This is a genomic window from Aeoliella straminimaris, from assembly GCF_024054565.1.
Taxonomy (GTDB): Bacteria; Planctomycetota; Planctomycetia; order Pirellulales; family Lacipirellulaceae; genus Aeoliella; species Aeoliella straminimaris.
The window spans coordinates 1-107498 of the sequence record NZ_JAMXLR010000065.1 but is presented as its reverse complement, the minus strand read 5'-3'; the positions used below and the strand labels follow the sequence as shown (position 1 = coordinate 107498).

At 60.8% G+C, this 107498-nt stretch carries 103 protein-coding genes and 1 pseudogene; 35 read left to right on the top strand and 69 right to left on the bottom strand.

Features of this window, described 5'->3' with window-relative positions; translation table 11 throughout:
• Positions 1-279: 279 nt before the first annotated feature.
• Positions 280-1455, bottom strand: a complete 1176-nt coding sequence (locus tag NG895_RS19700) for a fatty acid desaturase family protein (RefSeq protein ID WP_252854240.1) — start codon at positions 1453-1455, stop codon at positions 280-282.
• Between the two features lie 380 nt (positions 1456-1835).
• On the opposite strand from NG895_RS19700, the gene NG895_RS19695 reads away from it, so the two are divergent.
• Genes NG895_RS19695 through pdxH form a run of 3 tightly spaced genes read left to right on the top strand, consistent with a single transcriptional unit; the run spans position 1836 to position 5227 of the window.
• A complete protein-coding gene (locus tag NG895_RS19695) occupies positions 1836-3092 on the top strand; it encodes a beta-ketoacyl-[acyl-carrier-protein] synthase family protein (RefSeq protein ID WP_252854239.1) in 1257 nt (418 codons plus the stop codon).
• Between the two features lie 51 nt (positions 3093-3143).
• Positions 3144-4577 (top strand): sulfatase family protein, encoded by a 1434-nt coding sequence (locus tag NG895_RS19690; RefSeq protein ID WP_252854238.1) that lies wholly within the window; start codon positions 3144-3146, stop codon positions 4575-4577.
• Between the two features lie 2 nt (positions 4578-4579).
• On the top strand, positions 4580-5227 hold the full coding sequence (gene pdxH / locus NG895_RS19685) for a pyridoxamine 5'-phosphate oxidase (protein ID WP_252854246.1): 648 nt from the start codon (positions 4580-4582) through the stop codon (positions 5225-5227).
• A gap of 159 nt (positions 5228-5386) precedes the next feature.
• On the opposite strand, the gene NG895_RS19680 is transcribed toward pdxH, so the two are convergent.
• From NG895_RS19680 to infC, 7 genes are all read right to left on the bottom strand, one after another.
• Complete coding sequence (locus NG895_RS19680; protein WP_252854237.1) at positions 5387-6196, bottom strand: PEP-CTERM sorting domain-containing protein; 810 nt, start codon at positions 6194-6196, stop codon at positions 5387-5389.
• 123 nt (positions 6197-6319) lie between these two features.
• The gene (locus tag NG895_RS19675) at positions 6320-7078 is read right to left on the bottom strand and encodes a PEP-CTERM sorting domain-containing protein (protein ID WP_252854236.1); all 759 of its coding nucleotides are present in this window, start codon (positions 7076-7078) and stop codon (positions 6320-6322) included.
• 72 nt (positions 7079-7150) lie between these two features.
• Positions 7151-7987 carry a hypothetical protein gene (locus tag NG895_RS19670; RefSeq protein ID WP_252854235.1) on the bottom strand — a complete coding sequence of 279 codons (837 nt, stop codon included), beginning with the start codon at positions 7985-7987 and terminating at the stop codon, positions 7151-7153.
• An 816-nt stretch (positions 7988-8803) separates the two neighbouring features.
• Complete coding sequence (locus tag NG895_RS19665; RefSeq protein ID WP_252854234.1) at positions 8804-9829, bottom strand: iron-sulfur cluster assembly accessory protein; 1026 nt, start codon at positions 9827-9829, stop codon at positions 8804-8806.
• A 22-nt stretch (positions 9830-9851) separates the two neighbouring features.
• Complete coding sequence (gene smpB / locus NG895_RS19660) at positions 9852-10355, bottom strand: SsrA-binding protein SmpB (RefSeq protein ID WP_252854233.1); 504 nt, start codon at positions 10353-10355, stop codon at positions 9852-9854.
• Positions 10356-10420: 65 nt separating this feature from the next.
• Positions 10421-10786, bottom strand: a complete 366-nt coding sequence (locus NG895_RS19655) for a hypothetical protein (RefSeq protein ID WP_252854232.1) — start codon at positions 10784-10786, stop codon at positions 10421-10423.
• Positions 10787-10807: 21 nt separating this feature from the next.
• Positions 10808-11311, bottom strand: a complete 504-nt coding sequence (infC, locus tag NG895_RS19650; protein ID WP_341871472.1) for a translation initiation factor IF-3 — start codon at positions 11309-11311, stop codon at positions 10808-10810.
• A 165-nt stretch (positions 11312-11476) separates the two neighbouring features.
• On the opposite strand from infC, the gene NG895_RS19645 reads away from it, so the two are divergent.
• The 3 genes from NG895_RS19645 (at position 11477) to NG895_RS19635 (ending at position 12933) form a co-directional block, all read left to right on the top strand.
• A complete protein-coding gene (locus NG895_RS19645; protein WP_252854230.1) occupies positions 11477-12028 on the top strand; it encodes a DUF1697 domain-containing protein in 552 nt (183 codons plus the stop codon).
• Between the two features lie 3 nt (positions 12029-12031).
• Positions 12032-12352 (top strand): hypothetical protein, encoded by a 321-nt coding sequence (locus NG895_RS19640; RefSeq protein WP_252854229.1) that lies wholly within the window; start codon positions 12032-12034, stop codon positions 12350-12352.
• A 122-nt stretch (positions 12353-12474) separates the two neighbouring features.
• The gene (locus NG895_RS19635) at positions 12475-12933 is read left to right on the top strand and encodes a hypothetical protein (RefSeq protein ID WP_252854228.1); all 459 of its coding nucleotides are present in this window, start codon (positions 12475-12477) and stop codon (positions 12931-12933) included.
• Between the two features lie 48 nt (positions 12934-12981).
• Here the strand turns inward: NG895_RS19635 and NG895_RS19630 are convergent, their stop codons facing one another.
• The gene (locus tag NG895_RS19630; RefSeq protein WP_252854227.1) at positions 12982-14031 is read right to left on the bottom strand and encodes a hypothetical protein; all 1050 of its coding nucleotides are present in this window, start codon (positions 14029-14031) and stop codon (positions 12982-12984) included.
• A 720-nt stretch (positions 14032-14751) separates the two neighbouring features.
• On the opposite strand from NG895_RS19630, the gene NG895_RS19625 reads away from it, so the two are divergent.
• On the top strand, positions 14752-15771 hold the full coding sequence (locus NG895_RS19625; protein WP_252854226.1) for a hypothetical protein: 1020 nt from the start codon (positions 14752-14754) through the stop codon (positions 15769-15771).
• Between the two features lie 255 nt (positions 15772-16026).
• Here NG895_RS19625 and NG895_RS19620 read toward each other — a convergent pair whose 3' ends face one another.
• Positions 16027-16821 carry a ZIP family metal transporter gene (locus tag NG895_RS19620; RefSeq protein WP_252854225.1) on the bottom strand — a complete coding sequence of 265 codons (795 nt, stop codon included), beginning with the start codon at positions 16819-16821 and terminating at the stop codon, positions 16027-16029.
• Positions 16822-17251: 430 nt separating this feature from the next.
• On the opposite strand from NG895_RS19620, the gene NG895_RS19615 reads away from it, so the two are divergent.
• The 3 genes from NG895_RS19615 (at position 17252) to NG895_RS19605 (ending at position 19440) form a co-directional block, all read left to right on the top strand.
• Positions 17252-18121: a TolB-like translocation protein gene (locus tag NG895_RS19615; protein WP_252854224.1), complete on the top strand. Its 870-nt coding sequence runs from the start codon at positions 17252-17254 to the stop codon at positions 18119-18121.
• Between the two features lie 120 nt (positions 18122-18241).
• Positions 18242-18592, top strand: coding sequence for a DUF2200 domain-containing protein (locus NG895_RS19610; RefSeq protein ID WP_252854223.1), 351 nt, complete (start codon positions 18242-18244; stop codon positions 18590-18592).
• A gap of 59 nt (positions 18593-18651) precedes the next feature.
• Positions 18652-19440 (top strand): hypothetical protein, encoded by a 789-nt coding sequence (locus tag NG895_RS19605; RefSeq protein ID WP_252854222.1) that lies wholly within the window; start codon positions 18652-18654, stop codon positions 19438-19440.
• Here NG895_RS19605 and ribD read toward each other — a convergent pair.
• The 6 genes from ribD to NG895_RS19575 form a co-directional block, all read right to left on the bottom strand.
• Positions 19424-20545 carry a bifunctional diaminohydroxyphosphoribosylaminopyrimidine deaminase/5-amino-6-(5-phosphoribosylamino)uracil reductase RibD gene (ribD, locus tag NG895_RS19600; protein ID WP_261361565.1) on the bottom strand — a complete coding sequence of 374 codons (1122 nt, stop codon included), beginning with the start codon at positions 20543-20545 and terminating at the stop codon, positions 19424-19426. The two genes, NG895_RS19605 and ribD, sit on opposite strands and share 17 nt — an antisense overlap.
• Positions 20542-21081 carry a hypothetical protein gene (locus NG895_RS19595; protein ID WP_252854220.1) on the bottom strand — a complete coding sequence of 180 codons (540 nt, stop codon included), beginning with the start codon at positions 21079-21081 and terminating at the stop codon, positions 20542-20544. The genes ribD and NG895_RS19595 overlap by 4 nt, the downstream gene beginning before the upstream one ends.
• Before the next feature lies 1 nt (position 21082).
• Positions 21083-23233, bottom strand: a complete 2151-nt coding sequence (locus tag NG895_RS19590) for a tetratricopeptide repeat protein (protein WP_252854219.1) — start codon at positions 23231-23233, stop codon at positions 21083-21085.
• Positions 23234-23388: 155 nt separating this feature from the next.
• Complete coding sequence (locus NG895_RS19585) at positions 23389-24438, bottom strand: DUF1559 family PulG-like putative transporter (protein ID WP_252854218.1); 1050 nt, start codon at positions 24436-24438, stop codon at positions 23389-23391.
• Entirely contained in the window at positions 24438-25490 is a 1053-nt protein-coding gene (locus NG895_RS19580; protein WP_252854217.1) for a DUF1559 family PulG-like putative transporter, read from the bottom strand. The genes NG895_RS19585 and NG895_RS19580 overlap by 1 nt, the downstream gene beginning before the upstream one ends.
• On the bottom strand, positions 25487-26524 hold the full coding sequence (locus tag NG895_RS19575) for a DUF1559 family PulG-like putative transporter (RefSeq protein ID WP_252854216.1): 1038 nt from the start codon (positions 26522-26524) through the stop codon (positions 25487-25489). Before NG895_RS19575 ends, NG895_RS19580 begins: the two co-directional genes overlap by 4 nt.
• Before the next feature lie 783 nt (positions 26525-27307).
• Between NG895_RS19575 and tdh the strand changes: the two genes are divergently transcribed.
• From tdh to NG895_RS19560, 3 genes are all read left to right on the top strand, one after another.
• Complete coding sequence (tdh, locus tag NG895_RS19570; RefSeq protein WP_252854215.1) at positions 27308-28336, top strand: L-threonine 3-dehydrogenase; 1029 nt, start codon at positions 27308-27310, stop codon at positions 28334-28336.
• Positions 28337-28585: 249 nt separating this feature from the next.
• Complete coding sequence (kbl, locus tag NG895_RS19565; RefSeq protein ID WP_252854214.1) at positions 28586-29767, top strand: glycine C-acetyltransferase; 1182 nt, start codon at positions 28586-28588, stop codon at positions 29765-29767.
• A 239-nt stretch (positions 29768-30006) separates the two neighbouring features.
• Complete coding sequence (locus tag NG895_RS19560; RefSeq protein ID WP_252854213.1) at positions 30007-30546, top strand: hypothetical protein; 540 nt, start codon at positions 30007-30009, stop codon at positions 30544-30546.
• Positions 30547-31428: 882 nt separating this feature from the next.
• Here NG895_RS19560 and NG895_RS19555 read toward each other — a convergent pair.
• Together NG895_RS19555 and NG895_RS19550 are read right to left on the bottom strand one after the other, a co-directional pair.
• Positions 31429-31722, bottom strand: a complete 294-nt coding sequence (locus NG895_RS19555; RefSeq protein WP_252854212.1) for a hypothetical protein — start codon at positions 31720-31722, stop codon at positions 31429-31431.
• A gap of 545 nt (positions 31723-32267) precedes the next feature.
• Entirely contained in the window at positions 32268-33353 is a 1086-nt protein-coding gene (locus NG895_RS19550; RefSeq protein ID WP_252854211.1) for a PA0069 family radical SAM protein, read from the bottom strand.
• Positions 33354-34119: 766 nt separating this feature from the next.
• On the opposite strand from NG895_RS19550, the gene NG895_RS19545 reads away from it, so the two are divergent.
• The 4 genes from NG895_RS19545 (at position 34120) to NG895_RS19530 (ending at position 39841) form a co-directional block, all read left to right on the top strand.
• The gene (locus NG895_RS19545) at positions 34120-35220 is read left to right on the top strand and encodes a KpsF/GutQ family sugar-phosphate isomerase (protein ID WP_252854210.1); all 1101 of its coding nucleotides are present in this window, start codon (positions 34120-34122) and stop codon (positions 35218-35220) included.
• On the top strand, positions 35217-35801 hold the full coding sequence (locus NG895_RS19540; protein ID WP_252854209.1) for a hypothetical protein: 585 nt from the start codon (positions 35217-35219) through the stop codon (positions 35799-35801). Before NG895_RS19545 ends, NG895_RS19540 begins: the two co-directional genes overlap by 4 nt.
• A gap of 62 nt (positions 35802-35863) precedes the next feature.
• On the top strand, positions 35864-36658 hold the full coding sequence (locus tag NG895_RS19535) for a hypothetical protein (RefSeq protein ID WP_252854208.1): 795 nt from the start codon (positions 35864-35866) through the stop codon (positions 36656-36658).
• A gap of 57 nt (positions 36659-36715) precedes the next feature.
• Positions 36716-39841, top strand: coding sequence for a hypothetical protein (locus NG895_RS19530; protein ID WP_252854207.1), 3126 nt, complete (start codon positions 36716-36718; stop codon positions 39839-39841).
• Positions 39842-39979: 138 nt separating this feature from the next.
• Here NG895_RS19530 and NG895_RS19525 read toward each other — a convergent pair whose 3' ends face one another.
• Positions 39980-40750, bottom strand: coding sequence for a carboxylesterase family protein (locus NG895_RS19525; RefSeq protein WP_252854206.1), 771 nt, complete (start codon positions 40748-40750; stop codon positions 39980-39982).
• Between the two features lie 105 nt (positions 40751-40855).
• Here NG895_RS19525 and NG895_RS19520 point away from each other — a divergent pair, with 105 nt between their 5' ends.
• Positions 40856-41908, top strand: a complete 1053-nt coding sequence (locus NG895_RS19520; RefSeq protein ID WP_252854205.1) for an ROK family protein — start codon at positions 40856-40858, stop codon at positions 41906-41908.
• Between the two features lie 58 nt (positions 41909-41966).
• Here the strand turns inward: NG895_RS19520 and NG895_RS19515 are convergent, their stop codons facing one another.
• The 9 genes and pseudogenes from NG895_RS19515 to NG895_RS19470 all read right to left on the bottom strand — a co-directional run bounded on the left by NG895_RS19515 (position 41967) and on the right by NG895_RS19470 (position 49406).
• A complete protein-coding gene (locus NG895_RS19515; protein ID WP_252854204.1) occupies positions 41967-42188 on the bottom strand; it encodes a hypothetical protein in 222 nt (73 codons plus the stop codon).
• A 14-nt stretch (positions 42189-42202) separates the two neighbouring features.
• Positions 42203-42904 carry a DUF6677 family protein gene (locus NG895_RS19510; protein ID WP_252854203.1) on the bottom strand — a complete coding sequence of 234 codons (702 nt, stop codon included), beginning with the start codon at positions 42902-42904 and terminating at the stop codon, positions 42203-42205.
• 106 nt (positions 42905-43010) lie between these two features.
• On the bottom strand, positions 43011-43427 hold the full coding sequence (locus NG895_RS19505; protein ID WP_252854202.1) for a hypothetical protein: 417 nt from the start codon (positions 43425-43427) through the stop codon (positions 43011-43013).
• Between the two features lie 50 nt (positions 43428-43477).
• Positions 43478-44524: a DUF1559 family PulG-like putative transporter gene (locus tag NG895_RS19500; protein ID WP_252854201.1), complete on the bottom strand. Its 1047-nt coding sequence runs from the start codon at positions 44522-44524 to the stop codon at positions 43478-43480.
• 230 nt (positions 44525-44754) lie between these two features.
• Complete coding sequence (locus tag NG895_RS19495) at positions 44755-45567, bottom strand: all3515 family Zur-repressed PEP-CTERM protein (RefSeq protein WP_252854245.1); 813 nt, start codon at positions 45565-45567, stop codon at positions 44755-44757.
• Positions 45568-46164: 597 nt separating this feature from the next.
• Complete coding sequence (locus NG895_RS19490) at positions 46165-47211, bottom strand: hypothetical protein (RefSeq protein ID WP_252854200.1); 1047 nt, start codon at positions 47209-47211, stop codon at positions 46165-46167.
• Between the two features lie 62 nt (positions 47212-47273).
• On the bottom strand, positions 47274-48020 hold the full coding sequence (locus NG895_RS19485) for a PEP-CTERM sorting domain-containing protein (protein ID WP_252854199.1): 747 nt from the start codon (positions 48018-48020) through the stop codon (positions 47274-47276).
• A 593-nt stretch (positions 48021-48613) separates the two neighbouring features.
• Positions 48614-48871 (bottom strand): annotated as a pseudogene (locus NG895_RS19475) (type II secretion system protein); the annotation flags it as partial.
• A 112-nt stretch (positions 48872-48983) separates the two neighbouring features.
• Positions 48984-49406 carry a hypothetical protein gene (locus NG895_RS19470; RefSeq protein ID WP_252854198.1) on the bottom strand — a complete coding sequence of 141 codons (423 nt, stop codon included), beginning with the start codon at positions 49404-49406 and terminating at the stop codon, positions 48984-48986.
• A 184-nt stretch (positions 49407-49590) separates the two neighbouring features.
• On the opposite strand from NG895_RS19470, the gene NG895_RS19465 reads away from it, so the two are divergent.
• The 5 genes from NG895_RS19465 (at position 49591) to NG895_RS19445 (ending at position 55206) form a co-directional block, all read left to right on the top strand.
• Positions 49591-50058, top strand: a complete 468-nt coding sequence (locus NG895_RS19465) for a hypothetical protein (RefSeq protein WP_252854197.1) — start codon at positions 49591-49593, stop codon at positions 50056-50058.
• Positions 50059-50137: 79 nt separating this feature from the next.
• Positions 50138-50902, top strand: a complete 765-nt coding sequence (locus NG895_RS19460; RefSeq protein ID WP_252854196.1) for a prepilin-type N-terminal cleavage/methylation domain-containing protein — start codon at positions 50138-50140, stop codon at positions 50900-50902.
• 130 nt (positions 50903-51032) lie between these two features.
• Positions 51033-51857, top strand: a complete 825-nt coding sequence (locus NG895_RS19455; protein WP_252854195.1) for a PEP-CTERM sorting domain-containing protein — start codon at positions 51033-51035, stop codon at positions 51855-51857.
• A gap of 67 nt (positions 51858-51924) precedes the next feature.
• On the top strand, positions 51925-52986 hold the full coding sequence (locus NG895_RS19450; RefSeq protein ID WP_252854194.1) for a dockerin type I domain-containing protein: 1062 nt from the start codon (positions 51925-51927) through the stop codon (positions 52984-52986).
• A 63-nt stretch (positions 52987-53049) separates the two neighbouring features.
• The gene (locus NG895_RS19445) at positions 53050-55206 is read left to right on the top strand and encodes a prolyl oligopeptidase family serine peptidase (protein WP_252854193.1); all 2157 of its coding nucleotides are present in this window, start codon (positions 53050-53052) and stop codon (positions 55204-55206) included.
• Between the two features lie 128 nt (positions 55207-55334).
• Here the strand turns inward: NG895_RS19445 and NG895_RS19440 are convergent, their stop codons facing one another.
• The gene (locus NG895_RS19440; RefSeq protein ID WP_252854192.1) at positions 55335-57008 is read right to left on the bottom strand and encodes a sigma-70 family RNA polymerase sigma factor; all 1674 of its coding nucleotides are present in this window, start codon (positions 57006-57008) and stop codon (positions 55335-55337) included.
• A 576-nt stretch (positions 57009-57584) separates the two neighbouring features.
• Between NG895_RS19440 and NG895_RS19435 the strand changes: the two genes are divergently transcribed.
• The gene (locus NG895_RS19435) at positions 57585-58946 is read left to right on the top strand and encodes a hypothetical protein (protein WP_252854191.1); all 1362 of its coding nucleotides are present in this window, start codon (positions 57585-57587) and stop codon (positions 58944-58946) included.
• Positions 58947-59024: 78 nt separating this feature from the next.
• Entirely contained in the window at positions 59025-59396 is a 372-nt protein-coding gene (locus NG895_RS19430; protein ID WP_252854190.1) for a DUF2237 family protein, read from the top strand.
• A gap of 8 nt (positions 59397-59404) precedes the next feature.
• Here the strand turns inward: NG895_RS19430 and NG895_RS19425 are convergent, their stop codons facing one another.
• From NG895_RS19425 to NG895_RS19415, 3 genes are all read right to left on the bottom strand, one after another.
• Positions 59405-59686, bottom strand: coding sequence for an Rdx family protein (locus NG895_RS19425; protein WP_252854189.1), 282 nt, complete (start codon positions 59684-59686; stop codon positions 59405-59407).
• Between the two features lie 258 nt (positions 59687-59944).
• Positions 59945-60538, bottom strand: a complete 594-nt coding sequence (locus tag NG895_RS19420) for a hypothetical protein (RefSeq protein WP_252854188.1) — start codon at positions 60536-60538, stop codon at positions 59945-59947.
• Between the two features lie 162 nt (positions 60539-60700).
• The gene (locus NG895_RS19415) at positions 60701-61549 is read right to left on the bottom strand and encodes a 3-keto-disaccharide hydrolase (protein WP_252854187.1); all 849 of its coding nucleotides are present in this window, start codon (positions 61547-61549) and stop codon (positions 60701-60703) included.
• A gap of 170 nt (positions 61550-61719) precedes the next feature.
• Between NG895_RS19415 and NG895_RS19410 the strand changes: the two genes are divergently transcribed.
• Positions 61720-62769: a hypothetical protein gene (locus NG895_RS19410; protein WP_252854186.1), complete on the top strand. Its 1050-nt coding sequence runs from the start codon at positions 61720-61722 to the stop codon at positions 62767-62769.
• A 13-nt stretch (positions 62770-62782) separates the two neighbouring features.
• Here the strand turns inward: NG895_RS19410 and map are convergent, their stop codons facing one another.
• The 23 genes from map to rpsJ all read right to left on the bottom strand — a co-directional run bounded on the left by map (position 62783) and on the right by rpsJ (position 76298).
• Complete coding sequence (gene map, locus NG895_RS19405) at positions 62783-63595, bottom strand: type I methionyl aminopeptidase (RefSeq protein ID WP_252854185.1); 813 nt, start codon at positions 63593-63595, stop codon at positions 62783-62785.
• A 134-nt stretch (positions 63596-63729) separates the two neighbouring features.
• The gene (locus tag NG895_RS19400) at positions 63730-64287 is read right to left on the bottom strand and encodes an adenylate kinase (protein ID WP_252854184.1); all 558 of its coding nucleotides are present in this window, start codon (positions 64285-64287) and stop codon (positions 63730-63732) included.
• A gap of 113 nt (positions 64288-64400) precedes the next feature.
• Positions 64401-65777 carry a preprotein translocase subunit SecY gene (gene secY, locus NG895_RS19395; protein ID WP_252854183.1) on the bottom strand — a complete coding sequence of 459 codons (1377 nt, stop codon included), beginning with the start codon at positions 65775-65777 and terminating at the stop codon, positions 64401-64403.
• Between the two features lie 208 nt (positions 65778-65985).
• Entirely contained in the window at positions 65986-66483 is a 498-nt protein-coding gene (rplO, locus tag NG895_RS19390; RefSeq protein WP_252854182.1) for a 50S ribosomal protein L15, read from the bottom strand.
• A complete protein-coding gene (gene rpsE, locus NG895_RS19385; protein ID WP_252854181.1) occupies positions 66480-66974 on the bottom strand; it encodes a 30S ribosomal protein S5 in 495 nt (164 codons plus the stop codon). The genes rplO and rpsE overlap by 4 nt, the downstream gene beginning before the upstream one ends.
• Positions 66975-67130: 156 nt before the next feature.
• Complete coding sequence (gene rplR, locus NG895_RS19380) at positions 67131-67499, bottom strand: 50S ribosomal protein L18 (RefSeq protein ID WP_252854180.1); 369 nt, start codon at positions 67497-67499, stop codon at positions 67131-67133.
• Positions 67500-67544: 45 nt separating this feature from the next.
• Complete coding sequence (rplF, locus tag NG895_RS19375) at positions 67545-68084, bottom strand: 50S ribosomal protein L6 (RefSeq protein ID WP_252854179.1); 540 nt, start codon at positions 68082-68084, stop codon at positions 67545-67547.
• 76 nt (positions 68085-68160) lie between these two features.
• Positions 68161-68562, bottom strand: a complete 402-nt coding sequence (gene rpsH / locus NG895_RS19370) for a 30S ribosomal protein S8 (RefSeq protein WP_252854178.1) — start codon at positions 68560-68562, stop codon at positions 68161-68163.
• An 86-nt stretch (positions 68563-68648) separates the two neighbouring features.
• Positions 68649-68834 (bottom strand): type Z 30S ribosomal protein S14, encoded by a 186-nt coding sequence (locus tag NG895_RS19365; RefSeq protein WP_252854177.1) that lies wholly within the window; start codon positions 68832-68834, stop codon positions 68649-68651.
• A 47-nt stretch (positions 68835-68881) separates the two neighbouring features.
• Positions 68882-69451, bottom strand: coding sequence for a 50S ribosomal protein L5 (gene rplE / locus NG895_RS19360; RefSeq protein WP_252854176.1), 570 nt, complete (start codon positions 69449-69451; stop codon positions 68882-68884).
• 66 nt (positions 69452-69517) lie between these two features.
• Positions 69518-69886, bottom strand: coding sequence for a 50S ribosomal protein L24 (rplX, locus tag NG895_RS19355; RefSeq protein WP_252854175.1), 369 nt, complete (start codon positions 69884-69886; stop codon positions 69518-69520).
• Positions 69887-69958: 72 nt separating this feature from the next.
• A complete protein-coding gene (gene rplN, locus NG895_RS19350; RefSeq protein ID WP_252854174.1) occupies positions 69959-70327 on the bottom strand; it encodes a 50S ribosomal protein L14 in 369 nt (122 codons plus the stop codon).
• A gap of 62 nt (positions 70328-70389) precedes the next feature.
• On the bottom strand, positions 70390-70698 hold the full coding sequence (rpsQ, locus tag NG895_RS19345) for a 30S ribosomal protein S17 (RefSeq protein WP_252854173.1): 309 nt from the start codon (positions 70696-70698) through the stop codon (positions 70390-70392).
• Positions 70699-70774: 76 nt separating this feature from the next.
• Complete coding sequence (gene rpmC, locus NG895_RS19340) at positions 70775-70999, bottom strand: 50S ribosomal protein L29 (protein WP_252854172.1); 225 nt, start codon at positions 70997-70999, stop codon at positions 70775-70777.
• Between the two features lie 86 nt (positions 71000-71085).
• Entirely contained in the window at positions 71086-71490 is a 405-nt protein-coding gene (gene rplP, locus NG895_RS19335) for a 50S ribosomal protein L16 (protein WP_252854243.1), read from the bottom strand.
• A complete protein-coding gene (gene rpsC, locus NG895_RS19330) occupies positions 71438-72133 on the bottom strand; it encodes a 30S ribosomal protein S3 (RefSeq protein WP_252854171.1) in 696 nt (231 codons plus the stop codon). The genes rplP and rpsC overlap by 53 nt, the downstream gene beginning before the upstream one ends.
• A 125-nt stretch (positions 72134-72258) precedes the next feature.
• On the bottom strand, positions 72259-72585 hold the full coding sequence (rplV, locus tag NG895_RS19325; protein ID WP_252854170.1) for a 50S ribosomal protein L22: 327 nt from the start codon (positions 72583-72585) through the stop codon (positions 72259-72261).
• Between the two features lie 74 nt (positions 72586-72659).
• Positions 72660-72929: a 30S ribosomal protein S19 gene (gene rpsS, locus NG895_RS19320; protein ID WP_252854169.1), complete on the bottom strand. Its 270-nt coding sequence runs from the start codon at positions 72927-72929 to the stop codon at positions 72660-72662.
• Positions 72930-73019: 90 nt separating this feature from the next.
• Positions 73020-73883 carry a 50S ribosomal protein L2 gene (gene rplB / locus NG895_RS19315; protein ID WP_252854168.1) on the bottom strand — a complete coding sequence of 288 codons (864 nt, stop codon included), beginning with the start codon at positions 73881-73883 and terminating at the stop codon, positions 73020-73022.
• Positions 73884-73941: 58 nt separating this feature from the next.
• Positions 73942-74256 (bottom strand): 50S ribosomal protein L23, encoded by a 315-nt coding sequence (gene rplW, locus NG895_RS19310; RefSeq protein ID WP_252854167.1) that lies wholly within the window; start codon positions 74254-74256, stop codon positions 73942-73944.
• A gap of 43 nt (positions 74257-74299) precedes the next feature.
• Positions 74300-74965 carry a 50S ribosomal protein L4 gene (rplD, locus tag NG895_RS19305; RefSeq protein WP_252854166.1) on the bottom strand — a complete coding sequence of 222 codons (666 nt, stop codon included), beginning with the start codon at positions 74963-74965 and terminating at the stop codon, positions 74300-74302.
• Positions 74966-75035: 70 nt separating this feature from the next.
• Positions 75036-75689: a 50S ribosomal protein L3 gene (gene rplC / locus NG895_RS19300; RefSeq protein WP_252854242.1), complete on the bottom strand. Its 654-nt coding sequence runs from the start codon at positions 75687-75689 to the stop codon at positions 75036-75038.
• Positions 75690-75974: 285 nt separating this feature from the next.
• Entirely contained in the window at positions 75975-76298 is a 324-nt protein-coding gene (gene rpsJ, locus NG895_RS19295) for a 30S ribosomal protein S10 (RefSeq protein WP_341871471.1), read from the bottom strand.
• Positions 76299-76651: 353 nt separating this feature from the next.
• Here rpsJ and NG895_RS19290 point away from each other — a divergent pair, with 353 nt between their 5' ends.
• Both NG895_RS19290 and NG895_RS19285 read left to right on the top strand, forming a co-directional pair.
• Complete coding sequence (locus NG895_RS19290; protein WP_252854165.1) at positions 76652-77725, top strand: hypothetical protein; 1074 nt, start codon at positions 76652-76654, stop codon at positions 77723-77725.
• Between the two features lie 323 nt (positions 77726-78048).
• Complete coding sequence (locus tag NG895_RS19285; protein ID WP_252854164.1) at positions 78049-79038, top strand: hypothetical protein; 990 nt, start codon at positions 78049-78051, stop codon at positions 79036-79038.
• Positions 79039-79099: 61 nt separating this feature from the next.
• Here NG895_RS19285 and NG895_RS19280 read toward each other — a convergent pair whose 3' ends face one another.
• Both NG895_RS19280 and NG895_RS19275 read right to left on the bottom strand, forming a co-directional pair.
• Positions 79100-81763: a M56 family metallopeptidase gene (locus NG895_RS19280; protein ID WP_252854163.1), complete on the bottom strand. Its 2664-nt coding sequence runs from the start codon at positions 81761-81763 to the stop codon at positions 79100-79102.
• Positions 81760-82167: a BlaI/MecI/CopY family transcriptional regulator gene (locus NG895_RS19275; protein WP_252854162.1), complete on the bottom strand. Its 408-nt coding sequence runs from the start codon at positions 82165-82167 to the stop codon at positions 81760-81762. Before NG895_RS19275 ends, NG895_RS19280 begins: the two co-directional genes overlap by 4 nt.
• 1014 nt (positions 82168-83181) lie before the next feature.
• Here NG895_RS19275 and NG895_RS19270 point away from each other — a divergent pair.
• On the top strand, positions 83182-85494 hold the full coding sequence (locus NG895_RS19270; protein ID WP_252854161.1) for an alkaline phosphatase D family protein: 2313 nt from the start codon (positions 83182-83184) through the stop codon (positions 85492-85494).
• A gap of 70 nt (positions 85495-85564) precedes the next feature.
• On the opposite strand, the gene NG895_RS19265 is transcribed toward NG895_RS19270, so the two are convergent.
• A complete protein-coding gene (locus tag NG895_RS19265) occupies positions 85565-86995 on the bottom strand; it encodes a bifunctional folylpolyglutamate synthase/dihydrofolate synthase (protein WP_252854160.1) in 1431 nt (476 codons plus the stop codon).
• A gap of 176 nt (positions 86996-87171) precedes the next feature.
• Here NG895_RS19265 and NG895_RS19260 point away from each other — a divergent pair, with 176 nt between their 5' ends.
• Complete coding sequence (locus NG895_RS19260) at positions 87172-87441, top strand: putative signal transducing protein (RefSeq protein WP_252854159.1); 270 nt, start codon at positions 87172-87174, stop codon at positions 87439-87441.
• Between the two features lie 22 nt (positions 87442-87463).
• Here NG895_RS19260 and ychF read toward each other — a convergent pair whose 3' ends face one another.
• The gene (ychF, locus tag NG895_RS19255) at positions 87464-88555 is read right to left on the bottom strand and encodes a redox-regulated ATPase YchF (RefSeq protein ID WP_252854158.1); all 1092 of its coding nucleotides are present in this window, start codon (positions 88553-88555) and stop codon (positions 87464-87466) included.
• A 202-nt stretch (positions 88556-88757) separates the two neighbouring features.
• Here ychF and NG895_RS19250 point away from each other — a divergent pair, with 202 nt between their 5' ends.
• Positions 88758-90653 carry a tetratricopeptide repeat protein gene (locus NG895_RS19250; RefSeq protein WP_252854157.1) on the top strand — a complete coding sequence of 632 codons (1896 nt, stop codon included), beginning with the start codon at positions 88758-88760 and terminating at the stop codon, positions 90651-90653.
• A 108-nt stretch (positions 90654-90761) separates the two neighbouring features.
• Here NG895_RS19250 and NG895_RS19245 read toward each other — a convergent pair whose 3' ends face one another.
• Positions 90762-91832 (bottom strand): DUF1570 domain-containing protein, encoded by a 1071-nt coding sequence (locus NG895_RS19245; protein WP_252854156.1) that lies wholly within the window; start codon positions 91830-91832, stop codon positions 90762-90764.
• A gap of 268 nt (positions 91833-92100) precedes the next feature.
• Between NG895_RS19245 and NG895_RS19240 the strand changes: the two genes are divergently transcribed.
• Entirely contained in the window at positions 92101-93414 is a 1314-nt protein-coding gene (locus NG895_RS19240; RefSeq protein ID WP_252854155.1) for a hypothetical protein, read from the top strand.
• Between the two features lie 222 nt (positions 93415-93636).
• Here NG895_RS19240 and NG895_RS19235 read toward each other — a convergent pair whose 3' ends face one another.
• The 7 genes from NG895_RS19235 to NG895_RS19205 form a co-directional block, all read right to left on the bottom strand.
• Positions 93637-94668 (bottom strand): SMP-30/gluconolactonase/LRE family protein, encoded by a 1032-nt coding sequence (locus NG895_RS19235; RefSeq protein WP_252854154.1) that lies wholly within the window; start codon positions 94666-94668, stop codon positions 93637-93639.
• A 50-nt stretch (positions 94669-94718) separates the two neighbouring features.
• Positions 94719-95975 carry an outer membrane protein assembly factor BamB family protein gene (locus tag NG895_RS19230; protein ID WP_252854153.1) on the bottom strand — a complete coding sequence of 419 codons (1257 nt, stop codon included), beginning with the start codon at positions 95973-95975 and terminating at the stop codon, positions 94719-94721.
• 50 nt (positions 95976-96025) lie between these two features.
• Complete coding sequence (locus tag NG895_RS19225) at positions 96026-96646, bottom strand: hypothetical protein (RefSeq protein WP_252854152.1); 621 nt, start codon at positions 96644-96646, stop codon at positions 96026-96028.
• Positions 96647-96671: 25 nt separating this feature from the next.
• On the bottom strand, positions 96672-97043 hold the full coding sequence (locus NG895_RS19220) for a response regulator (RefSeq protein ID WP_252854151.1): 372 nt from the start codon (positions 97041-97043) through the stop codon (positions 96672-96674).
• 78 nt (positions 97044-97121) lie between these two features.
• The gene (locus tag NG895_RS19215) at positions 97122-97541 is read right to left on the bottom strand and encodes a hypothetical protein (protein ID WP_252854150.1); all 420 of its coding nucleotides are present in this window, start codon (positions 97539-97541) and stop codon (positions 97122-97124) included.
• Between the two features lie 143 nt (positions 97542-97684).
• Positions 97685-99373, bottom strand: a complete 1689-nt coding sequence (locus NG895_RS19210; protein ID WP_252854149.1) for an outer membrane protein assembly factor BamB family protein — start codon at positions 99371-99373, stop codon at positions 97685-97687.
• A 142-nt stretch (positions 99374-99515) separates the two neighbouring features.
• Positions 99516-101807, bottom strand: coding sequence for an outer membrane protein assembly factor BamB family protein (locus NG895_RS19205; RefSeq protein WP_252854148.1), 2292 nt, complete (start codon positions 101805-101807; stop codon positions 99516-99518).
• Positions 101808-102925: 1118 nt separating this feature from the next.
• Between NG895_RS19205 and NG895_RS19200 the strand changes: the two genes are divergently transcribed.
• Together NG895_RS19200 and NG895_RS19195 are read left to right on the top strand one after the other, a co-directional pair.
• Positions 102926-103414 (top strand): hypothetical protein, encoded by a 489-nt coding sequence (locus NG895_RS19200; RefSeq protein WP_252854147.1) that lies wholly within the window; start codon positions 102926-102928, stop codon positions 103412-103414.
• 259 nt (positions 103415-103673) lie between these two features.
• Positions 103674-104456, top strand: a complete 783-nt coding sequence (locus NG895_RS19195) for a hypothetical protein (protein WP_252854146.1) — start codon at positions 103674-103676, stop codon at positions 104454-104456.
• A gap of 13 nt (positions 104457-104469) precedes the next feature.
• On the opposite strand, the gene NG895_RS19190 is transcribed toward NG895_RS19195, so the two are convergent.
• Positions 104470-105342: a FliM/FliN family flagellar motor switch protein gene (locus NG895_RS19190; RefSeq protein WP_252854145.1), complete on the bottom strand. Its 873-nt coding sequence runs from the start codon at positions 105340-105342 to the stop codon at positions 104470-104472.
• Positions 105343-105566: 224 nt separating this feature from the next.
• Between NG895_RS19190 and nadA the strand changes: the two genes are divergently transcribed.
• Positions 105567-106697, top strand: a complete 1131-nt coding sequence (gene nadA / locus NG895_RS19185; protein ID WP_252854144.1) for a quinolinate synthase NadA — start codon at positions 105567-105569, stop codon at positions 106695-106697.
• A 12-nt stretch (positions 106698-106709) separates the two neighbouring features.
• On the opposite strand, the gene NG895_RS19180 is transcribed toward nadA, so the two are convergent.
• A partial coding sequence (locus NG895_RS19180) for a ThuA domain-containing protein (protein ID WP_252854143.1) occupies positions 106710-107498 on the bottom strand: 789 nt, incomplete at its 5' end.

The window sequence follows — 107498 nt, the reverse complement described above, 5'->3', positions numbered from 1 at the left end:
AGTTTTGGGCCAACGTAGCGGAACATGCGGGGAACAACGCGAGGAGTTGTTCCGCACCCCTTGAGCGGTTTAGTCGAAAAAACAAGGGATAAACCAACCTGGGGGGAACCAAAATACCCGGAGTTTTGGGCCCATGGATTTACTTCCCCCAGAATGGGCCCAAAACCATCGTTGGCCCAAAACTACGGAGACTCCGATAGCCGGACCGCCACGCGGTCCGCGAAAGTCCTCCGTCTGGCGACGGAAGCTACGGGGGCCGTTGCTACGCAACGGTGTCGCTCAGACGCGTTCCAACTGCTGCGCCGGTGCAGCAGTGCGTACCGTTTCGGTGGTTGCGGGCTCGGGAATCGAGTGCTTTCCGCTCTCGCCGGCCCGCCGCCACAGCGAATTGAGCTCGGCCCACAGCGAGGGGCTTTCGGTCACGCGGTAGGGCGAGTCGGCCGGCAGCTCGGCCATCAGGCGGCGGTGCGCCTCGGCCAGCGAGTGGTACGGCATGCTGGGGAACAAGTGATGCAGCGCGTGGAATCGGAGTCCGACCGGCGCCCAGAGGATGTTCCACCATTTGCCGGCGGGGTAGTTTACCGAGTCGACCAATTGCTCGAGGAAGGACATTGTTTCGCCCTCTCCCAGCCAGCGATGGGCGGCCACGGTGCGGACGGCGTTGATCGTCACGACAGTCACTCCGGTGGCGTAAGCCTGACCCAGTACGAACCATGGCAGGCGGCCGAAGTACAGCAGCGCGGCGAAGGTCCAGATGAACAGGAAGCAACCGACTTCCTGCCAACGAATCATCCGCAGTACCCGCGCGGTGGGCAGCGGCCTGAGGTACATCGGGTCGATGATCATGCTCGACGCGTGGCGGTGCACCCAGGTGCGAATCGATGGATGGAGCCAGGTGAGTGGCGTGAGCACGCCGAAGCGGAAGATGGCCAGCGCCGGGATGATGAGGCTTTGCGCCAGGTAGGCGACGATCCACCACCGGCTGCGATGCGCCAGCGGCAGGTACTCGCCATCGTGCTGGGTGCCGTAGTGTCGGCGGCGATGATGGTCGACGTGCGTGTAGTAGACGAACGACGGAATTAAGAAAGGAATGCCGCAAAGCAGGTTCCAGACGATACGGAACGCGCGAAACTTGTCGTCCGGCAGGTGGACCAATTCGTGAATGAACAACCCCGCCCGGTAGATCAACAGGCACGACAACGCAAACAAGGCCCATCGTGCGGGCCAGCCGAGCCACTGCTCGCGGACCATGCGATAGGCGGCAATGCCCACCACCCAGGTGACCAACAGATCGGTCCAATAAATGGTGGGATTCGCGCGGAACTGGTTGCCGACAATTCGGCGGGCCTGAGCCATGGAGAATCGGCCACTGGTACGCTGCAGCAATTCAGCCGGCGTTCGTTGCGCAGAATAGGTGTTCATGGCAGTGGGGGCGAATACGGGGGCTTTTGCCATTATAGGCAAGCGAGGGCAGATGTGGCCCCCGCCCACCAGCGGCGATGGCCGGCAGGCCTCGGGTGCCGGCGGTGAAGGTGGGTAACTGCGCAGGGTGGCAGCACCGTTACGATCGGCTCGGAAGGTGCCGATTGTTGAGTCAAAGCCGCTGGATAGGTAAACTGCAGGGATGGCGCAAACCGATCTGGCATGCTGAGGGGTCGCTAGCTTCGCTGCCCGAATGTCGCCAGAATGCCGCCATAGCAAAAATCCTGATTGCCATGGTGGCGCTTCCCGGTCGAGTTGCGAAGATAAGCCGACTAGAGCGACCGGATAGCCACCTGTTTTGTCCCGTGCGCCCCTCCTCACCCGTGGCACGACTGACACCAAGGTAACCCCCGTTGGACGACGTACTGATAACTGGATTAGGCATTGTTTCCCCGATGGGTATCGGTTCGGAAGCGGTGCGCGCCAGTTTGAACAGCGGCCAGAGTGGTGTGACGGCCATCGACGACTACGAAAAGGCGGGGTGGGTGGCTCCCTATGGGGGGCAGGTGCTCGACTTCGACGCCAAGCAGTACGTCAAGCCGCGCAAGAGCATGAAGGTGATGGCCCGCGAGATTCAGATGGCTTTCGCGGCCGCGGAGATGGCCGCCGAGCAGGCGGGCGTTGCCGAAGGCTCTTTCGATCCCGAGCGTGCCGGCGTGGTGCTGGGCGCCGGGGCCATGTACTGCGACTTGGACGAACTGGTGGGGGCGTATCGCGTCAGTTCCACCGAGGGACAGTTCGACTTTGCCAAGTGGGGAGACGCATTCCGCGAGTTCTTTCCCCTATGGATGCTGAAGTACCTGCCGAACATGCCCGCCTGTCACATCGGCATTCGGCACGATGCACAAGGTCCGACCAACACCATCTCCAACGGCGACGTGTCGAGCCTTCAGGCATTGTCCGAAGCGGCTCACGTCATCCGCCGGGGTCAGGCGGACTTGATGTTCACCGGCGGAGTGAGTTCGCGACTGGCTATTACCGACCTGATCTGGCATCGTGGCGCTCGGCTTGCACAGGGGGACGCGCCGCCGGAGTCGATCAGTCGACCGTTCGACGCCCAGCGATCGGGCATGGTGATGGGCGAAGGGGCCGCGCTGTTCGTGCTGGAAAGTCGCAAACACGCCGAACGCCGCGGAGCGGTACCGCTGGCCCGGGTGGTGAGTACGTCGACTCGCTACCAGAAACTGGCCCACCAATACGATCCGCCTGACCAGGCCATTGCCACGGCGCTTGGTATCGCGCTGGAGCGAGCGGGAATGGCGGCGGCCGAGTTGTCGCACGTCAACGCCCACGGTTTGAGCACCGTGGAAGACGACCCCGTGGAGGCCGCCGCCATTGCCAGCGTGCTCGATGGTGCGGACGTGCCGGTAACCGCGGCCAAGAGCTACTTTGGCAACCTGGGTGCTGGCGGTGGGGCCGTGGAGCTGGCGGTGAGCCTGCTGTCGCTCGCCGAGGGGCAAGTGCCCGCGACGCTGAACCACGAGCAAACCGACCCTAGTTGTCCGATTCGCGTAGCGGCTAGTGCCGAACCGACCGACCGCCGGGCGTTTGCCAAGTTGAATCACACGCCGACCGGTCAGGCAGTGGCCACGATTATCGTGGCGGAGTAGAGTGGGCGTTCGGAGTCACTTCTGAACAATTTGCCCACAGAGGTCCACATCGTGCCCAGTCGAACCATCGTGGCTTTGCTGCTGGCTGTTCTGTTTTCGCCTCGCGTGACCATCGGGGCCGATGCGCCACCCAACTTCATCATCGTGTTCTGCGACGACCTGGGTTACGGCGACCTGGGTTGTTTCGGACACCCCACGATCCGCACGCCCAACCTGGATCGCATGGCGGAAGAAGGGCAGCGGTGGACCAACTTCTATGTCGGCGCGTCCATTTGCACACCGAGTCGAGCAGCACTGCTGACCGGGCGGCTTCCCATTCGCAGCGGCATGTGCTCCGACGTGCATGGGGTTTTGTTTCCCCGATCGTTGGGCGGTCTGCCGGCCGAAGAAATCACCATTGCCGAAGTACTTCGCGAGCAAGGCTACGCCACGGGTTGTGTGGGCAAATGGCACTTGGGTCATCTGCCGCAGTATCTGCCCACCACCCAGGGGTTCGATTCCTATTGGGGAATTCCCTACTCCAACGACATGGATCAGCAACCGGGCTTTCCTGGCTACCATAAACGGGCCCGCAGCGACGCCAACTACATGGCCACCATCGAGCAGTTCAACGTGCCGATACTCTCCGGCACACAGGAAGTGGAGCGCCCGGCCAATCAGCACACGCTTACCGAGCGATACACACAGCACGCTATCGACTTCATCCACGCCAACAAGGACCAGCCTTTCTTCCTGTATCTGGCGCACAATTTACCGCACATCCCGCTGTTTGCCGGCGACGCCTACGTTGGTAGCAGCCGGCGCGGCCTGTACGGCGACGTGGTACAGGAGATTGACGCCGGGGTAGGGCGGATTCGTGACACGCTGGACGAGCTTGATCTGAGTGACAACACGCTGATCGTCTTCACGTCCGATAACGGTCCGTGGCGAACCTTTGGCACGCATGGCGGTTCGGCCGGCTTGTTGCGGGCCGGTAAGGGAACCACCTTCGAAGGCGGCATGCGTGAGCCGACGATCTTCTGCTGGCCTGGACATGTACCCCCCGGCGTGCAAGCCGAGATGGGGGCGACCATGGACCTGCTGCCGACGTTTGCCGCGCTGGCGGATGCCGAGTACCCCGATGATCGCGAGCTGGATGGTTACGATCTGTCGGCCGTGTTGACCGGCAAAGCGGAGAAATCCCCTCGCGACCGCATGTTCTACTGGAGAGGGCAACAGTTGTTCGCCGTGCGGCAAGGTCCCTGGAAGGCCCATTTCGTGACGCGCGACCAGTACGAAGGCATGCCCAAGAAGAAACACGAAGTGCCACTACTCTATCATTTGGAGCACGACCCCGGCGAAAAGTATGACGTGGCGGCACAACAACCCGAAGTAATTGAGCAACTGACTGCCTTGGCAGACGCACATCGCGGTTCCATCGAACCGGTCAAAGATCAGCTTGCCGAGTGGGGTCCAGCCAAACCCAAACAGGAGGCAAATAAGTGAGCATGCAGCTAGGCGACCTGCGGAGTGAATATCACCAGGACGGTCTGTTAGAAGAGAACATGGCGGCCAATCCCGTCGACGAGTTCAAAGGCTGGCTCAGCCTGGCCATCGAGAATGCGCTGGGCGACTGGTACGAACCAACGGCCATGACGCTGGCTACGGTCGACAGCAGCGGCCGACCTGCGGCTCGCATTGTGCTCTTGAAAGAAGTGGACGGCGAGAACCGGTTCGTCTTCTTCACCAGCTACGCGTCGGACAAATCGGCCGAACTGGCCACCAATCCGCACGCTACGCTCGCCTTCTATTGGGGGCAACTGGGCCGCCAGGTCCGCATCGACGGCACCGTGGAGAAGACCGACCGCGAGACTTCGGCCAAGTACTTTGCCACCCGACCGCGATCCAGCCAGTTGGGCGCCGTGGCATCCGATCAGTCGCACGTCGTCGCTGGGCGCGAAGCCTTGGAAGCCGCCATGGCCGCGGCCGAGGCGAAGTACGAAGGCCAGGAAGTTCCCGTGCCCGACGACTGGGGCGGCTACCAACTGACGCCTACGCGATTCGAATTCTGGCAAGGCCGCATGAACCGCCTGCACGACCGAATTGTCTACCAACGCGAAGGGGAAGGGTGGAAGATCAGCCGCCTGGGGCCATGAACTTCCAAGCGAACTACCTGGCAACCTCCAACATGGGATGCAGCCCGTACAGGGTGAACTCGCGATCGCCGAGCAGTCGCTTGCGTGCAGCAGACTTGTAGAAGACCGCCACAGGTCACTCTCTCGGGTGACCCATGGCGGCTCAAAAACGGTGCTTGATTAGCTCCGGCGACGGCGGCAAACGGCCAGCCCAGCTACGCCGGCCAGGCCGAGCAGCGCGATCGACGAGGGTTCGGGCACGGTGGCCATTGCGCCGCTAACTACGTAACCTTCGTTGCCCGAGACGTAATTGCTTAGCGTGTCGCCAAACACCCAGTTGAAACCATAGGCTTCGTAGGTGCCGAGTTCATCCGGAGCCCCGCTGCCCACGCCATTGGCGGCGTTCATGATGTAGGTCGCATCGGGAGCTTCGATGGTTAAGCTGGCAACATCGGCAAATGTGAGCGGGTCGTTACCGAACATGTTGTGAACCCACGACGAGTCGGTGTTCCAGCCGGGCGTCTCGTAAACTTTGGCGGTCTTGTCGGCCAAGTCGTCGTAGCTCAGGTTGTACGACTTACTGCCATCCATGTTGTCGACAAACAACGACTGAAACGCAGGATTAGAGGGCTCGTTGGCAATCACGGCGTAGTTGCCCAGTCCGTCGGTGACCCAGATGTTAAAGTATGGCGCCACGGCCGGCCCCGAGCCCGCGGTGAATCGGGTCGTATCGTCGTGGCGGGTGATCGACAATTTGTTGATGTCGCCGATGGTGAATCCGCTTATGTCGTCGCTGCCTAAAGCTGCCTTCTGGCCACCTTCGTAGATGACAAATTCAGTGCCATCCGGCACGTAGTCGGTGTTGGACTGGATGGTAGGGGGATTCATGCTTCCATCGCGAATCACGAAGGAAGTAAATCCGGCTTGAGCGGCGCCGGTGGCTGCCAGCAGACCTAGGAGCGATGCAACACGAAGTAAAGATGCGGTCATTAGACTAGTTCCGGGTTTTGGGTTGCGTGTTCGAAACAGAGAAGAGGTGGAAAGAACGCGAAAGGGTGGAGATGCCGCCAGGGGGCGGTGTGCGACCCCCGGCGACCGTTCAGGAACCCGTTGCTAGGCCGCACGACGGCGATAGATGGCCAGTCCAGCCACGGCGGCCACGCCAACCAGGGCGATCGAGGCGGGCTCGGGTACGGCTTGGAAGTTCACGATGCCGACGCTTCCACTCTGCAGTTCAATACGCAGGCCATCGATGTAGCCATCAAACCCGTTCCAGCCGCTGTCGGTCTGCACGCTGATCATCTCCACCAACTCCGAACCAATGTCCGACTGCATTTCGGCCAGAGTGTTCTCGCCCACTAGCGGACCGCCACTGAAGGTCATGTCCGAGAACGTGGAGTACTCCACCCAGTTGCCGATGTCGGTGTGGTCGTGGTAGTTGTTGGTGACTTTGTATCCGTACCACCCCGCTGTGTCGTCAACGCCATCGGGACGCGTGTAGATCTGGATCCACCAGTCGCGGCCAGCCGGTGTGCCCGTGGGGCGCTTGGTGTAGTAGCTGATGTTGGCGATGTCGTTGATGGTCATCGTGGCCGCTTCGTCCGGAAACAGTGTTGTCAGGTAGTCGCCATCGGCCTGAAAGCGAGCGTGCCAGTTCGACTTGCCAGTAGCGGGGCCTTGCCACGAATCGGGACCAAGACCGATGGGGGCGTCGCCCAGATGATTGCGCGGCAGTTCCTCATCCGGCACCGTGTTGGGCAGCACGTCGATCGTAACCATGGTCGACATCGTGTTGGCGTGGGCCAAGGTGGCGAAGGTTGTTAGCGCCACTGCGGCAACTAGTGGAGTGAGCTTGTGAAGCGAGATAGTCATGGGAGAGTTCCAAAGGGGCAGGATGGGAGCATTAAGCGTGAGGTCGGAGTCATTGTGCTGGCGAGTGTTGCCTCAGGCCCAACGGCACCGGAGATAAACGGCCGAACCGAACAGGCCACCCAGCGTGCAGAGGGCCAGGCTACCAGGCTCGGGGACGGCGCTCAGCGAAGCGTTGTCCACCGCAATACCGCCATCGACGTTCACCAGCGTGAACCAGCCATAGCGATTGCCACCGACTTCGGTTGCCAGAATGTCAGCAAGGCTGTTGCGGGTCTCGGTGAACAGCAAGTTGCCAACGTCGTCGCGGAGATTCAGGTCGACCGCCAGAGTGCCGTCGCCAGCATCGTAGAAATCATGTTCGAAGGTGTACCAGCCGCTGTTGGCGACCTCGTAGTAATTCAGCGACTCGAGGTCCTCACGGGGCAGGGCGTTCGACGAATTGTTGCTGCCACCGACGAGCAACATGCCAGTCGAAGTGTCCTTAGTGACGTGAAAGATGAAGTCGCGTTGATGGTTGCCATCCGAGCCGTTGGCCGCCACCGAGTAGTCGAAGCCCTCGCCCGCCGTCCAGTTCGCATCGAGGTAGATATCCAACGAGGCGGTCATTCCTCCGGGCCATTCCGAGCGGTAACCATCGAAGCGGGTAAAAGGACCAACTGTGTCGCCAGCCGTGGCGCCATTGGGAGTATCGTCGGTGACCAACGCGTGATAGCTGCCGGACTTGGACATAATGCCATTGGTGCCGGAAGCAACTTGGCTGATGTCGCCGTAGCCGGCGTTGTCGTCGTCGTCGAACCAGCCACTGGTATCGGTTTCGAAATCTTGAGTGAAGACGACGGCCGCATTGGCCATCTGGGAGCCCACCGTGAAGGTGAGTAGTGCCGCGAAGCAAGGGAGGAAACGAGTCATTAGCATGTTCCTTGAGAATAGAGGGGGAGCGAGTATTAGAGCGATGCCATCGGGTGCTAGCGCGTGACCCGGACGGAAGGAAGAGAAGTTGCCATCAAGACGATGGTCGCGCTAGTCAGGCCGCTGAAAGAGCCACGCCTGTTTCAACGAGTAAAACTTGTCATTCGTGCGATTGGTGCACATTGGCGAATTCTGCTAGCGATCGAGGTGAATGGAACGAATGCGGCGAGCCAGCACAGCGGGCACGAGTTTCGTCTTCCGCGTTGTACGAGTTGCAAATCAGGTCACCCGGTACTCTCGGCCACCGCTTGGCCAGCTTCGAGTACAGGTCGAAGTCCGAAATGTCGTCGAGCTACCTCTTTACCAGGTACAGGCACGGTGCTTGGTATGAGGAAACCCTCGTGACCCGAGCGATCGTGGAGCTCATCGTCAACAGGGGAATCGGGGAGTCGCGGTAACTGAAGTGGTCTACCTTGTTCGCGATCGAATGGGATAACCTGCCGGGATTGGCGGGTGCCCTGGATCGGCGGTTGGGATTTTGCGGGTCAGTTGGCAGCGGAGTGTCCGAGTGCAAACTCGAAGCACGCACAGGCATGGAGCAACAGCAATGCCAATTCGCAAAAAAGGAGGAAGCAGCGGCGGTCGTTAGTCGTTGTTTTATAACGACTTAGGAGAAATCAGGGCGTCACGGCTGGCCACCGCGGAGGACCTTGGATGAGGCGAAATCACCCTACGCGTGAGGGCAGTTCGCCACGCCGCGGGGGACATTCCGGGGGCCCCGGCGCGCGTCAGCGGCAGGCTTGCTCGAACCGTTGCCTAGCCAAGTGGTGAGAGAAACTCGAAACCCTCGGTGTTATCGGTTTGCATCCAACCGATCGTATAACCCACCAATTGCGTGAGAGCTTCGTAGTCAACTACGAAGTGGAGTCCGTGGGCGCGAAACTTCAGATCATCCCCCTGGCTGGCGTTCATGGATTCGAACTGTAGATTGTAGCTCGCGCTGCCGTTGTCGAGCAGGTTGGCGAGAACTCGGATCCGAGTTTCAGCGGACGAAGTCCCCGCGTTTGCCATTCGACTGGATAACTCCTTCGCAGCCCTCTGGGTGATGGTCACGGGAGGGACTTCGAATTTGGTCTTCTTGAGTTCTTCGGCTGCTTGCCTGCGCGATGCCTCGAAATGTTGACGGCGCTCGAGTTGTTGCTGTTTGATTTCCAGTGCTCGGTGTTTCCATTCTTCGCGGAACTCGGCTTGCCAGAACGCCTGTGGAATGACAACCGATAGATAGCTCTGGGGGTGAGCGAGGATGGGGAGGATGCCCATCGCCAGCAGGCCCTCCGGAATATGCGCTCGAGGAACTGGGACAATGGTAGTCACCATGTCGAACCCTTCACTCAGAGAGTGCGGTACCTTCCAGTCGAGGGCGCGGATGTACTCGTCGGTGATCATCTCCGCCAGTTTCTGCTCGTCCTCCGCTGTCGGCATGGTGTCTTTTAGTGCGAAGATATTGGCTGCGGTGGCTTGCACCGTTGGGAGAGGAGCCACGCCAGCGGGGCAGTAGACCAACTGGGCAGGGCTCGTGTGAGGGTCCGCGGCATACAGGGTGGTGTTTGCTTGTACCACGGCCGCCCAGCGAACCACACCATCGCGAATGATTTCGTCCTCGTTTTGGTAAACGCGAGAGATCTCATCGTCGGGGCGAAGCTTCATCCGCTGCCCGGTGCGGATCGCCTGAACCAGTTTGCGGGTTCGCAGGGCCTGCATTAGACCAGTGCGTGGTGGATTGCCAACTTTGCGCTCGATCGCCAGCAGGATCTGGTTGGCATCCACCCTTGGTCCCCTCATGTTGGTCGCCAGTGATGCGCGGCTAGTTGTTCCGCGCCCGCATTGCACGATCGATGTCCCGCTGGACGTCCCGCTTCTTTTTGGATTCGCGTTTGTCGTACTGTTTCTTGCCGCGGCAGATACCCATCAGCACCTTGGCCCGGCCGCGGGTGAAGTACATTCTCAGCGGCACCAGCGTCAGATTCTTTTCGTATGCTTGCGCGGCGAACTTCTTGATTTCCCGCCGATGCATCAGCAGCTTTCGCCGCCGCCGCGGGTCGTGGTTCTGCACGTTGGCGAACGAGTACTCCTGGATGTCGAGCCCCATAAGCCACACCTCGCCCCGGTCGACGCGGCCGTATGCTTCGTCGATGCTCATCCGGCCTTGGCGAAGGCTCTTCACCTCGCTGCCTTGCAGCACAATGCCGCACTCCAGCGTGTCGAGCACTTCGTACTCATGCCGCGCCTTGCGGTTGTTGGCGATGAGTTTTTCGTTTTTATCGGCGTCGTCCTTCTTAGACTTCGCGGCACCTTTGTTCTTGGCCATAACTCTATTTTGACGCAAAGGGGCGAAGGCGGAAAGACGCGCGGGGGGCTGAAGCAACCAGACTGCTAATTTCGCCGAAACATCCGGAGCGCGAGCAGCAGCGTGGCGGCCGTGGCGACCCCCGCCAGCAGAAGCATCGTCGGCCCCACCACCCATCGCACCAACTCGTTTACCCAGACGGGAGCGTGCGGGTTTAGGTTCGCGCCCGCTACCTCGGCGAAGCTGCACACTACGCCGAGTAGCAGACATAGCAGGATTACGAGCACTCCCAAAACGACTGCAGCGACTTCCCGAGCCGCGGTGCCATTGCCGACGGGCACCGCGGGCTGAGTGTTGTCGGCGATTTTCGCCGCAGGTGCGTGAGCAGAAGCGTAGGGGTTCTCGGCCGGTGAGTGACCAGCAGGTTCGCCATGCTCTGCGCTACTTTGCACTTTGGGTGCTTGTGCGATGGTTTACTTCGGAGCGAAGATCGCCACGATGCGACGGCCGTGCATGGCCGGGCGCTGCTCGAGCTTGCTCACGGGTTCCAACTCGGCCGTGAGCTTTTCAATGAGCTTGAAGCCCTCGTCGACGTGGGCATTCTCGCGACCACGAAAGATAACGCTGAAGACGACCTTGTCTTTTTGGCCGAGGAACTTCTTCGCCCGATTGACCTTGGTCATGAAGTCGGCTTCGCCGATCTTCGGTCGCAGGCGGATTTCCTTGTTCTTGCTGTGGTGCGCGTGACTCTTGTGTTGCCGCTTTTTCTGTTGGTACTTGAACTTGCCGTAATCCATGATTCGGCAAACTGGCGGCTTCTCAGTGGGGGCAACTTCCACCAAGTCGAGCCCGACGTTGCGGGCACGGTCCATTGCTTCCTCGGTGGGAATGATTCCCAGCTGTTCTCCTTCCTCCGATATCACGCGGATCGGGGTGATTCGGATCTGCTCGTTGATCCGTTGCTGCTTGCGTTCGATTGCTACGTCTCCTGGGGGACAAAAAGTGTGGTGCTCGGCGCGCGCCGATGGACACGAAAGTATTGGTTATAATCGCTGGGAAAGTCAACGGATGGTGAACAAAATGGAACGTTTTCAGCAAGATTGAGGCCGTTTCTCCCCTCGATTTCTGACGAAGAGCCCAAGATGCCCAATTCCCGCCATCTGGCCCTCTTACGTGGTGTTAACGTCGGCGGCAGGAACTTGATCGCCAAGGACGAGTTGCGGCAGTGCTTCGAAACCATCGGGTTCACCGCAGTGCGGACCTATATTCAGAGCGGCAATATCCTGTTTCGCTCGGACAGTTCGGCACTCCGCGAGCTCACCAAACGGGTGGAAGCAGCCCTGTCCGAGCGGTTCGACTATCAGGCTCAGGCCGTGGTGCTGTCGCACGCCAAATACCAAGCGGCCGTGGCGGCGGCCCCGCCAGCTTGGGGCCAGGACGCGGCGTGTAAGCATTACGCGATCTTCCCCGTGGGCGGCATCACCCCCCAAAAGGTGCTAGCACAACTGCCCGAGCCGGACGCAGGTATTGAGACCGTTACGGTCGGCCCCGGTGTGCTGCTCTGGTCGGTCGACAACCGGCGGCAGCCACGGTCGACTTACGCTCGGTTGTCCAGACACCAGTTGTACAAGCAACTGACTATTCGCAATTCCAACACGACATTCAAGCTTCTCGAACTGTTCTCGGAAATCTGAGCGGTGCTCGAGACCGTCCACCTCGAGGCTGCCATGGCGACGCAGAATCCCTACCACCCGCCGCAGCACCAGGGCGGTAAACCTTCGCGGCCACGACCATGGTGCGGGCTGCTGATTGGCTTTGCCGTGGGCGCGTTGCCTCCTTTGGCACTGGGAGTTCGCGGGTGGTACAGCTTCGAGAGCTACGTGGCCTCGCTACCGCCGGGCACGGCCGTTTGTGGCAACGGCATGCTCGGCGTCCTGCTGCTCATCTTCTTTGTGGCGCCGGTCACGGGTTCTGCCGGTGCGCTGGTCGGCTGGGGTATCGCATCCTGGCGACGCTGATTGCCTTGTCTGGTCCGATTTCGTGTTGTTACGGTTTCCTGCCGTCGTGCCGTGTTGGTACGACATGTGCGTAAACGTTGGTGTACGGACTTCACATCCGACCAACCCCTGGAGCTAAGCTGATGAAAATCGTTACGACTGCCACAACCCTGGCCGCTTTGGTCGCCATTTGCCTGACTTTGGCATTGGCATCGCCTGCCGAAGCCCGTCGCCGTGGTCGCGCTCGGGTCTATGTGGGGCCTCGGGGACCAGCGGTGGTGGTTCGTACGCCAAGAGTCGGCTTCTACTACGGCGGTACGCCTTACCGCTCGGGTTACCGAGGCTACGCGCCGCGGCCGCGAGGCTTCTCCTACTACGGGCCCGGATCGGCTTACATCCCGCGTGGCACTTACGCACCACGCGGGCGCGTGTACCGTCATTATGATGACTATGAAGACCGGCGCGAGGATCTCGAGGACATGCGGGAGGACTACAAGGATTGGTTGGAGCACCGCGAGGAGCTGTACGAGGACCGCCGCGAAGAACTTCGCGAGCGACAGGAAGAGCGGTGGGAAGATTGGCGCGATCGCTGGGACGATTGATCCCGATCCGCTCGGGCGATCTTCTCCGGGTCAAACCACGAGTAGTAACTAAGCCCGGGGAGCTCGCCGGGGCCGCTGGCTCACGCGTTCGGTGGGCATCTCGCTTTCGCCGGTTGGCTTCTTGTCGGCCGACTGCTTCATCGCTTCGGCGATGGCTTCGGCCGCCACGCGGCGTTGGTCGGCATTGCCGCGGACCGAGCGTTCGAGTTCCACGTGCACGAACGTGCCACCCACGCTCCGCAAGTGCTTGCCCTGCTCGTTCTTGGTCGCTGCCAGCGACGAGAACCTCAGGCCGGGCGTACCCTGGTTGATCCACTTGTTGATGTCGTTGGAGGGTTGGAGCCGGTTGAAAGCGTAGCTATCGAGGCCGCGATCGGTGAAGCGATCGTTCAGCTCGACAATCTCGTCGACCACGTCGCCGCCGCCGGTCGACAGAATGGCCTTGGCGTTACGCGGGAATGGGTGCTTCTCCAGGGCGAAACCATGGATCTGCCACACGGCAACCTGGCCCATCGCCTCGGTCCAGGCAACGTGCACCTGATGGAACACCGAGTCGACCAGGTCGGGCACATCAGCCTTGTCCCGCTGCGCGCCAGCGAGCAGCAGACCCTTGGCTCCCTCGGCAAACACCATGGTGGCCACCTTCGCGCTGTTCGAGTCGTCCAGCGGGTGTGGGGCCTCGACCAACGCGGGCACTTTCGCCTGAGGGTTGTACAAGTAAGAGCCCCAGCCGCGGGGCGCGGACAGCGTGTTCAGATCTTCGCGCAGCAGAACGTAGTCCTGCTGGGTTTCTTCATCCACAAAGCGGACCACCTCACAATCCACTTGCTTGGCCAGCCGGGCGGCTTCGTCGACGTTGCCACCGGCTATGTGGCGACTGGCGCGGTGCAGCGTGGCCAGAGCGAACGACGGTTCGATGTATGGCCGGGGATCGCTGTGCGGGTGCCGCAGGAAGTACTGGCGGCTGGTCAATTCGCCTACCAGATTGTGCAGCGAACCGGTGACGGTAGGTACCGACTGTGCGGCACTAGGCGAGACGAGCACACCAACCAGCAGCAAGGCCGGCAGAATGTGCGATATGGAACACTTCTGGGTCATCACTCAATCCCTCCCTGGACGGAGTATAACTTGCGAGAAACGCGAGCGCGGTGTGCGGTGGGAATCCCCGGCGGGGTTGGCAACGGTTTTGCGGGATAGCACGCCTGTCGAGTGCGAGAATTATGTGTTGTCGGTCCAACTTCCAGCAATACCATTTTTTTCGTTAGCGATGCTTGTCGCGGTTGGATCGGTAATTTCTGAGCAAAATGCACCGCGGGCAACTCGGGGCATGGTCGGTGCGCACTTGCAGTCCGCCATGCGAGGCGTGTACAATCCAAGGTTCACCATTCATTTCACCTCCAAATTACGGGAGTCCAAGATTGGGTACGAAGAAGTCGGGTAAAGGTCGTCGCAAGTTGGGTCGCAAAAAGCGACGTATGCGTGCGAAGATTCGCCACCGCAAGAAGTAATCTCTTTGGGCGAAGGAATGCCTTCGCGAGCGGAGACGGGCCATCTGCCCCCGCTGCTAGCTCGCCGCCACGCAACACCGCTGTTGGACGGTTTCTGCTGCGCGGTCGCCAAAGCTCCCCGCACATCGTTGTAAATTTGGGGGTGTGCGCCCTCGGTTTGACGACAACTCCCACCGCGCCGTTTATCTTCTCTTCCATTGCTAAGTTGCTGCTGCAGTTTGGGTTGCGCGCTCGTCCCGGCAAGTTGGCATGCCCGTTGCCTTAAGTGGTTGGCATTCGCCCAACTTCCTTTAGCAACGGATCTGCTAGCATGCGTGCCCTCGCCCTGTTGTGCCTGGTTTGCCTGACCTTCACCTCCCACGCTGCTACCGCTGGCACCCTGTCCCGCGCTCGTGGCGAAGTGCGGCGCGAAGCAAAACCCAAGGCTTCCAAGTCGTCGACCCGCGATCGCGACGAGGACGACAAGCCTCAGAAGACCAACAAGGACGACCGCCCGCGTGGCCGGCTGAGCCAGGCTCGCCGTGAGGTGCGTCGGCACGACGACAACCACCGTGGCCATGGCGGTGGTGGGCACTACGCCTGCCCGCCCCGCTTTGTGCCGAGTTGCGGGCCGGCTGGGTTCTTCAGCTTTCATAGCTGCGCGCCTCCCCCCGTGGTCGAGACTTACGTGATCCAGGAACCGGTGGTGGTCACGCAGCCCGCGATAGTCGAGGAGGTACCGGTGTATGTCGAATCGGTGGGTCCCACCTGCACCGAGCGGCTCTGCCGGCAGTTTGCTCCGTATCCTTACGCCTTGGGGGCTGATGGCTTCATGCTCACCACCACGCCGGGCTGTGGCCACGGCTGGTCGGGGCGCATCCAGGTCGAAGGCGGTAGCGACTTCGACGCCATCGATCGCACCGGGCTCAGCTTCTTGATTGAAGGGCAGGGCGGACTCGGCATCGACTTCGATTGGGACTCCTACAGCGAGGACCTGCCCGGCGGCGGTCAAGACGAAGTGCATGTTGGCGAGTTCGATGTCCTCTACCGCTTTGCCGAAACCGATCAGACCCTGTTGCGTGCGGGCCTGGGCGCCGCTTGGTTTGGCGATCGTTACGACACCGACTTCGGCATCAACTTCACGCTCAAGGCCGATTTCGCACCCTGCGACCCGGTGGTGCTTTCCGGCGAGATCGATCTCGGCACGCTGGGCGACGCCGAACACCTGCACCTCTCCGGCACCGCGGGTGTGATGCTGAACCGCTGCGAAATCTACGGCGGCTACGATTATCGCCGTATCGGCGAGGTCGAGATCCAAGGCCCAATGGTTGGTCTGCGATTTTGGTTCTAGTTCCAGCTAGTTCCCTAATCCTCTGCGGGGATTTCGGGTGCTCTGGAGTGTCAATCCGGAATGCGATTTTCGGATCCAAAACCATCAAGACCCCCAGCCTTCAACAACAGCCAGCGGACGCTTAGCACCGCGCGCCGGGGCGGATAGAGTGCAGCATGCCACGCATCCCGTGGATCGCATCGGCGAGTGAGTTCCACCGCCATGTTCTTATGACTGGCTGGCGTCAATTGAGCTGCCAAGCGGCGGCCAGTTGGGTCACAGCTGGTGGGCTTCGCCAACGATCCAGCGGACCACCCCGGTAATGGAGAGTCCTGCAACCAGGGCTACGTAGCAACTCGGGCGACAGCAATGCTCGATCAGCGTAGCCTTCTTCATCTCGTGCAGCGTGCCCAGGTAGAGGAATGTGCCTGCGCCCAGCGACAAGACAATTGCCTTGACGATCAGTATCGAACTGGTAATGTACTGCTCGGCGAATCCTCCGGCCACGATGCCAAGGGGCGTGCTGATCGCGAACGCGGTGAACAACAGCAATGTTTGCGGGCGGGTGAGTGTGCTGCGGACCATGGCCAATGCAAGTGCAAAGGCGGCCGTACCCTTATGCAGGATGATGGCAATGAAGATGAGTGCGGCTGCCTCGGGATCGCTCATGCCGAGCATCGCTCCCAGAAAGAACGATGGCGCGGCGAGCATGGCCGTCATGATGATGGGAATCGTGGCCGGTAGCGCTCCGCCGTGGGCCGCGTGTTGTTCTTGCGAGACGAACTGCCCACTCAGGTGCTCCATGGCCAACAGCACCAGGAAGGCCACGATGGCAATGGTCGACGACCAGGGATAATTCATGTCGGGCACCGCTTGGCGAAAGACGACGAATGCCGATGGCAGCATCATCGTGAGCGACAGCGCCAGAAATACCCCCGACGAGAAAGCCTCGCCCAGCGGAAACCCTTCGCCCATGCGAACCCGCTGCGGGTTGGCCAATGGCAAGTAACCGCCCGCAAATGTGCACAGCAGAATGATCGCCAGATAGGTGAATTGAATGCCGGTCAGCATGTCTCGTCCCTCTGCTACTTCTGTGGGCCAATTCGGAAGTTCTGGCGTCTACGGATGCCCCGCTATGCACCCAATGGTAGCACGCTATTAGCGCCATCCCGAAAGGGGTGTCAATGCTGGCTGCGGGGGGGCGGGGCAGGACAGTGTCCCCTTGTCCATCGTTGGTCGTAACCGGCAGCGAATCATCTTCCCGCGATTTCTCTTGTCACCGTTGGCTTTAGTGCATTGTCTGGACGGCACGTGATCGCGGACAGTATCCTGTATTGGCCCGGGCAAGCAGGGCGAACGCGACAGCATTCCATCTCAGACAAGTGGAGCAAAGAACGTGCAATCTGGACTCCGACTGACTTTGTGTGCCTCGTTTCTTTGCCTTGCTGGGTGTCCGATCGGTACGCCACGCGACCACTACCGGCCCCCAGGTCACGGGGACGTGACCATCGCGGTCTCGCCGACCGACGACGCGATACTGTTCAATGCCGTCGGAACTGGGCGGCGCGACTTGTATCTGCTGAATCTGACCGACCAGAAAGTGTCGCGGATTGGCGATACGCCTGAGTACGAGACTGCGGCAAGCTTCTCGCCCGATGGTCAGTGGATTGTCTACGCCGCGGGTATTCCGGGGGACCGCGCCGATCATCTTTTTGCGATGCGGCTCGACGGAAGCGAGAAAACACAGCTAACCGATGTCGATGCGAACGACACATCGCCGCGGTTCTCGCCAGATGGCAAGTCGGTCGTCTTCGCCCGCGACAAGACCTACAATTGGGGTGGTCTGGCTGCCAATTGGGAACCGGGTGGTGTGATTTGCGTCGTCGATGCAGACGGAACCAACCTGCGGCAGCTTACAGCGGATGAAGACATTGCTTTCGCACCGCATTTCAACGTCGATGGAACGCAGGTGGTGTACTCGACCTCCAGCGGCAGGATGTCGATCGCTGTGGATGGGGCGTCACCACCGCAACCGCTGGTTGGTCCTCCGAGGGCCGTGCCATCTCCCGACCAGCAGTTGCTTGCTTACACCCAAGGTAAGTACTCGGGTGACACCAAGATTGTGCTGGCCGACGCTGCGGCGAAATCCCAGCGCGTGCTGACCCCCGACTGCGGTGGATGTTATCAGCCCACGTTCACCCATGGCGGCGATCGGTTGTACTTTCTGCGCGAAGAGTGGCCAGATGGTCCCACCGGGGTACCGAAGTTCAGCCTGTGGGTGACCGATTTGGATGGCGCGAACGCTCGCCAGGTGGCAGATCGCGGGTTGTTCGACGATCCACTCGGTTGGAAGCCGCAGCCAGCACCCTGACTGGATGGAGTACATGAGTGAATGTTCTTCGGCGCGGCCCTGTTCGTACGACGGATCGCTTTACTAGCGCCCGTTGAAAATGCCCACCGACCGCACGCTGCAAACTACAGGAGGATGACATTGCCCAAGCACCGTATTTTCACGATGCCGCTGGCCAAAGTATATCCGGCGTACGTACAGAAAGCCGAACGCAAAGGCCGCTCGAAGCAGGAAGTCGATCAGATCATCGGCTGGCTGACCGGCTACGATCAGGCAGGGCTGCTGGAGCAAATTGAACTGGAACACGACGTCGAAACGTTCTTCGACCAGGCCCCGGCCATGAACCCTAACTGCGCGTTGATAAAAGGCGTGGTGTGCGGCATTCGGGTCGAGGATGTCGAGGATCCATTGATGCAGAAGATTCGCTGGCTGGACAAATTGATCGACGAGCTTGCCAAGGGCAAAGCGATGGAGAAGATTCTGCGGCGGTAGCTGGCAGCGACCGGCGGCGTAAACCATGGAGTCTGAACTCGAACCCGGAGAGGTGGCTGATGTGGAACAGATCGTATGCAGCATGCATGGTCGTATTCCTCTGTGCATTTAGCACATTTAGCTTTCGCGCCGACGCGAAGGACTGGAAGGCGGAACTGGACGAGGGGTACGCGGCCCACAGCAGCAAGCCACTCACCGAGTTTCTCGAGGCCTGGCACGCGGAGTCCAAGCCGGTGTCGGCGGAGATGCTGGCCAAGAAGCCCGCCTTCGAACAGGACGTCTACGCCATCTTCCAGGTGCTGTACCAGCCAGACCAGCAACTCTACAAGGACACTGCGTATGCGGTCGTACAGGACAAGATCGCCGTTACGATCGTCGATTCCGACCTCCAGCGGGTCTTTGATCAGGGGATCTACTCTGATCTCGATTGGCTATTCGATCTGCCCAGTATCAGCAAAATGAAGGTCGAAGATTTCCGGCCGGCGGTGGCGGGGACCGGAAAAAAGATCCTCTATTACAAGTACAAGTACATCTACACACTGGCCCGTTTCATTTGTCAGGACGATGAACAGGGATACGAACACCTATTGCATGAAGATAACACCAGCCAGCAGCGCATCGACCGGTTGGAGTACCTGAGTCCGCAGCTGGACGTGATCCGGGGGCATTGGGGTAGCGGATGGCACTTTGAAACACACCCGTATGTAGAGGCCGTTTTCTTCAGCTCCGACAAAAAACGGGCTGCGGTGTCGTATCGCGTTGGGTACGAATTCGGGGAAGCTCTGCTATTCAAATCGGCAGAGGGTAAGTGGACCGTCAAAGAGCAGGGACTCACGGGCGTGGAGTAGTGCTAACGGTGCCGCTCGAGTGCTTTACCCGCCCGTGGATGAAGAGGTCGTTCTCCAGTTGTTCGAGCTCGATGCCCTCCAGTTGGATGGAGTCGTTCATGTCGCACGCGCCGAAGCCGCTCACCGGGCTGGGGGCGCCGGAGCCGCCGGTGATTTTGGGGGCGACGTACGCATGTACCTCGTCCACGACATGGGCATCGAACAACGCGCCGAGTACCACAGCGCCCCCTTCGAACATTACGTTGGTCATCCGCCGCTCGCCCAACTGGTCGAGCAATTGCCCCATTTGTGTGATGTGGTCGCCCTCGTCTACCAACAGCAGTTCACCACCAGTGGCAGTGAGCCAGTGGTACTCGCTGGGGTCGACGTGCCGGGGACGCACGACGATCAGGGGCGCATCGTGGGCACTGTTGGCCAATTGGCTCTCCGGATCGAGGTGCCCCAACACGATCCGCGTTGCCCTGCGCACTCCCGGCGGACGGGCGGTCAGCAGTGGGTTGTCGACTCGAGCGGTCCTCGATCCAACGATGATGGCATCCATCCGCCCGCGAAGCTGGTGCACCCGCTGGCGGGCTTTGGTGCCGGTAATCCACTGGCTAGAACCAGTGTGTGTGGCGATCTTGCCATCGAGTGTCATCGCCCATTTGGCAATCACCCAGGGCCGGCCGGTAGTGACGAGCTTCAGGTACGGAGCGAGCAGATGCCGGGCCTCTTGTTGCATGAGGCCGATCTCGCATGTCACTCCTGCATTGCGCAGTTGATAGAAGCCACCGCCATCGACCTGCGGAAAGGGATCGGCCACGGCCGCCACCACGCGGGCGATGCCCGCCTCGATCACGGCCTGGCTGCAGGGAGGAGTTTTGCCGGTGTGGCAGCACGGTTCGAGCGTGACGTACAGCGTCGCCCCGCGTGCGCGCGGGCCGGCGGCCGCCAGGGCGTTCACCTCGGCGTGCGGCCCGCCAAACTTCTGGTGCCAACCTTCGCCGACAATCTGTCCATCGGCGACCACCACGGCGCCGACCATGGGATTGGGTTCCACGTGTCCCTCGCCCTGTCGGGCCAGCTGGAGTGCACGTGCCATGAATTGGGAATCGAGAGAAGTCATTGCAGGCGTGGACAAGAGGGAGAGTTGTCGAGATCCAGGGGAATCCCCCGCTCGGCAAGTTCGCCGAGCAGCGAATCTATACCGCTAAGGTACTTGTGCAGAGACATCTTACCGTGGGAGTTCGACTGCAGCACGTAAGCGTCGTCCAAGTCGCTGTAGTAGACACGGCAAAAATCGTCCCACGGCACCAACCGATCCGCGCGCCAGGGAGAGATGAAGTGCACGCCGAACGGGTCGTAACGCACGGCGAAACAGTGAAACTCCACGTGCAGCACGGTGGCGACAAACACCGCAGAAACGATCAGCCACAGCCGCCCCCACCAGGGAAAGAGCGGTTCGAACAAGGCCAACAACGTCAGCGCCGCGGCGCCCGTCCAGATGAGCAGCGCCAGGGCGCGAATCCGCGGTCCGTACTGAATCACGGCCTGGCCGCGGTCGATGCTGGCCTGACCCTGGATACTGCGTGCGATCCACCATGTCCACAGGAGCGACAACAGCCACAGCGTGGCCGCGATGACGGGATCGTTGAAGGGCATTTCAGTCGGGTGTCCAGAGTTTGCTCTTGCCGGCCGATTCGGTCTCGCCGCCGGGTGTCCAGATCGCTGACTCATTTGGCGGGGCGGACGGCATCTGCGCGGCGGCGCCGGCCGGTATGTCACTCGGAATACCCGCGGGACCGGGCGCCCCGCCCCCCATGCCGGCATCGGGAGGAATCGCGCCGATCATGTACAACAATTGATAGATCTGCTGGGCGATTTCCGGTTCGTCCATGTGCTCGTCGCGCAAATGCGTGAGCACGCGGTTCGCGCCCTCCGAGTTGTTTTCAGCAATGTGCAGTTGCAGTTCCAGCATGTCCCAATGGCCGCACGACTCGCCTTCGCTCTTGGCCCAAGTGCGTGCCTCGTCGAGCACGGCCACCGCTTTCTCGGAGTCTTCCTCCACGGTGAACAGCTGCTCGTACAGCTTCGGCCGGGGCAGCGACGAGTCGAAGTCGTCGCGCTTCAGGGCTTCTCGGAGGATGTGCCCCAGGGCATCGGTGGCGTTCACCAATACGCATCGCTTGTACAGCATGGCCAACTCGGCGCTCGAGAGAGCCGCAAGGTCGATGCGACTCACACGAACCACTGGTACCGTGTCCGCATCAACCTGATCGGCGGGAACCGTCTCGTGCTGCGCGAGGCCCAGTTTCTTGCGGAGCTCGACGAACGTCTCGCCGAAGCCGACGTTGTTCGAGCCTTGCTCCAGCAGTAGCACGGCCGCCAGTAGCGGTAACTGCAGTTCTTCGACACCGACCGCTTCGAGCGGCGTTTTTCCACCCAGCGCCGCGCGGGGCGTGTTGGGCCAACGCTCCAGCAAGGCTACCTGGCGTTCTTCTCGCAGCAACTCGCGGCGCTTCTGGGCCGACGTCGCAGGGGGCAGGTGCCACCGCCAGCTCAGGGCCGCGTCGCCACCGTGCTGGGCTTCGCCCAGGTCGACTTCGTCCTGCTGTTCGCCGACGGCATCGCCCAACTCGGCGCGCAATGTTTCGATGGTCTTTTCAAACTTTGCATCGCGGTCGGTCGTCAGTTCCAGTCGCTCCGCGCGGTCGGTTTGCCGGCCAAAGTGGGCGACGAATCCCAGCACGTGCGGCACGTCGTCGCGCGTCAGGCTCTCGGTTTCTTCGGGTATCTCGCGGTCCAGCAGCATATAGTAGCCGCGGGGCTTGGGGCCCTCAAACCCCTCGAGCTCCTCGGGCGACAGGTTCATATTCTGCATCAGCTTGCTGCCCGCGATTCGCTCCACCAGCGCGTCTTCGTCCTTCAGCTCGAACACCAATTTCACGGCGTGGGCCGCCTCGTCGCGGAGCTCCGGATCGACCAACTGAGCCAGGGCCTCGGCCTCGGCGGCGTCGTCCGCCGGAATATCCTGCCGGGCGTAGAGTCGCATGCCCGCGGCGAAGTTCTTGCGGTCGGCCAGGTAGCCGGACAACAGCGCGCGGTTGTAGAAGAACAGTGGCTGGTCCAAGTGATCGGGCAGCAGCTCGTCTAGTTGTGCCGCGGAGGCCCGCCAGCGGCCGGCGGCTGCCATCCGCCGGATCACCTCTATCTCGGCCGCCACCGGGTGATCGGCAGGCAGGCCACGCAGGGCCATGCGGTCGCGCAGCAGCAGTGGCAGACCGCTCATCTGGTTCATCCGTACCAGCAGTTCCAGGGCGCGGTGATCGTTGCCACCGGCAATGGCTTCGTACAGCCACAGGTGCGCGCGGGCGGCCACCACGTCGCCGCTCATCAGCAAGGCATGCCCTACCGCACCGATTGCTTCGAGCACCCGCTGCGGCAGGTTGGTCTCCACCCGCTCCAGCGCCGCCTGCAAGGCGTCGACCGCCTCGACCGTTTCGCCCTTGTCGGCCAACAGCATCGCATGGTGGGCGTGCGCGGCAGGGCTATCGGGTTCGCATTTCAGGAACTCCTGGATGGTGGCTTCTGCTTCGTCGTGCTCGTCCAGCGACATCTGCAGCATCGCCTTCAGGTCGAGCAGCGACGCCCGCCCGGGGCGCTTGGCCAGCGTTTGTTCCACATGCCGCAGCGCCGCACGGGGCTGGTCGCCCTCGATCATGCGGTGGATCTTTTCGATCTCGCCGATCAGGTCGGAACAACAGAACTTCAGCTTCTTGCCACTGCCACAGGGGCACAGGGTATAAGGATCCATCGGCGAATACCGTCGGTTGAGGATTGTCGAGCCAGGCTGCGAGAATCACATATTGTAACGCAGCCGGCGGCCGGCAGGCCACCCATGCAAAAACCCGCTGCGCCGCGCAAAACAGGGGCCCCAACGCTCGCACGGTCGACGATCGACGTGCGTGATTACTGGTTGCCGCGGCGCTCGGCTCTCCCCTGCACGACCGCCCCGTCCTGTTGCCGCTTGCCCCCCGCGACCGGCCAGATCCAGGGCCGCAGTCGCGGCACACCCGGCAGCACCGCCAGCACCACAAACAGGCTGAATCCCCACGCGCGGCCATAGTCGAGCTGCGGTTCCGATTGCCGGTCGAGCCACTCGGGGGCAATCTGCTCCCCACCATTGGCGGTGAGCAGCGCGACGGCCGCCTCGCGGGGAAGTGGAACTTGCAGCGAGTGGGCGCTTCCGTCGCACATGGTGACGTTGCGGACGTAGCTCGGTTTGTAGAAGTAGCCATGGTCGATGCGATGGCCATCGCTATCGTCGGCAGGCAGCGGTGTGGTGAGCAGCTCCACGGCTTCGTCGAACGTCAGGTCCTTCGGCTCGGCCCAATGAGTTCCATGGCCGGAGGCTTCCATCAGCAGGATGGTATTCCCCAGTCCATCGGTCACGTCGTCGAAGCCATTGCCCCAGACGGTCCGCGGGCCGGTGATGGCGAAGTAGGCCGTCTCGGTGGGGGCGTGGTGCTCGGGGCAATGGTAGAGATCGTAGAAGTAGATTGGTGATGTTCCCATCAGTTGCTGGTTCCTCCGACTGTTCCATGCTTCGTCGACGTGGTACAGATCGAACACGTCTTGGCGATCCAATTGCGGCAAGATGTCTACCCGCCAGCTATGCGGTGGACCACCGTCGGCAGAGGTGCCAGTTCCCGGTAGATGCCCCTTGGTCGTATCGTAGTTGATAATGGCCGTGGTGAGCTCGCGGATGTTGTTCAGGCAAGCGGCGTGAGGCCAGTACGGTCGAGATTCGTTCACGGCAGGAAGAACAAGCAAGACCAACGACAGCAAGACGATCCCAATTACCAGCAGCGTCACACAACCAGGGCGCGGCAGGTGAAACAACAACACCCAGAACGCCAACACCCCGCCGGCCACCCAGATGCCACTCGCCCCAAACGCCGAGAGCGACGCCGCAACCAGGGCGAACAGATAGAGCAGATTGGTAAGGCGGAAGGTCATTAGTCGGGGGACGAGGAGCTAGGACCGAGGGGCGAGGCCTCGGCCCTTGTGGTTGAGTTAGTGATCTGCGGCCAAACCCAGGGCCGAACCTTCGGCACGCCGGGAAGGATGGCGAGTACAACGAACAGTGAGAACACCCACACGCGGCCGTAGTCGAGCTCGGCACTCGATTGTCGCTCGAGCCACTCGGGATCTATATTTTCGCCGCTGCTGGCGGTGAGCAAGGCGACGGCCGCCTCGCGGGGAATGGGCACACGTAGCGAATGAACGGATCCATCGCACATCGCCACGTTGCGGACGTAGCTTGGTTTATAGAAGTAACCGTGTTCGACGCGATGCCCATCGTGGTCGCCAGTCGGCAGCGGCGTGGTGAGTAGCTCGACGGCTTCGTCAAACGTCAGGTCCTTTGGCTCGGCCCAGTGAATGCCGCGACCGGCGGCTTCCATCAGCAGGATGGTGTTCGCCAGCTCGTCACTTACGTCGTCGAACGAGCGCCGCTCGCCATCGCCCCACACGGTTTCCGCGCCGGTGACGGCAAAGTAGTTCGACTTTGTGGGATGAGAGTGTGAGGGACACTCGTAGAAGGGGATGGGCAGGGTGCCGACGACTTGCCGGTTCTTCGGGCCGTTCCACGCTTCATCGAAGTGATAGCTGTCGTAGAGATGGTTGCTCTCGACGAATGGCACAATGCGCATTCGCCAGCTATGCATACTATCAGTGTCGCCAAGTTGCACGGCCGTATTGGGGAGCCGGTGCAAGCTTTGGTGGAAGTTGATGATCGACAACGCTTGCTGTTTCAGATTGTTCATGCACTGCGCCTGGCGAGCCCCGCTGCGGCCTATCTCAACCGCGGGCATCAACAGCAGGATTATCACACCCAGAATAAGTCCTGCTACAGCGATGGACGCATACCCCGAAGACGGCTTGGCCAGCGTTATGACCCAGAAGACCAATATACCCCAGACAAGAAGGAGCCCACCCGCACCAAATATCGCGAGCGACGCCGCGACCAGGGCGAACAGGTAGAGCAGATTGGAAATGCGGAAGGTCATTCTTCGCGGGGCGAGTCGTCAGGTTCAGGTTGTAGCTGGGAAGTGATCGTTGGCCACATCCAGGGGCGAAAGGCCGCCACGGCCGGCAGGACCGCCAGGAGGGAGAACAACAAAAGGGTCCACAAGCGGCCGTAGTCCAGTTGCGGCACGGGGCGATACTCCAGCCACTGCGGGTCGATTTCCTCGCCGCCATCGGCCGTGAGCAGCGCCACCGCTGCCTGGCGTGGAATCGGCACTGAAAGCGCTCTCGCACTACCGTCGCACAGTGCGACGAGGCGGACGTAAGTCGGTTTAAAGAAGTAACTATGGTCGATCTGATGGCCATCGCTATCGTCAGTCGGCAGCGGCGAGGTAAGCAGTTCCACGGCTTCGTCGAAGGTCAGGTCCTTGGGCTCCGACCAATGAACTCCTCGCCCGGAAGCTTCGATCAGCATGATGGTGTTGGAAAGCCCGTCGGTCACGTCATCAAACGTGCGAATATCGCCATCGCCCCACGCCGTCTGGGGGCCGGAAATGGCGAAGTAGTTGGTTTCGCCCGGGCTGGCGTGCTCGATACACTCATGGGTATCGATGGAAAGATTGCCCAGCTGCTTCTTGTTCATCGGGCCATCCCACGGCTCGTCAAAGTTGTAATCGCGAGCTACCATCGAGCCTTCCATAAAGGGCAGTAGATGCACTCGCCAACTTTGCGGAGCCTTTTGCCGGTCAATCTTGCCGTAGACCGGCGGGAGTTGGCCATGAGTGTCGTCGTAGTTTTGTATAGCCAGCAGGAGTTGCTTGATGTTGTTCAGGCAACTGTTTCGAGTTCCTGCTTCGCGAGGCAACTGCATTGCCGGAAGCATTAGCAAGGCCGGTACCCCCATCACGACAGACCACAGCAACCACGTTGGATGGGTTAATCGCGGAAAGTAAAGCCATCCGGCCCAAAACAACAGCACCCCCACCACCGCCAAGACGCCCACCGGTCCGAACGCGGCCAGCGATGCCGCCACCAGGGCGAACAAATACAATAGCGAGGTGAGGCGGAAGTTCATTCGACGGGGAAGTTAGAAGTCGGTAGTTCGGGACCTGGGGCCGTCACTCGCGGTGCTTGGCGTATTGGCGAGCGGACGACGTTCCACTGTTATGTCGTAGCAAGTCGGCGAATCGATTCACGGTGGCGAGGACTGCATCCCCCATCGTGGGGGCATGCCCCCGAAAACTATTGGCATTTTACTGCCAGATGGAAAATTGATGGCGGACACGCATCACGGGACGCAGCGCTCGGCTAGCCGCATGTTTTGCCCGGTTTGGAGGAGTGATGAGGCCCGCAAACTGCCTTGAGATCGATTTATCGCGAGATTTTTGGAATTATCGCGTTTTGTTTGGCCCATTGGAGACGTTCACTTACTCTTGTATACGGCATCGTAGTGGGTTACCACATTGGTGAATTCGGATCGCGTGACTATGCTGGATCATGCAGGCGAACGGGTTCAGCACCCAGAAACCGCTGCTTCGCTCATCCAAACTGAGCCTGCATTAAGGATCACTTCGCGCGCGACGAATTCGCTCGCTGTAGAGTTTGCCCCCTGACACACACCGGGGATCTGCCGTCCATTTGGACTAAGGTCCCTGGTGTGTTTTTTTTGTGCCACCGCGGAGCGGGCCACTCCGGGGGAGGTGGTGTTTCGCCTTTCCGCGTTTTCGAGCGCTCTGTTGCTACTAAAGCGGGTGGGGCCTTGTCGCGAGCCCTTGAAGCGGGCCTACTAAAGAGTTGTGGTAAGTCCCACGACTTGACTTAACTTCCCGCCTCCCCCCGCCCCCCTTGGGTTCCTGCCTTGAAAGCTCTGGTTAAACAGCAGTCCGATGTCGGCCTGTGGCTGGCCGATGTTCCCGAACCGACCATTGGTATCAACGACGTCCTGATTCGTGTCCACAAGACCGGCATCTGTGGTACCGACGTTCACATCTACAATTGGGATGCCTGGGCCCAGAAGACCATCCCCGTGCCGATGGTCGTGGGACATGAGTTCGTCGGCGAGATCGTTGAAATCGGCTCGAACGTAAACGACTTTCGTGTCGGCGACATCGTCAGTGGCGAAGGCCACGTCGTGTGTGGGCGGTGCCGCAATTGCATGGCGGGACGCCGGCATTTGTGCAAAGCCACTAAGGGCGTGGGCGTGAATCGTCCCGGCGCATTTGCCGAGTACCTGTCGCTGCCGATGACCAACGTGTGGCACCACGCCCCGGGCGTCGATCCGGACGTGGCCTCCATATTCGACCCGTTGGGCAACGCCGTGCACACGGCCCTGTCGTTCCCCGTGTTGGGCGAGGACGTGCTGATCACTGGGGCGGGCCCTATCGGCATCATGGCCGCCGCCGTGGTGCGTCACGCCGGCGCGCGGAACGTGGTAATCACCGACGTGAATCCGTATCGATTGGATCTTGCCGAGCGAGTGGGGGTGACTCGCGCCGTGGATGTGCGTTCGACCAAGCTGACCGACGTGCAACAAGAACTCGGCATGACCGAGGGATTCGACGTCGGACTGGAGATGTCAGGCAATCCCAGCGCGTTCCGCGACATGATCTCCAACATGTGCCACGGCGGGAAGATCGCCATGCTTGGCATCCCCGAAGGCGAGATGGCCATCGACTGGAACGAGGTGGTGTTTAATATGCTCACCATCAAGGGCATCTACGGCCGCGAGATGTACGAAACCTGGTATAAAATGACCGTCATGATCCAAAGCGGCCTGGACATCACCCCCGTGATCACCCACCGCATGCCGTACACCGAGTTCCAACAAGGTTTCGACACCATGCGCTCAGGCAACTCGGGCAAGATCATCCTGGACTGGACCGTCTAGCCAAGTGCCGCCAAGCCGCGCTGCAGAAGAACCACAGAGGGCACAGAGAACGCGGAGACGAGGGGAACGCGAATCGATGCTCATATGCGCTGATACTCCATTTGAAATCAATGAAGATTAGCGCACATTAGTGTTCCCCAACCAACCGAGCGGCGCGCCGTGCTCTGAAATCCATTAGACCCCGCCTGTCCGGTTATCCTGACCCGTTGCACGATGACGAGTCGTTTTTCATAGGAGCAGTATTCGACCATGAACCAAGACCTCACCCGTATCGCTGGCGTAGTAGACGAGATTCGCGAAGCCGGGCTGTACAAGAACGAACGACTGATCGAGTCGCCGCAGCGGGCGCACATCGACGTGGCGGGTGGCGAGGTCTTGAACATGTGCGCCAACAACTACCTGGGGTTGGCCGACAATCCGGAGATCATCCAGGCCGCTCACGAGGCGCTCGACCGCTGGGGCTACGGACTGTCGAGCGTGCGGTTCATCTGCGGCACGCAGTCGTGCCACAAGGAACTGGAAACGGCAGTGAGCGACTTTCTCGGCACCGACGACACGATTCTCTACTCAAGTTGCTTCGACGCCAACGGCGGTTTGTTCGAGACGCTGCTCACCGACGAAGACGCGGTGATCAGCGACGAGCTGAACCATGCCTCGATTATCGATGGCGTGCGGCTGTGCAAGGCCAAGCGGTACCGCTACAAGACCTGCAACATGGACGACCTCAAGGACAAGCTGCTGGAGGCCGACGCCGCTGGCGCGCGGACCAAGCTGATTACCACCGACGGGGTGTTCAGCATGGATGGCAGCGTGGCGAAGCTCGACCAGATCTGCCAGCTTGCCGACGAGCACAATGCCCTGGTGCACTTCGACGACTGCCACGCCACGGGATTCTGGGGCAAGACCGGCCGTGGCACGCACGAGCACTGTGGCGTCGTGGGACGCATCGACATCACGACCGGCACCTTCGGCAAGGCCCTCGGCGGCGCGAGCGGCGGTTACACCAGCGGTAAGAAGGAGATCATCGATCTGCTGCGGCAGCGGTCGCGGCCCTACCTGTTCAGTAACACCATCGCCCCGCCGATTGTAGGTGGTTCGCTCAAGGCGCTGGAAATCGCCGGCCGTTCGACCGAGCTCCGCGACAAGCTGATGAACAATACGCAGTTGTTCCGCAGCGAAATGACCGCCGCCGGGTTCGACATCCTGCCGGGCGAACACCCCATCGTCCCCATCATGCTGGGCGACGCCAATCTGGCCACCGCAATGGCCGACAAGCTGCTGGAGCTTGGCATCTACGTGATCGGCTTCTACTACCCCGTCGTGCCAATGGGCAAAGCGCGAATCCGTGTGCAGGTCTCGGCCGCCCACAGCGAAGACGACCTTCGCGGTGCGGTGGAGAAGTTTAAAGAGGCGAAGGCAGCGGTGGGTTAAGAGTTAATAACCACAGAGGACTCGGAGATCGCGGAGACGCGAAGCGTCGGTACAGCTCCGAAGGAGCGAAATATGGTAGCCCGGGGCAAGCGAGGTGAGGTACGAGCCGAGCGCCGCCCCGGGTTCATGAATCAACCTATCAGCGGTCGAGGAGAAGATTTTCAATTAGCCGGAGCTTGACCGAGACCGCAATCGCGCCCGCGGCTCAAATCTCGTCTGCCACTGGAGACAATCTGCTCATGTGGGCATTCCTCGGCTGCACTGGACCGCTTGCGCTGGTTGGATTCTTCCTGGGTTACGTTGGCACGTTCCTAGCGCCGGCAATGCCAATCGGACAGCGATTCGCCACAGCCGGAGCCATGGGGGCACTGGTGTTCGTGGCTGCAGCGCTGTTGTGCATCTCGGACATGCGAAAGCAGCGCGCGGCACTCGACCGAGTACGTAGGCGACTGGAAGGCCGCCAGCCGATGAGCGACGACCGTTTCGCCGCGGCGCTGGACAACGTGGATCGCGACCTGGCCATCGAAGTCCGGCACGCGCTGGCCAAGTTTCTTGATGTGCCCGCTGAATCCATCTACCCCTCCGACTCTCCGGCCGAAGACCTTGGGGGCAAGGACCTCGAACCGCAAATTCACTTCTCGGTAGTTGGCCAAATCATTCAGGACCGAGCCATCGCCGCGGGTGGGTTTCACTCCAACAGCGCGTACTACGACACGATGCCGCGTTTCATTGGCGAGGTCGATCGCGCGATCAGCGAAGCCATGCAGGACGCGAGTTAAGGGTAGTGGCAACACTCTGGATAGAGCTTCTCCAAACGCTTTGCGGAACACGATTCAGCACTCATCCGGCATTAGCGTCGATTAGCGTTCCCAGATCTCTCCGCGTTCTCAGCCGACTATGTGGTCAGTTCCTGAAAATCGAGCGCGCGGATCCAGCTCTCCGGTGTGGCGACCTCCAGCGAACTCAATCGGAGTTCCGGCCGTACTGCACTACGGTAGTCCGGTCAGGCAGTCGTAGACGCAGCAGTTCGATGCAAAATCCGTTTGAACCTCCACGATCTGAGCGCGATTCGTTAAAACGAGAACCACATCCGAAGCATGTTTCGCCAGTCAGAGCTCGGCCTCCATTGCCGGACAAGGGAGCGATCTCCGGTGGCGTGATGCCGCGCACCGTGGTTGGAATCACCGCGTACTATCTTTCCTTCATGTGGTGGTGTAACAATTTCTTGCCAACCACGAACATGGGGCCGCTCGCGATTTTTGGGGTACATGTCGGTTTAATCGCGCCGGTTACCATAGGGGCGATCGCAGTGCTAGTGGTAGCAAGTCGCTTTCACTACCACTACTGGGTCACGCGCCGCGGCACAGCTTTTTGCATCGGACTGCTTCTGGCTCTGCTATGCGGAACCGTCTTCCCCTTCGGACCAGACGCGCGCTCCAACGACTCGATGCTGACGACGATACTACGAACGCATGGTGTGACCGGACTCCCACCGCTGGCTGCGTTTACGACCTTCGATCTATTTGGCCACTTCTACCGTGTGAAAGCAAAGAAGTAAGAAGATCTCCAAATCGTTTCCCCAACGCAACAGCGTCGCCGTTACCATGGAGGAGAATTCCTCTCTGCGCTCTCTGTGTCCTCCGTGGTGAATCCCCTCGGCTTCATCGATTCAAGAGCACGTCGGTGTCGATCGAAAAACCGGGCATCTCTTCCGATTCGTATTCGAACGGTTCGTTCCACGGCATTTCGGCTTCAGCGTGAACTTCTTCGCGGACTTCGTCCTGCAGCTTGTGCACCAGGCTGGCGATGTAGGGGTCGGACCAGGGCAGGAGGTTGCTGGGCTTGATGCGCGAGCTACGGGCGGTCGACCCGGCTGCCAGGCGATCGGCGCTCAGCCAATCGTTGTCGACGGGAACCTCAACTACAACGGTACGAATGCGACGTGGAGTGTTCATAACGGTGTGCCTTTTTTCTGTGTGACTAGATGTCTCTGTGAATAGAAAACTGAAAAGTCCGTGGCACCGATTCGCGCGACTTGCAAAAAGTCGTAGTGGAGGAGGAGTTCAGGATTGCCCACCTGCGAGACTCGGTAGCACTTGCCGTAGTCGTCTCATGACCGAGGCGAGTACTGGGTGACCGGGTTCCTGTCGGCGGTGAGGTTGGCCCGCGGCGGGCCGGCGTGTCCTCGTTGCGCTCGACATAGTTCCCCGATCTGCCGAAGAGTTGCTTCGACGGGATGACCTTAGTGCAGGTGGTGTGCCAATCGCGATGCGCACACCCAGAAATTTTTCGTAATCGCGATGGTGCAGGGGAAATGTCGAGAAACTAAGGCCCACAGGAGTGACAGCATCCCGGCGGAACGTTTTGCAACGTTTACAACCGCCTCGCAACTGGCAGTTGGGTGAGCAAAGGCGGGTAAAGTTTGCGGGGTGGGGGCCAGCTATCGCCGTCGGCGAACCTCCTTCGCAGCGACACCTGCCTTTACTACTTCTATCTTTCCTCAATCGAATAATCGCATCTGCCCGCTGGCATCCTTCGGCGGTCGAAAGTGCGATGCGTCCAGCGGCGGCGAAGCGGAGGAGTAGCCGTATTTGGTGGCAAACACGCGAAAAGTCTGTTCGATCTGCTTGGCCATCTCGCCTTGGCCGCGCTGGCGAGTGGCGAAGTCGCTGCGGTAAAGCTCTCCGTCGCGAGTGGTCCGTACCAGCGAGGCGACCTTCGCCGCGCGGTCGGGATAGAACTTCTCGAGCCAGCCAAAAAAGACGTCTACCACCGTAGTGGGGAGTCGCAGCAAGACATAGCTAGCATTGGTCGCCCCCGCTTCGCGGGCGGCTTGGAGAATGGACGGAATCTCGCTGTCGTTCACACCTGGTATTATCGGCGCGATCATCACCTGGGTGGGAATGCCTGCCGATGTGAGTTTCCGAAGAGCTTGGAGCCGCGCCTCGGGCGAGCTGGTTCTGGGTTCCATCGTTCGTGCCAGCGAAGTGTCCAGTGTCGTGATGGAAACCGCGACCTGGGTCGCCCGGTATTTCGCCAGCTCCGCAAGCAGATCGATGTCGCGCGTCACCAGCGCGTTCTTGGTAACGATGCCGATAGGTTGGCGGCATTCCACAGCCACTTCCAGGCAGCCGCGCGACAGGCGAAACTCCCGTTCGGCCGGTTGATAGCAATCGGTCACCCCCGACATTGCAATCCAAGTCGGCTCCCAACTGCGACGGGCAAGCCATTTGCGAAGCAACTGCGGCGCCTGGTGCTTCACCATTACTTTTGTTTCGAAGTCCAGACCGGCGCTCAAACCAAAGTACTCGTGCGTTGGACGAGCATAGCAATAACTGCAGCCGTGAGCGCAACCGCGATACGGGTTAATGCTGTAGCGAAACGGGATATCAGGACTGTTGTTTTCCGAAACGATCGTCTGCGATTCATCCGGCAGGTACACCGTGGCTGGCCGGGCGAGTTGCGCGAGCAATTCCTCATCGCCCTCCAAGTCGTCCCAATGTGGCTGGCACTCCACACGCAAGTAAGGGTTGGCGGGCTGCGATTGTGCTCCGCGTCCTTTGATGGGGGACGTCTGTGGGTTCATTGTCAGCAACTCGAAGACGAACGTCGTGGTGTGGTAAATACGACCCACCCCCCAAAGCCCCCGTGATGGGTGGCACACGCAAGACTTTGCAGGGGGAGTTTGGGCACAGCCGGCATCTTTGGGGAACGACCGGCCATCCATGTGAGTGTACGCATGGTCACATTGGGTGACAAGAAGCAGTGAAAACCCCGGGCAAATAAGTTTTTTGGGATTCCCACCAAACGACCTTGACGCAGTAGGGTAGGGCCAGTATTTTTCGCCCCGTCAGACGCACGACACGGCTGACACCTGCGGCACGGGCCAGTGCCCCGAGGTTCGGTCTTGCGGCGATTCGCCTCAGACGGTAAACCTCACGCAGTGGCCTAAGCCTCGGACGTGTTAGATTCGATACTGCTCCCGGATATCCGAATTTACCAAATCAGCTAACAGGCGTAGCCGCAAACCTAGCTCACTGCTAACATAAGACAACTGACGCCATCGGAAAGCATTCTCCCCCCACACGCTTTCCCCGGCGTCCGCCCCGAGCGCAGGCGAAATTGCGTCCAATCGCTCCCGGAAGAGTTCGCCGTCCTTTGCCCCCCTGGGACGTAGCTTTTCTGGGAGCTTTTTTTGCGCGCTCAGCAAGTTCTGCTGCTCTTCTGCCGGTGGGTCCACTCTCGCGTTGGCACGATCCACAACTCTCGCTACACTACGCCGCCCCAAAGGACTGGTTGGTCGCAAACAACGTGTGCGCGGCGGTCTGTCAACCCAAAGTGGAGTCACTGGCATGCATGCCGTTCGACCATCGAATTCTGCAAGAGACGTCCTCGATCATCATGCGCAACTGCGCGCTGCACGCGAAGTGTTGCGGATGGAGGCCGTGGCCGTTTGGAAACTCTCTACCACCATTGATCACTCCTTCACCCACGCCATCGAGTTGGTGCGTAACAGCGCGGGTAGTGTGATCGTTACCGGCATGGGGAAGGCTGGCCTGGTGGGTCAGAAAATTGCTGCGACGCTTGCCTCGACCGGCACGCGCAGCCACTTCATGCATCCGGCCGAGGCCTTCCACGGCGACCTGGGTCGCATTGCCGAAGAAGACGTCGTGCTGATGCTCACCCAAAGCGGCGAGACTAGCGAGGTCGTGCAATTGTTGCCTTCGCTGCGGAACATGCGTGTGCCCATCATTGCGATCACCGCCAGTAGCGAGTCGAAGGTAGGCCGGGCGGCCACTTGCGTGTTGGAACTGGGCGACTTGGAGGAAGCCTGTTCGTTGGGCCTGGCGCCCAGCACCAGCACGACCGCCATGCTTGCCCTGGGCGATGCCTTGGCCTTGGTGCTCAGCAAATTGGCCGGCTTTGCGGCCGAAGACTTTGCCCGCTTTCATCCCGGCGGCAGTCTGGGGTTCAAACTCAGCAAAGTGGACGATCACATGCGTGGGCTGTCCGAATGCCGGGTGGCCGAGGACACCAAGACGGTGCGCGAAGTGATTGTAAGTTGCAGCCGCCCCGGTCGGCGCAGCGGTGCGGTCATGTTGGTTTCGGACGTGGGCGAGTTGTCCGGCATCTTTACCGATAGCGACCTTGCCCGATTGGTGGAATGTCACGACGAGCAGGCGCTCGATCGCCCCATCAGCGAGGTAATGACCAAGAGTTGCGCCCGAGTGCAATTGGGCGCCCGCACCGAACTGGCCATCGAGATTCTGGCCGAGCGTAAGATCAGCGAGCTGCCGGTGGTCGACCACGAAGGTTGCCCTGTGGGCATGATCGACGTGACCGATGTAATGAGCAGCAACGGCCAACAAGAAGAACGTGACGACGAACGCCCGACCATTCGAGTGTTCCCCAAATCGGCCCCCGACAACAAACGCCAAGGAGAAGTAGCATGAACTATTTGCGCCTTGCCATTCTCACTGCAATCGTTTCGTCGACGTGTGCATCGACGTTGTGGGGGCAGAATTACAAGTACGAATTCGAAGCGCGGGAGTTCGAGGTCGCGTCGACCGCCAGAATGCCACAGGAGATCGAGCTAGCGCCGATTGGCACGCTGAAGCGTACGGAGATTGAATTCGCCGGCCACGATTCCGCCTATGGGGAGAACCATTGGGGCGAAATGGAACTGGGGCGGAACAAAACCAATCTGAATGGCCCGCTGGTGTTCTATTACGAAGTGCATGAAATCGAAGCGATGAAGCAGCGGGTCGCCGAGGCCGACGTGGTGGACGAGAGCGCTACGTTTCCGAAGCGGCGTTCGTCTGTCGCTCGAGGACTCTGCTTTGGGTGCCGGACCGTTTTCGCTCGACCCCCTGTTGCGCCAAAAGAGACGGCGGGACTGACGGTCAGAACCGTCGGCGAACCTGTCGGCCGCAGCCGGTACGACGGCAAGCCTGCGGTGGCAATTGCCAAGGATAAGAATGGTTTCATCGTCGTGAACTACGCCGATAGCGAGCTGCTGGGCTTGGCGCCGTAGCATCGAACCACGAGTGCTGTAGTCGCTGTTCCACCGTCACTGCAAACATCAGGAGTCGTCCGATGAAGCGGCATGGTTGCCAACTAGCATTCACCCTCTCGCTGTTGATGACATTCGTATCGATGGCCATGGGGCAGGAGCTCCAAATGAAACCCGCATGGACGGGTTACATCGATATCGATACCTCCCGCGCGGTTCCGGACGAAGTGCAGGTGGAATCGCTCGCTACGATCGAGCGGACGTACATCGGGTTGGAGGAAGACGCACCGGTGCAATACGTCGATCAATGGGGTGAGAAAATCGATCTGATGGGCACGGTCGCGCGGAGAGTGTCGTATACGGGCAGAGGGTGCCGTGGTTCTGCGCCTCCTCCGCCTTATCCCAATTTCGACGCGTCGGTCGACAAGCCGCAATTCTCCTTCGCTCGCTACTACCTCGACAACCTGCCCACCGACAAAGCCGAGGCCCACTATCGCTTTGTCATTCCCGGTAATCGCTTCGCAGAGGTAAATTTCCTTTATGAGGAGCCTCAGTTTACTCCGCTCGAGCCCGTCATCGAGCTCTCTCGCTTCGGGGCCGTCGACAGCACCCAGGGCGGCGACGTGGAACTCGACCAGTGGCAGGACGAGCTGCTGGTGGTGAACGACCTTGACGATGTGCCCGAGGGGACTCAGGTGTTCCTGGCCTGCAGTGTCGACCAGTGGCGAAAGGACGGCTTCGTATGTCGCGCCGTACCCGAACGCGAGCTGCAGGTGCGTCGTGAATTGTTGACGGGGTTTTACAACTGGACGCTTCGCAGTTGGGGGCCACCGCAAGATGTAAAGGTATTCGCCTTTAGCATTGCCATGATTCGCTGAATTTCAGTGAGCACCAGCAACCTATCCGACTAGTTCTCGACCAGCCACTTACTGTTCATGATCCCTCGCCTCCTTCGCAGTGCTGCCGCCTTCGCCTCGCTGGTCGTGGCGTATCTGGTGTACGTCAACACGGTGGCGCCGATTGTCGAACCAAGTGTGAAGAGGTCGCAAAAAACGGTTACGCCCGTCGATGTCGAGGGAAGCTATCAGGCGTTCAGCCGCTATGGCGACCTGTTAGCCTCCTACTTTCCCGAGGGCCATTGGACGCTGTCCGATCCGCTGCCGATGGTGGTCTTGCGCGATCGGATGATGCTGGTGCTGAAGGGCTATCGCAACAACGACGATGGCAGCATGGATCTGGATGAGTGCGCGGCGCTGCTATTACCTTCGGATTGGGAGTTCGGCAGCCCGGCTCCCCGAGATGCAGTGATCATCGAAGCACCGGGTGGCGCCCACCTGAAGTTCGACGACGACTTCAATCCTGCCAGCGGCAAGATCGGCAAGATCGTGGGAGGCCGTTTCCCCGGAGTGATCACCATACGCAGCGACATGGAGACGCCCGGTCCGGCGGACGACCTGCTAATCAAGACCCGCGATCTGGTGATCGCCGACGAGGGGCTGGTTCGCACCGATGCGCTGGTCGAGGCACGGCTGGGCCCCCACCACGGTAGCGGGCGCAAGCTGGCGATTCGTCTGAATCGCGATCTGCACAAGAAACAAGGCTTGAGCATCAATGGAGTGAAGTCGCTCACGATTCAGGAGGACGTCAACTTCGTGTTCGATGCGGGCGAGACCGACCTGTTCGGTCAGGAGAAGGCACAAGACAAGCTGGCGATGCGGACAGTATATCCATCGCCTCGGCCCATTCGCTTGACATCGGCCACGACGCCGATGGCGGAGTCGAACCTGGTGGAGGTGAAATGTGGCGGTCGCTTCTTCTTCGACATGCTGAATTACGTCGCCACGCTGGACAACACGGTGGTGGTCACCCGTCAGCGGCTCGATGGCCCCTACGATCAACTCGACTGCCACGAGTTATCGGTGAAGTTCTCGCCGGTTGATAAGGATGGTGTGCCGATCGAAAGCGACGATCCGAACGTGGCTCGTCGCCAGCGCGAGGCGGTGGGGTCGATGAAGCCCATCCTGGTGACAGCTACCGGCCACCCGGTGAAGGCGCAGTCGGATGTGGAGAACGCAGAATTGCGGGCCAACCGAGTGCGGATCAACCTATACTCTCGGCGAATTACGCTGGATGATAGCAGCGAGGTCATGCTGCGTTACGGTTCGAGCGAAGGACTGGCGCCGCTGATCGAATATCAGATGCCCGAAGAATCTTCGCCCCGCGCGGTGGGAGAGCTCTCCATGGCCGGCCCTGGTCGGCTGCGGGCAGTGCCCGACGCCACGCGACCCGATCGGATCATCGACATCTCCTGGCAGGCGGCCGCCGACACACGATTCCCGGTGCAGCTCACGCGACGCGACGGGCAACCGGTTTTGGTGCTGAGTGGCCAGCCCGTGGTCGACGCGCACCGCTTGGGCAAGATTACCTCCGCCCGGATGGAAGTCGAGCTGCGGGAAGTACCTGCCGACGGCCCAGACGGCCCCGCCTTCGAGGTGTCGAAGAGCAAGCACAAGCTGGCGATCGTACCCGAGCGGCTGATGGCCTCGGGCGACGTAGTGTTTGCCTCGCCGAAGCTGTCGGGGCGGACGCATCTGCTGGAAGGCAACTTCGAACCCTGGCAATCTGCCAGCCCGGGCCAAGTGAGCGAAGCTTCGAACGGTATGCGGCTGGATGGCAGCAACGACAAGCCGGCTGGCAAGCGGTACGATCTGTGGGCCAATCAGATCAACCTCGACCTGGCGCTGGCGGGCAAGTCGGCCGAACCGACGAACGTAATGTGCGACGGTTCGGTGGTGTTCCGCGAACTTGACGCCAAGCCGGGCGAGGAACCGCTGGTAGTACGTGGCCAACGGATGTCGGTGCGTGATGTCGACACCGATGCCAAGATCACCGTTACTGGTCGACGCGATCCGCAACTCGGAGGGCCCGGCACCGCAACAATCACCGCGCGGGGAATGACCCTGGCAGCCGAACGTCTGGACGCCGATCAGTCGACAGGGCGATTCTGGAGCAACGGACCTGGCATGGCCACGATGAACGTCGATGGCGAATTGTTCGGACAACTGTCCGGTACCACGACGCCGGTGACTTTGACCTGGCAAACGGGCCTCGACGCCGCGGGGCAGCGCATCGTCGCCAGCGGTCGGGCGTTGGTGGAAAGTCAGCACGGCTGGGTGCAGGCCGACCAATTGGTGGCGCTGCTGACCAAGCCGTTGAGCGTTGGCCGCGACGCCGCCGACGGCAAAGTCGAGCTGGCCCGCGTTTCTCTCGAAGGAAACGTCGTCGGCGACTATCGTGGCCAGGACGACCAAGGCCAGATCTCGCACGAGAACTTTCAGGTCGAGCAAATTGCTTACGACCACCTGACTGGCAACATCCAAGGTCGCGGGCCGGGCGTATTGCGCTCGGTGCGGTTGTCGACCGGATCGCTGGGCTTTGCCGACTTGGCCGGGGCTCCTGGTCACCGGCCGCATCCCGAGCAACCCTCGAAGAAAGAAGAGCCGCATCTGCAATACGCACGCCTCGACTTCAACGACGGTATCTCGGGCAATGTGAACCAGCGGATCGTGCGGTTCCATGGTCGGGTGCGCGGCGTATACGGACCGGTGGACGATTGGAAGGACGAGCTACCGCTCTATGCACCGGGCCGGCTGCCGAGCGACACGGTAACGCTATCGTGCGAGACGCTGGAAGTGAACGAAGACCCGTTGGCCCGTCCCGCCAAGAAGAACAAGCTCGGCCCGCTCGAGGTGCGAGCGCTCACCAATGTCGACATCGAAGGTCGCTCGGCCAAAAGCGGAGTGTTCCAGGCGCAGGCCATGATGGCCAGCTACAGCCAGGCCAAAGACCTGTTTGTGCTGGAGGGCGACGGGCGGCAGGACGCCATGATCCGCACCAGGGATTACCAGGGCCGGGAAGGCAAGGGCGGCGGGCAGCGGCTCGAGTACTACCGCACCAGTGGCGAGTTTAACGGCATCAATGTTTCGCCCATCGAGCTCCAGCAAACGACACCGCGCAGCGCCCAGCCGACACGCTCGCCGCGGAATGGACCGATCCGGTAAAATGACCAATGACGAAGTTCCCAGTGACCAACGCCATGTGACCGTTGGTTATTGGTCCTACGGCATTGGTCATCTCGCTTGCCTGCGGGCTGCCCGCGGAGCTCGACCTCAGGCCCCCAGGACGTTGTGGTGGTACCTTCACTCGCCCAGGCGTTCCCCGAGCAGCCATTCGTAGAACATCGGGTTGTCGTACGTCTCGGTCCACGAGTCGTGCATTGCCTCGGGATAGACGGTCAGTCTGGGATGTCCACCCGCTTCGCGCAAAGCGTCGATGCAGTTGGTGGTGCTTTCAAGTTTCACTACGGGGTCCTTCGCGCCGTGAAATGCCCACAGCGGTACGTCGACCAGCGCGGCCACCTCTTGAGGATTGCCACTCCCGCAGATGGGAGCGACGGCCGCAAACCGCTCTGGCGCTGCGGTAGCCAACCGCCAGGACCCGAACCCACCCATGCTCAATCCGGTGAGGTACTCCCGGTTGGTATCGACGTTCAGCTCCTTCTCAAGCTTGTCGAGCAGCGCTTGCAGTTGATCGGCCTGCCAGCCACGCGGCACGTTGCGCTCGGCGTAACTGCATTGAGGAGAGACAAGGATGAATGGAAACTGCCTGCCAGCCGCCACCTGCTTGGGAGGACCATGTTTGGCCACGTTGGGAAGCTGCTCTTCGCTGCCGTCGCCGCGTTCGCCCGCACCATGCAGGAACAGCACCAACGGCCAGGGTTTGCCGGTGGCCTGGTAGTCTTCGGGCACGTACAGCAAGAAGGGCACCTCCACTTCGCGGGGAGTATCGCCTTCGATGGTGACTTGCAGCCGCGTGGCGATTTGCTCGCCTGGCATGGGTTGCAGGTCGTCGGCCAGCAGAAGGGGGCACGCTGCGAAGCAAACAGCGAACGCAAGCAATCGAGTCGGCATGGGGGGACTCCTCAGATAGAAGGTGTTCCAGGCTAGCACTTGGCAACTTTAAGGCCTAAAACTGTTATACCACGATCACACTCTGTTTACCTGATGGGCGGCTTCATGACGCGTTACTTCATCGGAATCGATGTCGGCGGCACCACCAGCACCGTGGCGATCGGCGATGCCGAGCAACGGATTCTGCTGGTTTCGGATCAGTTCGAGACCAACTCGGCCCTGGGGCCGGCGCCGCTGATCGAAGCGGTGATCGAAGCCGTGTTGGGGGGCGTCGAAAACCTGGGAGGTAGACCGGGCCAGATCGAAATGGCCACGATCGCCACGCCCGGTCCCGCCACGCTCGACGGCGTGCTGCTCAAGACGCCCAACCTGAAAGCGGAGTACTGGGACCGATTTAACATCCGCCAGGCGCTCCAAGAAGGGTTTGTCGCCCGCGGCATCGAGATTCCGGTTCGCTACATTGGTGATGGACAGGCCGCCGCGCTGGGAGAGTACTCCATCCGCAGTGGCCACCTGCAGTACGACGAAGTGCAGCGTGAACTGGCGACCGACGAGAAGCTGCGATCGCTGTTCATGGTGATCGTCGGCACCGGCCTGGGCGGCGGCGAGGTACGCGATGGCCAGGTGGTGCGGGGCATGGAAGGACGCGCGGGCCACGCGGGGCATCTGCTGCTGCCCGAGTTCGCCTTCCGCTACGAGCACGACCGCAAGCTGCAGGTGGGCAACGCCTACTCAACGGTTGAATCGGCCGTATCGCTCACCGGGCTGACCCATCAACTGGAGTACCGTCTGACGCTCGACGAGTGGAGCAACCATCCCTTCCACCAGCAGCCCGGCACCGTTCGTGACAAAGCGAAGCGCCTTCGCGAGATGGCCACCGAAGGCGATGCCCTGGCCCAGCAGTTGTTCGACGACCAGGCGCGTGCGCTCGGCATCGCCCTGTTGGATATCAACTACCTGGGCGATTACGACCAGATCGTTATCGGCGGCGGGGTGTGCGACCTGGCGCCGGAGGTGCGCGAGCGATATCGCCTACATGCCGAGGCATCGTACCGCGCCCACGCGCTGGACGGCTTCCGCAACCTCGACCGCTTTGAGTTCTCTGCGTGTGGTGATGCCGCCCCGGTGATCGGCGCACTGGCTCACAGTTATAGCTGAAGGGCATAGCCCGGCCGCTCCACGCGTACGGTGACCGGTTTCGGTGGCAGTACCCCGGCTATCGCAGCGTCCACGTGGTGATCTGGACCACCAGCGCACCGATGCCCATAAATACCACAATCCACAGGGCGAACCGCCAGGCGTGGCTGAGTATGTCGGGCACCTCTTCGTGACGCGTGGCCGCGTACACCAGGCTGACACTTACCAGCAGCGGGAGCGCGTACCACAATCGCTCGGTCATGGCGGCCAGTGGCAGAAGCGTAAGCAGTAGTGGGTTCATGGCGGCGCGCGGCCTCACTCGCTGGATTCTTGTTTATCGGTACCCGGGTTGTCGGGCTTCTCCCCGGGCGGTGGCAACGCGACCAAAGGTCCCCACCGCGCATCGCAAATGGCTAGCACGTTCAGCAGCCCAGCCACCATGGTGAATACGGTGCCGAGTTCGAAATTGTAGTTCAGGTCGTGATTCCACTTCTGCTGTTCGGTGGCGTGGTAGACGATTTCTTCGTTAAAGTCCTTGGTCTGGAAGTACTCGGCGTCGCGTTCTGTCTTTGACTTGTTCGGAAAGAGCCGCTCGGCATCCAGCGGCGTGTAGGGCGGGCGTTCGAAATTGTCGCCGAACAGGTCGAGCGGTGCCTTACCGGACTCGACGCGCCACGCCTGCACGTAGGCGGGCAGCGCGACCACACCCACCGGTAGCTGACAAAAATAGTGCCAACGGCCTGCGTTCTCAAAGGCCCTGGCGATGGCTTGCCTGCTGATGCCCATCGGAATCGGGGGGCGGGTGCTCGAGGCATACACCACGCGGCCACCGCCCAGGTACATGCCATAGGCGAAAGTGCCCAGGATGGTGATCATGAACAGCAGGCCCTTGCCGGTCCGCCGCTGGTACAGATGCCCGAGCCCTGGCACTAACCACGCCAGAAAGGCGGCCAGGCGGGCATTGCGAAGATCGACCTCCGGAACGTCGGAGGTGGTTTGGGATGGATTCTCGGCCATTGAGCTCGTCGCGGGACGGGGGCGGTCTCAGCATACGGACGGTTCTTCGCCCGACCAAACCCTATATTGTGCCCCAAACTACGATTCTTGGCCAGATCGGGAGAAATCACTGCGAAGACCGGCCGGGGCGCTCAATGAGCATTTCCAGGCGGTTGTCCCCGTCGGTAACGATTTCCGCCCGCAGGGGAGTATGGTCCAGCTGCGAATAGGAGAGTGGAACGATGCTGCTATCCGAATGCTCGTGCTCATCCGGGGCTGCTACCACCTTCTCCGCGGATGGCAAGTACTGAACGATCAACACGCGGTACTCGCCCGCCATAGCGCCATCGGTGGTATCGAAGGTCCCCAACTCGAACTCGCCACGAGAGTTGATCTTTCCGCGCGCCGAGGGGCCGGCCGACTGGGGCACCAGGTTGACCACTCCGTACCGCACGGGCGTTCCGTCTTCGAAGCGGACCACTCCACTTGCTGGGTAGGTAGGCGGCCGGGCATCGCCGCAACCGGTGGCAGCGACCAGTAGCATTGCCAGCAGCATGCTGGGCGCGCGAGAAATTTGGCACAACGGCGGGCACCTCATCGCACGGCTCCGCCAGAATTGCCGACGCGTCGAGGGGCCGCTTCGCCCCGAGTGCACATGTTTTGCAGAACAACCACGTCGACAAAATTGTCGATCAGTTGAACCGATCCATCCGCCATGGCAAACGGACAGATTTCCTGATGCCAACTGCCGAATCCGATAGCGGGTACCGTGTCATCGTCTGCGCCGCGAGCAAGCGGAACACCAGGACCACCAATCCGAGCAAAGGCCGGCAGATCCTTGCCGTTATACATGGGACCATTCTCGGGGACTTGTGCCAGGCGATCGGCCGGTACGTGCAACTCGCCAACGAGTGCCGTATGAGTAGTGCCGTCGACGATGTCCTTGATGCGTACTTTGTCGAGCCATCCCGCTGGATTGCCTGCGCGGCAAAGTGGGCGGCTAGAAATGATGACACCCGTGCCATTGCCACCGCGCCAGTAGGCTTGCACACCGGCAGAACCGCCGGTGTAGTCGCCGTGGTTGGCCGCGTAGTCGCCCACTGCCCCTCCGGTCAGTTTGACCGTTTCGGTGTAACTGCAACCACAGGCGTAGTAGAGTTCCTGTTCGACGACGCTGGAGGGAATCACCGATTCGCTGGCTGTGCGGCGTGTCGGACAGACAAACACCGCTGGGGCGAACTCGCGAACGTGGTCAGGGTGATCTTCGAAGGCATCGTAAACCTGCCAATCGAGGGACTGCTGTTCGAGAAATGGCAGAATGCGAACCAACCACGATGGCTGGGTTGTTTCGCAAAGATTACCGTCCTCGTAGCTCAAGGCGCGGAGCCGCGCTGGAGGATAGGCCTCGTTCGTGTCATGAAACTGGATGGTCGCCAGGCTGATCTGTTTCAGATGGTTCTTGCATTGCGTCAAGCGGGCCGCTTCGCGAGCGGACTGCACCGCCGGAAGCAGCATCGCAATCAACATGCCGATGATGGCGATCACCACCAGCAGCTCGACCAGAGTAAAGCCCGCCAGTCGCTTGGGACGGGTAGAGCGAACCGAGTGGCCATGGATATGGTTGGGCGCAATGCTTCGCATAGTAGTCGGTCTCTCGCCTTGTGCATGCAATAGGTTAGTTAGAACTCTAATTGCACACCGATAGGGATCGGTCCACCTGCTGTGCGTGCGTCTCCCGGCTCGCCTGAGGAATCATTGCAATGAGAGTCGCGGCGTAAATGATCAATGATTCCGGTGGCCGTGTCAATCAAAAAAGAAGCCCCCCTGCGGATGAAAAACCGCAGAGGGGCGACTCTAGCAACTGCGAGTAACTAGCCCACGATGCGACGCCACTGCCATGGCAGCACGGCAGCCGCCATCAGTCCCAGCATCCAGGCGGTGACGGGTTCGGGAACAGCCGACACCGCAAAATCGATGTTGAACGTGCCCGACGACTGCAGGTTGCCACCCAGATCGACCAAACGCAGTTCGGCCGAATAGGTTCCTGGCACCGCATCCGCTTCGGTCCAGAACACGGGCTCGAACGGCAGCGCGGTCAGGTCGCCGACTTCCAGCGTTTCGCCAGCAGTGAGGCCCTCGCTGCCCAGATACAATCCGGGGGTGATGGACACCACCTCGAGTCCCAACTGCACTCCGTCGAGCGACCCCTGGTAACCCATTGCACTGCTGTTGTACATGTAGGTTTCCGGTGCGTCCTCGGCGAAGCCCGCCATGTCGTGGATGTTGGCAATCGTCAAATCGCTGTAGTGCTCGCCGTTCTCGCCGCTAACCAACTTGCCAGCGTACTCCCCACTGCCCGTTTGCAGGGTGAGAGGGGCCTGACCGGTGTAGGTCTCGGGAAGTCGGTTGTTGCTGTTAGTGGGAGTCGCTGTGGGGCTTTCCACGGGGCCTTCGTAGGAATGCGCCCCGATGCCGTGAAAGTGATTCGACTCGGGAGATTCCTCGTTCGGGTGAGCATAGAGAAACGTCAGTCGATCCTGATTGGGGTTGGAAAGTCCCAGGTAGGTTCCGTACGTGATCTCGCTACGCGTATCGAGCCCAACATAGTAATTGAGGAACTCTGCCGAAGCACTCTGCGCGAGGCACGACAGTCCCATGGCCACACAGGCAATGCTTGTCTTCATCTTTGTCACGATTCTATCTCCAGTTTGAAATCTCAGTCAATGTAAATCTGCTGCTCACGATCGTCGCCCAGTGCGCGTACCGCGAGCGATCACCAGGCAAAAACGTTTTGCTTGGCGCTAATTGGATAAATTCAACAGCTCATTCGCAGTAGAAGTGCGAGACGCATCCCACCCAGGGTGGGCGACACCTCGCCGATACTGCGCTAAGAGATTTCCAGCGGAGGGCCGCGAGGAAGACAGTCGTTGCAGACTTCGATCGTTCGGGCCGCAAGATCGCGTGGCCCGAGTTGTCTTGCGCCTGCGTCCAGCAGCAGGTGGACCTTGCTCGTCGGCGGCCAAAGGCCGGCGCCCGCCAGAACTCGACAGGCAAAGCAATCGGAGCAGGGAATCAGATCACCCGACTGCTGTGACGAAACCAATTGCCGGCAGTCGTCTGGCGTCGCCGGCGTGCCACAGGCAAAGGTTGCCGTCGTCCAGTCGACAATCTGACCCAGGGAGCAAAGTTGGCAGTGACAACCCAACAGCGCATGCAGGTTCGGACCGACGCTGCCCAACGCAACGGCGAGTCCCAGGATCCAGAGCGCAAGTTGTCGCTGGTCACGCCCCATGCGGTGCCACTTTCTCCTGGATGAAGTGACCCAGCAGTAACATCAGTCCGAACACCGTCAGCAGGGCGAGCGACATGGGCTCTGGCACCGAACTGCCGGTAACCAACGCCGCCGCCGGCGCGAGCGAATCGCCGAAGTTGTCCTTCCACGCCAGGTAGTCGGCCGTATCAATCACACCTTCGCTGGCGCCGGAGTTGTCTCCGTTAGCGGCCAAATTGGTGGTCGAACCGAGCGTGTTGCGCCACACCGTGTAGTCGGCTAGATCCACCAGGCCATCGCCGTTGTAGTCGCCGGTGAGCACCGGGGGCGAGGTGAGCATCTCGATTTTGTCGGCCACCCAGTTTTGCGCCGCCAGCAGAGCATCGCTGCCAAGTGCACTGGTCCGCATCGCCAGAAACACGGGATCGCTCGTTTCCACGCCATCCATCCTCAGTTGCATCGATACCAGGTAGACCCCCGCAGCGGGCGTCGTGGCGTCGAGCGTGTCGACGCCGTACGCCGGGTGGGTATGGATCGAACCATCGAAGTCCGTGGTGTAAACCAGTCCGCCGGGTACCATTTGGTCGCTGGCGTCGGCGGTGAAGGTGCCGTTGTTCACGACGCGGAACGTCGTGTTATCGGGCACCACGAAGTCGACATCGTCGGCATTCAGTCCATTCAAGTCGTCGTCCAGTCCATCCCAGTAGTACAGATTCGATACGCTTTGCTCGACGGTCATCGTCAGGAAGTCGAAGTACAGGTCCGTACTTGCAGGCAGTGCACCTGCGGGCAGCAGCGGACTGTCCTCCGCAAGTGCAACGAACCCAGGGTTGCTGGCGCGATAGTTCGACAGCAGACCGGCGCCGTAAACCTGGGTGGGAATGGTGAAGTTGTTGCCTTCGATTTCTGCCAGGCCGGTCACCAGTTTTCCGTCCTGTTGCTGGACCATCATGTCAGCATGCTGTGCCCAGGCCATCGGCGCCAGGACCCCCGCGATCGTCAGCGTACAGAGAGCCCGAATTGGTTGTGTAGCAAACATGGCTGTGTAACGTCTCATGCGATAGGAACCGCGGCCGCCGCGACTTAGAACGCGCGGCGGCCACGGAGTAGGAAAGCCAGTTAACGACGCAGCACCGCGGCACCGCCGGCGACCGCCAGCAGCACCAGGGCGATGGAGCTTGGCTCGGGAACCAGTTGGCCAGAGATGTACTCTTCGGCCGCCTCGACGGCCCCTTCGAACTCCTCACCGGTTACCAGCAGCACCCAAGCGGTTTCGGACGGAGCCAGTCCCTCGAGTTGTAATGAAAGCGGTGCGAGATAGATGCCGCCGGAGGGTAGAGCGGTTGACACCGGGTCGTCGATATCGAGAAACGAATGGTCGTGGAACGAACCATCCGAGCCCGCGACGCCGCCGGTCTGCGTGATTACCAGGTTCGCAGGGCTGTCGACAAACGCCACGTCGCCGGTACCGTCCCAGTAAAACAGGTCCGAAGTCGCACCGGCCAGGACAACGGGCGTGTTCAACACGCTGGGCGCTTCGCCGGCGACCAGGCCCACGGCACCGGTGGGATTCGACGCCCCCAGCAGTCCCGGCAGACTGTTGCCGGCATTGAACATGCCCGGTTCGGTGGTGGTATAGAAGTTGTTGCCGGCAATGGCGTCGGTTTCCAGATCGGCTTCGAACACCCGCGTAGTGAGGTTTAGTTCGTCCGGCACTTCGGCGCCGCCGATCAGGGTTTTGTCACCGGACTCCGGCCGGCCCACGAAGATATCAAAGTGGCCATGCTCTTCTTCCTGGCCGAACGCCGCGACGGGCAGTGCACAAAGAGCCAAGAGCAAGGTAGCAAACTGGGTAGAGCGGTTCATTATCACAACTCGTTTCAAATGGAAAAAATCAAGGATGAATACCGACGCGCGCACCTTGGGCGCGAGTTGAGCTTGGAGTCGCGTCGCTGCGGTCTCGAGCGCGCGCACCTTCGGCGCAGACGCTTGCAAAACCGTTTCGCAGTGGCGCGTTACTGGGGCGGGCGGGCGAAGTTGTGGTCTTCGTCGACCCACTCGGCAATCTGCGAGGCGGGTATCACCTCGACGTGACCATCGGCATACAGATAGTTGGCCGCCGTGTGCGAATGTCGCTCGGTAGCGACCTCGAACTCGATTGCCTTCAGCCGATCTTCAGGTGTTGGATTCTCTTCAGAAAACCATTCCGGTGAGTGCACGTGATCGAACTGGTACTCCACTGCGGTGGTGTCGGCTGCTTCGAACAGCATGATGGTGTTATGCGTTTCGGGCAGGTCGAACAGGTTCGATATCATGTCGACCACTTCATCGGGGTGCACCAGCTTTTCCTGCTTGGTGGGGCGACGAAGATAGCCGTTCATCACGTAGCTGGTATCGGCACCGCTGTTGTGCTCGATACGCTTCAAATCCTCGGGGCACAAACGCACTTCGTCGACGTTCTCCATGTACGGCGCGAGCGTGAAGATCCACGACTGCGATTTGTCCGTATCGTGCCAAATGCCGGGAAAACGGCCCTTGTGCACGTCGGCAAATTGATGAACTCCTAGCCCGATCTGCCGCATGTTATTGGCGCACTGCGTCCGCCGGGCAGCCGCCCGAGCGGCTTGAACAGCCGGCAACAACAGGGAAACCAGGACGCCGATGATGGCAATCACCACCAACAGCTCGACCAAAGTGAACGCTCGATGAGTACGCATTAAATGTACCCGGTGCGCGCCACCCACGGCGTGGGCGAAACGCGAACCGTCCCTCGGAAATTGTGCGGAAACTCCGCTGCCTATAGCGCAGGCAGCAGATGCCAAAGAGAATCTAGACCTGGCAGTCCGCAGCCGGTGGACCACGCGGAGCGTGAATCAGCAGAAGGGTCGACGAAGGTGTCGACGTGTAGAGGCTTTTTTCCGCGGTGCTGTGATTGCACAGCTCCAGCACCATTGGTCCTGTTGCGCCGCCGACCTTTACCTTGGCCAGCAGTGCACACACCACGCAGGTGTTAGGGTTGTGGTTGCCCGAATCGGGACTGCCGAACGCGGGGCCATCGGTGTCCGCTCCGTCGGCCGGCGTAGCCTCTGGTACGTGATGGCATAGTACGCACGAACAAGAGTCGGTGGTCGACTCGGTCACACACTCCGGATCGCCGCAAGGCAACAACGCATGCAGCCCATGCCCACCCACGGCCACCAGGCCATAGGTTAGCACCAAGAGCGAAGCGATAAATTGCCGGGTGCGTGACATAACGCAGGGGGGCGGGGAGGGGTTCAAAGCGGAATTCGACCGAATACCGTAGGTTATCAGGCCGCCCGGGTCGGGTCAATGTTGAAGGCTTTATTAATTGCGTGGGTTACGCAGGTTCGCGCAGCGCAGGGGGTGTGCGATACTGGTGACCCCCGCCTTCCTGGATGCCCACCCGCCTACCTCCATGGCCAAATCGCCCGCCCAAATAGCGATTGCACTCTTGCTGGCGGCCGTCTACGCGATCGTAGGAAGCACGGGCGAGTCGTTGCACTACATGTTCAGCGGAGCGGCGGCACCGACTGCGTCGACCGCCGGCGAGCCCCAGCAGCGTCAGGGCTACTTCCACTGCCACGGCCCCGACTTTCACTGGCACCACCACAGTTGGCTGGTGAAGCAGGAGGAGGCCGATCCCAGTGCCGCACAATCGACGCGCGTACTGGCGAAGTTGCGTCCGCCCCACCACCCTCACGAGCCCCACGCCTGTCCCGTACTGGCCGCGGTAGCCACGTTGAAACTGGCATCGGGCCGTACGGAGCTCCTTCCTGCGGACATTCCCGCTCGTCAATTCCTCGCGCACTCAGGCGCCCAGCAGCCAGCGCGGCACTTCTTATCGCCGCATCTTCCGCGCGGACCACCGGCCGCTCCGGCGTAGCTTGTTTCTGTGGATTCTCCCCCGCCGCGCCCCAGTTGGCCTGGCGGAGGGAGCGGGATACCGTTGTCCGAGGTTGGTCATGGTCGGTGGACGATTGCGCTGTGCATTTACGTTGGTGGAACTGCTGGTGGTGATTGGCATCATCGCCGTACTCGTGGCGCTGTTGTTGCCTGCGGTGCAGGCGGCACGGGCCAGTGCCCGGCGCACTCACTGCGCGAGCAACATGCGGCAGGTTGGCCTGGCGGTGCATCAGTACGCTGATACTCACCAAGGTCGGTTTCCGCTGATGGCCTACCACAATGCCGACGACCAACAGACGGCCCAGACCTCGAAGTCGTGGATTGCGACACTGGGTCCCTACATGGAAGACGTCGACGCCATCCGGCTCTGTCCGGAAGATCGGTCACGGCTCGAGGGCATCGAACAAACGGCGACCAGCTACGCCCTGAATGGCTACCTCCGCGAACCTGACGACGTCGACACGACCGGCATGCCGCCGGTTCTGGCGGCAGCGATTCGCAAGTCGAACGAAGGTTTAATTAGTGACTTTTACGACCTTCGGGAGACGCACGCGACGCTACTGTTGTTTGAAGGTATCGCGACGAAACTGGCCCTGCACTACGATCACGTGCATTCGTATAGCTGGTTCAGCGACGTGAACCTCGCCAATCGCGGCGCGCCGCATTTCGCGGTGTTCGAGCAGGTCGAGTCCGAGGTAGCTGTCGACCGTCATGGTGGCCGCGTGGCCAACTATCTTTACGCCGATGGACACGTGGTGGCCATCGCCGAACAACAGATTGCCGAGTGGTGCGCAGAAGGCGTGAACTTCGCGTTGCCGCGGTAGCTCGCGCCGCGCGACCGCTGGGCTTGCTGTCTAACGAAACTGCAGGGGGAGCTACGCCGTGGCATCGCTCCCGCTCTGTACTCACTTTGCTTCTTTGATTGAACCATTCCTTTCGGAGAGTGTGAAAGCTATGAATCGTTTTTTGCGTAGATTGTGCGTTTGTTTGACAACTCTGGCCGCGCTGTGTGCGACCATAAGTCAAACCTGGGGTCATGGCGGAGGTGGCGATATCGCCATCTTCACCAATCACGCCCTGCAGCAAGTTGATATTGGCTTTGCCGTATTGGACGACGACGACATTTCGCAGGAAGTGTTCGATCCCACCGTCAGCGTGTTTCAAGCCGTACTGATCCCGAACACGCCCAGTACGATTCCCCCCATTCCGTACTCTTACGGAACACGGGAACCGGGATTCGACTCCGAAGAGGCGTTGCCGCCGCTGAAGACGTTGCGAGCCAATACGCTGGACCTGTGGTACTGGGACGGCGCCGGCACCGTCGACATGCAACCGGCCGCGTCGCTGGGCATCACCGGTGGGTACGCGCCTGCCTCGGATGTGACCCAAGCTACCGGTGGCTTTCATGGCCATCCCATGTTTGGCCTCGAGGGCGATGCCATTCCCGACGGCATTTACATCGCCAAGGTGACGATCAGCGTCGACACCCTGGCCGATTCGAACCCGTACTATCTGGTTACCTTGAAAAACGAATCGTTGTACACCGGCGACCCGCTGCAAGACGCCGAGCATGGCGAGATGGTGGGCGAAGCAGTGCGGGCTTACCTGGATGATCCATCGTCTGGAAGCCCCATGGTGATGGGCACCGACTATACGTTCTACGCCGACGCCGTAGTGTTTGCTCGGGCGCTTCCGGTGCCCGAGCCCGCGACCTCGGCCCTGTTGGCCTTGGGCATCGCGGGCGGTTGGCTTGTGAGTCGCCGCCGTAAGCAGCGTTAACGTTCGTTCCCGCGCCGGGGCGACCGAGCGTCGCCCCGGCCTTTCTTCATTCCCAGGGTTTAAACTGATGCGATACCTCGTAGCTTGCGCGGTGGCCACCATGGCCATGGCGTGTGCGTTGGCAGTGACTTCGCGGTGCTGGGCGCACAATGGTGGCATTCTCATTCAGTTGCAGGACAATCAGCTAGCGATTGGTGCCGACAGCGAAGTGCAGGGAGTGCCGCCCGACCTGTCGGCCCGCGTGTTCACCTCGCTGCTGAGCGACGAGTACTACACCCAGTCGCTGCCATCGTTTCTCTCGCGCAGTCCCGCCCCGGCCAGCACTCAAGAGATTCCCCCCGGCACCAGCTTGTACTGGGATTTCCTACCGATGAACATCGAAGGTTCGGTTTCCAATCTCTGGTATTGGTCCGGCGCTGGCACCACGCCCGAGAGTGTGCGCTTCACTCAGCTGTCGCAAGACGGCCTGAACCTGGGGCTGTACAACGTGACCGACACGGGCGACAACCGTCAGGCGGTGGTGACCGGCACCACCGAGCGGGTCGAGGGTGGTCTGTTGGGCGTCACCGATACCTTTGGCGACGCGCTGCGCCTGCATCGGCACAACTACTTTGTGCTCGACGACGGCGATGGCGTCGTGCCGACCAATGTACCCGAAGGGGTCTACCTGATTGCCATGCAGCTCCGCATGGAGGGCGTCGCGCCGTCCGATCCGTTCTTCGTCGTGGCCGGCACCTACGATTTGATCAGCACTTCGATCGAGTCGTTGGACGCAGCGGCCCTGTGGGTGGAGCAGAACCAGCAGCTGTTAGTTCCCACCGGCGACTACAACTTCGATGGACTGGTCGACACGGAGGACTACTCGGCCTGGAAGCAGCAATTCGGCTCGACGGGTCCATTTCCCAGCCAGGGCGTTTATGCCGACGGCAACCGCGACGGTGTCGTGGATCTGGCCGACTATACGGTATGGCGAAACTACCTGGGGGCCGCACCCGCAGTGGGCAATTCCCTGGCCCACGGTGCGGCGACCGTGCCCGAGCCACCCAGTTTGGCCGGGTTGGCCATGGTTCTGGCCGTTATGGGGGGCCAACCGTGGCACGTCCGCCGGCGCGCTACTACACTTCGGTGAGCCGAGCGAGTCTGCTTCGCCCCGGCAAATTCGCCTCCACCCGGATCCTTACCAGGCTGAACCATGAATCTGCACGCGGCAGTAAGCTCCTTTACGCTGACCATTGCCATGACGCTTCCCTCGTTTGCTGCTCCCCCGGCCACGCCCAAACGTCCGGTTACCGACACCTATCACGGCACCCAGGTCGTGGACGAGTACCGTTGGCTGGAGGATTGGGAAGACGAAGAGGTTCGCGAATGGAGCGAGGCGCAGAATGCCTACGCCCGATCGATTCTCGACGCCTTGCCGGGCACCGAGCAGCTGCGCGAGCAGGTGACCGCCATCATGACGGCCAAGACCGCACGCTACGGGGGCGTTGCGTACGCGGGCGGCGACTGGTTCGCCATGAAGAACCAGCCACCGTTGCAGCAGTCGTTTCTGGTGGTGGCTGATTCGCCCACGCATGAAGACGACGTCCGCGTATTGGTCGATCCCAACGAGATCGACGAGTCGGGCGCCACGAGCATCGAATGGTATCGCCCGTCGCACGATGGCAAATTGGTTGCCGTTTGCATGGCGATTGGCGGCAACGAAGTGGGCGACGTCCGCGTTTACGAAACGGCCACCGGCAAGCAGCTCGCCGACGAGGTCCCCCGCGTCAACACCGGCACCGCGGGTGGCGATTTGAGCTGGGCGGCGGATGACAGCGGGTTTTACTACACGCGTCACCCACGCAACGACGAGCGGCCGGAAGAGGATATGAACTTCTATCAGCAGGTTTACTTCCACCAGCTCGGCACTCCGACCGAAGACGACCGCTACGAGCTGGGCAAAGACTTCCCCCGCATCGCCGAGACGCGCATCGAGGTCGACAAGGCAACCGGCCGCTTGATCGTCACCGTGCAGAACGGCGACGGCGGTGAGTTCGCCCACTACCTGCGCGACACCGATGGCAACTGGAAGCAATTCAGCGAGTTTGGCGACCGCACCCTACAGGCGGAGTTCGGCAAGCACGACGACATCTATATTCTCTCCCGAGCCGATGCTCCCCGCGGCAAGCTGCTGCATATCGCCGTCAGCGAACTTGGCACGGACGAGCCGGAGGTCATTCTGCCCGAAGGGAAGGACACGCTGGTCGACAGCTTCTGGGGCGGCGGTTCGCTGCTGCCGGGCGAGGACCGTATCTTTGTGGAGTACCAACTGGGCGGACCCAGCGAGATTCGTGTGTTCGACCTGGAAGGTAAACCGCTCGAAGCGCCGGCCCAGCCCCCCATCGCGTCAGCGGGTGGCCTGCGATGGGGCCCCGATGGTTCGGTGCTGTTCTCGGCCGGCTCCTACACCACGGCCAACGCAACCTATCAGTACTATCCGTCCAGCGGAGTGACCGCGGTAACCGACTTTCGCTACGAACTACCGGTGTCGTTCGACGATGTCGAGGTCACGCGCGAGTTCGCCACCAGCAAAGACGGCACCAAGGTGCCCGTGAACCTGCTTTACCCCCGTGGGACAAAGCTCGACGGCACGAACCCCTGCCTGATCACCGGCTACGGCGGCTATGGCGTGAGCCTCACGCCGCACGCCAACTCGCTGAATCGCATTCTACTCGATCACGGTTTTGTGGTCGGCGTCGCGAACATTCGTGGCGGTGGCGAGTACGGCGAAGAGTGGCACCTCCAGGGTAATCTGACCAACAAGCAGAACGTGTTCAACGACTTCGCCGCCGTGTTGGGGCATGTGATCGATCGCGGTTACACCAGCAGCGAGCATCTCGCCATCGAAGGTGGCAGCAACGGTGGCCTGTTGATGGGGGCCGTGATGACGCAGTACTCCGACCTGATGAAGTGCGTGGTTGCCCACGTCGGCATCTACGACATGCTGCGGGTGGAACTCTCGCCTAACGGTGCGTTCAACATTACCGAGTTCGGCACCGTCGAGAACCCCGAGCAGTTCGAAGCACTATTGGCCTACTCGCCATTGCACAACGTGAAGGATGGCGTCGCCTATCCGCCCGTGCTGTTCCTCACCGGCGCGAACGATCCGCGGGTCGACCCGATGCAGTCCCGCAAAATGACCGCCCGCCTGCAAGCCGCCAACACCAGCGGCGGTCCCACGCTACTACGCACCAGCAGTAACTCGGGCCACGGCGCCGGCACCCCCCTCGACGAGCGGATCGAACAGGAAGTCGACGTGCTGGCGTTCGTGTTTGATCAGCTGGGAGTGAAGGTCAACGACGGACAGTAAACGTTGACGGCGTTCCAATAGCCGAGCAGCTGCGCGCCTCGTCGTGCAACGATAGGTCCAGTCATGAAAATAGCCCCGAGCACAAGTGCTCGGGGCTATTGAGTTTACTTCGATTGCGATCGGATGGATCAGATATCCAGGGCGATCTTTTCTTCCTTAGCCGCCTGGCGGAGCTTGCTGAGCGCCCGCATTTCGATCTGGCGGATGCGTTCCTTGGTCACACCGAGTTCCGCGCCCACTTCCTTCAGGGTCTGGGGTTCCTGGCTGTGATTCAGACCGAACCGACCGATAATAATCTTCTGCTCGCGCTCGTCCAGCTTGCGAAGGATCCTTTCGATCTGTCGCTCGCGATGGTTTTGCGCCGACTCTTCGATCATCGGGTTGGCACGCGATTCCTCGGTGGCCGCGAACAGCTCGTCGTGGCTGGTACGGAAGCGATCGCGATGCTTGAACTCGCCCGGAATAGTCCGTGCGAAGTTCTTCATGATCGCCCACGTGGCGTACGTGCTGAACTTGTTTCCGCGGGAGAAATCGAACTTCTCAATGGCCCTGAGCAGCGACATGTTGCCGTCGCTCACCAGTTCGAAGAAGTTCTGATCCGGTGTGACGTGCCGCTTGGCGATCGATACGACCAGTCGCAGGTTGGCCCGTGCGATTTCGTTCTTGGTGCCGACGATTTGGTCGTACAGCTCCTCGATTTCATCGAGCGTCGCGGCCTTGGGGTTCGACGGGTCGAGTGAATCACGCAGCTTCGACGCCTTGTACTTCAAGTAGTTGTACTTGCGGAACAAGTGCGCTTCCTGCTCGCGCGTCAGCAGCGGCATCTCGTACAGGCTCGCCAGGTAGGGCGGCAGTCCGCTGGGGACCTTCGCCTTGCGGGTAGCCTTTTCGGCTTCGGGCATCTCGCCCAAGCACGCCGCGTCGGCACCCTTGCGGCCGAACCGCGGGTTGGGGATGAAGTCGAGCGGCAGATCCGCCACTTCGTCCATGCGCACTTCGTTGATCACCCTGTAAATGGTGGTCTTGGTGCGGCCGTACTGCTTCATCAGCTTTTCGATCGGCATGCCGCGGCGATACTGCTGGAACAGTCGCTTTTTCTGGCCCGCCGTGAGTGGGGCCTTGGCGTCGGGGAAGATCGCCAATTGCGGATGCTCTTTGTCGAACTGGCGAATGGTCGAACGGATCGTCTCGACGCTCCGTCCGGATCGCTCGGCCAGTCGCCGTGAGATCTCGCTCTGGCAGGCACCACCGCTCGCCAGGTGGCGGGCTGTGCTGATGATGTCGTTGCGTTGCTCTTCGGTAAGTTGGCTGAAACGGGCACCGCGCGAAACGCGTTTGCCGTTGCTCTTCACGAAGCGGTCGACACTGCTCCGCAGGAAGCCCACTCGCTTGCGGCCGTCGAACACGAACCGGCGGCTTACCAGGCCGAGTTCACGCCACCGCGAAATGGTTTTGGTCGAGACATTGAACTGTCGCGCGAGTTGCTCGACAGTCAGTACCTGCTCGCCCGCCGCATCCGCTTCCAGGTCGATGGAGTCGGAGAGGTCTTCGATGAACAGCCGTAAGTCGCGCATCAGCGACTCGCCGGTCATCTTGGCCTTGATGTCTTCGGCGCCGGCCTCGGGACGGTAACCAGTCACCCGGTAGCAGACGAACTCGTAGGTGTACGTCTTCTCGGGATCCACGTCGGCAATAAGTTGTTCGGCCGCTTCGACCTGCTGCAAGCGCTTGGCGCGTGGAGCGTACTTCACCTGCTGGTCACGCAGGCGTCGAATGGCGTCGGATTCATAGTGGCGATGCATATGTCACCCCTTTCTGCTGTCGCCGCCTCGGTCCGTACACTCCATGCGATTGCTCGCAGCTAGTACCTAACTTCTCTAGCCCCGTACGTAGGTCCGATCTGGGTTCAGGTTCCTTTGTGTTTACTGGGTTCGCTGGCAAAAGGTTTTGGGAAAAGCGGCCGCCTCTGGCACATTAGTACTTCGGGCGAGACGCGACAATCTTGGCCAATTTGGCTTCCGTATTCCGCCAATCCGCGGCGGTCAAGGTTTGCTAGCCACGGTGAGGCCGTACCTGTTGTACGCATTAAGACGGAATTGGGTCGAGAGAAAGTTCGCGCAGCTAACGGTTTTTCTTCCCGAAAAGTACTGCGGGTTTCGCGACAGTTGGATGTAACGTCTTATCAAATATAGCGTTACGTGTCTTGGAAGGGAGGAAATCCATGGGCGGAACGTGGATTTTTGCAGCCTCTCAACTCCGCCTATTTTCACAACCGGCGAAGACGGGCCAGCAAATTGAACTTTCTTTGCTTCAATCGTCGATGAACCCGACAGGTTTCAATTTTTCGCTCTTCCACCCACTGACAGGGAAGTCGCAGGATGGTCCGACGACGCTTTGTAAGCACGATTCTCGTAACCGCACTCGCGATGTGGGGAACCGCACGGCTGGGTTCGGCGGAAGAGGCCATCCGCCTGACCGCGGCCGCACCGTCGGGCGAGATCCAAACGGTCTCTATCGAGGTCGAACTGGGGGGCGAGCTCAAGCTGCCCGCCACCGACGATGCCGACGTCGACACCACGCCTGCGATCGCCGCCGAGGCCAAGCTCGTTTACGACGAGTCGCAGTTGCCGGGCGGGACACCGCGGAGCGTGCGGTACTACACCTCGGTCGAGGGCACGGCGAACGTCGCGGGGCGCGAGCGGCCGCTGGCACTACGCGGTTCGCGCAAGCTGGTCATCGCCACTCCTAGCTCCTTGCAAGGCGTGCAGGGACCGCTGGATCGCGACGAACTGCAACTGCTGAGGACCGCGGCCGATTCGCTGACCGTTGGCGGCTTGCTGCCAGGACGGACCATCAAGCCGGGCGACACCTGGGAACACGAACCCGCCGAGATGCAGACCCTGTTGGGCATCGACTCGGTGGGCGTGTGCGAGGTAACTAGCGTGCTGATCGAGGCCAACCAGCACTATGCCCGCTGCCAGGTGGCAGGCACCGTGCATGGTGTGACCGACGGAACCAGTGTCGAACTGGAGATCAACGGAATCTATCTCTTCCGCCGGGCCACCGAAGAAGTCTCGCACCTGAACCTGGCCATACGTGAGACGCGCACCATTGGCCCCGCCACGCCAGGCTGCACCACCGTGACCAAGGTCCGCATGAAGCGCGAAGCGGCCGAGGACTCGCCACTGACCGCCGACATGATCGCTGCGGCCCAACGTGCCGACATCGACACCTCCGTGGCATTGGAATTGGCTAGCGACCGCTTGGGCTTCACCACCTCGGTCGATCCCCGCTGGTACGTGACGGGCAGCTACGGCGACCAGCTCACATTGCGCCGGGTCACGCCCGAGGGACTCGTGGCGCATGGCAACCTGGTTCGTCTCGATCCCAAGCCGCTCGATGCGGCCTCGGCACTGAGCGAATTTCGCCGCGATGTGATGGTGTCGCTCGCGGACAACTCACCAAGCCTGAAGTCGGAGTCGCAGTGGGTCAACCGGCACGGCTGCCGGGTGATGGCCATCGTGGCGGTGGGCAAGGTGGAGGACGTGGAGGTCGAGTGGCACTGCTTTCAAATCGCCCCGCCCGAGGCCAAGGCCGACCTGCATCGCCTGGCCCTGTCGCTGATGGTGGAAAGCGGACAACTGGAGCGACTTGCCGACCAGGACCGGGCGCTGATCGAGCAGTTGTCGCTAACCTCCACCGGCACGCAACAAGCTACCCGTCCGACGCGGCAAAGGTAGCGACCACCATTGGCGATTCTGGTATGCTGTGCGGAGTGATCGCTGCCTCCTTTCCTCCGCTAGAGCTTGACTTCTGCCATGGGTACCACTGCCAAAAACGTGCTGGGACAGCCGCTGCTGCCTTGTTGCACCGATCCGATGACGGGCTTCTACCGCGATGGTTACTGCCATACCGGCGGTGGCGACAGCGGTGTGCACGTGGTGTGCGCCGAAATGACGGAGGAGTTTCTCGCGTTCAGCAAGAGTCGCGGCAATGACCTCTCGACCCCCATTCCAGAGTTCAGCTTTCCCGGACTGGTGCCGGGCGATCGCTGGTGTCTGTGCGCGGCCCGTTGGAAGGAAGCCTACGACGCCGGCATGGCCCCGCCCGTGGTGCTCGAGGCGTGCCACATCTCGTCGCTGGAATTCGCCAACTTGGCCGAACTCAAAGAACACGCCATCGCCAAGTAGGTGGTCGTCTACTCGGGCTCTGGTTCGGAGTGTCCCAGCGTTTTGTCGGGCGCGATAGCGTCGCGCACAAGACCTTTTAGCACCTTGATGTCGGGGAATCCGCCGTCGTCGGCCCGCGACCACAGTCGCTTGCCATCGGCGTGGATCTCGAACACCCCACCGCTGCCTGGCACCAGGGCCACTTCGCCGATTTCGTCCTGGAACGTGGTAAGCAGTTCCTGGGCCATCCACGCGGCGCGGAGCAGCCAGCGGCATTGCGTGCAGTAATGGATTTCGACGCGGGGAGTCATGGCAGGGGCTCTGGTCGCACGAAGGTGTTGGAAAGGACTTCGTGCAATTGTAGCGTTGATTCGCGGGAGAATCTCTCGACGAACCCGCCACCCTGCTCGCTGCTAGAGCGCTTTCATCTTTGGTGTTCCGGTTTGGCTTGTTGTGTCGGCCCGCTGCTTTGTCGGCCTGCATCGACGAATAGCAATTCGCCTGCTTCGGCCTTCGCGCAGCGGACCAACACCACGGCGCCAAACCAGCACACCAATTCTGAAAACGCTCTAGTCCGCCGGATCAAACGGCAGAGACGACTTGTGAACACACAGGCGAAGCTTGCCGTCCGAGCCGCGGCGGAACACAAACGTCTTGTCGACCATCGCCTGCTCGCCCTTGGCGTCGGTCAGGTAGACGTTGCCCATGGTGATGGCGACATCGCCGTGAATCTGAACGCCGTTCTCGCTGGCGTTGTTGTCGTAAGTGACTTCGGTCCAATTATTCAAGGCGAAGCCCGAATCTTCGGGGTAGCTGTCGTCGCCACCGACAAAGTACGAGATGGCTCCTTCGCGAGTCGGCCGGAAGGTGTTCTTTCCGAAGGCCAAGGTTGGCTTGAAAAAGACTTTCCCATCTTCGTAATCGTACAGGTCGTCGATCAACTGGGTGGCGACAGCGCGATAATCGCCGTTGGCCTGGTGGACCTTACTGATTTCCACCAAACCATCGCACCACGCCTGCTGGGCGGCGTTGACTTCGGCCACGGTGATAGGCGGTTGTTCTGTCGAATCGGCACTGGCAGGGGAGAGACATCCCAGCAGGACCACCATCGCGAGGGTCGCACCAAAGACACTCTGCTTCGACAGGGCAATCGATACCATCATGACGATTTCCATCTTCTCGAGTCAGTAATTGAAAAGGCCGTACGCCGGCAGACAGCGAACTGAATCGTGTCTGCCCGGAAAGCCTAGTTCTCGAGGCCGCGGATGCAAGCGGCAATGGAAAGAAACCTCAGCCAGGATGGTTCCAGCTGGAGCGGTTAAGCGCTATTTCCGCTTGTTGCTGCCACCGGTCGCGACCAACCCCGAAGCCTTCGACTCGGTACTGGTGCTCTGAATGGGCGTCTGCTTGTCGCCGTCCTGGATGTACGGATCGCGTGCCTGCTCTCCATGGGCCGGTTGGTATTCGCGAACCCAGATGTTGCGATAGCGAACCGGGTTGCCGTGATCCTGCAGCGAGATGCGACCCTTGGGTCCGTGCGCGGTGTAGCTGGGCGGGGCGTGGTAGAACGTGTTGCCCTTTACTGCCAGGTGGTTGTGAATCAGTACGCCGTTGTGCACCACGGTGATGTAGGCTGGCGAGACCAACTCGCCCGACTCGTCGAAGCGCGGGGCGGTCCAGAAGATATCGTAGCTGTTCCACTCGCCCGGCTTGCGCGTGGCATTCACCGCCGGCGGTTTCTGCTTGTAGATAGCGCCGGCCTGACCGTCGCGGTAGGTTTCCGTGGAGTAGGAGTCGAGCACCTGTACTTCGTATCTTTCCATCAGAAACACACCGCTGTTGCCACAACCTTGGCCGCTGCCCTTGGGCGGATTGGGGGATGACCATTCGATGTGCAACTGACAGTCGCCGAACTGCTGCTTGGTACTGATGCCACCGCCCCGCACAGTGGCGACGCCGTCTTCGATCTCCCATTTGTCGCCATTGTTCCAAGCGTCGAGGTTCGAGCCATCGAACAACACCACCGCATCGGACGGAGGATCGCTGTCCTTCTCGCCCGGCGTGATCTTGGCTGGTTCGTCCCACGCGATGCCGTTCTGATACTCCTCAGCCACCGCCGGCAGGACCAACACCGCGAGCAACAAACCGCAAACGGACAATGACAACTTGCACATGTTGACTGTTCTCCAGGTAAAACAGAGGGGCGGCTCCTGGCCGCTGGATGGATCGGAAAGGAAACCCCATTTTAGTGACGAGCCGAGCGGGGTGCCACACTTGCGGCGAAGGGCCCGTTGCGGCGAAAATAACCTCCCCCGCATCCGCTTGCGAGCAAAAGGAGATGGAGATGCTGGCAGAGCAGGTTGAACAGCATAAACAGGTCTACACGGACAAATATGTCTCCGTGGCCACCGATCGAGCCGAACTGGCCCGGTTTGCCGGGTTGGTGGGACAGGTCAAAACCGTGAACATGAGCGATCGGGCGCTGGTCGAGTGGCTCGATTACCACCACAACATCGGCTGGTACGATATCGCCCTTTCGGACCTGAAGGTCGTCGATAAGCCGGCTGGACTCGAAGCGAAGAAACCGGCCGCTGCCGCTAAACCGGCGGCCAAAAAGCCGGCCGCCAAGGGACTGTCGCCGCTGGAGCAGTTGCGGCAGAAGGGCGCCGCCAAGGGCAAATCTGCCCCCGCGGCTAAGCCAAAGCCAGCAGGGCTCTCGCCACTCGAGCAGTTGCGACAGCAGGGGGCGGGCAAAGCAGCCAAGCCCGCCAAGGCGAAGAGCGAGGGGCTGTCGCCCATCGAGCAACTGCGGCAGCAAGGCGCCGGTAAGTCCGCGAAACCCGCTGCGCCGGCCAAAGCCAAGACGGAAGGTCTTTCGCCCATCGAGATCCTGCGGCAGCAGGGAGCCAAGAAGTCCGATCAGCCCGCCAAGCCAGCGAAGCCCAGCACCGAGGGCCTCTCGCCCATCGAAATCTTGCGTCAGCAGGGCGGCAAGAAGTCCGACAAGTCCGACAAGCCCGCCACGCCGGCCAAGCCGAGTACCGAGGGCCTCTCGCCCATCGAGATCTTGCGGCAACAGGGGGGCACGTTAGGCAAGAAGGCCGAGCAACCCGCCAAGCCAGCCGAAGCAAGCACCGAAGGACTATCGCCGATCGAGATCCTCCGCCGGCAAGGTGGCACAAGGGGCAAACCAGCAGAGCAACCGGCCGAGCCCGCCAAGCCGAGCACCGAAGGGCTTTCGCCCATCGAGATTCTGCGTATGCAGGGTGGTACAAAGTCGGCCAAGCCAGCGGACACCACAGCCGATGAGCCGGCAGCCGAACCTGCCCCAGCGGATCCGTCGAAGATGACGACCGCCGAGATCATCGCCCACCTGCGGTCGCAGGGCGGCTAGCGCGAAGCAGCTGCTACACCACCAACAGCTTCTCTTCCGAAGGTTGCGGCGCAACCGTCAGCTGTTGGGGACCATCGTCCGTCACGGCGATGGTGTGTTCGAAGTGCGCGCTTGGCCTGCCGTCGGCGGTGACCTGGGTCCAATGGTCCTTTAGCATCTTGACGCGTTTGGTGCCCATGTTCACCATCGGCTCCACGGCAATCACCAGGCCCGGTTCGATGCGGAAGTCGCCCGTGCCGCGGAGCGCGCGGCCTAGGAAGTTGGGCACCTGTGGGTCTTCGTGCATTTGCCGACCGATGCCATGGCCTACGAAGCACTCGACGGTCGAGAAACCGTTGTCCGAGACATACTCGGCCATCTCGCGAGCGATCTGGCTCCACTTGCTCTTGGTGTGCATCAGCTCGAACGCCATGTCGAGCGTGCCTTTGGTCACGTCGAGCAGCTTTTGCACATCGGGATCGATTTCGCCCACGGCGTAAGTGACGGCCGCGTCGCCGCACCAGCCATTGATTCGCACCCCGGTGTCGAGGCTCAGGATGTCGCCTTCTTTGAGTGGACGATTATTGGGGATGCCGTGCACCACTTCTTCGTTCACGCTCATGCACGTGACGGCGGGGAAGCGAGGTTTGCCCCGATTGTGGTGCGGATAGTTCTTGAAGAGGGGCTCGCCACCGAGCTTCTCGAAGTAGGCCTCGATTTCGGCGTCGATCGCGGCGGTTGTCACACCAGGCTTCACCATTCGCCTGGCGATCTGGTGGGCTTGCCACACGGCCAAACCCGATCGCCGCATCTTGCCAATTTCGCGTTCGCTCTTGAGATGGATCACCGGTCGTGGAGGGGTGGTGGCCAGCGGATGCCAACCGGGGTTAGTGCCTGCCGCGCGGGCTGTTTCGTTCTGGAGGGGCGTGCTTGCCGGACTATACTCAACCTACCGCCGCGAAACCGGCGATACGAGGGCTCCTACTTCACCGATTTGACGGCCGCGAGGATGGCATCGTATACGCTGTCCATCGATCCAGCGGCATCGATCGACTGAAGCAGCATTCGTTCCGAGTAGTACTTTACCAACGGCGCGGTTTGGTTTTCGTAACTCTGCAACCGTTGTTGGATAGTAGCCATGTTATCATCACCGCGGCCGCGTTTCATCAACCGCTTGAGCAATTCTCCCTGCTCGATCACCAACTCGATCACAACGTCCAGTGGTGTGTGCCGCTGTGCCAGCAGTTGGTCGAGCGCCTCGGCTTGCGCTAAATTTCGAGGAAAACCGTCGAAAATGCAGCCTGGCCCGCAATCGTCCAACTGCGTGCGGTCGGCGACAATCTCCAGCACCACCTGATCGGGCACCAGTTGGCCATTGTCCAAATAATCGGCCACCAGCAGCCCCAGATCGGTGCGCCGCGCCCGCTCGCCACGCAACATCTCCCCCGTCGAGAGATGGGCGATGCCCAATTCGCCGGCCAGTTTCTGCGACTGGGTTCCCTTGCCGGCGCCGGGAGGGCCAAGGAAGACAATTCGCATGTTGACTTGTCCTCCACAGCGATAGGATTGCATCGACCAACGGCCGACGAGCGGTGATGCTGGCGGCCTGTCGGCGGAGAACGCCACGGACCGCCACAAAACGGACCTCTGGGTCAGTTACCCTCGAGCAGGCCTTTGTAGTTCCGCATGACCAGGTGGCTGTCGATCTTCTGCACCAGGTCGAAGGCCACGCTCACGGCAATCAGCAGACTAGTACCACCATAGAACATGGCGATCATGTAATCCACGCCCAATGCTTCGGAGATCACCGTCGGGATAATCGCGATTAAAGCCAAGAAGCCCGCACCCACGTAGGTGATGCGAATCATCACCTTCTCCAGGTAGTCGGCCGTCCGCTTGCCTGGACGATAGCCCGGGATGAACGAGCCAAAGTTCTTCAGGTTGTCGGCCATGTCCTTGGGATTGAACGTAATGGCCGTCCAGAAGTAGCAGAAGAAGTAAATCAGCAGCAGGTAGCACAGATTGTAGAAGAACTTATCGGGGCCCAGGGCATCGAGCAGCCAGCCGATGCTTATCTTCAGCCAACTGGTATCTGGCCAGGTGGTCAGCAGCGAGTTGACCTGCTGAATGACGATCTTGGGGAAGATCAACAAGCTGGAGGCAAAGATAATCGGCATGACGCCCGCCTGGTTCACCTTCAGCGGCAGGTACGACTTCTGCCCACCCATGGCGCGGCGGCCGCGAATGTGTTTGGCGCTTTGCATGGGAATGCGCCGTTGCCCCAGCGTGATGAACACCACGCCCACCACCACGGCCACGAACATGGCGGCCAGCAATAGCAGTTTCTCGGGGCCGATGCCGTTGGTGGTGCCCAGTTCGGGTTTGAACTGCTGCAACAGGTTCCAACCGGCGGCCGGCATGTTGGCCAGAATACCTGCCATGATGATCAGGCTGATACCGTTGCCGATGCCGTACTCGTCGATTTGCTCGCCGATCCACATCAGGAACACGGTGCCGCAGGTCATCGTGGCCACAGCGACTAACTGCCAGCTCAGTGGCAGGTAAGGGTTGCCGTTGGCGTCCATCGCCAGAAAGCTTTGGTCAACGAAGCCTTGTCCCACCACGAACGAGCGGAGGAAGAACCAGCTTTGGAAAACGCATAGCGCCACCGTGGCGTAGCGGGTGTATTCATTGATCTTCTTGCGGCCGGTTTCGCCTTCCTTCTGCAATCGCTCGAGCGAAGGAATCACGCTGCCGAGTAGCTGGAAGATAATCGAGGCCGAAATGTACGGCATGATGCCCAGACCGAAGATGGTGATCTGGTCGAGACCGGCGCCGGAGAAAGTGGATACCGTGGCCAACAATTGCCCCAGACCGCCTTCGCTGCCGAAGTTATTGACGCGTGTCGGATCGATGAATGGCAGTCGAATTTGGAATCCGAGCCGATAGACCGCCAGCATTCCGATAGTGAACAGAATTTTGCTGCGGAGCTCGGGAATCGTCCAAACGACACGTAGTTTCTTCCACATGGCGGAGGTTCTGCCTGGGTGGGTATTCGGTAGGTTGTGGTGCTTAGGGGCGGCGGATCAGTATGTCGCCACATGTCGTAACTATCGACAAATAAACGACTAACTGCAAGACCACCTGAAAAACAGCGAGCCGGAGACACCATCGCCTGCAGGGCCGCGGTGGAGCGGTTCAGACGGTGATGCCTCCGGCTCGTTCGTGTTCGCTAACTTACTTTTTGGCGGTCTTGGCCTGGGCCTTCTTCTCCGCCACGGGAGTCTTACCCGGCAGCGTGATGGCTTCGGCGCCCGCCTTTTCGATCTTCTCCAGGGCCGACTTGCTGAAGCGATGGGCGCTGATCTTCACTTTCTTGGTCAGCTCGCCGTCGCCCAGCACCTTGAGGATATCGAAACGGCCCTTCGCCAGGTTTTTGGCGGCCATGGCTTCGAGCGTCACTTCGGCGCCCGCATCGAATGCCTTGTCGATTTCGCCCAGGTTCACCACCATGACCTTCAGGCCCCAGCGGTTGTTGAAGCCACGCTTCGGCACACGGCGCACCAGCGGCATGGCACCCCCCTGGAAGGTCGGCTTCCGAGAGTGACCAGCGCGCGAGCCCTGGCCCTTATGGCCACGACCGGCGGTCTTGCCCTGTCCCGAACCGGGACCACGGCCCAGGCGTTTACGTTTACGGTACTTCTGTATCCCGCGATGGACGTCGTCCAAAATCATGATAGGGTCACTCCTCGGAGTCGCTCAACTTCCATCCGCGGACGCAGTTGCTTGAGACCAGCGATGGTGGCCTTCACTAGCGAAACGGAGTTGTTGGAGCCGAAGCTCTTGGTCAAAATGTCGTGGATGCCGGCAGCTTCGCATACCGCACGCACTGCAGCACCGGCGATTACACCAGTACCAGGCGAGGCCGGCACAAGCACCACCTGGGCGGCGCCGAACTTGCCGATCACCTGGTGGGGAATCGTGGCGCCGTCCATCGGCACCTCGGTCATGCTTCGCATGCCCTCTTTGCGGGCTTTTTCGACGCACGGCGGCACTTCGTTGGCCTTGCCATAGCCCCAGCCAACTTTGCCGTTGCCATCGCCAACCACTACCATCGCGGCGAAGCTGAAGCGGCGACCACCCTTTACCACGGCGGCACAACGCTTGATCTTCACGACGTGTTCGTTCAGTTCGCCACGTTGGCGTTCTTCTTGTACTTTAGCCACGCTTAATTGCTCCGCGTTTGCGGTTGGTAATTAGGTGAGTAGGTAAGTAAATGAGCCGGTACTCTGCCTCGACTAATTACTCACTTACTAACCTGCTCACAGGATTCTCATTCACGCTTGTTTAGACTCATGGCGGGTTGCCCACCACGACACCACTTAAAACTGCAATCCGGCCTCGCGAGCCGCGGCGGCCAGGGCGGCCACACGACCGTGATACTTGTACGAGCCACGATCGAAGCACACGGTTTCGATGCCAGCTGCCTTGGCACGTTCGGCAATCGCCTTGCCAACGGCCGTAGCGGCATCGGTGTTGCCACCATACTTCACCGAGCCCGACAGGTCCTTGTCCATTGTCGAGGCGCTGACCAGCGTCTTGCCCGACAGGTCGTCGACCAATTGGGCCGACATGTGTTTGTGGCTGCGAGTCACGCACAGTCGCGGACGCTCGGCGCTGCCACGCAGACGCTTGCGAACGCGAAACCGCCGGCGATTCCGCTGCTTGTAAATGGCTTTGCTGTGTTCCATGGATCAAACCCAGATAGGGATCGCTTGTCTCTATGTTTGTAACTACTACTTCGCGCCAGCTTTACCGGCCTTGCGACGGACCTGCTCGCCTTCGTACCGAATACCCTTGCCCTTGTAAGGCTCCGGCTTGCGTACCGCACGTACTTCGGCGGCGAATTGGCCAACCTTCTGCTTGTCGGTTCCCTTGACCACCACGTGGGTCTGATCAGGGCAGGTGACGTCCAGTTCCTTGGGAATCTTCTTGTGGATTTCATTGGCGAAGCCCACACGAAGTTGCAGGGTGTCGCCCGCAATGGCTCCCAGGTAACCGACGCCATGAATCTCGAGCTTCTTCTCGTACCCGTTGGTGACGCCTTCGATCATGTTGGCGATGATCGAGCGGGTCAGGCCGTGGTAAGCGCGAACTTCGCGAACGTCGCTCTCGCGGGTGCAAACGACTTCGTCGCCGTTCACTTCGACCTTGATCTCAGGACGCAGGTCGTAGGTCAGCTTGCCGAGTTTGCCCTCGACACTGATCGTGCCGCCCGACACGTCGACCTTTACCCCACTGGGAATCGCGACTGGTTTCTTGCCAATTCTGGACATGATTAAAGCTCTAAGCTATTGGCTATTGGCTCCAAGCTGATGGCTCATCGCCCACAGCTCACGGCCCACAGCTCCGTTACCAAAGTTCACAAAGTACTTCGCCGCCCAGCTTGCGTTGGCGGGCTTCTCGGTCGCTGATCACACCGCGGCTGGTGCTGATCACCGAGATACCCAACCCATTGAGCACGGGCTTGAGTGTGGCCGCACGGGCGTACACTCGGCAGCCCGGCTTGCTGACCCGCTTGATATGGCGGATTACGCGCTCACCGTTGGGGCCGTACTTCAAGTCGATGTGCAGTTGTTTCTGCGGGCTGTCTTCGGACTGCACTTCGTGCCAATCCCAGATGTAACCTTCGCGCTTAAGCACTTCGGCCAGACCACATTTCACTTTCGACACCGGCAGCGTCACCGTAGGCCGTTCGATGCGAACAGCATTACGAATGCGGGTGAGCATATCGGCGATCGGGTCGGTCATCATCGCGCCACGGGCTCCTGATGTTTAGCGTAATAGTCGTAAGTCGTAAGCGAGAAGTCAGTTCTAACGACTTACGTCTTGTGCCTTTTTTACCAACTAGCTTTGCGGACGCCGGGAATCTGGCCCTTGTCGGCCAGGTTCCGGAAGCAGATCCGGCAGATTCCAAACTTGCGATACACAGCACGAGGACGGCCACAAATCTGGCAGCGATTCTCGCGACGCGTGCTGAACTTCGGCTCGCGGTTGGCTTTGGCGATTTTGGATTTACTTGCCACGAATGTCAGTCCTTAAGAGGGATATCTCTTGGTAAGGATTTCGATGTCTATGCTTCGACGTCCGGCCGTTTGAACGGGAAGCCGAACGCCTTGAGCAATTCCCGCGAATCGTCGTCCGAGTGACCGGAGAAACAAATCGCGATGTTCATACCCTGGCTGCGGGTGTACTTGTCGGGGTTGAGCTCCGGGAACACCAGGATCTCGCTCAAGCCCAGGCTGTAGTTGCCGTTGCCGTCGAAGGCGGTGTCGCTCAGGCCGCGAAAGTCACGCACCCGAGGCAGCACCAGGGAAATCAGTCGGTCGAGGAACTCGTACATCCGAGCACCACGCAGGGTGACCTTCGCGCCGATCGGCATTCCCTGGCGAAGCTTGAAGTTCGCCACGCTCTTGCGAGCCTTGCAGATCAACGGCTTCTGGCCGGTGATCTCGCCCAGGGCACTCACTGCGTCTTCCAGGTTCTTCTTATCGCTGATCGCACTGCCAACACCCATGCTGACGACGATCTTTTCGATCTGCGGAATGGAGTGCGGATTCTTGCGACCCAGCGACTCGGCTAGCGCCGGACGGATCTCCTGTTGGTAGGTCTCCGCCAGGCGTGGTAATGTTGCAGTGGCCATGATTGGGAATTCGGTAGTGCTGTTCGGTATGGGGGTCGGCAGCCATTGGCGGCTGGGCCGCAGTGATTACTTCTTGGCGTGGGTGGGTCGTGGCGGGGCGATTTGCCCAACCGACGTGCCGCACTTCCGGCAGAATCGCTCTTTGCTTCCGTCGTCCAGGAAGCGGGCACCCAGGCGGACACCTTTCGAGCAGCTCGTGCAGTAGTACATCACGTTCGAGATGTCGATCGGCATCTCCTTCTTCAACCGGCCACCCTGGGGGTACTTCTGGCTGCGGCGAACATGCTTCCAAACCATGTTCACACCTTCGACCAGGGCCTTGCCCGCGGCACGATCGACCTGAATGACCGAGCGAACCTTACGGGTGCCATCGTCTTCTTTGACGCCGTCGCCACCGGAGATCACGACGACGTTGTCACCTGCTTTGATCAACATGGGATTCAATGCCTAATGGCTAGTGGCCGGTGGCGAGCGACCTGCTGGCCACTTGCTACCCGCCGCTGGTTACTAAATTACTTCGTTGGCGAGGCTGACGATCTTCATGAACCGACGCTCACGCAATTCGCGAGCCACGGCGCCGAAGATACGTGTTCCGCGGGGGTTACCGTCCTTGTCGACCAGCACCACGGCGTTCGAATCGAACCGCACGTAGCTGCCATCGGGACGACGCGTGGGGCTCTTGGCCCGCACGATCACAGCCCGCACCACGGCCTTCTTCTTGATATCGCTGCCGGGGATCACGCTCTTCACGCTGCAAACGATGATGTCGCCCAGACCGGCAAAACGCCGACGGCTGCCACCCAGCACTTTGACGCACATCACTTCTTTCGCGCCGGTGTTGTCGGCAACATTCAGCCTGGTTTGCATCTGGATCATGGTTTACTCGCTCGATCGCTCTTGCCGCCGAAAATACGGGGTCGTCTGGCGGACAGACTTTGCTAATTGTTCTCTTCCGCTTCTTGTTCAGCCTTCTGGGCCGCACGCAGGGCTGCCAGGTCGACTTCCTGGCTCTTCGATACGACGCGAACCAGGTTCCAACGCTTGCTCTTCGACTTCGGTGGGCACTCGATGATCTCCACCGTGTCGCCCTGCCCGGACTCGTTGTTCTCGTCGTGAACGTGGCACACCGTGCGGCGCTTGATGAACTTGCCGTACTTCGGGTGACGCTCCATCCGCGAGACTTCCACGCGGCGCGACTTGCTCATGCGGTCGCTGGTGACGATGCCGATAACTTGCTTCTTGGGCATGGTTGGAAACTGTGTCTGGGACTGGATGGTTAGCAAGCCGGGTCGTCCTCGACCCCGCGGCTGCTGTTGGTCGGGTTTACTTGGCCGCGGCTGCCTCGGTGGCGGCTGCCGCCATGGCACGCTCGGTTTGAATGGTCTTCACCCGGGCGATCAAGCGGCGGTTGATCCGCAATTCGGTCGGGGCGTCGAGCCGTTCGGTCTGCGACTGAATACGCAGACGAAACAGGTGCTCGGCGGCATCCTTCAAGGTGAGCTCGAGTTGCTCGTCGCTCATCTCGCGTAGTTCTTTGGCGTCAGTCATGGCTCTGGGCTCTGGGCTCTGGGCTCTGGGCTGTAGGCTATTGGCTCTTGCGGCTGAAAGCCGGTGGCTCATAGCCAATAGCTCTCCTAGGCTTCTCGTTTAATCATTCGAACGCGGACTGGCATCTTGTGGGCCAGACGGGCGAACGTAATCTTGGCTTGTTGTTCGCTTACGCCGGATACCTCGTACAGCACGGTGCCGGGTTTCACGGTGGCGGCCCAGTAATCGGGCTCGCCTTTACCCTTACCCATACGAGTTTCCAGGGGAATCGACGTAATCGACTTATGGGGGAAGACGCGGATATAAAGCCGACCTTCTCCACGGATGTACTGTTGGGCGGCAATACGACCGGCTTCGATCGTTTGCGCGCTTACCCAGCCACCTTCTGTAGCCTGTAGGCCAAAGTCGCCGAACACCACGGTGTTACCGCGGGTCGCGTTACCTTTTATACGACCTCTTTGGCTTTTTCGATGTTTGACCCTCTTGGGCATCAGCGCCATCGGTGTCGTCCTCAAACATGCCTTGGTTAATCCAAACTTGGACGCCAATGTGCCCTTGGGCAGTCTTGGCTTCCACGAAACCGTAATCGATCTTGGCGCGGAGCGTGCTCAGCGGGATCGATCCGGAAATTTGCTTCTCGCGACGGGCCATTTCGGCACCGCCCAGGCGTCCTGCCAACTCGATCTTGATGCCTTTGGCACCTGCTTCCATGGTTTGCTCCATCGCTCGCTTCATCGTGCGACGGAAGCTCGACCGCTTGGCGAGCTGCTCGGCAATGTCCTCGGCGACGAGGTGTGCCTGCAGCTCAGGGCGGGAAATCTCTTCGATCTTGATGTTGATCCGGCGACCGACCAGGTTCTGCAGCTCGTCCTGCAGCTGTTCGACCTGCTGACCCTTGCGACCAATGATCACACCGGGCCGGGCGGCGTGCAGTACCACCTTCACCTCGTCACGAGTCCGCTCGATTTCCACCTTGGGAATACCGGCGAACTTGTACTTCTTGGTGACATAATCGCGAATCTTCTTGTCTTCCAACAACAGCTCCGCGAAGTCCTTCTTCGAGGCATACCAGCGGCTCTTCCAGTCGAGCATGATGCCGGTGCGGAAACCAATTGGATTGACTTTTTGGCCCATGGGTTTTGCTCTGGGGCGTTGTGTTTTTGCGAACGTCGAAGGGTACTGGCGATTCTTATGAGCGGGGTAGTACGCGAGGAGGTGCTTGCTGCAACACTTACTCACCTACTCACTTGCTCACCTACCTACTCTACGGAAACAATAATGTGGCTGAACTTCTTCTTGATCACGTGGGCCATGCCGCGGGCACGGGGGCGGAGACGCTTGAACATCGGGCCGCCATCCACTCGGGCTTCCACCACTCGCAGGCCACCCAGGTTGGGGGCGCCACGATCTTCGGCGTTGGCCCGAGCGCTCTTGAGCACCTTCTCCAGCATCCGAGCACCACGGTGGGGCTGATACTTGAGAATGGCCAAGGCCTCGTCCACTTCTTGTCCACGAATCAAATTCGCCAGCGGTCGCACCTTGGTGGCGCTGATGCGAGCGTGTTTGTGTTTTGCTTGGTATGCCATGATGAAGCTCTTAGCTATTGGCGGTAAGCTGCAGGCTGGTTTCTCAGGCTTAAAGCCTGGAGCCTACAGCTCCTTTACTTTTTGCCCCGGGCGCTGTGGCCGCGGAAGTTACGGGTGGGGGCGAACTCGCCCAACTTGTGTCCAACCATGTCTTCAGTGACGAACACTTTCATGTGCATCTTGCCGTTGTGCACCATGAACGTGTGACCGACGAACTCCGGGATGATCGTGCAGGCACGGGCCCACGTGGTGATCGGTTCTTTGCGACCCGACTCGTTCTGCTTGTCGACCTTCATGTACAACTTGGGGTCGACGTAAGGGCCTTTTTTCAGTGAACGCGACATGTTTAAAAGCTGTTGGGTCTAGGCTATGGGCTATGGGCTGCTTGACGGTTTTGGCTGATAGCCTACAGCTAACAGCCGACAGCCAGTTTGTTACTTCTTTACCAACTTCTGCACGCCGTATCGCTTGCTCTTGCGACGACGCACGATCGCGGCGTTCGACGGCTTGCGACGCTGACGGGTCATACCACCCTTGGCGCTCTTGCCGGTCGGGCTCACCGGGTGACGACCACCCTTGGTGCGACCTTCACCACCACCGTGCGGGTGATCGATTGGGTTCATCGCGGTACCACGAACGTGCGGGCGACGACCGAGCCAACGTTTACGGCCGGCTTTACCCAGCACGATGGCGCTGTGATCGCCGTTGCTGGTCGAGCCGATGGTGGCGCGGCAAGCGGACGGAATACGGCGGATCTCGCCACTTGGCAGCGAAATCTGAGCCCAATCGGCTTCGCGGGCCATCAGCGTGGCACTGGTACCGGCACTGCGGCACAGCTCGCCACCGCGTCCGGCGCGGAGTTCCACGTTGTGGATCACGGTGCCCAGCGGAATCTTGCTCAGTGGCAGGCAATTGCCAACCTTCGGTTCGCACTCGGGGCCACTCATCACCTTGTCGCCCGCCTTCAGGCCGGCCGGAGCGATGATGTAACGCTTCTCGCCATCGGCGTAGTGCAGCAGGGCAATGCGGGCGGTGCGGTTGGGGTCGTATTGAATCGAGTCGACCTTGGCCGAAATGCCGTCCTTGTTGCGACGGAAATCGATCAGGCGATAGCGACGCTTATGGCCACCACCACGAAACCGCACGGTCGTAACGCCTTGGTTGTTACGACCGCCAGTCTTGCTGATCGGACGCAACAGGCTCTTCTCGACCTTGGCGCCAGGCGTCAGGTCCTTGAAGTCGCTGACCGAAGCGCCGCGGCGGCCCGGTGTGGTCGGTTTATATTTGCGAATACCCATTTGATTGCTCTTGGCTGTTAGCTATTGGCTGCTGGCTGAACGTCACACAGCTAACGGCTTAGAAAAACTCGATGGTGTGCTCTTTGTTCAGGGTAACGATGGCCTTCTTCCAGTCGTTGGTGTAGCCGTAGTGCATGCGAGTGCGACGCGGCTTGCCTTTGCGGTTCTGGATGTGGACCTTCTCGACCTTCACATCGAACAGCTTTTCCACGGCCCGACGGATATCGGTCTTGGTGGCCAGTTTGTTGACCTCGAAGGCGTAGGCGTTGTACTTGGCCGACTGATCGGTGCCCTTTTCGGTCACCAGCGGCTTGAGCAACACCTGATGCGGCTCGAGCTCAAGGGTTGTCTTGTGGGGAATATGGCGTGGCATGATCACCAACCTTTATGTGACTAACTCTGCTACTCAGTCCGCTCTACTCGGCCGACTCGCTCGACTCTACCTTCTTGCCGTTGCCGGCAGCCTTCTCCCGCAGGGCGTCGAGCGCCGCTTTGGTGACCAGCAGTCGGCGGGCCGCCAACACGTTTAACGCGTTGAGTTCTGCCGCCGGTGAGACAGACACGCGGTCGATATTGCGGCCGCTCTTGTATACGTTCACGTCGTAGCCATCGGTCGCCACGAGCAGCGAATCCTCCTGCACGTTCAAGTGCTTGAGAATCGAAACCATGTCCCGGGTCTTGGGGGCGTCGAACGACAACTCGTCGATCACGACCAGCTGGTCGTCTTCAATCTTCGAAGCTATGGCCATCCGGGTGGCCAACTGCAGCGCCTTGCGGGGCAGACTGTACGAATAATCGCGTGGCTTGATGGCGAAAATGTGACCACCACCACGACGGATACCACTGCGACGGTGACCGGCACGTGCGTTACCGGTACCTTTCTGGCGATACAGCTTCTTGGTGCTGGCGGCAACTTCGGCGCGGCTCTTGGTCTTGTGGCTGCCCTGGCGCTGGTTGGCCTGGTACATCACCACGGCGTCGTGCAGCAGTTGCTTATTGATCGAAGAAGCAAAGTCCGCGGCCTCGACATTGTAGGTGCCGACCTTGTTGCCCTTGCGATCGTGAATGGTGAGCTTTGGCATTGTTGTAAGGTGTTGGGTTTGTAGGCGTTAGGTCGAATTCGACCTCTGACCTCCGACCTCCGACCTCTCCCTACACTTTGTTCGTTTGCTTGACGACGACGAATCCGCCCTTCGGGCCGGGGATGCCGCCGAGGACCAAAATCAGGTTGTTTTCGGCATCCACCCGCACAACCTTCTGGTTGCGGACGGTGGTGCGAGCGTTGCCATATTGCCCCGGCATCCGAACGCCTTTGAACAGGCGGCTGGGGTAGGCACTGCAGCCGGTGCCACCCAGGTGGCGGTGGCACTTCTTCACGCCGTGCGTGGCACGCTGACCGGAGAAGTTGTGCCGCTTCATCGCACCACTGAAGCCGCGGCCCTTGCTGGTGGCCACGATGTCGACGGCGGGCACTTCGGCAAACGCCTCGACGGTGATTTGAGAACCGGGGGCCAGATCGCCCGCGGTGCCGCGGATTTCGCGGATGAAACGCTTCGGCTCGCAACCAGCCTTAGCGGAGAGTTCTACGCCCGCCGCGGTGCGGGACTTCGAACGCTTGCTATCGAGTTTTGCCACATGACCCCGCTCGCTGCGGCTAGCGAGCCGCCGCGGCTTGTCGAGATATCCAATCTGCACCGCTTCGTAGCCGTCCTTCTCGGCGGTACGGACTTGAAGCACGTCGCAGGGGCCTGCGTGGACTACCGTTACCGGTACGACCTTGCCCGATTCGTCATAAATCTGTGTCATCCCGATCTTGCGACCGAGGATTCCCACAGCGGGTGCTGGTTGAGACATCTCGCTCTCGCCGGGCCACTTTGGTGGCGGCCCAACGCCTTCTAATTAGTCATGTTGGCTTGTGAATCGGGAGACACACGGCTTGCCCGCTGTGCTGGAGGCCTCTCGGCCTGTCAGACACCGGGGCCCAACCCCGGCTTACCCAATTCCACTTCCGAGCATGCGTTGTTAACTCTTGTGAAGTTCTCTTATCTCTTTCGGTCCAACCCGGCGGTTGAAGCCGAAAATTCAATTACCTCAGCCAGTAGTGGCCTTGATCTTGATGTCCACACCAGCGGGCAGGCTCAGCTTGTTGAGCGCCTCGATGGTTTTGGCCGTGGCCTGGACAATATCGATTAACCGCTTGTGAGTGCGGATTTCGAACTGTTGACGCGACTTCTTGTCGACGTGAGGACCACGCAGCACGGTGTACCGCTCGATCCGGGTCGGCAGTGGAATCGGTCCATGGACAACGGAGTTGGTTCGCTTGGCGGTATCAACGATCTCCGCCGCACTTTGATCGAGCACCGAATGATCGTATGCCTCCATCCGAATCCGAATGATCTCCTGCGTGGCAGCCACGGCGCTCGCTCCTCAACTCATTAACCCCACTGGTGGTCGGTATCTTGCCACCGGTCAGGGGTCCATTGCCCAAGATTTCAAACAACTACAGTCGTCTCCCTCGAACTGAGGGGGAATCGGTGAATTTACCCCTAGTGGCCGTGGTCGTCAACCGCCGCCACGATGGTTTTTTAGATTGATTCGGGTCGGGTAGCCGTGCTCAACCTGAAAAGACGGCGACGTCGCCGACGCAGTTAATCGGCCGGGGGACGAATCATCCTGTTTAGTCGGCCGTGGCGGATGCTTTGGTAGAATGGGGAGAGTTGGCTGCTGTCGCTATCCATGTCCGTCCATCGCATCGGTGCTAAATGCCTATGTTCCATGAATGTTATCTGTCGGCCCCTGCGGCCAGGGACTTCGGCCAATTTGTCTGGCAATTTCACCGGTCTGTCGCTGTTCGCTGCGGTCGGGTGGGGCTGAACATCGTTGTTAGTGGCGTGATCGTGGCCCTGTGCTCCCTGGTGTTGGTCACCGCCAGCGGGGCGGCCGAGCCCGATCGGTTGGCCAAGGCACTGGAGGATGTCGAGCATTCGCTCGCCCATCGCTACCAGGCCCGCGACGACCGCGGGAAGCCGCTCGACTGCCTGAATCCCTGCCAGGCTAGCGAGGGAAACCTGCTTGGCGTCTATCACTTCCTGGATGGCGGCGTGTTCAAATTGGCCCTGGCCGAATCGGACAATGGACTCCAGTGGCGGCGGATCCGCCAGCTCGACACCCACGCCTCGCAGGGGCATCTGCACGCCATGTCCGATGGCCGGTTCCTGCTGGCCTACGAGAAGGACGCCCCCAACAGTTGCTGGATACGGCTGGAGGAGTTCAAAGACTTGGAGTCACTGCGGAGCGGAGAGCCGAACCGCTCGATCGACCTCACGCGTTCGCTGGCCCCCACGGCCGAAGGCACGCCGATGATCGACCGCGTAGATCAGGCTGGGAGTCGCCAGGTTATCGACCTGCGACTCCACTATTACCGCGATGCCCAGGTCGACCGCTTGGCGCGGGGGCAATTGGTTGATTTTCAGCAATGGACCGCCAAGCCCGACCCGGCCCTCAACCGCGATTTCACCAATCGAGGCGCCCGGGGCAATTTTGGCAGTCGCGACCTGTTTCGCTGGTCCGGCGGCGAACTCCTGCTGCAGGAAATCCAGCTCCGCCCCCAGGACTGGGCCGCCTGGCGGGTGTACCTCTGCGAGCGCGACGGCGAGCCCATTCGCCAACTCGACATTCGCACGCATGGTCACTCCAAGTCGTTCGCCAATCCTCACGCCGAGCGGGTCACGCTCGCCGGTGGCCAGCAGGCGATCCTCGTCACTCTGTTCCTGCCCAGCCAAGGCGCCGCACCAGGCGAAGCCGGCGAGCTTATTTACCTGGTCCGCGATCCCGGACAGTAGGTCGTTCGCGCTAGTTCGTTTCGCCGCGCGGTTCCTTGCCACGCTAGCACCGCGATAGCGCTTGGTGGTCTGCTGCGCACGAGGGTGGTGAGTCGATCCCCGCGCCGCGTGCAGCGCAACCATGCGCGGTTGGACGCTCGGGCGTGCAAGGTTTTTCACAAAAGTTTCTAGCGCTGCCTCTGGTGCCTGACAGTAGGGAGTCGTTCGGCCCGGGAATCAGGCGAAAGCAGGATGTGACGCGGACGCGTGGCATTGTCTTTGCGGCGAAGTGAGGGTGAACGGAAGTCTTTCTATTTTCACCGACTCGAATCGAAGGAGTATTCATGTCACGTACGATTATGTCCGCGGTCGCTTGCTGCGTCCTGCTGGCGAGCGCCTCCCAGGCGGCACCGCTCAACACCAAGGATGTCGCCAAGGACGCCAAATGGTTTGCCCATGCCGATCTGGCAGCACTGGCCGAATCGGAGTTAATGCAACAAGCTGCCAGCGAGTGGCCCAAGAAGGAGAAAAAGTTCCGCACCTGGATGCAAGACAACTACGGCATCACGCCGGGCGAAGACCTCCAGAGCCTGACCTTGTTTAGCAACAAGTATCAGAAGCACTCGGGCGTTGCCATTCTGACGGCCGACTTCGACCGCCAGAAGGTCACATCGACGCTTGCCGAAAAGGACAACGTCGAGAAGCAGCAGTGGCAGAACTACACGCTGTACACCTACGATGTCTCCGAGCACTCGGCGACCGATCATAGCTACGAGGGTGACCACTCGAACGACAAGAGCGAGAAGCGCGTGACCACCGTGGTGGCCGATCGCCACACGATCGTTTGCGCCAAAACGCCCGAACGCGTGAAGTGGGCGCTGAAAGTCCTGGACGACCAAGAGCCATCGTTGGACGAAGCCGGACAGTCGTCACAGGTTGCGGACAAGGCGCAGTCGGCGCTGATCTACGCCGCGGCGATGGACCTGAACGAGCTGCCCGAGCAAGACGGCGCGCTAGCCGTGTTGCGACAGCATAAGTCGGTTTGCTATTCGTTTAGCGAAAATGGCGACACGCTGACCGAGCAGTACACGTTGAAGGCAGTCGACGAGCAGGTGGCCAAGAAGATGAAGGAAGCCGTCGAAGGCTTTATCGCCTTGGCCGACGTATGGACTGCGGACGCTCCGAAGCTTCATAAAATGATGAAGGAGTCGCAGGTGGATCGCAATGGCACGCAAGTGACCATCACCTGGGAAGGCAGCACTGGCGAAGCGATGACCGCCTTCGAGCGGGTTGCCCAAGCCGCTGCTGGGCTGAAGCAGAAGCAGGCCAAATAGTTTGTTCTAAATTCGCAACTAAGCCGCGAGCGAAAGCTCGCGGCTTAGTTTTTGCGCGGTTCTATTCCACCGACTCGCGAGAGACCAGCAAATAGAGGTCCTCCGACTTCGGTACTTTTTCGTCTTTTGGGATGCGAACCAGGTACGACTGACCTTCGGTCAGAGCAAAGGCGGTGTCGAGTGTTCGCTTCCGCTTTCCGAGTTGCACCGACGCCCGAGCTTCGAACACGACTTGATTACCGCTATGTCGATTCAGCAGCTCGACATCAACCACTCGTGGGGAATCCGTTTCGTCGTCGTCGACGTGGATGCGGGCCACTTTTCCGTTGAGCGCCGTGATCGTAGGCGAGGCAAGTTCTCGTGTTAGGCCGTTCTTGGCGAGCACTCCCAGCAGCCCCGCCAGAAGTCGCGTCTCACCGGTAATTGAAAATCCCTTCTCTAGCCCTTCGACATTGCGGAGATTCTGCTTCGGATCGGTCACCAGGCGAATTTTCGCTTTCGTCACTCGCTCGTCACCCTCCACCGTTGGCTGAGCGCGAAGGTGGGTAGCCTGCAGCACCTCCGGCGGCGCGGACTTCTGCTCATCGATCTTGATCTTCCCAACCACTCCTGCATCCGAGTTAATTCCCACTCCGACCAATTCTCGGGGGTGCGGATTGTGCAAGAGATCGTTCGGGCTAATGGGGGCTACTTCGGAGACGTCGCCTGATGGAGTCCTCGAAACGACGATGTATGCGTTGTAGTTGCTAGTGCCACCTCCGTCCGCTTGGGCCTGCGTCGGCTCCCGCCCGTACGCGTCGTTGTCGGGGTCCGAATACCGGTCTGCAGGCTTCGCCCCCTTTTTCACTTGCTCCGGCGGCGCAAGTTCCCTTTGATCCCCGTACTCGATGAACAATCGATCGCCCGGCAAGAGTTGATAGTTCGTTGTGCTGTGCTTGCCGCCGGTGATTGCGTTGTAGTCGACGGGCAGGGTTGTTTCGACATTCTTGCCGGGCGGCGCGGGCCGGGCTATCCAGATTTTTGCCGCCGACGAATCTTTCAGGCCACCAATCGCTGCAATGGCGTCCAGCACGGTGTCGTTGCCGGTAATCGGTGCGGTCACGACGTTGTCGCCATGGCCACCGCTCTTGGTGATGATGTAGTACTTCTTGCTGTTGTAGGAGAAGACATCTACGATCACCTCGGGATCCACCATGTGTTCCGCCAGATGCTTCTCGATAGCTTCTTTCGCCTGGGCAAGCGTCATACCGGTAACGTACACCGACCCATACTTGCCCAGGTTCACGCGGCCGTCGGGACCGACCAAATGCTCGCCGACAACTTGCTGGACGCCGCCTGCGGTGGCGAGGGATACCGAGGTCTTCGCCTTGGGGTATCTCTGTTCGAAGTGCATACGGACAACTTCGTCAGCCTTATCCAGTGGAATGCCAGCAACGTGAATCTTGCCGTAGTTAGTTCCCAGGTCGATATTGCCTTCGGGATCGACGAAGAACACGTTATGAATGGGACCCTCATCGTCGACATCCGTAGCTCGGACTAAGAGGCCGTCGAACTCTTCGACTTGATGAGGCGACTTGGGAACTAGTTTCATTGCATCGACCAGCAGAATGTCCGGCGGCTCGATCACATAGGGTGGCAAAGTTCGTTTCGACCACTCATCCGGAATCTTTTCGGTGGTCTCTGCGGCCGCCGTTGGTGGAACATCCGGCGCCGGTTCCACGGCCTTCACCTGTTCGATCCGGACTGCTTGAAACAAACCAACCACAACCAACAACACTGGCAGAATAAAACCTCTCATCTCCCGAACCTCCTTGTTAGGTAAATGAAGCAGTCGTTTGACGCGTCGCGATAGCACACCGCCACTCAGCCCGGCGGCGCCACTAGGAACTGCAGTGGAGTAGTCCGCCACATGGAGTAGCACCCGTGCGTATTCGGTGGCCGAGTCGCCGGACTGTCGGGCGACGCGCTCGTCGCAGGCCCACTCGCCCGCCTCTTCGAACCGTCGCACGGCGAGCCACACCAGCGGATTGAACCATTGCGGCAGGGCCAACAGTCGCACGGCCAGGTTCTTCCACAAGTCGCCTCGTTGGCAGTGGGCCAGTTCGTGACGCAGAATGGCAAGTCGCTCGCCGCGGGCGAGGCTCGCCCACAACGTACGCGGCACCAGTACCAGCAGCACCCATGGCACCCAGCAGACCAGCGGGCCTGTGTTGTGCGTGGTGCGGAGCTCGGCGCGATGGTTTGATGGATGTAGTCGACGGACTTCGTTCCACTCGGCAAGCCACTCCGCCTGGGTGACTTCTTCACCCGGCCGCCCGCTGGAGAACAGCCGCGCGTACCGCCACGCGCCCAATGCTACCAGCAGCCCGATGCCCAAGCACCATGCGGCAATGCTGGCCGCGACCGATGCGGCCACCCAGTCCAGAGAAGCAGGCGGAGCCGTTTCTTCCGGTGAAGTGGTTGGGGTGATCACGACTGGCGATAGCGCGAGTTCCACGGGCGCGGTGACCACCGGTAGCTCTCTTGGCCGCTCGACGTGCATCCGCCAGGTGTAGGGCCACAGCAGCCACCCCTGGGCGATCACCAGCAGCCACACGATGCGGTGCGTCTTTGCGCTACGGATCCGCAGCAGCCACAGCAGCCCCATTGCCGCTACCGCAGCGACGCTGGTGACCAGCGTGGTCCGCAATAGCGCGGTGGCCAGTGTTTCCCAGGAGCCATTCATCGCTTGCCCCCTTTCGGCTTGGTGGTCTTGTGCTCTGCCTGTTCAATCAACGCCTTGAGCTCGGCGATTTCCTCGGGGGTCACGCCTTTGCGATTGATCAGGTGGGCCACCAATGGCACCACGCGGCCGCTGCTCACCCGTTCGACGAGTGTTTCGAGGTCACGTTCGCGAACCTCTGCGGGCGTGACGGCGGCCGAGTACTGGGCGGGCCGCGTCTTCGTACGGGCGACCAGGCCCTTATCCACCAGGCGGTTGAGCCGCGTCTGCACGGTGGTGTAACCAATCGGCTGGCCGAGTGCCTGCTGTGCCCCGTGGATGGTGACGGCCGACTCGCGCCACAGCATCTCGAGAATCTCGATCTCCCCTTCGGGCAGTCGAGGCACTTTCGCTCGCTTCTTCGCCATCGCACGGTCCTCCAGTTGACTGACGTGACGCAGTATTACGACAAGTGTCGTAATTCGCAAGAGCGGTTTTCGGTGAGTGTGAGAACGCTAATGCAGAATAGACTTCTCCGTCGGCGCTGGTTGAGACGAACGCCAGGGAGGAGGATAGGTGACTAGTACCGTCGAGAAAGCAGCCAGTAGAGCAGCCCCGCCACACTTGCGATCGCGCCGAGGACGAGGAGTATCATAGCGATCTGAATTGGGCCTGGCATGAACATATTCAGCAGCTCCAAGAAAACGCGAGAGTGGCTTAGATTCTCATTAGTGTACTCACCCTAAAAGCAAATGGACATTCTTGGCTAGGCCTCCTGAACCCGTTAACTCGTTCTTCAGTTCAAAAGCGGCCAACAAGAGGCTAACAGAGGAAACTGAGATTCAGCAGGGAACACGAATCGATGCTAATGGGAGTACGGTAAATCAGCCTCAATTAGTGTTGCTTCCTTTCCTGACCTTAGTTCCGTGTTTTCGGGGAGGGGTGTATGAAATTCGTGGTGGAAATCGCCCGGCGAGTTGGTTTAATGGTGGTTGAGCGGGCGGTTGTGAATGGTGGTTCGCCCCTCTCTTCCATGCGGCCACATCGATCCTTTTGGCGCGGGGACGGGGGCCCGGCCGAGAGCAGCGCCGGTGAGTTTTGGTCCAGCGAACGAGCTTTATCACCCTTGCGGTTACTACTATGGAACAACTCGTGCGGTTTTGTCCCAGGGGCCTCGAAAACACCTCGGAAAAACAAGGTGTTTTTTGAATCGAGGGGGGACAAAACCCCTGGGGTTTTGGGCCTATGGATTGTTGTTCCCCAAAACAGGGACAAAACCCGGTTTTGGGCCGATGGATCGGTTGCACGGTTTTCGGCCCAGTATCCCGATTGGGTCGATCCGCGAGAAGTGTGACAAATATCGCCGCCAGGTGCACTTATAAAGTAGCAGTATCCGTGATCGCGACGCGTCTGTGCGGCAACCAACCTTCGAGGAGTAATTGATGACTTCGTTTTCCAGGCGATCGGCACTGAAAGTTCTCGGCACCGTGGCGGCTTCCAGCAGCGTCAGGGTGTCGGCCACCGTGCGGGTCGACGACCGCGTAGCCGAGGCGAGCGGCCGCTGCTCGTGGGGCAAGACGCACGATCGCGTGTGGTTGGGCGCGGCCTACTGGGCTAATCCGATGGAGGACTGGCGCGTCGCGGATGGTGGCATCGAGTGCAGTGCCCGTGGTGGCGATCGCAACGTGCACCTCCTGACCCATCAATTTACCAACCCCGAAGGCAAACTGCGGATGGCGGTGCAGGTGAAAGAACTCGACGCCGGGCCCAAACCTTCCGGCGCCGGCTTCCGCGTGGGCATTCGTAGCGATCTCAACGAGGTCAAAAGCAACTCGTTCGCCAAGGGTGGCATTCCGTGTGGTGTGGTGGGCGAAGAGCTGGTGATCGGCCAGTCGAAGAGCAAGCTGGCTGCGGGCACCGACACCTCGGACCTGAAGCTGGTGCTGACTGGCGAGCCGAGTGGCAGGAAGTACCACCTGACGCTAACGGCCTTCGACAACGACAACAAGCAGGTCGGTAGCGTCGAGCGCACCGTGGCCGGCGATCGCCTGTTGGGCAACGTGGCCGTGGTGTCGAATTTCGACGCCGCCACTGGTCCGAAGCAAGGCTCGCTCTACCGTTTCGAGAATTGGGAAGCCACCGGCGACGCGTTTACCGTCTCGCACGAACATCGGTTCGGACCGCTATTGTGGTCGATGTACACCTTGAACGACTCGCGGACGGCCGACGGATTTATCCTGAAGTTCACCGCGCTCACCGGCCCCTTAGGCGAAGGGGACAACCAGACGGTCGAATTGTCGTGCATGCAACAGAACGAGTGGGTCGACCACCAGGCGACGCTCGACACGGACGCCTGGACCGCCACGTTCAAGATTCCCGGCTGGGATGCATCGGTCGACACGCCCTACAAGCTCAGCTACCGCGAGAGGCATACCGATGGCTCACAGACCATTTTGACTCGCGGCGGCACGATCCGCGCGAACCCCTCGGGCCGGCCGCTGCGACTGGGCGCGCTGACGTGCCAGAACGACTACGCGTTTCCCTACGCGCCGGTGGCCGAAAATGTGGCCAAGCTCGATCCCGACATGCTCTACTTCTCGGGCGATCAGCTCTATGAGAACCACGGCGGCTACGGCATCGTCCGGCGGCCAGCCGATCGGGCGATGTTGAACTACCTGCGGAAGTACTACCAGTTCGGCTGGGCATTTGGCGAGGTGATGCGCGACCGGCCCACCGTGGTGATTCCCGACGACCACGATGTGTTCCAGGGCAACATCTGGGGCGAAGGTGGCGCGCCAATGGGCCGCGGCAGCGCGAGCGACACCGGCGGCTACGCCCAACCGGCCCGGATGGTGAACGTCGTGCATCGCACCTGCACGAGCCACCACCCCGATGCTTGGGACCCCAAGCCGTGCCAGCAGGACATCAGCGTTTATTACACCGACCTGGTGTACGGCGACGTGGGCTTCGCCATCCTGGCCGACCGCCAGTGGAAGAGCGCGCCAACGCGGGTCGACACCGGGCCGGGGCGCGCCGATCACATCACTAGCGGCGACATCGACCCCAAGCAGCTCGATGGACCGGAGCTAGTGTTGCTGGGCGAGCGGCAGGAGGAGTTCCTCGAGCAGTGGGCCAAGAACTGGGACGGTCATCGCTTAAAGGTAGTGTTCAGCCAGACGGTGTTCGCTGGCGTTGCCACGCATCATGGCGCGTATAACGGATTCTTGTATGGCGACCTCGACTGTGGTGGCTGGCCTCACACGGCCCGCAATCGTGCGATCGAACTGATGAAGCCCGGCATGCCGCTGCACATCAACGGCGACCAGCACCTGACAACCATGGTGCAGTACGGTGTGGACGAGCAGCGGGACGGCCCGTGGTCGTTCTGCACGCCGGCCATCGCGGTGGGCTATCCCCGCTGGTGGCGGCCCGACGAAATGGAGATGCCGCACGAGCATCGTCCCCAGCATGGCCTGCCGAACACGGGCGAGTTTGTCGACGCCTTCGGCAACCTGGCCTACGTATACGCAGTGGGCAATCCCGAGGTCGGTCGCAAACGCAACCGCTATGAGCTGGCGCACCAGAAGGGCAGCGGCTTCGGCCTGGTGACGATCGACACCCAGGCGAAGACCTACAAGTGCGAGTCGTTCAAGTTCCTCATCGACGCGACCGATGGCAACGCGGACAACCAATTCCCGGGCTGGCCGGTGGTGATTCACCAGCGCGAGAATGGCGGGGAGAATGTGATTGCGTAGGGATTGCGGTAGCCGGATTCGCAAGAACTCGGAAGCAGTGACTCAGCAGCCTGAATTCTTGCGAATCCAGCTACGACTTGCGTTCAGAGAGCACTATGGGTCTCAGCTCCGCCGCGAGGAAGAACGAGCCGGTGATGCAGATCAGCCCGTCGGCGGGAGTCACCTGGTTTGCCCGGTGCCAGGCTTCATGTGGCGACTTCACGATTTCGATGGCGACCTGCGGCGCAGCCTGGCGGAATACTTCGGCCAGTTGCTCGGCCGGCACGACGCGAGGGTTCGTCTGATACTCGGTGATGAGCACGCGCTCGAATACGGGCGCCAGCGCCCCGGCTATGGCGGCGAAGTCCTTGTCCTTGCTGCAGGAGACCACCAGTGTCCGCGGCACTTCGCACCGCACGGCCAGCGTGGCAGCCAGCGCCGCGGCACTCGCGGCGTTGTGGGCCGTGTCGAGCACGGTGACCGGTTTGCCGGGCAGCAGTTCCACGCGCCCGGGCACTTGTACGCTGCCGAGTGCCTGGCGGCGGGCGGACTCCGGAATTTGCCAGCCTTGGCGGGCGAGTTCTTCGATCACGGCCAGCGACACCGCGGCGTTGGCGGCCTGGTGCTCGCCGGTAAGGGCGAGCTTCACCTCGGCGAGGTTCGACTGTCCTTTGACCAGGTAGTCGAGCGAATCGCCCTTCTTGGAGGGATGGTAGCGATAGTCGAATTCGCGACCGAGCTCGATCATTCGGCAGCCGTGCTCGAGCGCCACGTTGGCGATTACATCGCGTGGCTCGGCCGGCACCACGCCCGACACCACGGGAACGCCCGACTTGATGATGCCCGCCTTCTCGCCGGCGATGCTGGCCAGCGTGTTGCCGAGCTGCTTGGTGTGGTCGAAGCTGATGGTGGTGATCACGCTTACCGCCGGCAGGCAGACGTTGGTCGAGTCGAGCCGACCGCCAAGACCCACCTCCAGCACCATGGCCGTGCATTGCTGCTGGGCGAAGTGCACCAGGGCGATGGCCGTGGTGATGTCGAAGAACGTCAGCCCATCCTCGCCCGCGGCGGCCGCGCGGCGATCGAACTCCTCGACCACGGGGCGAACCGTATCGACCAGTTCGGCCAGTTGCTCGCCCGTGGCGGGCACGCCATCGATGGCAAACCGCTCTTCCAGTCGCTCGAGGTGGGGCGAGCTGAACACCCCCGTGCGGTAACCGGCCGACGTGAGCATGGCAGCCACCATAGCGGCCGTGGAGCCTTTGCCCTTGGTGCCGGCGATGTGGATGATGGGTGCCGCTGTGTCGGGGCTGCCCAACGCGGTGACGAACTGTCGCATGCGGTCGAGCTTCAGTTGCCGCTCGCCGTACGGCACGACCTGGGTGCGTTCGTAGTTAATGCGTCCCAGCAGCCACTCGGCCGCGGCATCACGACGTGGCTCGCCGGTGGTGGCATGGTCGGTGCCGACGAGTTTCATGCTGGGGTTACTCCACTGGTGGCTGGTTTCAGGTCGATTCAGCATGGCAGGTTGGTTGACGGTTGGCCAGCGGGGCGACCGGACGACCTGGAGTTCTTGCGACCAGTCGGCCGAACTTGCTTGCCAATGTCCGCAGACAACTTGGTGCCGACGCGAGTTGCAGGTACGATGGAGCTATCCAGCGTGTGTTGTTATTGTCCTCTGTTCAGGAGCGCCAGGCCGTGTCCGAGTCCGACGATCTTTGCTGCGTTACTTCTGCCCACTCCGTCATGGAGGCCGCCCCCATTGTCGCCGCTCTGGAACGGGCCGGAATCAAAGCGATGACGGGCAATTCCGAGTCGGCCACCGTTATGCCCGAGGCCATGGGCGAGGTGGAAGTCCTGGTCGCCAATCACGACGCTCCCCGGGCGCTCACGCTCATTCAACTGATCGAAGAGCACGGTACCGACGTCGACTGGTCGCAAGTGGACGTGGGCGAGCCCGAAGAGTAGCCACCGTGGCTGGCTCCCCAGCTTAGACGTTAAACAGGAAGTGACAGACGTCGCCATCCTGCATGACGTAATCTTTGCCCTCGACACGAAGCTTGCCCGCTTCGCGAATGGCCTTTTCGCTCTCGTACTGCACCAGTTCGTCCACTGCGTAGACCTCGGCGCGAATGAAGCCCCGTTCGAAGTCGGTGTGAATCACACCGGCCGCTTGCGGCGCCGTGGCACCGATCGGGATGGTCCAGGCGCGAATTTCCTTCTCGCCGGCCGTGAAGTAGCTTTCCAGGCCCAATAGCTTGTACGCTGCGCGGGCCAGCACGGCGAGCGCCGGTTCGGCGAGCCCCACGCTTTCGAGCATCTCCTGCTGATCTTCGGCGTCCAGTTCCGCCAGCTCAGCCTCGAGCCGCGCGCAAACGGGTACCACCTCGCCCCCCTCCTGGGTAGCACGTTCGCGCACCCGCTGGACGTGCTGGCCGGTGCCCTCCAGGTCGTCCTCTTCGATGTTGGCCACATACAGCACCCGCTTGCTGGTCAAGAGCTGCAGCCCGTTGATCTCCTTGCGGAGCGTCGGATCCTCGGGGTTCAGCGAGCGGACGGGATTGCCATCGTCCAGCACAGTCTTACACACCTCGAGCAGTTCGACCCGCCGCTTGGCGTCCTTGTCGCCCGAACGGGCAGTGCGGCGTGCCTTGTCGAGCGAATTGGTCACCGACTCCAGATCGGCCAGCATCAACTCGGTGTCGATGGTTTCGATGTCACGGATGGGGTCGACCGAACCGTCGACATGGGTGATGTCGTCGTCTTCGAAGCACCGCACGACGTGGACGATGGCATCCACGTTGCGGATATGCGAAAGGAATTTGTTGCCCAGGCCCTCGCCCTCGCTTGCCCCGCGGACAATTCCGGCAATGTCCACCAACTGCAGGACGGCCGGAATAACTTTCTGCGTCTGGATGTACTTCTGAATAGTGGCCAGCCGCGAATCGGGCACCGGCACCGCGCCGACATTCGGTTCGATGGTGCAGAACGGGTAGTTCTCGCTAGCAATGCCGGCAGCCGTCAACGCGTTGAACAGGGTGCTTTTGCCGACGTTCGGTAGGCCTACGATGCCTGCCTCCATGGCGGGGAATCCTCTGGGGTGGGGGACAGTCCGCGCGGGGCAGACCTGGGAAAAAGTCGCAGTATATAGCTTTGCCCCACCAGTTGGCAGTGTGGCCGACAAAAGCGGATAGCCAGCGTTGAGGTCACCCGCCATAATGAACTGTCCTTCCCCCCGATTCGTGCCCACGTCGGCCCGTGCCACAAAACTGGAGTATCCGGTGATGTCTCGCCTCGAAGTCCTGCTACTGCTGTTGTTGCTCTCGCCCTTGAGCCTCGCCACGAGAACCGCCATGGCCGACGAAACGGCCGTCGCCAGTTCTTCGTCGCCGGCCGAGGAAGCCAAGCCGGAAGCCGAACTGCCCGAGACCCCATCGCTCGACCCACCTGCCACTGGCGAACCGGGGGAAGAAGACGAACAGGCAATGCCCGACGAGCAGGCTGAAGACGGTTCGGCAGCAGAGGGCGAGTCGGACAACGACGAGCCCAGTCCCGGACAGGCCGATCTGGACAAGGCCACCCAGCTCAAGCTAACCGCCTCGGACGGCAAGCAAATGAACGACGTCATCCAATTGCTGGCCTCGGCCATGAAGAAGGGGCTCGACGAAGAGAACGAGGCCTTCGCCAAGCAGATGCTCGCTTCGACCCTGATGGAGCGCGGCCAGGGGCTGGCCGCCGTGCTGCTGGAGCAACCCCGCGGCGCCGGTGCTCAGCAGGATCCCCGTTGGGCGCAGTTGCGGTTGATCGCGCTGTCGGATCTCTCCAACGCCGTGAAGCTCGATCCGTCGGAAGTCTCGGCCTGGGTGTTGATCGGGCGCCTGCATCAGATGCCCGGGGGCGACCCGAAGGCTGCCAACCAGGCCTACACCAAGGTAATCGACCTGGAAGATGCCGATGCCAAGCTCAAGGCCGAAGCCCACGCCCGGCGGGCGACATTGCAGGAGGACCCTGACGAGCAACTGGCCGACATCACCGGCGCCATCGAGGCCGATCCCGATAACGGAAGCTATCTGCTGCTGCGAGTCCGCCACCACCTGGCCACCAAGCAGTTGGATGAAGCGCTGGCCGACGTCGACAAGGCGATCGAGCTTTCCAGCGACGATTACACCGCCCATGAACTTCGCGGCTTGGTGCTGCGAGAGCAGGGGGAAACCGAAGAGGCCTTCAAGGCGTTCGATCGCGCTGGCGAGATCAACCCCGAGTCGCCCATGCCCTACCTGCAACGGGCCGAGATGCATAGCAAACTTGGCGACATGGAACAGGCCATTGATCAGGCGTCCAAGGCCATCGACCGCGCCGAATCGAACGAGCTCGGTTACCTGCTGCGGGCCGACTTCCATCTGCGCAACGACCAGGCGGAAGAAGGCCTGGCCGACGCCGAGCGAGTGCTCGAGCTGCGTCCAAATTTTCCGCCCGCCATTCTGCTGAAGGCGCGCGCCTATGAAATGATGGGCAAGATGAAGCTAGCTTTGGGGCAACTGGAGGAGCTGGCCAATGCCACGCAAGACCGAGCCGATCTTGACCTGCAGATCGCGTTGTACGCCCTGCAACTGGAAATGCCCCGCCGGGCGATCGAGGCCCTCGACCGTGCCATTGAAGCCCAACCGGATGAAGCCATCCTGTATCGCTACCGAGGCGACTCCTACCTGAACATCGGCAAGCACGCCGAGGCGATTGCCGACTACGAAAAGGCCATGGAGCTGGCACCGGACGATTATGGCGTGCTGAACAACTTGGCCTGGACGCTCGCCACGAGTCCCGAAGACGAACTTCGCGACGGCCAACGGGCCGTGGAACTAGCCACCAAGGCGTGCGAGCTCTCCGAGTTCCAGGCCGCCCACATTCTCAGCACGCTAGCCGCGGCGCACGCTGAAGTCGGCGACTTCGAAAAGGCCAAGGAGTGGGTGCAGAAAGGCATCGAACTGGACGATCCTGAGAACGTGGAGCAGCTCAAGGAGGAACTGGCGCACTACGAGCGGGGCGAGACCATCCGCGAACGCCAGGAGCAAGACGCCGGCGAGCGAGAAGGAGCGGAGGAAACGCCCGCCAAGGACGATCACCGCGAGCTGGAAAAACCCTCCGGCAGCACGCCCGCGCCACGCAGAAGCATCGACTTCTAACCCGCGTGTAGAACGCGACCAGGTGCCTGGGGACGAACTCCGCCAGCCCCACACCCGAACGCTTATCGCTGCGCAGAAATCGCCCGCGGTCGCGCCGACCTTGGCCCGCTACCGCAGTTCGTTCATCCACGTGCGGAAGTTCGATTCCAACATGGTCAGGTCGTTGCCAAACACGCTTTGAAAATCGCGTACTCGCTCCACGGGCTCGTACTCGCTCAGCGGCTTCCTCGCGGCCGTCAGCTTCAGGTACTGTTCGTACTCACGGGGGCGGGTCTCGCTCAGGAAGAACGTCAGCGCCCACGCTTCGGCGTAGGCCCGCTGGGACGAGGTGCGAAACGGCGTGTCGCTGGCGACCAGTTCGCCCAGCGTCAGTTTGCCAGTCGCCGAATCGACAAAGTGGAAGTAGTCGTCCAGCCGCCCCTGGTTAATGCGATCCCGCCGAGTGTCGCCCGCGCCGCTCTGGTACACGCCACGGGCTTCGAACATCGTGGCCAGTCCTTCGACCACCCATTGCGGCGTGGTGGCCGTGCGGCTGTGCAACCCGGTGTTGAAGGCCATCTGGTGGGTGGCCTCGTGGACGATGGTGTTGGCGGTGATGCCCCAATCGCGATCGTGATTGCCAACGCGATCGAACATCAGCACGCGGTTCGACGTGGGGTCGTAGTGCCCCAGCGTGTTGGGTTGCAACTCGGCGCCGGTCTTACGGGCCGCTTCGTGGTACTCCTGCTCCGAATCGTAGATCACGGCCACCAGCGGGTACTTGGGACGGTGCAGCTTGAACCCGCGGACGCGAAAGTAGTTCTGAAACGACCGGTAGAGCTCTTCGAACCGCGTGGCCCAGGCGTCGCTTTCGCCGGGTCGGTGCACCACTAGGTAGTGTCCCGTGGAGGTAACGGTCTTCGCTCTGCCAAACTCGTCGTACAGGGCGCTGCGCATTTCGCTGGTCGTGTATCCCTGGAAACGCGGCGCCGTCTTGCGAGCCTCTTCCGCCTGGCGGGGATCGACCGTGTGCAGCGCCCCGTCACGGGCGAGGATCAGCATCTGCTGGTCGGTCCAGAGCAGCGGCCGCCCTTCGAGCTCGTCGCCATTGTACTTGGCGGAGAACATGAAGTCCTGGGCCGCGGCCATCGAGGAGGTGAGCATGGCCAGAACAACGAGCGGCAAGCAGATTCGAATCATGGCTTGGCTGGATTCGGTGAGAAATACGGGCAACTGGCGACCCTAAAGCTTACCTTGCAAAACAGGCGAGACTTTTCCCGGCAACCCGCTTAAAATGCGAAGAGCGGATCATGAGGCGAAAACGCAACACGTCGCCTTCGAACAACTCCCCCGTCAAGCTGAACTTCTGGTACCGACGATTGCCCAGGCTTTTGCGCAGGCCGCTTCCGCCTCGAATTCGTTCGTTCCTAGCAGGGCGTTTGACCAACGACGAGTGAGGAACGGAACAATGTCGCTACGAAAAAGTGTTTGGTACCTGGTGCTCTTGGGAGTGGTCGTCAGTGCCATGACTTCCGTTCGCGCCGACGACGAGCAGTTGACCGCGCAGATCGAAGAGCTGGTCGCTCTGCTGGACGCCGATACCATCTCGGAACGTGACATTGCCGAGCAGAACCTGCTGAATCTGGTGGACGTCGAAGGCGTGGGGCCCGAGAAGTTCCTGGCGGTGCTGCCCAAGCCCAACGACAGCATGCCCCCAGCGGTTCGCGAGCGGTTGTCGACCATCCGCAAGATGGTCGAGCAACGCCTGGCCGCTCAGGCCATCGAGGCGTCGAAAGTCTCGCTCGAGGCGATCAATTGGCCATTGGCGGACGTGATCAAGAAGCTGGAAGAGCTCACCGGCAACAAGATTGTCGACAACCGCGAACCCGACGCCGTGGCGGCCAGCCCGCAGATCATCATGAAGGTGGAGAACGAACCCTTCTGGTCGGTGATGGATCAAGTCATGGACCAGGCCCAGCTCAGCCAGTACGCCTACGCCGGCGAGGACGCCCTGGCCCTGGTGGCTCGCGGCGAAGGCGAAGGGCAACGTTTCGGCCGCGCCTGCTACAGCGGGCCGTTCCGGTTCGAAGTAATCGAGGTCAGCGCCACCCGGGGGATGCGAAACCCGTCGAATCAGGCGCTGCGGCTCGATCTGGAAATTGGCTGGGAACCACGCCTGCGACCCATCGCGCTTACGCAGCAAATGACCCGCCTGGACGCCATCACTCCCGACGGCGAGCGGCTTGCTCCGGCGCAGGAGCAGCAGGTGTTCAACATCGAAGTGCAGGAGGGCACCTGTGCGTCGACCATTACGGTGCCGTTTGAGCTGCCCGATCGTTCGGTGGAAGAGATCATGCTGCTGGGCGGCAAGATCACGGCCCTTGTGCCGGGTAAGCGGGAGAAGTTCCGTTTCGACGATCTGAAAAGTAAAGAGCCCATCGTCAAGACGCTCGGCGGTGTGAAGGTGACGCTCGAGCGGGTGGTGCAGAACGGTCCCATCTGGGAAGTGCACATGAATCTGGAGCTGGAAAACGATAACGGCGCACTGGCCTCGCACCGCGGCTGGGTGTTCAACAACATCACCTACCTGGTGGGCGACGACGGCGAACCCATCGACCACGCGGGCTTTGAAACCACCAAGCAAACTGCCACCGAAGTCGGTATCGCCTACCTGTTCGACCTGCCCGAAGGCATCGACGGCCTGAGCTGGGTGTACGAATCGCCGGTGTCGATCGTCGAACGGGACTACGAATACCAGCTGGAGGGAATCAAGCTGCCGTAATTAAGAAGCAAAGCGACATTCACTTCAGAGAAAATCAGACGCGGATCTGCGCGGATTGGAGCGGATCTACGCTGATTCTGACGAGCGTCCGAGAGCTCTAAGGGCATCAAGTCTCCATGATGATCGACGCGAGCGTGGAAAGTCCTCTTAAGGTTGAATCTGATTCGCGATGATCCGCTAAAATCCACGCCGATCCGCGACTAATTCTCCTTGCACAGAGCTCTAGAACCCCATCCCCTTCGCTTTCACCCGCACGCGGCACAGGTCGTGGTTCGAGGTCATGTAGAGCGTGTGACCGTCTTCGCCAAAGCCGCAATTGGCGATCTTGTCGCCCGTGCGGATGGTGGCCAAGTGCTTGCCCTCGGGCGAGATGACCAGCACGCCGCCTGGGCCGGTGGCGAACAGGTTGCCGGCCGTGTCGACTTTCAGACCGTCGCAGCTTCCTGGACGCTGCTTGCCGAGTTCGGTCACGTCGAGCAGCACCCGGCCTTCGTCGATTGAGCCATCGTCCAGCACGTTGTACGCCATGTAGATCAGGTTGCTGCTGTCCGACTGGGCGACGTACAGCGTCTTTTCGTCGGGCGAGAGGGCAATGCCGTTGGGGGCGCGGAGCTTCTTGGTCAGCAGTGTTGGTTCTTCGCCCGGCATCACGCGGTATACGCCCTGATAGTCGAGCGGGCGGTCGGTGTTCTTGAACGCGCCGATGCGCCCATACGGCGGATCGGTGAAGTAGATAGCGCCCGACGAGTGAATCGCCAGGTCGTTCGGGCTGTTGAATTCTTTACCCTGGTACTCGGCGGCGATGGTGATGAACTTCGGCTCGGCCGCCGTGGTGGGGGCGTCCATGCGAGCCACCCGGTGATCGCCATGCTGGCACAGGATGAGTCGGCCCTGGTTGTCGACGGCCAGGCCGTTCGATCCCGACTCGCCTTCGCGCGACGCGCTCTGCGTATAGCCCGACGGTTTGAGGTAGATGCTCAGCCCCTCATCGTCCTGCCACTTGAACACGGTGTTCCGCGGCACGTCCGAGAAGACCAGGAATCCTCCCTCGGCAATCCAAACCGGTCCTTCGCTCCAGTGGAAACCGGTAGCCAGGCGTTCGATCTTGGCGTCCGGATCCACCAGTGCCTCGGCCGCTGGATCGAGAATCTCAATCTCACCCAGCGTTTCGATAGGGTCGATGGTCGTTTGCGCCTGCAGCGGCAGCGAGATCGAGAGTAGTAGGAGCGATAGGTTGAGAGCGCGCTGATTCATGGGTCTATCGATTCAAGGAGAGGAGAGCGGATTCAGAGGAGACATAGTGGCTACTGGGCGCCCGTGCCGAAGCGGAACAGTTTGTGTCGTGTACGGACCAACAGCGTGCCGTCCACCGGGATGGGTGTGGCGACTGATTCGTCGCCCAGTTCGTTCTCGGCGACGAGCTCGAACTGGTCGCCAGCCGAAATAACAAACAACGTGCCGTCTTGCCGCAGGCAGTAAAGGTTGCCGCCAGCCAATAGCGGCGAGCTGTAATACTTTACATTGCTGCGGGGCAGGCGGTCCTCCCAGATCACGTCGCCCGACTCCAGGTCGAGGCACGACACTTCGCCTTTGTCGCCCAGCACGAACACTTTGCCGTCGGCGACTACGGGCGAAGGAACATCGGCACCGACGCCGCGCTTGAGCCACTTCGCCTCGCCCGATTCGGAGAGTGGAACCGCTGTGAGGAACTCCGTCCGCCCGAACGGCACTACGGCCACCCCGTCGGCGATGGTGGCCGAGGCGATGACGCGCCACATGCCTTTGTCGTCTGGGTTGAAGCCGCTGCGTTCCCACAGCAGTTTACCGGTCTTGGCATCATGACCAGTGAGGTGGTCGGCGCCGAACGTGACGATCGTCTCCTGGCCATCGATCTCCAGCACGGCCGGCGTGGTGTAGGCCTGATCCGACTCGCGGGGGCGCGTGTATTGCCGTTTGGTTTTCCAGACTTCTTTGCCGTTGTCCAGGTCGAGCGTTACCAGGTAGGAATCTCCCTCCTGCATTACGGCGATGCACACACCGGCCGACGTCAGCACCGGCGAGGTGCCAAGGTCCCACCACAGTGTGTCGGGGCCGTACTTTTCTTGCAGGTTGAGCCGCCAGAGTTCCTGGCCATCGGTGGTGAGGCACACCACCAGGCCGCTCTTGAAGTAGAACACCACATGTTCGCCATCGGTCACCGGCGAGGAGTTGCTGCCGGTGGCCGCGCGATTCTTGCCTTGTCGCGCCTCTCCTAGTTCGAGTCGCCAGCGCTCTTTGCCCGAAAGGTCGTAGCTGGCGGCGGTGTCCTGTCCATCGGCGGTGAGCGAAACGAAAATCGAGTCGCCCCACACCACAGGCGTCGATGCTCCTTCGCCGCCGAGGTCGACCTGCCACAGGCAATTCGTCTCGGGGCCGATCTCCACAGGATAATCGCCGGGTGGGGCCACCATGTTGCCTTCGGCCCCACGCCACTCGGGCCAGTTGGCCAGGGCGCAAGTGGAGGTCAGCGTGGCGGTAGTGAACAGGGCGGAGAAGAGGCAGGTGACTAGTAGGCGAGACATGGCAAGTTGACCGGGTTGAAGTGGACGTCGGACGAGGCGTGCCTCGTCGGCTACTTGGGCTTGTTCAGCCGGACGATATAAAAGCGATCGCGGTCGATTTTACCATGCCGGCCGTCCGCGTCACTGAAATACTCGACTCGATCGCCAATTCCATCGGTCAATTTTTGCGAACTGCGATACTTCACGCCAATTCGCTGCCCTTGATCGACCACCCATTCCAAAAACACGACACTGTGTCCCGACTTATTGGAACGCCAGAATTGCGCGAAGTCGCCCGGCTGGGCGTCGTCAAGCTCGATGGCCTGGCCCAGTTTCAATTGCTCCAGGGCGTACTGCACCAAGGTTTCCTTGCTGGCTTCGCTGTTGCCGTACCAGAATTTGTGGAGCTGGCGGATGTCGTCGATCGACTTCTCTTCCAGCAATCCACGCCGCTCGGCAGCTTTGAACACCACCGACAGGGTGTAGCCACAGCAGAAGGTGCCCTCGCCCTTCGGCAGAATCTGCTCGCCGGCGAAGCAGAGTTCCTCGGGCACGCCGGAACCTTTCCACTGGTACGTGCCACCATCTTTGTAGCTGTATGCGATCTCGAGCACGTCCGCGTTCGGACCTTTCGGTTCAGCGGCCGGCAGGGCAGGGCAGACGAGCAAGGCGAGGATCAGAATTCTTAGCATGCGACTCTCCGGGGCGGACCGGTTTCTAGCTGGCGAGTACCGCTTGCACTCGCTCGAGCGTTTGGGGGTCGTGAAACTCCAGCTTGCCGAAGCCCCGCACGGCGCCGGCGGCCACGGCCGCGTTCTGGTGTTCGGCATAGTTGGTAATCATCATCACCGGAACATCGGCCAGTTCGGGCGTCGATTTGATTTCGCGGATCACCTCCAGGCCATCGGAGTAATCGATGTCGAGCTTGCGATTCACCACCACCAGGTCGAACGGCTGTGCTTTGAGCTTCGCGAGCGCATCGTCCGCCCGATCGGCCTGTGCCACTTCGCAATCGAAATGCTGCTTGAAGAATCGAGTGATCCCGGCATGATCGGGACCGCAATTGCCAATGTCGAGAATGCGTTTCATCAGGTCTCTGGAAGGTTAGTGAACCACAGAAAGAGGATGCGGGGGCGTGTACCAAGGATACTTCATCGTGCAGGCCGTTTACAGCTTTTTCCACACCGCCGGATTGGGACAGCGAACATCCCCACCGCTCAGGCTAACAACAACGGCTTTCTCGTCCCCAGGGCGCTGGTATACCCGCAGCTCCAGTTGTTGTGGTTCGAGAATCACGGATCGTTCGAAGTCATTGTGTGGATCGTGACTGGAATGGTACCTGGTTCCTGCCTGCAAGCTTTTGAGGACTCCCGCGATCTTGGCGGTGTCGGTCACGCGCCGAGGCGTGCCGTATCGGGAAGAGTGGTCGTAGACAACCAGATCGACCACATCGGCGCTTTTCAACGCCGCAATGTCGCGGCGAGTTCGCTTGAACTGCATCGCTTGCAGACACATAAGCGTTAGCACAACGGCGAGCACTATGGCCCACGCACCGACAATGTACAGCTCCTTGCGTTGCTTGTTCATGTCCTTGTTCTGCGTGCGTCGTGTTTCAACCACGGCGCTACGCAGGGCACCCAGCAGGCACAGCAGGCGAATCGACGCTCACCATCACCAATTTGATGAGCGCCGATTCGTGGTTGCTGGTTCCGTGGCTCCGTCGTGAAATCTTATTCCTCCGGCTCGGCACCTTCTTCGATAGCGAACAGGTGCGTGCGGTTGGCGATGTAGAGGATGTTGTTCGCCACGATCGGTGTGGAGTAAACGCTATTGTTCATCTCGATTTCGCCGTAGTAGGGCAGCATCTCGCCACCGTCGTCGACCATCGCCACGTTGGGGTCGGACGAATGACGGAAGATGGCGACCTGGCCATCCTCGTCGCCGATGTAGACCTTGCCGTCGACGATCAGCGGCGAGCCCCAGCATTGGGCCAGCATGTCGTATACCCAGTAACGCTCGCCGGTCTTAGCGTTCAGGCAGTGCAGCAGACCGCTGAAGTCGGCGATGTACAGGATGTCGTCCTTGATGGCCACGGTGCCGCAACTGCGGTGCATGGTCTCTTCGTAATCGATCTCGCCATCGCCGTTGGAGTCCTGCTCGCTGTAGTGCCACACGGCGGCCGAGTTCGGGTTTGGACGCACAAAGTCGCCCTCGTCCTTCTCCACGGCCTTGATTCGCTTGTGTTCGATCTCCTTGTTGGGGTCGGCCGAGTTGAACGCCAACTCAGGGCTCACGTTGCCGCGCTTGTTCGGATCGATGCACCACAGGTGACCGATGCCTTCCTGGTGCTCGGGGTCCTGGCCCACGGCCACGTAGACCAGCCCGTCGTAGATGACCGGCGTGGCAATAATGTTGTTACGCGTGCCGCGGCCGCCGAGAATCCATTCCGACTCCTTGGGGTTGGCGTCGAACTTCCACAGCAGCTTGCTGTTGCCGTTGCCGTCGCCCCGGGGGTCGAAGCTGTACACCCAGCCATCGCCACCACCGAAAATGACCTGCTCCTGACCGTTGATCACGCCGTACGTGGGGCTCGACCACTGACCGTGCAGGATGTTCGTGGCGGGCGAGTCGTCGGTCCACAGCACCTCGCCGGTGTTCTTGTCGACCGCCATGAAGCTCGGTGCTTGCGGCGAAGGAAGATTGATGTGCGACTCGTCCAGGCCGTTCGACGTGTTGACGAAGATTACGTCGCCCACGCCCGTGATCGAGCAACTGCACATGTTGTGCTGGCTCACATAGTAAGGCGCGGCCATGAAGTTCAGCGACCACACCACGTCGGCTTCGTTCTCGCCTTCTACCGGTTCTTCCTGGTAGGGACCGTCGTTCTCGCCGTCGCGGAAGCCTTCGACGTCCAGGCAGCGAACTTCGCCACGGCTGGTGACGAACCACAGGCGATCGCCCTCGACGTACGGAGCACAGCAGATGCCTTGCTCGGGCCAGTCGTGCACGCGGCCAGTCTTCAGCTTCTCGCTGGAGTGCTGCCAGCGAAGTTCCCCCGTCTCGCGATCGAACGCTAGCAGCACGCCCAGATCGACGTCGGCGGGATAGCGCTCCAGGTGGCCCGCACCGTTGTTGGTGCCGACGTAGATTTGATCGCCAGCCACCACGGCGTTGCCGTACGACTGCGAGCCGAGGCGTGCGACCCACTTGATATTTTCGGCCGTGGAGCTGTCCCACTCGCCGGTTTCGGGATCGAACTCGCCGACTTCCCACTCGGTGGGGATGTTGTTGCCGACCGGTACGTTGTTCCGCGCCGGATCGCCGCCCCACATCGGCCAGTCCTTGGTGAGTTCCTGGGCAGAGACTGCAGAAGCGGAAACCAGCGCGTACAGAGTCAGAGTTACGATAGCCTTATGCATCTTGAATTGCCTTGGCAAAGTTTAGGAGTTGGAACCACATGGCCTGAGCAGCACCTGGCGGCGACTTGCGGACAGTCGTTGAAATCTGGTCGTCGCGATGGCTTCGTCAGGCCTTGTGACTTTGTGGTGAAGGGGGAGTCAATTAGTTCTCGGTAACTTCGATGTTGTCGACGTAGGCCTCGGCCACTTTGGAGTCGCCGAACAGGCCCGGCGCACCATTAAGGTTCGGCGCTTCGTCGGTGACTTCGAGCGTCCACTCGTCGGGCTCGTCGGTGCCGCGCTCCCAAACCTTGCCCATCACGTGGGCGTGGTCGCCTTCGGGCACGACCTTCAGCTTGAGCGTGTACCACTTACCCGGTTCGAGCTTCATCTCCTTAGCGTCCTGAGTCCGCTCGGGGTGGGTGCACCAACTGTAGAGCCGCACTTCCTGGTTGGGACCGAACAGCGTGAAGTTGTAGCCACTGTTGATCACCCCGATCGAAGGCAGGGTGGCGTTGGCTCCGCTGACGTTTTCGGTGGGAAATTCTGGCACATCCGTTTCAGTGGCGCCTTCCACGCCGGGCTGACCGACGGTCATTTGCACGTCGGCCTGGATGGTGTAGGCGGACATCTCGGGATCGCCCATCCACATCTGGCTGCGGGTGCCGAGCTTGGTGGTCGGCGCGCCGGGTTTGGTGGGCAGCTCCGTCGGCTTGGCGATGTAGTGGTTGCCATCCTTGCCTTCGCGGACCACGTAACGAATACGGCCACCCACCCAGGTGAGCGGTACATCGTCGACGCCCTCGAAGTCGAAGGTCCAGGGCAACTCAGGAACGATGCGGAGCCGGGCTTCGCCCTTCAGGTTGCCTAACGTGCAGGTTATCAGGCTACACTGGTGTGCGGCATCTTCGGGGGCCGTGTAGCTGCCATCGGCGGTGATGGTTCCCGGTCCGGTGACGGAGTACTCGACTTCGCCGGGCTTCGCGTCGCGAAGGTAACGCAGTTGCGGGTTGTAGATCCGCACACGGAAGTCCTTTGTCTCACCCGGCTTGAGTATCGAATCGTAGGGCACCATCTGCAGGTGAGCCGGCTCTTCTGAGAGGAGCTCGTCTTCGGGTGGTGCTGGTGAGGTATGGTCTGCGGCTTTGGCCGCCGCGATGCTCTCTTCATTGCCGATGCAGTACAACGCATCGGACATCGGCACGTACATCCGGCCTTGAGCGATGATGGGCGAGCCGTCGCTCGACTGACGACTGATTCGCATGCGGTGCAAAACGTCGAGCCCGTCGTCGGTGGGCTTAAGCGTCCACCAGCGGCCGTTGTTTGTGCAGACGTACAGCTTGCCGTCCGCGTACAGCGGTGTGCTCCGCTGCACGGTTCCCAGTGGCTTCTTGTCGATTTGCTCGCCGGTATTCAGGTCGAACACGAACATCTTGGCCCGGTCGTCCACAACGTAAATGCGGTCGCCAATCACCAGCGGCGAGGTCTTGCCTGCCATGACTTCGTAATTCTTCCAGATTTCCTTACCCGCCGAATCACCCGGCAGGGTGCCGTCGAGCATCACCACGGCGCCCATTGTATTGCCAACGGTGTTTTCCTCGCTCTGGCCGGTGATCACCTGGCCATGCTCGGTAACGGTGGGCGAGACATTCAGGCCGCGGCCCGAGAACTCGTAGCTCCAGATCGGCACACCGGTGCCGGCCTGCATGGCCCACACCTTGCCATCGCCCGAGCCAAACACCAAAGCGTCGATTCCGTTGAGCTTGGTGAGCACTGGCGCACTGTAGGTGGTATCGTACGGAATGAGGCTGGTGCCCTTTAGCCAGCGTAGTTCGCCGGTGGCCTTGTCGAAGGCCATGAAGCGATGAGCCGGTTTGGCCATCAGACCCCACTGCGGGGTATCGCCCCAGCCGATGACCACGGCGCTGGTGATCACGGTGTCTTCGTAGATCAGCGGGAAGTTGGTGCGGCCACCATAGGTGCTCAGCAGCCCGTACTCTTCGTGCAGGCTGCGGTCCCACTCAACCTTGCCCGTCTCGCCATCCAGGCAGCAGAAATAGCCACACACGCCCTGGGCGTAGACACGGCCGGTTTCCGGATCGCCGACCACGCTCGACCAACCAACGCGGGTGTCGGGTACGTCGGACAGGTAGACATTGAACTCATGTTCCCAAATTGTTTTGCCCGTCGCCGCGTCAACGCACACCACCTTCTCGCCTTCGAGCTCGGTGCCGGGATTGTTGCGGACCATCGTGTAGAGCTTGCCATCCATCACAATGGGCGTGGAGCGACCTCCGAGGTCGTCTCTCTCCCACAGCAGATTGCTCCCTTCGCCCCCTCTGGGGTCCCACTCGGCCGGCATATTCGTGGCGGGCGAGGTGTTGTTTTGTTGCGGACCGCGCCACATGGGCCAGTCGTGGGGATCCGCCGCAGCCGACACCGCGGAGGCAGCCATGATGAAACTAAATAGGGCGAGGGTAGTACTTCGTCGAAGCCAGCGCATATAGGTCTCCTGCCGGGGCACCAGAGCGGTGTAGGAAGGCATGCCCGTCAGACGACTCATTGTAGCCGCCCAGCAAGCATGGGAGGTTGGTAGTTGCCAACGCTCACGAGAATTAAACATAGCAGAATCATGCCCCAGGGGCCATTATTGAACCCCTGTCTCGGATGTCCAGGCCGCATAATCGCTACAGCTTCCGGAGGCCGCAATCTTTGCGCGACAGTTGACCTAAACCATTCGCACAAAAACATTTGCGTTCGTTCAAGGGTCACCGCAAGCATGCCCGATATTTGTGGATGTCGCGGGAAACGAGCCGTGCGCTCAGCCCTGCGACACCCCGCGAACGTGCGTCAAATGCCGGCCCGGACTGTTTCGAGTCAAGGATTGGCTCGACTGGATTTGACGCGACCCTGTGAAGATCCCCCCACGCCAAAGCTCGCCCCAAGTTGACTCCCCGGTAACGAGCGGACCGGCCACCAAGGCTCTCCGCGACCCACCCTAACCGAACACCGGGGGAACGGCCGTCGGATATCAAGCGGACCTTGGTCGCGCTCGGTTACCGTCCTCGGCCGAGGATTCAACCCTAAGCCAGGCCAAGGGAGGTCTCGCATGAATAGGAGAATTATTCGATGAAATGGAACCTGTTCGGAGCGCTCATGCTAGGCGCCCTCCTTGCGAGCCCCAGCTTTGCCGGTGGCTTGTGTGGTGGCGGCTGTGAGCCGTCCTGCGGTTGTGAACCGAGCTGTTGTGCAGACGACTGCGGTTGTGCGACCTCGTGCTGCAAGAAGCCTTGCCTGCTCGAAAAGTTGTTTGGTGGCCTGAGCCACCGTGGCTGCTGCGACAGCTGCGAGCCCAGCTGCTGTGCTGCTGACTCGTGCTGTGGCGAACCCAGCTGCTGTGCTGCTGACGACTGCTGTGGTGGATGTGGCGACGCTTGCTGTGGCAAGAAGTGCTGCATTCTCGACAAGCTGTTCAAGAAGCGTGGCTGCGGCTGCTGCGAGCCCAGCTGCTGTGCTGCTGACTCGTGCTGTGGTGGATGTGGCGACGCTTGCTGTGGCAGGAAGTGCTGCCTCTTGGACAAGCTGATGGGCAAGTTCAAGAACCGTGGTTGCTGCAACGTTTGCGAGCCCAGCTGCTGTGCTGCTGACTCGTGCTGTGGCGAACCCAGCTGCTGTGCTGCTGACGCTTGCTGCGGCGAGCCCAGCTGCTGTGCCGCTGACGACTGCTGCGGTGGTGGATGTGGCGACGCTTGCTGTGGCAAGAAGTGCTGCATCCTCGACAAGCTGTTCGGTCGCCTGAAGTCGAAGGGTTGCTGCGGTTGCTGCGAGCCTAGCTGCTGTGCTGAGCCCAGCTGCGGCTGCAACGACGGCTGCTGTGGTGGATGTGCCGACGACTGCTGCGGTGGCTCGGTAGCCCCCGCCCCGGTCGAGATGGACGAAGCCCCGGCCCCCGTCGAAGCGAAGGACGCTCGCTTCCGCCCAGTGCCCCCTCGCCCGATGGCCGACCCCAACGCCGCCATTGGTCGTCAACGTGACGTGGTCCGCACGAGCTTCGTTCGCTAAGACCACTGCACCAGTGAAGTAAAGAGGTCGATTTCCCCCTTTCCAGGACCTGTCCCGAGCCTTTCACCGGCTCGGGGCAGGTTCTTTTTGTTGGTGGAGGGGGCAGCGACCGGGATTCGGGGGGGCAGGGAGCCATCGTCTGCTATTGGTGCCAGCACCCCAAACTTTCTACACTTACCGCACGTACTGATTTCGAAGAGACCCCCACAGTCGGAACGCCCTGGCTTCCGCGACCAGTTAACCAAACGCCCCATCTGTTATGCCTTCTGCTTTCGGCAAACTGATCCTCACGCTCAGCGTCGCACTCGCAGGGTGGACGTCGGCGTGTCATGCTCAGCAGGAGACTGCCGCCCCGGTAACGCCCCCTCAGGCCCCCGAGGTTACGGCTACGCAGAAGATGCTCGCCGACACGCTGGCAAGTGTTGTTCGCGATGCGATTCCCCATCAGTATGCTCGCAAGAAAGAGTGGGGGCAAACCAAACGTATCACGGTGGGCGTCACTACCGACGAACCGATTTACAAACTCAAACTGCATCGCCGCAAGAAGGCCGTGTCGCACGGTACCTGGAAACAGTACCGCATCAAGTTTGTCGATCCGCAGCAGAAGCTGCACATCGCCGTCGAGAACCTGCACAGCCTCGCAGGGGGCGGAGTCGGGCTGCGGCTGGTGATGGATGCCGAACTGGACGGTTGGGCGCAGATGCGGCACTACAACCGGGGCATCCATCTGCTCACGCTCACTGCCGAAGGCCGTTCGCGGCTCCGCTTGGTGGTGGACTGCGAAGTCCGCGTGGCGATGGGGCCCAAAGGCATGGCCATCGATCCGCGGGTCACGGCCTCGCGGCTCGATATCCACGACTTCCAGCTGCAGCGATTTGGCGAGCTTGAAGGCAAGCTGGCCGAGGAACTGGGCGACGGTCTCAAGCACGTCATGCGAGACCAGCTCGATGGCCCCAAGCTCACGGCCAAGCTGAATCGCGCCATCGACAAGAAACGCGACCGCTTCGTGGTTTCTGCCGCCGACCTGTTACCGAGTTGGTAGTCCCGCGGCCGCTCTAACCGCTCTTGCGTACGGTCCAGAAGTGCTCGACGGGCATGGTCATCTCTTCGATTTCCAGGCCGAATCGCTCGCCCACCTTCACCGTGGTGCCCCGCGCGATCACGTTGTCGCGCACGGTGAGCTCCAGCGCATCGTCGCATGCCTTCTCGAAGCTGATCATTGCCCCCGGCGCCAGTTCCAGCAGTTCCTGCACCGACATCTTTTTGGTCACCAGTTGCACCGATACAGGCACCGAGATCTTCAGCAGGTGCCGCGCGTAGGGAGGAAGTTCCTCCATGCTGCCAGGCCGCTTCGGCGGTGGCGGCGGGGCGGTGGCTTCCTCTTTTTTCGGCTCCGGGGCAGGGGCCTTCGGTTTGGGTTTCGGTAGCAGTTTCTCCGGCTGGCTGCAGGGCCAGATCATGCTCAGGTGAACCGGCGTGCCGCCCGCCTCGGTCAGCACCAGCGGATATAGCGTGGCCTCGTCATCGACCTCGCCATCGACCAGCGACTTCGACAGGTCGTCCACCCACGATGCGCCAAACTTGCCCGCCATCATGGTCTCGGGCACCACCAGCATCGACAGCTCTTGGGCCAGCGTGTTCAGCATGCCTTCGCCGGTAATGTCCGGTTCGTGCATCCACCCCCGCGTCAGTCCCGAGGTCTCTGGCAGGGCCGCGGCCATGGCCACGTCGCCAAACTGCATCATCATCAGCAACCCGGGGCCGGCGAACCCTTCGGGCGGCGACTCGCGGTCGTAGGTGTCCTGCTCGCCCAGCGTCACGGTGACTTCGGCATCAATACCGCGGGTCAGCGCAGCGGCGATTTCTTCTGCGTTTTCCTCGCAGACCGGCTGCATCTGGGCGACCAGTTCGGGCGTCAGTTCACTCATGCTAGCAGTATCGTTACCAAGTGGCGGAAGACGAGTGTCGCGGGGCGCTGCACCTTTCAGCAGTGCGCAGCGGTTCCTACTTGAATTTCTATCGGCGGGAATTGCCGGCAAACTTTGCGCAATCCCCGCCGCCGGGCCGCTGGGTGCTAGCGACGCTAGGGCCTATAATGGGTTGCTTCGCTTTTCTCATTCCCCCCACCCTTCGCATTGCTGCCCGCGAATCCATGACCACCACCGCCCTTGCGCACGAACTGAAGCCTTACAAGTCGCTGTCCAACGACGAGCTGCGCCAGCGCATCTTGGCCGCCAAGCAGCAGTTGGGTGACCGGCTGCTGATCCTGGGTCACCACTACCAGCAGGACGAAGTGATCGAAATGGCCGATCTGCGGGGCGATAGCTACCTGCTTTCGCAAATGGCCGCCGACAGCCAGGATTGCCGAGTGATCGCCTTTTGCGGCGTGCACTTTATGGCCGAGACTGCCGACATCCTGGCCAATCGGCCGGAGAAGCTCGCCGAGCGGGGTGGCGAGCGGGTCGACGTGATCCTGCCCGACATGGCGGCCGGTTGCTCGATGGCCGACATGGCCGCCATCGAACAAATCGAAGACGCCTGGGACGAATTGGGCGAGGTGATCGACACCCAGGACATCACGCCCGTCACCTACATCAACTCGGCTGCCAGTCTCAAGGCGTTCGTCGGTCGCCACGGCGGCATCGTCTGCACCAGCAGCAACGCCCACGCGGCCATCGAGTGGGCCTTCGCCAAAACCTCACGGGTGATGTTCTTCCCCGACCAGCATCTGGGTCGCAACACGGCGCTGGGAATGAACATCACGAACGATCAGATGCCGGTGTGGGATCCGTATGCCAGCGAACTGGGCGGTAACACCGAGCAGGCCCTCGAGAACTCGAAGGTCATCCTCTGGAAGGGCCACTGCAGCGTGCACCAGATGTTCCGCCCCGAGCACGTGGCGATGTTCCGCGAGAAGCACCCCGGCATCAAGATACTGGTGCATCCCGAGTGCCCGCAGGAAGTGTTCGAACTGGCCGACGAGTACGGCTCGACCGGCAAGATCATCAAGACGGTCGAGGCCGCCCCCCCCGGCTCGAAGTGGGCCATCGGTACCGAGTTGCATCTAGTGAACCGCCTGAAGGAGGAGCACCCCGAGCAGGAGATCCACTTCCTTTCGCCGGTGGTCTGCATGTGCGCCACGATGTACCGGATCGACCTCGCGCACCTGGCGTGGAGCCTCGAGAACTACCTCGATGGCACACCGACCAACCTCATCGAGGTGGACGACGAAACCGCCAAGTGGAGCCTGGTGGCGCTGGAGCGGATGTTGGAGGTGAAGTAGCTATACTTTCCGCTACTTCGGATTTTCCGGCTCATAACCCTCCGGCATGGGCACCTCGGCGCCGGTATTGGGGATCGCATCTTCCCTCCCAAGTCCCCAGTAGATGGCGTTCACCAGTAGCTTCCGCGCCGACCCATGCAAAAAGTCGCGTGGGTGCCCCAAGCTGGTGTAGAACACGCGCTGTGCGTTGCCTTCGCGCGTAGCCAGTTCCCGGGTCCACGCCAGTGGTTGCACCTCGCCAAACGTTTCTGGTTGGCCGTCCTGGTCACGAATCGCGCGGCCGCTGATGAGTACCTCGCAATCATCGGGCAGGTGCTCTTTACTGGTGTTCATGATGTACAGCCACGACTGCAGGTCGAACTCGTCATCCACTCCGCGCAGGATAGGGTGTTCGGTGGCAGTCGATTCCACCTTCGCGGTCGAGGTGGTTCCATGCCCGTAGTGGGCGATCCACTTCTGGCCGAACCAGTCATCGCCAAAGCCGTCGTTAAGCCGAACCAGCGGACCCGATTCGTACTTAAAGGCGTGCGTCGTGGTCCTTAGCCCAATCATCGGCCGGCCGCTCTTCGCGTAACGCTCAATCTCCTCGGTCTGTGCCGTGGGCAGCGCGCGGAACCGCATGAAGAACACGGCAAGGTCCGCGTCCCGCAGTGCCCGTAGTCCGGGGATCGAATGCCCATGGCGGTCGTAGCGTCCCTGTTCGTCTACCGATTTGAGCACCGTCACGCGGAAGTCGCCGGTCGACTCCAGAATCGAACCGATCAGTTCCATCGACTTTTCCGAGCCATATTCGTTGTCACC

Bases quoted from the DNA above. Each gene is read 5' to 3' on its own strand.
- NG895_RS19540 (WP_252854209.1), top strand. From the start codon at position 35,217: ATGAACTATTTGCGCCTTGCCATTCTCACTGCAATCGTTTCGTCGACG.
- NG895_RS19245 (WP_252854156.1), bottom strand. From the start codon at position 91,832: ATGATTCGAATCTGCTTGCCGCTCGTTGTTCTGGCCATGCTCACCTCC.
- smpB (WP_252854233.1), bottom strand. From the start codon at position 10,355: ATGGCCAAGAACAAAGGTGCCGCGAAGTCTAAGAAGGACGACGCCGAT.
- NG895_RS19485 (WP_252854199.1), bottom strand. From the start codon at position 48,020: ATGAACCGCTCTACCCAGTTTGCTACCTTGCTCTTGGCTCTTTGTGCA.
- NG895_RS19285 (WP_252854164.1), top strand. From the start codon at position 78,049: ATGTCACGTACGATTATGTCCGCGGTCGCTTGCTGCGTCCTGCTGGCG.
- rpmC (WP_252854172.1), bottom strand. From the start codon at position 70,999: ATGACTGACGCCAAAGAACTACGCGAGATGAGCGACGAGCAACTCGAG.
- rplF (WP_252854179.1), bottom strand. From the start codon at position 68,084: ATGTCCAGAATTGGCAAGAAACCAGTCGCGATTCCCAGTGGGGTAAAG.
- NG895_RS19435 (WP_252854191.1), top strand. From the start codon at position 57,585: ATGGTCCGACGACGCTTTGTAAGCACGATTCTCGTAACCGCACTCGCG.
- NG895_RS19555 (WP_252854212.1), bottom strand. From the start codon at position 31,722: ATGAACACTCCACGTCGCATTCGTACCGTTGTAGTTGAGGTTCCCGTC.
- rplW (WP_252854167.1), bottom strand. From the start codon at position 74,256: ATGCCACGCCATATTCCCCACAAGACAACCCTTGAGCTCGAGCCGCAT.
- NG895_RS19235 (WP_252854154.1), bottom strand. From the start codon at position 94,668: ATGAATCAGCGCGCTCTCAACCTATCGCTCCTACTACTCTCGATCTCG.
- NG895_RS19265 (WP_252854160.1), bottom strand. From the start codon at position 86,995: ATGCTGAATCGACCTGAAACCAGCCACCAGTGGAGTAACCCCAGCATG.
- NG895_RS19450 (WP_252854194.1), top strand. From the start codon at position 51,925: ATGCGATACCTCGTAGCTTGCGCGGTGGCCACCATGGCCATGGCGTGT.
- rplO (WP_252854182.1), bottom strand. From the start codon at position 66,483: ATGATTTTGGACGACGTCCATCGCGGGATACAGAAGTACCGTAAACGT.
- NG895_RS19445 (WP_252854193.1), top strand. From the start codon at position 53,050: ATGAATCTGCACGCGGCAGTAAGCTCCTTTACGCTGACCATTGCCATG.
- rplN (WP_252854174.1), bottom strand. From the start codon at position 70,327: ATGATCCAGATGCAAACCAGGCTGAATGTTGCCGACAACACCGGCGCG.
- NG895_RS19510 (WP_252854203.1), bottom strand. From the start codon at position 42,904: ATGGCCGAGAATCCATCCCAAACCACCTCCGACGTTCCGGAGGTCGAT.
- NG895_RS19625 (WP_252854226.1), top strand. From the start codon at position 14,752: ATGCGTGCCCTCGCCCTGTTGTGCCTGGTTTGCCTGACCTTCACCTCC.
- NG895_RS19605 (WP_252854222.1), top strand. From the start codon at position 18,652: ATGTGGAACAGATCGTATGCAGCATGCATGGTCGTATTCCTCTGTGCA.
- NG895_RS19190 (WP_252854145.1), bottom strand. From the start codon at position 105,342: ATGAGTGAACTGACGCCCGAACTGGTCGCCCAGATGCAGCCGGTCTGC.
- NG895_RS19490 (WP_252854200.1), bottom strand. From the start codon at position 47,211: ATGAGACGTTACACAGCCATGTTTGCTACACAACCAATTCGGGCTCTC.
- NG895_RS19205 (WP_252854148.1), bottom strand. From the start codon at position 101,807: ATGGCTGCCTCCGCGGTGTCGGCTGCGGCGGATCCCCACGACTGGCCC.
- NG895_RS19700 (WP_252854240.1), bottom strand. From the start codon at position 1,455: ATGGCAAAAGCCCCCGTATTCGCCCCCACTGCCATGAACACCTATTCT.
- rplB (WP_252854168.1), bottom strand. From the start codon at position 73,883: ATGGGTATTCGCAAATATAAACCGACCACACCGGGCCGCCGCGGCGCT.
- rplD (WP_252854166.1), bottom strand. From the start codon at position 74,965: ATGCCAAAGCTCACCATTCACGATCGCAAGGGCAACAAGGTCGGCACC.
- rplE (WP_252854176.1), bottom strand. From the start codon at position 69,451: ATGGCCACTGCAACATTACCACGCCTGGCGGAGACCTACCAACAGGAG.
- NG895_RS19420 (WP_252854188.1), bottom strand. From the start codon at position 60,538: ATGATGGTATCGATTGCCCTGTCGAAGCAGAGTGTCTTTGGTGCGACC.
- rpsS (WP_252854169.1), bottom strand. From the start codon at position 72,929: ATGTCGCGTTCACTGAAAAAAGGCCCTTACGTCGACCCCAAGTTGTAC.
- secY (WP_252854183.1), bottom strand. From the start codon at position 65,777: ATGTGGAAGAAACTACGTGTCGTTTGGACGATTCCCGAGCTCCGCAGC.
- NG895_RS19400 (WP_252854184.1), bottom strand. From the start codon at position 64,287: ATGCGAATTGTCTTCCTTGGCCCTCCCGGCGCCGGCAAGGGAACCCAG.
- NG895_RS19525 (WP_252854206.1), bottom strand. From the start codon at position 40,750: ATGCCGACTCGATTGCTTGCGTTCGCTGTTTGCTTCGCAGCGTGCCCC.
- rplR (WP_252854180.1), bottom strand. From the start codon at position 67,499: ATGGAACACAGCAAAGCCATTTACAAGCAGCGGAATCGCCGGCGGTTT.
- NG895_RS19230 (WP_252854153.1), bottom strand. From the start codon at position 95,975: ATGTCTCGCCTACTAGTCACCTGCCTCTTCTCCGCCCTGTTCACTACC.
- rpsC (WP_252854171.1), bottom strand. From the start codon at position 72,133: ATGGGCCAAAAAGTCAATCCAATTGGTTTCCGCACCGGCATCATGCTC.
- NG895_RS19585 (WP_252854218.1), bottom strand. From the start codon at position 24,438: ATGACCTTCCGCCTTACCAATCTGCTCTATCTGTTCGCCCTGGTTGCG.
- rplX (WP_252854175.1), bottom strand. From the start codon at position 69,886: ATGTTGATCAAAGCAGGTGACAACGTCGTCGTGATCTCCGGTGGCGAC.
- NG895_RS19645 (WP_252854230.1), top strand. From the start codon at position 11,477: ATGCCCAATTCCCGCCATCTGGCCCTCTTACGTGGTGTTAACGTCGGC.
- nadA (WP_252854144.1), top strand. From the start codon at position 105,567: ATGACCACCACCGCCCTTGCGCACGAACTGAAGCCTTACAAGTCGCTG.
- NG895_RS19560 (WP_252854213.1), top strand. From the start codon at position 30,007: ATGTGGGCATTCCTCGGCTGCACTGGACCGCTTGCGCTGGTTGGATTC.
- NG895_RS19500 (WP_252854201.1), bottom strand. From the start codon at position 44,524: ATGCGAAGCATTGCGCCCAACCATATCCATGGCCACTCGGTTCGCTCT.
- ribD (WP_261361565.1), bottom strand. From the start codon at position 20,545: ATGACTTCTCTCGATTCCCAATTCATGGCACGTGCACTCCAGCTGGCC.
- NG895_RS19620 (WP_252854225.1), bottom strand. From the start codon at position 16,821: ATGCTGACCGGCATTCAATTCACCTATCTGGCGATCATTCTGCTGTGC.
- NG895_RS19595 (WP_252854220.1), bottom strand. From the start codon at position 21,081: ATGCCCTTCAACGATCCCGTCATCGCGGCCACGCTGTGGCTGTTGTCG.
- NG895_RS19495 (WP_252854245.1), bottom strand. From the start codon at position 45,567: ATGAAGACAAGCATTGCCTGTGTGGCCATGGGACTGTCGTGCCTCGCG.
- NG895_RS19665 (WP_252854234.1), bottom strand. From the start codon at position 9,829: ATGAGGGGACCAAGGGTGGATGCCAACCAGATCCTGCTGGCGATCGAG.
- ychF (WP_252854158.1), bottom strand. From the start codon at position 88,555: ATGGAGGCAGGCATCGTAGGCCTACCGAACGTCGGCAAAAGCACCCTG.
- NG895_RS19225 (WP_252854152.1), bottom strand. From the start codon at position 96,646: ATGCTAAGAATTCTGATCCTCGCCTTGCTCGTCTGCCCTGCCCTGCCG.
- NG895_RS19470 (WP_252854198.1), bottom strand. From the start codon at position 49,406: ATGTCACGCACCCGGCAATTTATCGCTTCGCTCTTGGTGCTAACCTAT.
- NG895_RS19550 (WP_252854211.1), bottom strand. From the start codon at position 33,353: ATGAACCCACAGACGTCCCCCATCAAAGGACGCGGAGCACAATCGCAG.
- NG895_RS19630 (WP_252854227.1), bottom strand. From the start codon at position 14,031: ATGACCCAGAAGTGTTCCATATCGCACATTCTGCCGGCCTTGCTGCTG.
- NG895_RS19465 (WP_252854197.1), top strand. From the start codon at position 49,591: ATGGCCAAATCGCCCGCCCAAATAGCGATTGCACTCTTGCTGGCGGCC.
- NG895_RS19545 (WP_252854210.1), top strand. From the start codon at position 34,120: ATGCATGCCGTTCGACCATCGAATTCTGCAAGAGACGTCCTCGATCAT.
- NG895_RS19220 (WP_252854151.1), bottom strand. From the start codon at position 97,043: ATGAAACGCATTCTCGACATTGGCAATTGCGGTCCCGATCATGCCGGG.
- NG895_RS19530 (WP_252854207.1), top strand. From the start codon at position 36,716: ATGATCCCTCGCCTCCTTCGCAGTGCTGCCGCCTTCGCCTCGCTGGTC.
- NG895_RS19195 (WP_252854146.1), top strand. From the start codon at position 103,674: ATGCCTTCTGCTTTCGGCAAACTGATCCTCACGCTCAGCGTCGCACTC.
- NG895_RS19680 (WP_252854237.1), bottom strand. From the start codon at position 6,196: ATGACCGCATCTTTACTTCGTGTTGCATCGCTCCTAGGTCTGCTGGCA.
- NG895_RS19635 (WP_252854228.1), top strand. From the start codon at position 12,475: ATGAAAATCGTTACGACTGCCACAACCCTGGCCGCTTTGGTCGCCATT.
- NG895_RS19440 (WP_252854192.1), bottom strand. From the start codon at position 57,008: ATGCATCGCCACTATGAATCCGACGCCATTCGACGCCTGCGTGACCAG.
- rplC (WP_252854242.1), bottom strand. From the start codon at position 75,689: ATGACACAGATTTATGACGAATCGGGCAAGGTCGTACCGGTAACGGTA.
- NG895_RS19275 (WP_252854162.1), bottom strand. From the start codon at position 82,167: ATGGCGAAGAAGCGAGCGAAAGTGCCTCGACTGCCCGAAGGGGAGATC.
- NG895_RS19675 (WP_252854236.1), bottom strand. From the start codon at position 7,078: ATGACTATCTCGCTTCACAAGCTCACTCCACTAGTTGCCGCAGTGGCG.
- NG895_RS19455 (WP_252854195.1), top strand. From the start codon at position 51,033: ATGAATCGTTTTTTGCGTAGATTGTGCGTTTGTTTGACAACTCTGGCC.
- NG895_RS19670 (WP_252854235.1), bottom strand. From the start codon at position 7,987: ATGACTCGTTTCCTCCCTTGCTTCGCGGCACTACTCACCTTCACGGTG.
- rpsQ (WP_252854173.1), bottom strand. From the start codon at position 70,698: ATGCCCAAGAAGCAAGTTATCGGCATCGTCACCAGCGACCGCATGAGC.
- pdxH (WP_252854246.1), top strand. From the start codon at position 4,580: ATGCAGCTAGGCGACCTGCGGAGTGAATATCACCAGGACGGTCTGTTA.
- NG895_RS19520 (WP_252854205.1), top strand. From the start codon at position 40,856: ATGACGCGTTACTTCATCGGAATCGATGTCGGCGGCACCACCAGCACC.
- rplP (WP_252854243.1), bottom strand. From the start codon at position 71,490: ATGCCCAAGAGGGTCAAACATCGAAAAAGCCAAAGAGGTCGTATAAAA.
- NG895_RS19415 (WP_252854187.1), bottom strand. From the start codon at position 61,549: ATGTGCAAGTTGTCATTGTCCGTTTGCGGTTTGTTGCTCGCGGTGTTG.
- NG895_RS19210 (WP_252854149.1), bottom strand. From the start codon at position 99,373: ATGCATAAGGCTATCGTAACTCTGACTCTGTACGCGCTGGTTTCCGCT.
- NG895_RS19290 (WP_252854165.1), top strand. From the start codon at position 76,652: ATGTTCCATGAATGTTATCTGTCGGCCCCTGCGGCCAGGGACTTCGGC.
- rpsH (WP_252854178.1), bottom strand. From the start codon at position 68,562: ATGATGACCGACCCGATCGCCGATATGCTCACCCGCATTCGTAATGCT.
- NG895_RS19250 (WP_252854157.1), top strand. From the start codon at position 88,758: ATGTCTCGCCTCGAAGTCCTGCTACTGCTGTTGTTGCTCTCGCCCTTG.
- NG895_RS19535 (WP_252854208.1), top strand. From the start codon at position 35,864: ATGAAGCGGCATGGTTGCCAACTAGCATTCACCCTCTCGCTGTTGATG.
- NG895_RS19425 (WP_252854189.1), bottom strand. From the start codon at position 59,686: ATGACTCCCCGCGTCGAAATCCATTACTGCACGCAATGCCGCTGGCTG.
- NG895_RS19575 (WP_252854216.1), bottom strand. From the start codon at position 26,524: ATGAACTTCCGCCTCACCTCGCTATTGTATTTGTTCGCCCTGGTGGCG.
- NG895_RS19270 (WP_252854161.1), top strand. From the start codon at position 83,182: ATGACTTCGTTTTCCAGGCGATCGGCACTGAAAGTTCTCGGCACCGTG.
- NG895_RS19580 (WP_252854217.1), bottom strand. From the start codon at position 25,490: ATGACCTTCCGCATTTCCAATCTGCTCTACCTGTTCGCCCTGGTCGCG.
- NG895_RS19280 (WP_252854163.1), bottom strand. From the start codon at position 81,763: ATGAATGGCTCCTGGGAAACACTGGCCACCGCGCTATTGCGGACCACG.
- NG895_RS19460 (WP_252854196.1), top strand. From the start codon at position 50,138: ATGGTCGGTGGACGATTGCGCTGTGCATTTACGTTGGTGGAACTGCTG.
- NG895_RS19430 (WP_252854190.1), top strand. From the start codon at position 59,025: ATGGGTACCACTGCCAAAAACGTGCTGGGACAGCCGCTGCTGCCTTGT.
- NG895_RS19215 (WP_252854150.1), bottom strand. From the start codon at position 97,541: ATGAACAAGCAACGCAAGGAGCTGTACATTGTCGGTGCGTGGGCCATA.
- NG895_RS19515 (WP_252854204.1), bottom strand. From the start codon at position 42,188: ATGAACCCACTACTGCTTACGCTTCTGCCACTGGCCGCCATGACCGAG.
- NG895_RS19505 (WP_252854202.1), bottom strand. From the start codon at position 43,427: ATGCTACTGGTCGCTGCCACCGGTTGCGGCGATGCCCGGCCGCCTACC.
- rplV (WP_252854170.1), bottom strand. From the start codon at position 72,585: ATGGCATACCAAGCAAAACACAAACACGCTCGCATCAGCGCCACCAAG.
- kbl (WP_252854214.1), top strand. From the start codon at position 28,586: ATGAACCAAGACCTCACCCGTATCGCTGGCGTAGTAGACGAGATTCGC.
- NG895_RS19410 (WP_252854186.1), top strand. From the start codon at position 61,720: ATGCTGGCAGAGCAGGTTGAACAGCATAAACAGGTCTACACGGACAAA.
- NG895_RS19590 (WP_252854219.1), bottom strand. From the start codon at position 23,233: ATGGATCCTTATACCCTGTGCCCCTGTGGCAGTGGCAAGAAGCTGAAG.
- NG895_RS19240 (WP_252854155.1), top strand. From the start codon at position 92,101: ATGTCGCTACGAAAAAGTGTTTGGTACCTGGTGCTCTTGGGAGTGGTC.